The following is a 115,343-nucleotide window of genomic DNA, read 5'->3' as shown; positions in this document are numbered from 1 at the left end:
CAATAAAAAAGCCAGCTTAATTTATTCTGAAATAGACTTAAACCCATTGTTTAAAGGTTTTGCATCTAAAGCAGACCGTTCTACAATGAATGCAACCTTTACTTTAGAGAACGACAACCTTAAAGAAACCTTTGAAACCATGCTTAAAGAAGCTGGTATAAATGGACTTAATGGGCACAGAAGTGTGGGTGGCTATAGAGCTTCAATGTACAACGCTTTAACTTTAGACAGTGTAAAAGTATTGGTTGAAGTAATGAGTGAATTAGAAAGCAAAGCTTAAAAACAGAATAAAATTTATACAAATGAAAGTATTAGCAAACGACGGTATTTCAAACAGTGGTATTGAAGCACTGGAAAAAGGCGGTTTTGAAGTTATTACAACCACCGTTGCTCAAGAACAATTAATAAATTACATCAACGAAAAAGAAATTAGCGTATTATTGGTACGTAGTGCTACAACTGTACGCAAAGACCTTATAGATGCTTGTCCAAGTCTAAAAATAATTGGACGTGGAGGTGTTGGTATGGATAATATTGATGTGGAATACGCAAGAGAAAAAGGGCTTAAAGTTATTAATACACCTGCCGCATCGTCACACTCGGTGGCCGAATTGGTATTTGGACATTTTTACGGCTTAGCACGTTTCTTGCATAATTCGAACAGAGACATGCCGTTAGAAGGCGATAGCAACTTTAAAGGTTTAAAGAAAGCTTATGCAAAAGGAACTGAGTTAAAAGGAAAAACATTAGGCGTTTTAGGGTTTGGTCGTATTGGACAAGCTACTGCTAAAGTTGCTTTGGGAGCTGGTATGAAAGTAGTTGCTTTCGACCCGTTTCTTGAAAAAGCCAATTTAGAATTAAGCTTTTTTGATGGACAAAAAGTAAGCTTTGAAATTGAAACCGTTTCTAAAGAAGAAGTATTAAAGCAGGCGGACTTTATTACCTTACACGTACCAGCACAAAAAGAGTATGTTATTGATGAAGCCGAATTTAATATTATGAAAGACGGTGTTATTCTTGCTAATGCTGCACGAGGAGGTGTAATTAATGAAGTAGCTCTTGTAAAAGCAATCGAGAATGGAAAAGTAGCAAGAGCAGCTTTAGATGTTTTTGAAAATGAGCCAAAACCAGAAATACAGTTGTTAATGAACCCTTCTTTGTCATTGACACCACATACTGGTGCTGCAACCAACGAAGCACAGGATAGAATCGGTACTGAATTAGCAGAACAAATAATCAGTATTTTGGGATAAGCAAGTTAAATTGTGACCAAACACTTATAATTGAGTCCTAACTTAAAAGGTTAGGACTTTTTTTATATATTATCATCCATAAACGTATTTAACTAAAAAAAGAAAACGATGTCAGGAATATTAGATTTATTAAACAGTGATTTGGGAAAATCGATAATCAGTGGTGTTTCCAATCAAACCAATCAGCCACAAGATAAAACGCAAACTGTTTTAACAATGGCCTTACCCGTTCTTATGGCGGCCATGAAACGTAATGCTTCAACTCCACAAGGAGCAGAAGGGCTAATGAATGCTATAAACAACAAGCACGATGGTAGTATTTTAAACAATATTGAAGGCTTATTTAGTGGCGGTGTAGATGATACGGTTATAAACGATGGAGGAAAAATACTAAAGCATGTGCTAGGAAGCAAACAGCAAAATATCGAAAATGCCCTTGGAGCAAAAGCTGGCATCGATTCAGGATCGATTGCTCAAATATTAAAAATTGCAGCTCCCATTTTAATGGGGGTATTAGGTAGTCAGGCTAAAAAACAACAGGTAAGTACACCTACTGGTGTAGAAAGTTTATTGGGCGGACTATTGAAAGGAAATTCAGCTCAACAAGAACAAAGCTTTTTGGAATCTATTCTTGATGCAGATGGCGACGGAAGCGTTGTGGATGATGTTGCTAATATTGTATTGGGTTCTAATAAAGAAAAAGGTGGAATTGGAGGTCTGTTAGGTGGGCTTTTCGGAAAAAAATAAACTGCCCTTTCAAATATATTTTTCAACCCTGTCTAATTCCGGACAGGGTTTTTAATATGAACTCATTTAAGCTTTTTATTGAAGCCCTTGTTTACTGAGCATTAAACCATTACTTTTAAGCCTCATTCAATTTAACAATAAAAAAATGAATCATATCAATCTAAAACGAATTTTCTATTTCGTTGTTGTGCTGCTTTCTTTTAACTGCACATCGTCCAAAAAAGAGACACCTCCCAAAAAACCTAATATCCTTTTTATTTTGTCAGATGACCATACCTCACAGGCATGGGGTATCTATGGAGGACCGTTAAAAGAATATGCTCAAAATAAAAATATTTCAAGGCTTGCCAATGAAGGCGTCGTTTTAAATAATGCTTTTTGTACCAATTCCATTTGTGTTCCCAGTAGAGCAACCATCCTTACTGGGCAATACAGTCATAGAAATGGCGTATATACTTTAAGTGATGCGCTTAATCCAGACAGTCTAAACATTGCAAAAGTATTGCATAAAAATGGATACCAAACGGCTATTATTGGAAAGTGGCACTTAAAAAAAGAGCCTTCAGGATTTGATTATTACAATGTACTCCACGATCAAGGACGTTATTGGGATCCCATACTAAGGACCAAAGAAAATTTTCATAAACCAGCAGAAGAATGGGATATACACAAAGGCTTTTCTACCGATGTGGTAGCCGACCTTTCTGTAGAGTGGTTAAAGCAAAGGGATAGTACAAAACCATTTTTGTTGATGACCCATTTTAAGGCAACGCACGAACCCTTTGATTATCCTGAACGATTTAACAACCTTTATAAAGATCAAGATTTACCTGAACCTGAATCACTTTATGACTTTTCGCCAAATACTACGGGAAGAAGCTTTGTAGGTCAAAAACTTGAAAATCTAGCTTGGCGCTATGAACAAGCTTCTAACGATCCTGACAAATGGTGGTGCAAATATCCTGGATTACCATTTTATACAAATGAAATGGATAGTATAACGGCTCGTAAGGCTACTTACCAAAAATTTGTAAAAGACTTTTTGCGTTCGGGAGCCGCTATAGACGATAACATAGGTAAACTTCTAGACTACTTGGAAGTTTCTGGACAAGCCGAAAACACAGTGGTAATTTATACGGCGGACCAAGGTTACTTTTTAGGAGAACACGGCTTTTTTGATAAACGTTTAATATATGACGAATCATTACGTATGCCATTTGTTATTAGATACCCAAAAGAAATTCATGGAGGGCAACGTATTGATGATATCATTTTAAATATTGATTTCCCTGCCTTATTTGCAGATTATGCCGGAATTGAAAAGCCTGGTTCAATTCAAGGAAGAAGCTTCCGTGAAAACCTAAAAGGCAATACGCCTGAAGACTGGAGAACTTCGGCTTATTATAGGTATTGGCAAAACTACCCTATAAGACCAGGGCATTTTGGAATAAGAAGCGACAAGTATAAGTTAGCATTCTTTTATGGTCAGTCATTAGACATGACTGGTTCTTCAAAAGAATCTACAGAGCCTGCATGGGAATTCTATGACCTTACCAAAGATCCTAAAGAAAATCATAATGCATACAATGATCCCGAATATCAAGAAATCATAAAAGATATGAAGGAAACCTTAAAACAACAACGAGAAGCTTTAGGTGATACTGACAAGAATTATCCTTTGATGCAAGACATCTTTAAGAAGCACTGGAATTAATTATTTAACAATAAATTTAAAAACTAAAATTCCCGAAGTAAGTTCTTATACTTCGGGAATTTTATTTCAAATAATATTAAAATATATGACTAAATTATAAACTAGCTTTAATTGCAGCCTGTGCTGATACCAATCGGGCAATAGGCACTCTATAAGGTGAACAGCTAACGTAATTCATACCAGTACGGTAACAGAATTCAACAGAACTTGGTTCGCCTCCGTGCTCACCACATATACCTACCTTTAATTGTGGTTTTGTACTGCGCCCCCTTTCTGTTCCTATTTTTACCAGTTGCCCCACGCCTTCCTGATCTAAAACTTCAAAAGGATCTACTTGCAGAATGCCTTTGTCTATGTATATAGGTAAGAATTTACCAGCATCATCACGCGAATAACCAAAGGTCATTTGTGTAAGGTCATTGGTTCCAAAAGAAAAGAAATCGGCACGTTCTGCAATGCGGTCGGCCATTAAGGCTGCCCGGGGTATTTCAATCATAGTACCCACCAAATATTCTACAGAATCGTTTCGCTCTTTAAATATGATATTGGCAGTATTCCTGATTATTTGCTCTTGCATTTCAAACTCCTTAACAGTACCTATTAATGGAACCATGATTTCTGGCTTACAAATAATGCCACGTTCCTTTAAATTAAGGGCTGCTTCAATAATAGCACGCGTTTGCATTTCGGTAATTTCTGGATAGGTATTTCCTAAACGGCATCCTCGATGTCCCAACATTGGATTAAATTCCTCCAACTCAGCTACCTTGTTTTTAACAGCTTGTAAGGAAATATGCATTTGCTCTGCCAATTCTTTTTGTGTTGCCAATTGGTGAGGTACAAATTCGTGCAAAGGTGGATCCAATAACCGGATTGTAACCGATTTACCTTCCATAGCTTCAAAAATGCCTTCAAAATCCTCTCGTTGCATTGGTAATAACTCGTCCAAAGCCTGTTTTCTTTCTTTTAAAGTATCTGCAAGAATCATTTCGCGCATGGCTTTAATACGATCTACTTCAAAGAACATATGTTCTGTTCGCGTTAAACCTATGCCATCAGCTCCAAAATTACGTGCAATTTTGGCATCTTTAGGCGTGTCAGCATTAGTTCTAACTTTCATAATACCATATTTATCTGACAATTTCATGAGTTCTCCAAACTCTCCGCTCAATTCAGGTTCCATTGTAGCCACTTTACCTTCAATAATGTTACCTGTCGAGCCATTAAGAGAAATCCAATCACCTTCATGGTATTCATGGTCACCAACTGTAAGTGTTCTGGTTTTATAATTAATCTTTAGGGCGCCAGCTCCAGAAACGCAACATTTGCCCATACCACGGGCAACTACAGCAGCATGTGAGGTCATACCCCCTCGAGCTGTTAAAATTCCCTTGGCAATGTTCATGCCTTCTAAGTCTTCAGGTGATGTTTCTATACGAACTAAAATACTACTCTTATACTTAGAAGCCTCGTCAGCAAAGAACACAATTTTACCAGTGGCTGCTCCCGGTGAAGCAGGCAACCCCTGTGCAATAATATGGGCTCGTTTTAAGGCATTTGGATCGAAAACGGGATGTAACAATTCATCCAATTTATTAGGTTCAATTTGTAATAAGGCTTCTTGCTCGTTTATTAAACCTTCTTTTAGTAGATCCATTGCTATTTTCACCATAGCTGCTCCAGTACGTTTCCCGTTCCTGGTCTGTAATATCCATAGCTTTCCATCTTGAATAGTAAATTCCATATCTTGCATATCGCAATAATGGTTTTCAAGAATTTGTTGATAACCATTAAGCTCATCGAAAATATCAGGCATCAGTTCTTCTAAAGATGGGTAATTGGCTATACGTTCTACTTCATCTATTTTTGCCAGTTCTGCCCAACGCTCCGATCCTATTTTTGTGATTTGTTGTGGGGTTCTTACACCTGCAACCACATCTTCTCCTTGGGCATTGATTAAATATTCACCATTAAATTTATTTTCTCCCGTTCCGGCATCACGGGTAAAGCACACACCTGTTCCCGAATTATTTCCCATATTACCATAAACCATGGCCTGCACATTTACTGCTGTTCCCCAATCGGCAGGATAACCATGCATGTTTCTGTAATAAACAGCCCGGTCGCCATTCCAACTATTAAAAACAGCCATAATAGCTCCCCATAGTTGTTCCCACGGATTGGTAGGGAAATCATGACCGGTACGTTTTTTAACAGCATCCTTAAAATCATATACAAGGTCTTTTAGATCTTGAATTGTAAATTCTGTATCTAATTGAATTCCTCTTTTTTCTTTGAGGTGTTCCATGATTTCCTCAAAAGGATCGATATCATCTTTAGATTCTGGTTTCATTCCTAAAACCACGCCTCCGTACATTTGTATAAAGCGGCGGTAAGAATCCCATGCAAATTGTTCGTTATTGGTTTTTTTAGCCAATCCTAATACGACTTCATCATTTATTCCCAGATTAAGCACTGTATCCATCATTCCAGGCATAGAAACTCTTGCTCCAGAGCGTACAGATACTAATAAAGGATTCTCTTGGTCACCAAACTTAGCTCCCATTAAGGACTCTATATTTTCAATTGCCTTTTCTACATCTTCTTTTATCAGTTCTACAACGGCATCTTTCCCTAGTAAATTGTATTCTGTACATACCTCGGTAGTAATAGTAAATCCAGGAGGCACAGGAATTCCTATGGCACTCATTTCGGCTAAATTAGCACCTTTTCCGCCTAATAGGTTTCGCATCTCGCTACTCCCATCGGCTGCCTTGTTTCCAAATCTGTAAACCCGATTTTTCACATTATCAAGTATTTCCATAATATCTATATTTTATATTTCATCCTTAAAATTGTAGAGTAAAAGTAGCTTCAATATTGGAGTATTTTTATGACATAAATCATATACTTCATATTAAATGATTTAACACAACGGAAAGAGTTTGGAAGTAGCCTTTAGGCATATATAATTTACAAAAAAATCACGATAAATTTGTTAGCGACACGTGCTCATCTATGCAAATTTGAGCCTTTTATGACTTTTCTTATGCGTTCGGGAAATAGACCGTTTCATTAGTATGGAAATAATCAGGGCAACAATAAACAAGCCTGAGAAAACTCCTAAAGTAGCATCTAAAGAACCTGTACTACTTTTTATCATATCGTAAATACTTGGCCCAATAACTCCAGCCAATCCCCAGGCCGCAAGTACCATACCGTGTATGGCCCCTAATTGTTTTGTTCCAAACAAGTCCCCTAAAAAAGCTGGCAATGTAGCAAAGCCACCTCCATACATGGTAATGACCGTAAATAGGATAACTAAGAAGCTTATCTCCATGGTTATTTTTGGTAAAAAGTAAAACGCAACTATTTGAAATACAAAAAATACAATGTAGGTATTTGCTCTACCTAAGTAGTCTGAAAGGCCAGACCATAGAATTCTTCCCAACCCATTAAAAACGCCTATTAAGCCAACTATAGCAGCTGCTTCCATAGGTGTGTAATTCAATTTTTCCTGCATCATTGGACTTGCAGCCGATATTATTGCTATACCACAAGCAATATTGATAAACATCATGATCCAGATGTAGTAAAAGCGTGTTGTTTTTAAGGAAGCATTGGCATCAATATTGGCTAAGTCTGCTTTTATTTTCCCCTTGTCCAATGTAGTTCCTGCCAGCATATAATCTTTGGGAGGTCTTTTTATATATAACGAAGAAGATACTATTAGTAGCATATAAACGATACCTAAAATATAAAATGCATTGGAAACACCAACAGATTCAAACAAACCTTGCATAATGGGACCAAAAAGCAAAGCAGCAAAACCAAATCCCATAATAGCCATACCAGTAGCTAAACCCCGTTTATCGGGAAACCATTTTACCAAGGTACTAACAGGTGTTATATAGCCAAGCCCTAATCCAATACCGCCAATTACACCATAACAGATATAAAATAGTGGTAATGACTGTAATTGTACAGCCAAACCTGAGCCTAAAATGCCGATACCATAGAATAAACCAGCAGTTATACCACTTACTTTCGGGCCTACTTTTTCTACCCAACGCCCTAAAAACGCTGCCGATAAGCCCAATAATAAAATGGCTATTTTAAAGGACCACTTTATAACGCTGCCTTCAACACTAAAAATATCTTTAACAGGATTGGTCATTACGGAATATGCATAAACCGATCCTATGGATATATGTATACCTACAGCCGATGCTGCAATCAACCAACGATTTTTAAGTTGTTGTGTTTTCATATCAATAATTTTTACGTTTTCTATATGCTAGTTCACCTTAACTTCCTTAAAGTAATTCTTTAATATGTTTACTGCTGCGTCAATTTGTTCTTTGGTGTTTTCGTTTGCATCATTTAATTTATAATCCCATCCTAACGCAGCCCACTTATGAATCCCTAGTTTATGATAAGGTTGGAGTTCGATTTTTTCAATGGTTTTAAAATCCATAAAGTATTTTCCCATGGCATGTAGCAATTCTGGTGTATTAGTAATTTCGGGTATGAGAACGTATCTTAGCCACATAGCTTTTCCCGTGGCTTCTCTATATGCAGCAAACTTAAATGTGGTCTCTTTATTACGTACACCAGTTATGGCTTCAAAACCATCCTCTGTCATGTGTTTAATGTCAAGCATTACTAAATCTGTATAGTTACCTAGCAGTGTCTCAGTAAAATGATTTAGCACCCGACCATTGGTATCTATATTGGTATGAATACCTTCTTCTTTTAATCTTTTAAAGAACGGAATCAATGCTTTAGATTGTAGCAATGGTTCTCCTCCCGATACAGTAACACCTCCCTTCTTTCCAAAGTAAGGTTTCATACGTATGGCCATTTGTGCCAGTGCTTCAATATCATAATCTTTACCACCAGAAGTTGCAATTGTATCTGGGTTATGACAATACACACATTTCATTTTACAACCTTGAAGAAATATTACCAATCGAATGCCTGGACCATCATGGGTGCCAAACGATTCGATGGAATGTACATGCAATATGTTTTTTTGTGATGTGATAACAATACGTTTTAGTTATAGTACCCGAAAAGTAGTGCATAGCCTTACTTTTCAGGTACCTGTTTATTTACATAGATTCGTGGAAGGATCGCGTAATAACTTCCTGTTGTTGCTCACGGGTTAACCTAACAAAATTAACGGCATAACCAGATACCCTAATGGTTAATTGAGGGTATTCCTCTGGGTGTTCCATCGCGTCCAATAAGGTTTCCTTATCCAAAACATTCACATTAATATGTTGTGCATTCCTTGAAAAGTAACCATCTAAAATAGCTGTCAAGTTTTCTATTCTATCAGTTATGGATGCACCTAATGACTTTGGCACAATAGAGAATGTATTCGAAATACCATCTTGAGAATCCGCATAGTTAATTTTAGCAACAGAATTTAATGAAGCAATAGCTCCTTTGGAATCACGACCATGCATCGGGTTTGCTCCAGGGGCAAAAGCAACGCCCTTGGCCCTACCATCGGGAGTTGCCCCAGTTTTCTTTCCATAGGCTACATTGGAGGTGATTGTAAGTACCGACATGGTTGGTTCGGCATTTTTGTAAACAGCTAATTGTTTTAATTCGTTGTTAAAGTCGGCCACAACATTTTTTGCGAGTATGTCTACACGATCATCGTCATTGCCATAACAAGGAAAATCGCCTTCAATTTTAAAATCGACCGTTAAGCCTTCCTCATTTCTAATAGGCTTTACTTTTGCATATTTGATGGCCGATAAAGAATCTGCAACAATAGAGAGCCCGGCTATTCCATAAGCAATATTTATATTGGGGTTTGTGTCTATTAGTGCCATTTGGGCCTTTTCATAATAATATTTATCATGCATGTAGTGTATAATGTTCATGGAATCATTATAAACACGCGCCACTTCCTTCATAGCTATTTTAAAGTTAGACATAACCTTATTAAAATCCAGATATTCACAATCGCAAGCTTCGATGCCGTTTACCATTGGAGTACCTGTAATTTCGCATCGACCGCCATTAATTGCTAATAGTAATGTTTTGGCCAGATTTGTTCGTGCACCAAAAAACTGGATAGATTTTCCAAGTGCCTGATGAGAGACACAACAGGCTATCCCATAGTCGTCAGATCCCCTGCTGGTTCTCATTAAGTTATCATTTTCGAATTGAATTGAGGATGAATCAATAGCTACTTTTGAACAATAATCTTTAAAGTTTTGAGGCAAGTCATCAGACCAAAGCACTGTCATGTTAGGCTCGGGAGATGGCCCCAGATTATATAAAGTGTTTAAAAAACGAAACGATGTTTTTGTAACTTTTGTTCTTCCGTCATCAAACATACCTCCAATGGCTTCGGTTACCCAAGTTGGATCCCCTGCAAAAATCTCGTCGTATGCCCCCATGCGTAAATGGCGAACCATACGTAGTTTCATAACGAACTGATCGATATATTCTTGGGCATCATCTTCTGTAATAAGCCCTGCTTGTAGGTCTTCTTCAATAAAAATGTCTAAAAAAGTAGATACATTACCTAAAGACATGGCCGCGCCATCCTGCTCTTTTACAGCTGCCAAATAAGCCATGTAGGTCCATTGTACAGCTTCTTTAGCATTCTCTGCCGGACGACTTAGATCCAGATTATATTTGGCTCCCAAAGCAATCATTTCCTTAAGTGCTTTGATTTGCTCAGAAACCTCTTCTCTTAATCTAATAACAGAATCGGTCATTGGCCCTTTTATACTAGCTAAATCTTTTTTCTTAGCTTCTATTAGCCTATCTATACCGTACAAAGCTATACGTCGGTAATCACCAATAATCCTTCCACGAGCATAATTATCTGGTAAACCTGTTAAAAAACCTAAAGATCGGTATTTTTTAATTTCCTGAGTATAGGCATCAAACACGCCATCATTATGGGTTTTAACATACTTAGAGAATAACTCGGTTAATGCATCATTGGGTTTAACACCGTGTTCCGACAATGCCTTTTGAACGACTTTAAAACCTCCAAAAGGTTTCATAGTACGCTTTAGTAAGGTATCTGTTTGTAACCCTACAATAACTTCGTTCTCCCTATCAATATATCCTGCTTCAAAAGCAGAAATAGTTGAGATTGTATTCGTATCCAGTGAACGTACTCCATTGTTTAGTCGTTCTTCTTTTGTTGCTTCTTTACAGATGTCCCACAACTTCAAGGTTCTTTTACTAGGGCCAACTAAAAAATCATGTGTTCCATGATACGGGGTAATATTATTGATAACAAAATCTCTTACATTGATTGTATCAACCCAAGTTCCACTTTTAAATTGCTTTACTTCCATCTTTTATTTATTAATATTTATGAATCTTTGATTAGCTATATTGATAACCAAATGTAGTTATGACGGTAAGGAAGAAAGCTGATATTTGTCAGCAAAACAGGACAGAATTAAGATTTCAATAATCTGTATAAAAATCACTAAAACATTGCAATAAATGATGCAAAAATTCTTGAGTTATTACTTATTTGCAGACAATTGATAAAAATGATTTAAATAATTAGGTCGAGGTTTTACAAATTATAATCTGTAAAGTAAATTTTACCCATTTAATTATGCTAATACCATAGCATAACAGCTATAAAATATCTAATCGAAAAGAAAAGCCCAACACTCAGCTTGAAGGCAATAAAACACAAAAAAGTTATTAGTTTACTATATTTCTAATGTCATATTTGAAAATCCTATTTAATTTCATACTTTGCATCATCCGTTTTAAAAAATTGAAATGACAAGTATTACTCGAATCTTTGATATTCCATATTACCAGCAAGAAACCTATAATTTACAAAAATCGCTAACCACAAAGTATGATGGTAAATGGCATTCTATCTCTACTAAAGAGTACATAGATCAGGCTAATGCCATTAGCAGAGGACTATTGCGTTTAGGAGTACAACCAAATGACAAAATAGCTGTTATTTCTACGAATAACCGTACCGAATGGAATGTTCTTGATATTGGAATTCTTCAAATAGGTGCTCAAAACGTTCCTATATACCCTACCATTGCTTCCGAAGATTACGAGTATATTTTAAATCACTCAGAAGCTGTATATTGTTTTGTCTCAGATACCGAAGTCCTTGAAAAAGTAAATTCTATTAAGAACAACACCAAACTTAAAAATGTATACACGTTTGACGAAATTAAAGGAGAAAGCAATTGGAAAGAGGTTCTAAATTTAGGTGAGGATCCTGATAACCAAAAAGACGTTGAAGCAATAAAGCAAGGTGTAAAACCACATGATTTAGCAACCCTAATATATACATCGGGAACAACAGGACGCCCTAAAGGCGTAATGCTTTCCCATAATAATTTGGTGTCAAATGTTTTGGATAGTGAAAAACGTGTGCCGTTTGATTACGGAAAATCAAAAGCCCTAAGTTTTTTACCAGTGTGCCATGTTTTTGAGCGCATGGTATTATATCTCTACCAATATTGTGGTGTGGAAATTTGTTTTGCCGAATCCATTGAAAAAATGAGCGACAACTTAAAAGAAGTTAAGCCAATGGTTATGACTGCCGTTCCTAGGTTATTCGAAAAGGTTTACGATAAAATTGTAGCAAAAGGATCGGAATTAAGCGGTATAAAAAAAATGTTGTTCTTTTGGGCGATTGATTTAGGGCTTAAATACGAACCCTACGAGAAAAATGGTTGGTGGTATGAGTTCCAATTAAAAATAGCCAGAAAACTAATCTTTAAAAAATGGCAAGAAGGTTTGGGTGGAAATTTAGAGCTTATGGTTTCTGGAAGCGCCCCCCTGCAAACCAGATTAGCTCGTGTATTTGCTGCTGCCAATCTTCCAATTATGGAAGGTTATGGCTTAACGGAAACCTCCCCTGTGATTTCGGTTAACGACCAACGTAATTTTGGTTTTAAAATAGGAACTGTCGGAAAGATAATAGACAATGTAGATGTTAAAATTGCCGAGGATGGCGAAATTTTGGTAAAAGGACCTAATGTTATGCTTGGTTATTATAAAGATCCCGAAAAAACAGCCGAGGTTATGAGCGATGGTTATTTTCATACTGGAGATATTGGTGAATTATGCGAGGATGGTTTCTTGAAAATCACAGATCGTAAAAAAGAAATGTTTAAAACCTCCGGAGGCAAGTATGTTGCGCCGGCACTAATAGAAAACGAATTTAAACAATCACGTTTTATAGAACAAATAATGGTTATTGGAGAAGGTGAAAAAATGCCCGCAGCACTCATACAAATTAACTTTGAGTTTGTTGAAGAATGGGGAAGACGGCATAACATTACTTTCAAAACCAAAGACGAAATAATTACCAATCCAGAACTGTTGTCTCGCATACAAGAAGAAATAGATATCGCTAATAAAAGATTTGGCAAATGGGAGCAAATTAAAAAGTTTGCTATTACTCCAGATATTTGGAGTATTGAAGCAGGTCACTTAACCCCAACAATGAAAATGAAGCGAAAGGTGATAAAAAAGATTTATGCTGGACTTATTGAAAACATTTACCGAGATTAATTTAGCATTATTGAGGTAACTATCAGCAGTCTTATGTCATTTTAACATATGTAAACTCTATGTAGTTTGTTTTCTCCTTAAGTTTTGGAAAGCTGTATAAGTTTAGTGTTTCTTTACAAGACTTCTCACCTATCAATAATACATTTTGCTTATTACCATAGATTTATAATAGTTAGCGAAGTGATGGAATAAACTCAATTTTAAACCAATCGCTGATTTTGTTTAAACTCCAATAATTTTTTCAAAAATATATTATGCATGCATAATATATTTTTATATATTTGACTAGCCAACACAAAACTATGAAAGATAAGACTATTGATTACGTGCTAAGAACTACTTGGCTCGCCGTTCAAAAGATGTACAATGAAGAAGCTGCAAAGTTTGGTAGTACGATGGCAACAGGGTTTACATTATTGAGTATAGATCCAGAAAAAGGTACGCCATCAACAGCATTAGGTCCCAAAATGGGTATGGAAGCTACCAGCTTATCTAGAATATTAAAAACTATGGAAAAAAATGGTTTGATTGAACGACAGCCAAACCCAGAGGATGGCCGTAGCGTTTTAATCCACTTGACTGACTTTGGCAGGGAAAAACGAGAGTATTCCAAAGAAAAGGTGCTTATATTTAATGATACTGTAAAAAGTCATATTTCAGAAGAAAAACTAAATCATTTTTATGAAGTTGCCGAATTAATTAACGATTTGGTCTCCAATAAAAAGATATACAATGCTAACGATAGTAGTTTAAAATAAAATGGGTAAACGTAGAATTAAAAAAGTTGCAATTATAGGGTCTGGTATAATGGGAAGTGGAATTGCTTGCCACTTTGCAAACATGGGAGTACAAGTATTGTTACTCGATATTATACCAAAAGAATTAACCGATGCCGAAAAAGCAAAAGGCTTAACTCTTAATGATAAGACCGTAAGAAATAGAATTGTAAACAATTCGTTGGCCTCTGCTCTAAAATCAAACCCCTCTCCTATCTACCATAAAAAGTTTGCCAATAACATTACTACAGGAAACTTAGAAGACGACCTATCAAAAGTTGCAGATGTAGATTGGATTATGGAAGTCGTTGTAGAACGACTGGACATTAAAAAGCAAGTTTTTGAAAAACTTGAACAGTATAGAACACCCGGCACATTAATTACCAGCAATACATCGGGTATTCCAATTAAATTTATGAGTGAAGGCCGTAGTGAAGATTTTCAGAAACATTTCTGCGGAACACACTTCTTTAACCCTGCACGATACTTAAAACTATTTGAAATCATTCCAGGTCCCAAAACAGATACTTTGGTTTTGGAGTTTTTAAATAATTATGGAGAGCAATTTTTAGGAAAAACCTCTGTAGTAGCTAAAGACACCCCCGCATTTATTGGCAATAGAATTGGAATTTTCAGCATTATGAGCCTGTTTCATTTAGTTGAGGAACTTGATTTAACAATTGAAGAAGTCGATAAACTTACAGGGCCTGTTATTGGACGTCCAAAATCCGCAACGTTTAGAACGGTAGATGTAGTTGGTTTGGATACACTCGTTCATGTAGCCAAAGGAATAGCTGACAACTGTAAGAATGATGAACGCCTGTCCCTCTTTGAGTTACCCGATTTTATCAATACCATGATCGATAATAAATGGTTAGGAAGTAAAGCAGGACAAGGTTTCTATAAAAAGCATGTAGCTAATGGTAAAAAGGAAATTCTGTCTTTAGACCTTAACACCTTAGAATATCGCAGTGCACAAAAAGCAAAGTTTGCTACCTTGGAACTCACAAAGTCCGTTGATAAAGTTATCGATCGTTTTAAAATATTGGTTTCTGGAAAAGACAAAGCTGGTACTTTTTACAGAAAGAGCTTTGCGGCATTATTTGCCTACGTATCGTATCGCGTTCCTGAAATAACCAATGAATGGTATAAAATTGACGACGCCATGAAAGCTGGGTTTGGGTGGGAACACGGCCCCTTCCAAATATGGGATGCTATTGGTGTTGAAAAGGGTATTGAAATCATGAAGGACGAAGGCTTAGAACCTGCAAACTGGGTTCATGAAATGCTGGCATCAGGCAATACTTCCTTTTATTCCGTTAAAGATGGTACAACCTATGGTTATACAATAAAAAATAATGAACAAGTAAAAATTCCGGGGCAAGATGCCTTTATTATCTTAAATAATATCCGACAATCAAACGAAGTTTGGAAAAATTCAGAAGTCGTTATTGAAGATCTAGGTGATGGTATTCTAAATTGTGAGTTTCAATCTAAGATGAATACCATTGGAGGCGATGTACTTGCCGGAATAAATAAAGCAATCGATCTAGCAGAGAAAGATTTCGAGGGATTAATAATTGGTAACCAAGGCGCCAATTTCTCAGTTGGCGCTAACATTGGAATGATTTTCATGATGGCCGTAGAACAGGAGTACGACGAGCTAAATATGGCAATAAAGTACTTTCAGGACACCATGATGCGCATGCGCTACTCTGCCATTCCAACAATTGCCGCACCACACGGAATGACCTTAGGTGGAGGCTGCGAACTCTCAATGCATGCCGATAAGGTAATTGCAGCAGCCGAAACTTATATAGGTTTGGTAGAATTTGGGGTTGGTGTCATTCCCGGTGGTGGTGGTTCTAAAGAAATGGCATTACGTGCGCAGGATTTATTTAGAAAAGGCGATGTAGAACTAAATATTCTTCAAGAGTACTTCTTAACCATTGGTATGGCCAAAGTAGCGACCTCTGCCCATGAAGCTTACGACATGGGCGTGTTACAAACAGGTAAAGACATTGTAGTTGTTAATAAAGACCGTCAGATAGCCACAGCCAAAGCACACGCAAGATTGATGGCCGATGCTGGTTATACGCAACCTGTAAAGCGTAAAGACATAAAAGTGCTCGGAAAACAAGCATTAGGAATGTTCCTGGTAGGGACCGACTCCATGGAAGCAGCAAATTATATTAGCGAACACGACCATAAGATTGCCAATAAATTAGCCTATGTAATGGCTGGTGGTGACTTGTCCGAACCCACTCTGGTAAGCGAACAATACCTATTGGATTTAGAACGGGAAGCCTTCTTGAGTCTATGTACAGAACGTAAAACCTTGGAACGTATCCAACATATGTTAAAAACAGGAAAACCCCTTCGCAACTAAAGTTGCTAATAGTATTGAGATATTAGTATTAAGTAGTTAGAAATGCATAAAGTAGAAGATTTAAAAATATGGCAAAAATCAATAAATTTAGCAAAAGCAGTATATCTGCTTATTTCAGAATTACCCTCGGGTGAAAAATTTGGACTAACATCTCAAATAAAGAGAAGTGCTATCTCAATTCCTTCAAATATAGCTGAAGGATCTGGTAGAAACTCACGAAAAGAATTCAAACACTTTTTGAGTGTTGCAAATGGTTCAGCATACGAACTTCAAACGCAATTACTATTAGTCATTGAATTGAACCTAATAAATAAAGATAAAGTACAACCTATTATAGAATTGTGTATTGAAATACAAAAAATGAATTATGTCTTACAAAAAAAGTTAATTGTATGAATACTCATTTCTCAATACCCAATACTCAATACTCAAAATAAAATGAAACAAGCATATATAGTCAAAGCATATAGAACGGCCGTAGGTAAAGCCCCTAAAGGTGTCTTTCGCTTTAAAAGAACAGATGAATTGGCAGCCGAAACCATTCAGTATATGATGAAGGAACTACCTAATTTAGATAAAACACTTATCGACGATGTAATTGTTGGCAATGCTATGCCCGAGGGGTCTCAAGGGTTGAATATGGCACGTTTAATTTCTTTGATGGGATTGAATTCTGTCGATGTGCCTGGAGTAACCGTTAACCGGTTTTGTTCTTCTGGAATAGAAACCATTGGTATCGCAACAGCTAAAATTCAAGCAGGAATGGCAGATTGTATTATTGCAGGTGGTGCCGAAAGTATGAGTGCCGTTCCTATGACAGGTTTCAAGCCAGAATTAAATTATGATATTGTAAAAGCCGGTCACGAAGATTACTACTGGGGTATGGGAAACACGGCCGAGGCCGTTGCCAATCAATTTAATGTATCCCGTGTAGATCAGGATGAATTCGCATATAATTCACATATGAAAGCATTAAGAGCGCAGGCAGAAGACCGATTTAAAGACCAAATCGTACCCATTGAAGTAGAAGAAACCTATATCGACGATCAAGGTAAAAAAGCAACCAAAACATATACCGTAACAAAAGATGAAGGACCGCGTGCAGGAACCAGTTTGGAAGCACTGGCAAAACTACGCCCCGTATTTGCGGCCAATGGAAGCGTTACTGCCGGGAATTCTTCCCAAATGAGCGATGGTGCTGCCTTTGTTATGGTAATGAGCGAAACCATGGTTAAGGCCTTAAACTTAGAACCCATCGCCCGTTTGGTTAATTACGCAGCAGCAGGTGTCGAACCCCGCATTATGGGAATAGGACCTGTAAAAGCAGTTCCCAAAGCATTAAAGCAAGCAGGTTTAAAACAAGAGCACCTGGAACTAATAGAGTTAAATGAAGCCTTTGCTTCCCAATCCTTAGCAGTTATCAGGGAACTCCACCTAAATCCAGATATTGTTAATGTAAATGGCGGTGCAATTGCACTAGGGCATCCACTTGGATGTACAGGAGCAAAATTATCGGTGCAACTATTTGACGAAATGCGTAAGCGTAATATGCAAGGCAAGTATGGTGCTGTAACCATGTGTGTTGGTACTGGCCAAGGAGCCTGTGGCATTTTTGAATTTCTTAATTAAAAATATTGAGTAGTGAGATCCCAACGTTCCTAAATGAACTAGAACATCATCATTAGCTACTTAACCCTAAAATATAAACTTGAATATGGATACAACAGAAAATAACATCCTTCGCGGCGGTCAGTTTTTGGTAAAGGAAACTAACTGTAACGATGTTTTTACTCCCGAAAATTTTTCAGAAGAACAAAACATGATGAAAGATGCGGTTATTGAATTTAATGACCGTGAGATTATACCCAATAAAGCACGTTTTGAAGCAAAAGATTATGCACTTACAGAAGCTTGCATGGTTAAAGCTGGAGAAATGGGGTTTCTTGGCGTTGGCGTACCAGAAGCTTACGGTGGTTTAGGAATGGGATTTGTATCTACCGTACTTACCTGCGATTACATTTCCAGTGGTACGGGCTCTTTTAGTACGGCATTTGGTGCACATACAGGCATTGGAACCATGCCTATCACTTTGTATGGTACCGAAGCGCAAAAACAAAAGTATGTTCCAAAATTGGCTTCAGGCGAATGGTTTGGAGCCTATTGTTTAACCGAGCCGGGAGCAGGTAGCGATGCCAATTCAGGAAAAACAACCGCTACCCTATCCCAAGACGGCAAAACCTACAAAATTAACGGGCAAAAGATGTGGATATCCAATGCAGGATTCTGCAAATTATTTATCGTATTTGCCCGTATTGAAGATGATAAAAACATTACGGGTTTTATTGTTGAAAACGACCCTAGTAATGGAATTACCCTAGGCGAAGAAGAACATAAATTGGGCATTCGCGCCTCTTCAACACGTCAAGTATTCTTTAATGACACAGTAGTGCCCGTTGAAAATATGTTGTCCGAACGTGGCAATGGCTTTAAAATAGCCATGAATGCATTAAACATAGGACGAATAAAATTAGCAGCAGCCTGTTTGGATTCACAAAGGCGTATTACTACGTTAAGTGTTCAGTATGCAAACCAACGTAAGCAATTTAAAACCCCTATCATTGACTTTGGAGCTATTAAGATAAAGTTGGCAGAAATGGCAACCAATGCCTATGTAAGTGAATCTGCAACGTACAGAGCTGCCAAGAATATCGAAGATCGTATTGCCTTGCGAATAGCTGCCGGTAATAGCCATCAGGAAGCCGAATTAAAAGGGGTTGAAGAATACGCTATAGAATGCTCCATCCTAAAAGTAGCTGTTTCCGAAGACGTTCAGAATTGTTCCGATGAAGGTATCCAGATTTTTGGCGGTATGGGCTTCTCAGAAGACACTCCTATGGAAGCTGCCTGGAGAGATGCACGCATTACACGCATATACGAAGGCACCAATGAAATAAACCGTATGCTATGTGTTGGAATGCTGGTAAAAAAAGCAATGAAGGGGCATGTGGATTTATTGACTCCTGCCATGAAAGTGCAAGAAGAACTAATGGGAATACCATCCTTCGAAACACCAGACTATTCAGAGCTTTTTTCTGAAGAAAAAGTCATGATAGACAAACTTAAAAAGGTGTTTTTAATGGTGGCTGGGGCAGCCGTACAAAAATTTGGTCCAAATCTGGACGAACACCAGCAATTACTCATAGCCGCTTCAGATATATTAATAGAAATTTACATGGCCGAGTCGGCAATTCTAAGAACTGAAAAAAATGTAAAACGCTTTGGCGAAGCATCGCAAACCATTCAAATAGCTATGGCTAAACTCTATTTGTACCATGCCGTAAGTATTGTTGAGAAAAATGGTAAGGAAAGCATTATATCCTTTGCTGAAGGAGACGAACAACGGATGATGCTCATGGGGCTTAAACGGTTTACAAAGTATACTAATTACCCAGATATTGTCGATTTAAGGTTGGCCATAGCCGAAAAATTAAAAACTGAAAATAAATATTGTTTTTGATATGACTAATTCAAAATGATTTGTGACTAGCAAATGTGGAAACGCCTCTAAATTAGTATGAGGCGTTTTTTATTTTCACTAACTTAGTAAACTACCTCGGTGTAAGATCACGAGGTATTTACAGGAATTAATTTTTTACAGCTTATTCTAAAAATCTTAAGTACATGAAAACACTCTTATTTATTTTCACCCTTATCTGCTTACCTGCAAGCTTATTTGCTCAATCATCTCAAAAGCTAGAGCCTAAACTCGAAAATATTTCTTGGATAGCAGGTAACTGGAAAGGAACAGCATTTGGAGGAATTGTTGAAGAAAATTGGAGCGAACCTTCCGGTGATTCTATGATGGCCTGCTTTAAGTTAATAAACAACAATAAAGTATCCTTCTATGAAATTGAAATAATACGTGAGGTAAACAATACATTAGTGCTTCAATTAAAGCATTTTGGAAACGACCTTAAGGGTTGGGAATCCAAGGACGAAACGGTAGACTTTCCTTTAAAGGAAATCACACCTACCAAAGTCGTTTTTGAAGGCATGAGTTTTGAAAAACTAGGAAACAAAGAAATGAATGTTTACGTAGACATAAAGCAGAAAGATGGCACAATAGAAATCGTAAAATTTAATTACAAAAAAGATTAGGATGAAACATCTGTTTATAATTTTATTGTTACCCAACATTTTTGTCAACGCACAAAACCACAACCAACTTTACGATATCATTGAGTCTATTTCGGCAAACCGTATAGAAAGAGACATCCAGACACTTGTCAGTTTTGGTACAAGAAACACTTTTAGTGACACCATTTCAAACACTAGAGGAATTGGCGCAGCACGCCGTTGGATTAAATCTGAATTTGAAGCTATTTCAAAATCATGTGATAACTGTTTAGAAGTCTTTTACCAAAAAGATTTTGTAACAAAAAAAGGTAATAGCAGAGTGCCTCATGATGCTTGGATCGTTAATGTTGTGGCCATACAAAGAGGCACGAAATATCCCAATCGCTATGTTATTATGAGTGGCGACATAGACTCTAGGGCTAGTAATACTATGGATTTCACCATCGATGCACCTGGTGCTAACGATAATGCATCTGGTATGGCTGGCACGATTGAAGCCGCTCGGGTTTTAAGTCAATTTACTTTTGAAAGCAGTATCGTTTATGTAGGGTTATCGGGAGAAGAACAAGGACTCTTTGGAGGAGCGGGACTGGCAAAGTTTGCTAAGGAAAACCAATGGGAAATCGTAGGTGTCCTTAATAACGATATGATAGGGAATATTAAAGGTGTTGATGGTGTTATTGATAATAGAAGCTTTAGGATTTTTTCGGAAGCCACTCCTCCTACAGAAACAGAACGTGAAAGGCAAAGTAGACGTTATTACGGAGGAGAAGTTGATGGTATTTCCAGGCAACTAGCGCGTTATGTCCATAAAACCGTAAAAACATATATGCCAGAAATGAACCCGATGCTTATTTACCGCTTGGATCGTTTTGGGCGCGGAGGCCATCATAAACCATTTAACGATTTGGGCTATGCTGGCATTCGTATTATGGAAGCTCACGAAAATTACACACAACAACACCAAGACATTCGGGAAGAAAATGGTATAAAATACGGCGATGTCATTGAACACGTTAATTTTAACTATGCAAAAAAATTAACCGCCGTCAATGCAATTAACTTGGCTAGCTTGGCATCTGCTCCCCCTGCTCCCAAACAAGTAGCCATAGGCGGTATTGTGCAACCGTCCGTAAAATTAAAGTGGGATAAAGTAACAGGAGCCAAAGGCTATAAAATCTATTGGCGGGACACCACTTCTCCTATTTGGGAACATAGCAGGTATGTTGGTGATGTATCTGAATTTACTTTACATGGCATTATAATAGACAATTACTATTTTGGAGTTACTGCTGTTGGAGAAAATGGATTTGAGAGTATCGTATCGTTTCCTAATCAAATAATTAGAGATTAAAACCTTAAAGATAAATTTTAAACAGTCTCTAACATTTCATTAAGAACCTTTTCCTTAATTTAGGCAAAAAATTAAACGAATGAATTATAATCCCAAGTTTGCATTACCCTTTTTATTATTTTCTATTATTGTTCAAGCACAAGGCTTGATGTCCGAGAAAAATGACTTTACCAGACAGGACACCCTAAGGGGGACTATAACCCCAGAAAGAGCTTGGTGGGATTTAACATACTATCATTTAAATGTTAAAGTAGAACCCGATACTAAATTTATATCCGGAAGCAACACCATTCAATATAAAGTTATAGACAACCAAAAAGAGCTACAAATAGATTTACAACCACCTTTAAAAATCACAAAAGTTCTTTATGAAGGCGAAGTGTTGCAAGTAAGGAATGATGGCAATGCCCATTTTGTAAAATTGAATACTATCCAAGACATAGGGAGTGTTCAAACCATAGAAGTCTTTTACGAAGGTTATCCTAAAGAAGCCATTCGTGCTCCTTGGGACGGTGGTTTTTCGTGGAAAAAAGATAACAATGGAAACGATTTTGTCGCTACGTCATGCCAAGGCTTAGGAGCCAGTGTATGGTGGCCTTGCAAGGACCACATGTATGATGAAGTAGATAGTATGCTAATAAGTGTAAATGCTCCAAAAGATTTAATGGATGTTTCTAATGGAAGATTAAGAAGTGTAGAACAGTATGGAGATACCAAAACTTATAGTTGGTTTGTCTCTAATCCCATTAATAACTATGGTGTTAATGTAAACATTGGCGATTATGTGCATTTCTCCGAAAAATACGATGGAGAAAAAGGATTTTTGGATCTCGACTATTATGTATTAAAAGACAACCTAGAAAAAGCAAAAGAGCATTTTAAAGATGCCCCTAAAATGATGAAAGCTTTTGAACACTGGTTTGGGCCGTATCCATTTTATGAAGACGGCTTTAAATTGGTAGAAGTCCCCTATTTAGGTATGGAGCACCAAAGTAGTGTAACCTATGGGAACCAATACAAAAAGGGCTACCTCGGAAGGGATTTATCAGGTACTGGCTGGGGGCTTAAATTCGATTTTATAATCATTCATGAAGCAGGTCACGAATGGTTCGCAAACAACATAACCAATAAAGATATTGCCGATATGTGGATTCATGAAAGCTTTACTGCCTATTCCGAAAATTTATTTTTGGATTATTACTATGGAAAGCAAGCGTCGGCCGATTATGTTGTTGGCACACGTAAACTTATTCAAAATGACCGCCCATTAATAGGGAAATACAATGTAAACAACGAAGGATCTGGTGACATGTATTACAAAGGAGCCAATATGCTACATACACTCCGTCAACTTATTAACGATGACGAAAAATGGCGTTCAATTTTGCGTGGCATGAACAAAACCTTTTATCACCAAACGGTTAGCACAAAACAAATCGAAGATTTTCTGACAGAAAAAAGTGGTATTGATCTAACGGCCTTTTTTGAGCAATACTTAAGAACTGTAAAAATTCCAACTTTAGAGTATTCGGTAAATAACAAAATACTAAAATACCGTTGGACAAACACCGTAAGTAATTTTAACATGCCCGTTCAAGTTTCCCTTAACAGTAAAGAGCTTTGGTTGTCCCCTACTTCCAATTGGACAACAACAACCTTAGACTCTAAATTAGAAAGTTTAGAAGTAGACCGCGATTTTTACGTTAACGTTAATCCAATTTAATATTTTGGAAATTCCTGAGCTCTATTTTAAATCAGCTGAGCAATGGCGAACTTGGTTGCATGATAACCATAATGCTTATAAAGCAGTATATTTAATCTTCTACAAGGTAGACCATGAAATGGAATCCATGCGTTGGGAAGAAGCCGTTAAGGTTGCTTTGTGCTACGGATGGATCGATTCTACGGTAAAAAGTTTGGGTGATGGCAAGCGGCGCCAGTATTTTACGCCCAGAAAACCCAAAAGTGTTTGGAGCGCGCTAAATAAAAACTACATTAAAGAGCTTATAAACACCAATTTAATGCACGAAAGTGGTCTTAAAATTATTGAAACTGCTAAAAGAAATGGTAGTTGGAAAGCTCTTGACGACATTGAGAAAGGCGTAATTCCCAAAGATTTGCAAACAGCATTTAATAAAAATCCCCAGGCATTTTCAAATTATAATAACTTTGCCCCTTCCTATAAAAAAAGTTACCTCTATTGGTTGAGTCAGGCCAAACGGGATACTACCCGATTAAAGCGAATCCAAGAGATTATTAAACTTTGCGAGGCGGACATTAAATCGAGAGGATAACCACAAAATACTTCTTAACATACTTTTAAGACTCTCCTGTTAACTTTTGTATAATTTTATTCCGAAAACTAACTAAAATTTAATCGTGTGAAGAATATTATTACTTCTATAATGTTATTGTGCGTTACACTACTTTCGGCACAAGAATTTACAATGGATCTACTAAAAGACTACCACCCTCGGAGTATCGGCCCTGGGGGTATGTCGGGTCGTGTTACAGCTATCGATGTGGTACATTCTAATCCAGATATAATGTATGTTGGAACGGCATCGGGTGGTTTATGGAAATCGACTTCTGGAGGTATAAAATGGGATCCTATATTTGAAAAAGAGGTTACTGCATCTATCGGTGCCGTAGCCGTTCAGCAATCCAATCCCAGTGTTATATGGGTAGGAACTGGCGAAGGAAATCCACGCAACAGTTTAAATGGAGGGTATGGTGTTTACCGTTCACTAGATGGCGGTAAAAATTGGACAGCTATGGGATTGGAAAAAACGAGACATATTCATAGGATTGTTGTTAATCCTACTAATCCCGACATTGTATATGTTGCCGCGATTGGTTCTCCTTGGGGGGAACATGAAGAACGTGGTGTTTATAAAACTATTAACGGAGGTAAAACATGGGAGCAAATATTATTTGCTAATAACAAGACGGGGGCAGCCGACCTTATTATGGATCCAACAAATCCCAACAAACTAATAGCAGCGATGTGGGAACACAAACGCGATCCTTGGTTTTTTAAATCAGGAGGCGAAGGGTCTGGAGTTCATATAACCCATGATGGTGGTAATACATGGAAAAAATTAACGGAAGAAGATGGTTTGCCGAAAGGAGATTTAGGACGCATAGGTGTAGCAATAGCAGCCAACAAACCCAATATTGTCTATGCACTTATCGAAGCCAAAAAAAACGCATTGTATAAAAGTGAAGATGGTGGTTTTAAATGGAAAAAGGTCAACGATAAATCAGACATAGGAAACCGTCCATTCTATTATTCAGAAATATATGTAGATCCCCAAAACGAAAACAGGGTATATTCGGTATTCACCTATGTAAATGTTAGTGAAGACGGCGGTAAAAATTTTTCACAACTCATGCCTGCATATGGAACAAGCAATGGTATACACCCCGACCATCATGCATGGTGGATTCATCCAACGAATGGCAATTTTATGATCGATGGTAACGATGGGGGTTTGAATATTACAAAAGACGGAGGCAAAACATGGCGCTTTATAGGAAACCTGCCTGTAGCCCAATTCTATCATATAAATGTAGATAACGACATACCATATAATGTTTACGGAGGCATGCAGGACAATGGCTCTTGGAAAGGGCCTGCCTATGTATGGCGTGCTCAGGGAATACGTAACTCCTACTGGCAAGAAGTTTCATTTGGTGATGGTTTTGATGTCATGCCAGATAATGATGATACCCGTTTTGGATGGTCTATGAGTCAGCAAGGCTATGTAAATCGCTACGATTCCGAAACAGGTAATAACTACACCGTAAAGCCAACACACCCTAACCCAGACGTTAAACTGCGGTTCAACTGGAATTCGGCCATAAACATTGATCCTTTCGATAGTAGTACACTTTATTTTGGAAGTCAGTTTGTACATAAATCAACAGATAAAGGTTTAACATGGTCTCTTATTTCTGAAGACCTGACTACCAATGATCCCGAAAAGCAAAAACAAGACGAAAGTGGTGGTTTGACTCTAGATGCAACAGGAGCAGAAAATCACTGCACAATCTTGGTTATTGAACCCTCTCCCGTTGAAAGAGATATGATTTGGGTAGGCACTGATGATGGGCGTGTACATGTTACCCAAAACGGAGGTGCATCTTGGACAGACGTTTCCAAAAATATTAAAGGTTTACCCTCGGGTAGCTGGATTCCCCAAATAAAGGCTTCCAATAAAAACAAAGGAGAAGCTTTACTAATTGCTAATGATTATAGACGCTTTAACTACACGCCATATGTATACAGAACCAAAGACTATGGGAAAACATGGCAACGTATTGTAGACGAAAATGATGTTAAAAGTTATGCCCTATGCATTGTAGAAGATATTGAAGAACCCAATCTTTTATTTTTGGGAACAGATGACGGTTTATATATATCGCTCGACGCAGGAAATAAATGGACAAAATGGACAGAGGGCTTTCCAACAGTTTCGGTTAAAGATTTAGTGATTCACCCTAGAGAGCACGATTTAATTATAGGAACCTTTGGACGTGCAGCATGGGTTTTAGATGATATTCGCCCATTAAGAGCACTAGCCAAAACCCCACAGGTTCTTACAGGAAAGTTGACTCTATTCCAACCGCCAACAGCATATTTAGCTGCTTACCAGCAACCCACAGGAAGCCGCTTTGGTGCAGATGCTATGTTTAATGGCGAAAACAGAGGCCAAGGTGCTAGAATTTCGTATTTCATTACTGTAGACCAAAACAATAAACCTAATGCCAGTAATAATGAAAACGAGGAGGAGAATACTAATGACACAGAGCAAACAGACGGTATTAAATGGGATTCGCTTAGTATGAAAATCTATGATGGTGACCGCCTGATAAGAACATTAAAACAAAAAGCGCCCAAGAAGACTGGCTTTCATAAATGGATTTGGTATTTGAATGAAAAAGGAATCGACCGAGCATCACGAACTATCCGCAAGAATAGCAGTGAACCAGGAGGTGTTGCGGTAAAACCAGGTACTTATAAATTGGTTCTAAACTTTGGTGACCAAACAGCCGAAACATACATTACAGTAAAAAATGATCCCCGACTTAATAAATCAAAAACAACAATAGATGCAATTTACAATGCTTTAAAGAAGATTGAATCCATGCAGCAAACCATGAGTGATGCCGTAACACAATTAAACGAAAGTAAGCAGATTGCAAAAAAATACCAATCAGACCTAAATAACTTGGACAAAGAAGCCTTCAAAGAAGATATAAAAGCATCTAAAGACATTATTAAACAAATCGAAGCATTAACAGATATATTCTTAGGAAAAGAAGATAAAAGACAGGGTATTACAAGAAATTCAGAGCCACATGTAAATAAACGTCTAAATGATGCAAGTAATTATGTGAGATCGAGACCAAATGGATTAACTTCTACAGAAGAAGCTTTAATAGACCATGCTAAGAATGCCCTAAATGAAGCATTAAATAAAACCAATACGTTTTTCGAAACAGATTGGAAATCCTATCGAAGTAGCATGGAAGAACTAAAAACAAATCCGTTTAAAGAAGTGAAAACCTTTAGCCGTTTTTAAAAATATTAATAAAGAGGTTTGAAAAGTGAATTTGTCATTCAGAACGAAGCTTAGCGAAGTGAAGAATCTTTTGACTATTAATGAGATTGCTCCAGAGCCTGTGTTGAGCTTGTTGAAACATAGGATGACACTTTTCAGACCTCTTTATTATATAACTCTATGAGTTATTCTATGCGTTTTAAACCTTCTATGTTTTCAATCTTAATTTGCTTACCAACGGTACTTATCAGACCTTCCTTCTTAAACTGTGATAATACGCGAATGGCCGACTCTGTTGCCGTTCCAACGATGTTTGCGAAATCTTCACGGGATAGCAAAACACTTAATGTTCCATCAGGGTTGGTGCCAAACGTATCATGAATATAAATTAAAGATTCAGCCAACCGTTGACGTACCGATTTTTGAGCCATATTAACAATAACATCATCAGCCTCCTTTAAATCTTTTGCCATATCCTGTAAAACATCGAAAGAAAATTTTGGATTCTTTTGTAAATCATTAATAATCTCACTTCTTGGTATAAAGCAGACTTCCATATCATTTAAAGCCGTTGCTTGTAAGTTAGAACTTTCTCCGTTGATAAGTGATCGTTGACCCAATAACTGCCCCTTAACGACCATCTTTACAATTTGATCCTTACCATTCTCACTTAATTTAGAAAGTTTACAGATACCGTCCCTAACACAATAAACGCCATTTATGGATTCCCCTTCTTCAAAAATAACCTCCCCTTTTTTAATGATTCTGGATGTTTTACACTTAGAAATACGTGTCAATTCATCCGTAGTCAGAGACTTAAGAGAATTAAATTGCTTAATAATACATTGCTCACACTTGCTCATAATAAATTTTTGTAGGTGCCAGTAAAATTAACTAAAACATGACAAATATCATATTTAAATCTTCAATAACTTTTGATATTTGCAGTAGGTATAAATGAGCAAATATTATGGAACATAGTACATGTTTCCACTGTGGTTTAGATGCAACACTTTCTAATATCACATTCGACGATAAATCATTCTGCTGCAATGGTTGTAAAACTGTTTACGAAATTTTTTCTGTAAACGACTTAACCTGTTATTACGATTTACAACAAGCTCCAGGAGCTACCCCAAAAGATATTGAAGGGAAATATAACTTTTTGGGGAATCCTAAAATACTGGACAAATTACTGGAGTTTAATGACGAAAGCGTACAAATTGTATCCTTGTATATACCACACATTCATTGCAGTTCGTGCATTTGGATTTTAGAAAACCTAAACAAACTAAGCCCAGCAATAAGTTCATCTATTGTAAACTTTGGAAAAAAGACAGTTAGGGTTACTTATAATTGTGAATTGTTAACTACAAAAGAATTGGTCACCCTATTAAGTAGTATAGGTTATGAACCCTTTATAAGCTTAGAAGATTACAGCGTTGGCAAGAAACAAGTTAACCGTTCCCTTATTTATAAATTAGGAATCGCCGGCTTTGCATTTGGGAATGTTATGTTCCTATCCTTCCCCGAATATTTCGACCTGTTTGCCAATAAAACTGGTACAGGTGAATTTTGGCTAGAACAATATAAGTATCTGTTTAGGTGGCTTATGTTTGCCTTTTCACTTCCCGTTGTTCTTTATTCCAGTCAGGATTATTTTGTATCAGCCTATAAAGGTCTTCGGTCTAAAGTATTAAACATCGATGTGCCTATTGCTCTTGGTATTGTTGTGTTGTTTTTAAGAAGTACAATAGAAATTATTTTTGATATAGGCTCTGGTTTTTTCGATAGCCTTACTGGTCTTATCTTTTTTTTATTGTTGGGTAAATTTTTCCAACAAAAAACATATGCCTTCTTATCTTTCGAGCGCGATTACAAATCCTATTTCCCAATAGGAATCACCAAAATAACAAATACAGGAGAAGAAAGTGCCATCCAAGTATATGATATTAAAAAAGGGGACCGTTTACTTATTAGAAACGAAGAATTAATTCCTGTTGATTGTGTACTTATAAAGGGATCGGCTCGAATAGACTATAGTTTTGTTACAGGAGAATCCAAAAACGTTTCAAAGCAATCTGGTGACAAATTATTTGCAGGTGGTAAACAATTAGATGGTAGTATAGAAGTAGATACCTTAAAATCTGTTGAACAAAGTTACCTAACCCAACTATGGAGTAATGATGTCTTTAAAAAAGATAAAGAAGCAGCCTTTACAAACCTAACTAACCGCATTAGTAAACATTTTACCATTGCCATTCTTAGTATAGCATGCATCGCAACATCTTTTTGGTTGTTTACAGACAGTAGCAAGGCTTTAAACGTATTTACATCGGTGTTAATAATTGCTTGCCCCTGTGCCATTGCACTTGCCGCACCTTTTACCTTTGGAAACATACTGCGTATTTTGGGAAAAAAGAAATTCTATCTTAAGAATGCAAGTGTCATTGAACAACTTGCCAAGATCAATACAATAATTTTTGATAAAACAGGAACCATAACAGCCAATAAAGAAAGTACAATTAATTATGAAGGCTCAGAGCTTTCTGTAGAAGAAGCTTCGCTACTAAAAAGTACGCTTAGAGGATCCAACCACCCGCTCAGCAGATCATTATACAACCTTTTAGACGAGCACAACATAGTAGCCCTAGACACTTACGAAGAATCCATAGGAAAAGGTATTGAAGCACAATACAAGAACCAGCATATTAAAGTAGGATCCGCACCCTTTGTTGGTTGCGTTACCGAAACACCTACCCTAAATACGACGGTTCATATAAGCGCCAATAATAAATACAAAGGCAAGTTTACTTTTTACAACGCCTACCGTAAAGGACTTTCGCAACTGTTTAACATTCTAAAAAAAGAATACGACCTCGCTATTATTTCAGGAGACAATGAAGGCGAAAAGGACAATCTCACTAAACTCCTCCCTACTAAAACCAAATTACTATTTAACCAAAAACCAGAAGATAAGCTGGAATATATTAAATACCATCAGGGAGAAGGTGCCAATGTTATGATGGTTGGCGATGGGTTAAACGATGCCGGAGCTTTAGCCCAAAGTAATGTAGGTATAGCGATATCAGAAAATGTTAACGTGTTTTCCCCTGCTTGCGATGCCATTTTAGATGCAGCAAAATTTAATCAATTATACAACTATATAAACGTATCCAAATCGGCCATAAAAATTATTAAATGGAGCTTTGTATTATCATTTATATACAATGTAATTGGTTTGTGTTTTGCCGTAACTGGACAATTAGCACCAGTCGTAGCCGCAATACTCATGCCCTTAAGTTCCATCAGTATTGTTGTGTTTACTACAATAACCACAAATCTTGTAGGACGGAAATTGAACTAATTCAAAACATAAAAAAGAACAAGTTATGACACATAATTTAAACGAATCCTGCAAACATGATTTTTGTCATGTTTTAAAAATCGACATAACCGTAATTTTGAACCATAACTTCAGGTAGGTATGAGTGTTATTTATGTTTTACTGGCAATAAGCATTGTCGTTGCTATTACTTTTTTTATAGCTTTTATTATTGCTGTAAAGAGGGGGCAGTATGACGATAGCTATACCCCTTCTGTACGTATGCTGTTCGAAGACGAACTCATTAAAGATAAATCCAATAAATCAATTCTAACCAAAAAATAATAATAGTTTAATTATGGAAATGCAACAGTTTCATTACGATAACAAAATCGTTAAAAATTTCATCTATGCCACGATGCTATGGGGTGTTGTGGGGATGTTGATAGGGCTACTATTAGCCTTTATGTTTTTATTCCCAAACCTTACCGATGGTGTTTCTTGGCTAAGCTTTGGTAGGCTAAGGCCATTACATACCAACGCTGTTATTTTTGCCTTTGTGGGAAATGCCATTTTTGCAGGTGTCTACTACTCTACCCAACGCTTACTTAAAGCAAGAATGTTTAGTGATTTGCTTAGTAAGATAAACTTTTGGGGATGGCAACTTATTATAGTAGGAGCAGCTATAACCTTACCTCTTGGCTACACAAGTTCTAAGGAGTATGCAGAACTAGAATGGCCTTTCGATATAGCCATTGCTCTGGTATGGGTCGTTTTTGGTTGGAACTTAATTGGTACTATTTTAAAAAGAAGACAACGCCATTTGTATGTTGCCATTTGGTTTTATATCGCAACCTTTGTTACCGTAGCCGTACTACACATATTCAACAGTTTAGAGTTGCCCGTAAGCGCTTTAAAAAGCTATTCGGTTTACGCTGGTGTTCAAGATGCATTGGTACAATGGTGGTACGGGCACAATGCAGTAGCATTCTTCCTAACAACACCATTTTTAGGATTGATGTATTATTTTGTTCCTAAAGCAGCTAACAGACCGGTATATTCATATCGCTTATCTATCGTGCACTTCTGGTCTTTAATTTTTATATATATCTGGGCAGGACCGCACCATTTGTTATATACCGCACTCCCAGAGTGGGCACAAAACCTAGGTGTTGCATTCTCTGTAATGCTATTAATGCCTTCATGGGGAGGTATGATTAATGGTTTGTTAACATTAAGGGGAGCATGGGATAAAGTACGTACAGATCCTGTTCTTAAATTTATGGTAGTAGCCATTACCGGATATGGTATGGCAACTTTTGAAGGACCTACCCTATCTTTAAAAAATGTAAATGCCATAGCCCACTTTACCGATTGGATTATTGCACACGTTCATGTTGGTGCATTGGCATGGAATGGTTTCCTAACCTTTGGTATGATCTATTGGTTGATTCCACGCTTATTTAAAACCAAATTATTCTCTACCGCTTTAGCAAACCTACACTTCTGGATTGGCACACTAGGTATTATAATGTATGCCCTACCAATGTATGTAGCTGGTTTTACACAAGCTAGTATGTGGAAACAATTCAATCCTGACGGAACTTTAACATATGGTAACTTTTTAGAAACCGTAACCGAGATCATCCCAATGTATTGGATGCGTGCCATTGGCGGCACCTTATTTATTACAGGTATGCTTATTATGGTGTATAATGTAATTGTTACGATCAAACAAGGAAGAAAAGTTGAAAATGAATTGGCTGAAGCCCCTGCATTAGAGCGCGTTACCAACAAACGAACTGCAGGTGAAGGTTGGCATACCTGGTTAGAGCGCAGACCTATTCAATTAACCATTGGAGCAACAATTGCTATCCTTATTGGTGGTATTGTTCAAATTGTTCCTACCATCATGGTGGAATCCAATATTCCAACAATAGCAAGCATAAAACCTTATACACCATTAGAACTGGAAGGTCGTGATATTTACATTCGTGAAGGTTGTGTTGGATGTCATTCACAAATGATACGTCCATTTAGAAGTGAAGTAGAACGTTATGGCGAATACTCCAAAGCAGGTGAGTTTGTTTACGATCATCCATTTTTATGGGGAAGTAAACGTACCGGTCCAGATTTACACCGACTCGGAGGAAAGTATTCTGATAACTGGCACTTTAACCATATGTACGACCCACAAAGTACCTCTTCTGGATCTATCATGCCACGCTATCCCTGGCTAATAACCGGTAGCAGTAGTAAATTGGACAAATCGCAAACAGAAGCAAAAATGGAAGCTATGGTTACTTTAGGTGTGCCTTACACCCAAGAAGATATTGCCAATGCACAAGCAAGCATGCTGGAACAAGGAGCGCAAATTGAAGAAAACTTGCATAGTGATCCCGATTTTGCGAATACCTATGCAGCAGATAAGAAATATGCTGCCGAAAACGGAGAAGATTTTGTAGAAATGAAAAATAGGGAGATTGTAGCCTTGATAGCATATTTACAACGTTTGGGTACCGATATTAAAGTTGAAACAGCACAGCAATAACCATTAAAACTTGTAATCATGTTAAAATTTGTAAAAAACCATTTAGAAAGTATTACAGGAGTTGAAATCTATCCAATCATTTCCTTGCTTATTTTCTTTACATTTTTTGTGGTGCTCTTTTGGTGGGTATTTACCGCAAAGAAAGACTATATAAAAACTGTTAGTAACTTACCATTAGACAACCAAAACGATACTATATTATGAGACATTTAATTCCTTCATGGGTAAGAGTACCTGTTATATTCTTCTTTATATTCGGATTTACGGAATATTTTATAGACTCTGGAGATAAACCAGCCTTTATTGAGTATCCTATCGTTCTGGGATTTCTTTTGTTGGTATTATTGATAATAATAGCGATAGAAGCTATTATAAGTGCCTTAGAAAATGTAATGCTTCAAAAATTGGACGATGAAGCCAAAGCGCGCTTTCTTGAAGACAAAAGCAAGACCTACCAATTTACGTGGTTAAAAAACACCTATATCAAACTCTTGGGGCAAAAGCCAATCGAAGAAGAAGGTGAAATTATATTAGATCACAATTATGACGGTATCAAAGAGTTAGATAATAACTTACCCCCTTGGTGGCTTTACGCTTTCTATATCTCGATCATTTTTTCAGTTGTGTACTTATTAAGATACCATGTATTTAACGGGCCAACACAAATTGACGAACTGGAAACCGAACTGGCCGAAGCCAGAACAGCTATTGAAGCCTATAAAAAGACAGCAAAAGATTTGGTAGATGTTAATACAGTAACATTACTAACCGATGCTTCAGATCTTAGTGCTGGTAAAACAGTTTTTGAAACAAACTGTGTGGCTTGTCACATGGCAGATGGTGGTGGTGGTATTGGCCCTAACCTAACCGATAAACACTGGATTTTGGGAGGTGATATAAAACACGTATTCAAAACGATTTCAGAAGGAGGCCGTTCAGGAAAAGGTATGATTGCATGGAAACAACAATTAAAACCTATAGAAATGGCTCAGGTAGCAAGCTATGTATTGAGTTTTCAAGGCACTACGCCGGCTAACCCCAAAGCACCAGAAGGTGATATTTGGGAAGAAGAAGAAACTCAAGAATAAATAATTTCTAAAGCTTTAAAGCATTAATCTTTTGGAAACACCCGAAAACGAAATATTTAGAGACTCAATTGGCACAGTTACCAAAGAAGGTAAACGCGCTTGGGTGTTTCCAAAAAAACCCAGTGGTACATTCTATAACTATAGAAAATGGGTAAGTTATGGGTTATTGGCTTTCTTTATTTTTTCACCTTTTGTAAAAATCAATGGAAACCAATTCCTGATGTTCAATGTATTGGAGCGTCGTTTTAATATTTTTGGCTTTCCGTTTTGGCCACAAGACTTTCACCTATTTGTCATATCCATGCTTATAGGCGTTGTGTTTATCACGCTCTTTACAGTAGCTTTTGGTAGAATTTTTTGTGGTTGGATTTGTCCGCAAACCATTTTTATGGAAATGGTGTTCAGACGCATTGAATATTGGATAGAAGGTGACAGAGGCAAACAAATGCGATTAGCAAAACAACCTTGGAATACAGAAAAAATAAAGAAAAAAGGGCTTAAGTTTTTTATTTTCGCTCTTATCTCTTTTTTAATTGCCAACGTGTTTTTAGCTTACTTAATAGGTAGCGACAAGCTATTTGAATACATAGCAGATGGCCCCTTAAGCCATATAAGCAATCTTGTCTCCTTACTCATTTTTACAGCAGTATTCTATTTTGTGTTTGCCTGGTTTAGAGAACAAGTTTGTATTATAGCCTGTCCATATGGGCGTTTACAAGGTGTGCTTTTAGACAACAAATCTATTGTAGTCGCTTACGATCATAAACGTGGGGAAGGAGACAATGGAAGAAAAAAATTCCGTAAAAATGAAGATCGAAAAGCATTGGGACATGGCGATTGTATTGACTGTTTTCAATGTGTTAACGTATGCCCCACTGGTATCGATATAAGAAACGGCACCCAATTAGAATGCGTTAACTGTACAGCCTGTATAGACGAATGCGACCATATTATGGAAAGCATTAACCTGCCCAAAGGGTTAATTCGTTATGCAAGTGAAGACAATATTGAAAAGAAAGCTCCTTTTAAGTTGACAGCACGACTTAAAGGTTATATTGCTGTATTGTCCATTTTAACAGGCTTGTTAATAGGTATGCTATTTTTACGAAACGATGTAGAAGCAACTGTTTTAAGACTTCCAGGACAGTTGTACGAACACAAGGACAATAATATTATAAGCAATGTGTTTACCTATAAACTGGTAAATAAAACAACAAAAGATATTAGCAATGTTAGCCTAAAACTATTGTCACATAAAGGCACTTTAAAATTAGTTGCGACTAAAGATAATTTTTTAGTGCCCAAGCAAGGCATAGCCAAAGGCACCCTCTTTATTGAAATCAATAACGCTGCCCTTTCAGGTGATAGAAACAAAATAAAGATTGGTGTTTACGAAGGAGATAAACTTATTGAAACAACAAGTGCCAACTTTTTAGGCCCTAGAAGCTATAAATAGAGTTAGAAGTTAGAAGAAAATTAAAAACTTATGAAATTTAATTGGGGAACAGGAATAGTATTAGCGTTTATAGGCTTTATAAGCTTTATCATGTATTTTATAATTACCATGAATGTTAATGACAAATACGATCATGATTTAGTAACCGATGATTATTATAAAGCCGAATTAGAATACCAAAACGACATTAACAAACTAACAAACTCAAAAAGTTTAAGCCAAAACATTCGTTACAAAAGAACGGACGACGGCTTGCTTATTCTGTTCCCTAATAATATTGAAGCCAAAGACATTACTGGAAAAGTGTTCCTATATAGACCATCTAACAAACAATTAGATTTTGAAACGAACATTTCAATTTCTAAACCACATTTGCTCATACCTGACAAGCGTTTGGTAGATGGTCGTTGGAACATTAAAATTGATTGGCAATATAAAGGAAATTCTTATCTATATAAAGAATCTATAAATTATTAACATGTTAGTTTCGGCATTGGTATTGGGATTATTGGGAAGCTTTCACTGCATAGGCATGTGTGGTCCCATAGCCTTTATGTTACCCGTAGATCGAAACAATGCCTATAAAAAAGCAACACAAATAACTGTTTACCATATTGGCCGATTACTCACCTATAGTATTATAGGTGGGCTTTTCGGTTTAGTTGGAAAAAGCTTGTATCTATTTGGTTTTCAGCAACAATTATCAATTTTCATAGGAGCTTTAATGATTTTTATTGTTATAATTCCAGAAAAATCATTTAACAAATACAATTTATCCAAACCCATATATAAACTCATTTCCAAAGTAAAATCGGCACTAGGTAAAGCCTTAAAAAAGAAAACTGCCGATACATTTTTAACCATTGGCTTTCTCAATGGGTTCTTACCTTGTGGGTTGGTGTATATGGCCTTATTTGGTGCCATTGCAGAAGGCAATATACTGCAAGGGAGCATTTATATGGCCACTTTTGGACTCGGTACGATACCCTTGATGACTACAGTACTTTATTTTAGCCATTTGCTAAAAGGGCCTACAAGACAGAAAATCCAAAAAGCTGTACCAGCTTTTGTAATCTTAATAGGTATGCTTTTCATTCTTCGTGGTCTTGGTTTAGGAATACCATACCTCTCTCCCGCTCCCGTTTTAGATATGGTTAATAATTCCATGGAATGCCATTAACCATTTTTTATTGCAATCAAAGCGTAGTAATATTTGTGGTATAAAAAAAAGAGCAATTTTATAGTTAAATTGCCCTTTCATTGCTATTAATCAAATTTAGTAACTGGCTACCCAGCTTATATTTTAAATGTCATTACAGGTAAGTTCGCATGATTTGTTATGTCCTCACCTATGCTACCTTCAAAAAAGTGTGATAGCCCCTTTCTGCCATGAGTAGGTATTGCTATCAAATCAGCATTAATTTTATTGGCAAAATTTAAAATGCCCTCTTCTGCTGTATAATCGGACACATAATTTACATTGTTATACCTGCTCAAATTGCCATCAGCTTTTTTGAGAAAATTGACAACGTCAGCTTCTATTTCGTCAGTACTCTTAAAGCGCTCGTTAGGCAGGTTAACATATACCAAATGCATCTTAGACCGCATTTTATCAAACATGTTTACAGCATTGATATAAGGCCTTATGGATTCTTCAGAAAAATCACAAGCAAATACCACTTCATTAAAGCTTACTTTCAAAACATCGTTTTTAACAACCAAAACAGGGATGTCGGCATGACGCACTACGCGTTCTGTGTTTGACCCAATAAAAAACTCTTTAACTCCGCTAACGCCATGCGAACCCATAACAATAAGGTCGGCATCGTTCTTTTTGGCCACATCATTAACCTCACTAAACACTTTAAAATGCTTGATAATAGGAGTTAACTTAATATCCTTTAAATAATCCTTGTCTAGAAATGCTTCAAACTTTTGTTCAGCCAATTTAAAAAAATAGGCCGCTTTCTGATTTTGAAGTCCTTCTGAAGCAGTTAACATAATATCGGACATCTCTAACATATGTAAAGCCAAAACTTCCGCATCATATTGCTTTGCCAGTTGCGCAGCAGTCTTTAAAGCATACTCAGAATGTTCAGAGAAATCTATAGGTACAATAATTTTTTTCATGAGTTTAATTTTAATTATTAAAAAATAACTTGTTAAAAAATTCAAGAATACACGATCGTTTCGCTTCCTTGCATTTTGTTTTCAAATTATTTTAATACTATTCGCACAGTAAATATATCAATTAATATCAAAACTATTGATTATATAGACCTATCATTACCGTTGTTACGTTAAACCGTCATGGAAAACAACTGGACATCAGGTTGTTTACGTTGTAATAATAAATCGAAAGCCATACATATGTTTCTAACAAAGGGCTGGCCTTTTTCAGTTACTTCTATAGTTTGCGATGTAATATGAAGCAATCCGTCTGCTTCCATTTCTTTTAGTCGTATTAAAACTTCCGGGAGTTCGCTAAAGTATAGCCGATCATCGGTCCAGGAGGTCTTAAAGCGGCACATCAAATTAAGGATATGCTTACGTATAACCAAATCTTCATCATTTAAAATATGCCCTCGATATACGGGCAACATGTTTTCCCTTAATAAATGATAATAAGATTCCAGACCTTTAACGTTTTGGGAGAATCCATACCAACTATCACTAATCGAAGAAACCCCTAGGCCTATCATCGCTTGTGTTTTTGATGCTGTATATCCCATGAAGTTTCTATGTAAACCACCATTTTGCATAGATTTATATAATGAATCCGTAGCCAGAGCAAAGTGATCCATTCCAATTTCATGGTAGCCCACTTGAGTAAGTAATGCTTTCCCTAATTCGTATTGTTCACGTTTTAATGCAGCCGAAGGTAAATCCGAATCTTTAAATCCTCGCTGTCCGTTACCTTTTATCCATGGTACATGCGCATAACTATAAAATGCCAGACGATCAGGCAATAATGCCTTCGTTTTGAGAATGGTTTCCTGTACATGATCCAGTGTTTGAAATGGTAATCCAAAAATAATATCATGACCTATTGACGTATAACCCATCTCCCTTGCAAGCTCCGTAGCCCGTTTAACATTTTCGAAAGGCTGAATTCTATGTATTGCTTTTTGAACCGTTTCATTATAATCTTGAACACCATAGCTCACACGCCTAAAGCCAACATCGTAAAGTGCCTGTAAATGTTCTCTTGTCGTATTATTGGGATGGCCTTCAAAACTGAATTCATAAGCTTCAGCCAGTACCGACTTATTTAAAATACCCTGTATTAAGCGCTTTAAATTGTCTGGACTAAAAAAAGTAGGAGTTCCTCCACCAAGATGAAGTTCCTTTATAATCGGTTTTTCATCAAACAATGCCAAGTACAAGCTCCACTCCTTTAAAACGGCATCAATATAAGGTGATTCTACACTGTGCTGTTTTGTTATACGCTTATTACAACCGCAAAAAGTGCATAAGCTTTCACAAAATGGCAAATGGATATACAAACTAATCCCCTCTTTAGCATTACTTTCCTTAAATGAAGTGATTAATGACGATTTCCAATGTTTTAAAGAATAAGTGTCGTTATTCCAATACGGCACCGTTGGATAACTCGTATAACGAGGCCCCGCTACATTATATTTATTTATTAACGTTTTTAACATACCTAACAATTTGGTGCCAAAAGTAGAGCATAGCTATATAAAAAAACATGATATTTATCAGTCAGAAAATAGTGATTCACATATTAGTTAAGTAAATTTGGAACATTATTTTTAAAAATGAACTTAAATAAACAATAAAACAAAACAATGAAGAAAACAACATTCCTTTTGTCAGCCTTATTATTAATCACTACAATAAGTTGTAAAAAGAAAACAAACAAAACCGAAACGGAAACAACAGTTGAGACTGTAGCGACCGAAAAATTTGTTGTTAAGCCAGAAGCCACAACAGTAAAATGGACTGCCTATAAAACCACAGAAAAAAAACCTGTTGGTGGTGAGTTTACCGTTTTAAAATTTGAAAATAAAGAAGGGGCTTCTGCTCAAGAAGCTTTAAATAATTTAAATTTTTCTATCCCTGCAAGTAGTTTGTTTACTAAGGACGAGAGTCGTGATGCCAAATTAAAAGCCTCATTTTTTGGAGCAATGCTCAATACAGATATCTTAAAAGGTACTATTAAATACGCTAACAACTCTTGTGTAGCAAGTATTACAATGAATGGGGTAACCCATGATTTACCTTTGGATGTTAAGATCACAGAAGAAAGACGTGTAACCATGACCGGTACAATGAACCTGGCTAATTGGGATGCACTTGGTGCCTTAGAAACCCTAAACAAAGCTTGTTTCGATCTTCATAAAGGCCCAGATGGTGTAAGCAAGACATGGGATGATGTAGCCATAGAGGTGAGTACTTTCCTCCGTAAAGGCTAGAAATCAAACAATAAATACAATAAGGCTGTCAAAAAATCACTTTTTAGACAGCTTTTTTATGCTTTATACAATATTTTAATCGAAGAGAATTCCTCGAGGCTGAGCCTCTGGGATAGTTCGTTTCAAGAAATTCTTTATTCACCAAAACCCCATTATCAACCATGTAATAATGGGGTTTTGACAGCCAATACGATGTATCGTACATCTTGTAATTACAACCACTGACTGAAAAAATCCATCATTTCTTCTTTAAGATCGTAATGCAGTTTAATGTACTGTCTCATATCGTCCTTTAAAGGCTTTTGCTTATGCAATAAACTGCCGTCAATGGACTCGTTGTAATCCACCGCTATCAAGGTATTCATTTTATTTTTACAGCGGTGCATAAGCTTTGAGATTTCATTGCGTTCTATCTCAATTCTGTTTTGAAAATGTTCGATTTGTTGCATCGCACGCTTATCGTATTCCCTAGAGGCTATTTCCTCTAGTTTTTCTTCGAAGCTGTCCATTTCGTTAAAGTGAAAACGGAGCTCGCGTTTCCAAGTTTCTAAATTGAATTTTAAGTCGCTTAAATAGGATACTTTAGTTTGAGTTTCCATAATGTTTTGTTTATTCTAGATTTCTACTTCTTCTAAGGCTACTTGCTTAATAAGATCATTCTGCACGTTGGCAGGTACCGATTCGTAAGAGGCAAACACCGAACTAAAGGTAGCCCTGCCCTGTGTTAAAGAACGCAATGCGGTGGAATAACCGTACAGCTCGGCTGCAGGACAGGTACACTTTAATACCTGATAATTCCCTTCGCTCTCTATCCCTTGGATAATGGCCCGTCGTGTTTGCAAATCCGTCATTACATTGCCTACCATATCCTCTGGCACCTTAACCGTTAACTTGTTGGTAGGTTCCAACAGCTTGGGATTCGAATTTAAAAAGGCCTCTTTAAAAGCATGGGCTCCAGCGATTTTAAAAGAAATGTCGTTAGAATCTACTGGATGCATTTTACCATCGTATACCATTACCCGTACATCGCGTATAAACGATTTGGTAAGCGGTCCGGACTCCATGACTTCCAATACACCTTTCATTACCGATGGTAAATAACGTTGGTCTATGGCACCACCTACAATACAGTTATAGAATACCAGTGTACCGCCCCAGGGTAACTCTACAATTTCCTTACCCCTTATGTTAAAGCCTTCTGGTTCCTCAAGTCCTTCATACCAAGGTTCAATCTTAAGGTGTACTTGGGCAAATTGTCCAGCACCTCCCGATTGTTTTTTGTGCCTGTAATTGGCGGTAGACGAACGTTGTACAGTCTCCCTATAAGCAATCCTCGGCTTTTTAAATTCTGCTTCAATATGGTATAAATGTTCCAACATCCACTGGATGGTAGCTAAGTGCAACTCCCCCTGGCAACTTAACAGCAACTGTTTGGTTTCCTTAGAGAAGGTTACTAGTACTGTAGGATCCTGACTGCTTATTTTCTTTAGGGATTCGCTCAATTTTTCGTCGTCGTTCTTACTTAGAGCAGAAACCACTTTGGTGATTCTCGGTTCTGGATACTTAATAGGTTTTAGCGTTACCTGGTGGCTTTTATCACAAAGCGTATCACCCGTTTCGGTATATTTCAGCTTTAAGGTGGCACCAATGTCTCCTGCAGCTAGTTTATTAACAGGACTCCGATTTTTACCGTCCATAATAAATAACTGGTTCATAGTCTCTGTTTCCCCATTATTGGAGTTGATAAATTTATCGTTCACATTAACAGCTCCAGACATGACTTTAAAAAAGGTAACCTGTCCTAAATTAGGCTGATGGAAGGTTTTAAAAACAAATAAGGTCGTAGGTAACGCCATGTCGGTTGTTATGGTTTTACCTTCAATGCTTTGTTCTGGCTTAAGATCGGCTGTGGCGGGTGCTACGTTATCGATAAAGCCCATAAGCCTACCTGTACCCATATCGTTGAGTGCCGAAACACAAAATACAGGGAACAGATCATGATTGGTCATACCCGCTTTAATACCCTGACGCATTTCATCCTCGTTCAACGTCCCTTTGTCAAAGAAAATTTCTAACAGTTCTTCGTCGTTTTCGGCTGCTTTCTCCACAAGTTCGTTATGAAGCGCATCGGCTTTTTCTTTTTCAGAATCCGGAATAGGTAGCTTCTCAGGTTTGCCTCCCTGTGGCGGAAACTTGTAAAGTTTCATTTTAAGAACATCTATTAAACAAAAAGCCCCATCGATAACAATGGGGTACTGTACTTTGACAACGTTATTGCCTACAAGTGTTTTGATGCTTGCAAAGCTTTGCTCGAAGTCGGCATTGACATGGTCCATTTGATTAATAACAAACAACATGGGTTTGTGGTATTTGTCTATATAGTTCCATATAATCTCTGTACCAATCTCACAGCCATGTTTGGCATTGATAACGTTAACAACAGTATCTGCCACCCTAATGGATGAAATAATCTCACCAATAAAATCATCCAATCCCGGAGTATCGATAATATTAATCTTGTAATTACGCCATTCGGTATGCAATGGCGTTGCAAAAACCGATGTACCACGCTCGTGCTCTATCTCATGGTAATCGGAAACGGTATTGCGTTCTTCTACGGTTCCTCGCCTGTTTATGAGCCCCGCTTCAAAGAGCATGGTCTCGGCCAGTGTTGTTTTTCCGCTGCCATGAGCACCAACAAAAACAACGTTTTTGATGTGTCTTTCGTCGTAAATTTTCATCTATATGAATTTTGTAGCTTATTGGAAACAAGTAAGTTAAAAAAAATATATGTATTTAGGAATTATTTATATGCATTTATTTTGTGTTTAGAGATGACTTCATATTTCATGTTTCAGCTGAAACAGGTACTAAGGTACCTACAAAAAGCAGAGGATAAAATGACATATGTCATCTTATGAGCTAAATAACAACCTACGGCAAGTCCATACCTTTAATGCTAACTAAAATCTATTTAAGTTTCAACTAACATGCAAAACCAATTAAATGAATTACCTGAGATGTCTCTCCTACATGTTAAATAATCTTAAAATCTCCAATAAGACCGCTTCTATCCCGTATATTTGCACTTTGCAAAAACTAGGTGCCTACTTATGAAAGGAAAGTTAAAATCTAAAACCGAAAAATCACGTATCCAGTTGTTACATCAGTATTACAACTATACAGGATTTTACAGCTTTGTATGGCAGGCAGTTAGAAAGGCTTTACCCTTTATTGCCTTGTTGGTAGTTGCGATATATTGTTTAAATCATTTTTTTGATATTAACGCAGCTTTGATACGCCTTACAGAAACCTTACCTGCCTATGGTGTTCTGATCTTCTTTTTTGTTTCCGAAACATTGTTAGGTTTGATTCCTCCCGAGATATTTATTGCCTGGTCAGGCAAGATGCATAGCCCATGGCTATTTTTAACTATTTTGGCTTTTGCATCCTATATAGGCGGATTACTTTCATATTGGATTGGTGTTGCCATAACCAAAATCCCAACTGTTCATGAATATTTAGAAGTTAAAATGGCTAAGCAGCTTAAAAACTCCAGAAAATGGGGAGGCTTCCTTATTGTGGTTGGAGCTCTACTACCTTTGCCTTTTTCCATGTCCTGTATTGCAGCTGGCATTATTACATTTCCTTTTAAAAATGTGGTACTGTTTGGCTCCCTGCGCTTGTTGCGTTTTCTAGCTTATGGACTTATTATTTTTCATATATTTTAAAAAAGTCTTAAAAACTATATGTTTTAGCTTGCTGTGCTGTATTTTTGCAGCTTAAAAATAATGCTTTATGGTATCATTTGTTAGTATATTTAGAGTTGTAGCCTTTCTCGAAGGACTTTCCTATATCTTATTACTGTTTATAGCCACACCAATTAAATACCTGCTTGACGAACCACAATACGTTAAGTTATTGGGAATGCCACATGGATTGCTATTTATGGGATATATCGTTTTGGCGATTTTGTTAAAAAAGGATTTTGAGTGGAACACAAGTCAATTTGGAAGCGTTCTATTAGCCGCTGTCATTCCGTTTGGCACATTTTATATTGATAGAAAATACCTCAAACCTGTTGAATAATGGAATCTGCCAAGCACTTTCTTTATGATTACCTAGTATCTGTTGGAACAAGTGAAACGGTCGCAAAATATTTAAATATGCTGCTGTTACTTGTAGGCTTACTAATCCTTATTTTTATAATAGATTTTATTATAAGAAAACTGCTTATTGGTTTGTTTTCCCAATTTGCAGCAAAGTCTAAAACCAACTTTGACGATCTGCTTGTAGCCAACAAAGCACCGAGAAATATCGCCCATATCATTCCACTTTTAATTGCTTTGGAATTCGTCCCAATTGTCTTAATCGATTTTCAGTATTATGAAAACATTGCAGAAAAAGGACTTAAAGTATTTGGCATAATATTAACCCTATGGATTGTTAGAAGCCTTTTGCATACTGTTAAAGATTATCTAAAAACCCTCAACCAATTTAAAGACAAACCAGTAGCAAGCTATATTCAGGTATTTATGATTTTTGCCTGGGTAATAGGCATTTTTTCTGCTTTTGCTATTATTACCAATATAGAATTCATTGAATTCATGGCCAGCTTAGGAGCAGCTTCAGCGATCATTTTGCTAGTTTTTAAAGATACTATCCTAGGATTTGTTGCCAGCATTCAGGTGTCTATAAATGACATGGTACGCATTGGTGACTGGATTACTTTTGAAAAATACGGTGCCGATGGTGATGTTGTTGAAATTACCCTGGCAACCGTTAAAGTTCAGAATTTCGACAAGACCATAACCACCATTCCCACCTATGCCCTGATATCGGATTCTTTTAAGAATTGGCGTGGTATGACAAGCTCCGAAGGGCGTCGCATTAAACGTGCCCTTTACATTAATCAACAAGGCGTTAAATACTTAACCGAAGCCGATGTAGAAAAGTTAAAGGGGATACAGTTAATAACCAAATATCTAGAGTCTAGACAAGCAGACATACATGCTTACAACCAATCGCATAGTGCAGACAAAAGCATGCTGTTAAACGGTCGTAATCTTACCAACATAGGTGTCTTTAGAAAGTACATAGACAGCTACTTAAAGCAGCATTCGGCCATTAATAAGGATATGATGATTATGGCACGCCAGTTGGCTCCTACCACCCAAGGCATTCCTATGGAAATTTATGCCTTTAGTAGTGATAAGCGTTGGGAAAACTACGAATACATTATGTCGGATATCTTCGATCATTTAATGGCAGCACTGCCCTATTTTGATTTGGAGATTTTTGAATTACCGAGTACTTCGTCGTTTAAAACCCCTTAACTAAACCAATACCAATAAAGAATTTATTGATACTAACTATCAATTCTTTTCAATTGAAACGAATCTATGATAGGGAAAAATGTCTTCGTTATTGTTTATTATTTAGTAATCTGCCTTTTGGTCAAGTTTCGGGACATTTAAATCTCGATTATCGAGTAAATTGAGTAACCTTAACACTTAGTTTTAAGGCTTTGTAAATAATAATTCAAAATAGGTTCACCCGTATCTAAGTGCACTTAAAGCCATATCAACTTAATATATGCTCAATATATAAGAGACTCCAGAGCGTGTTATTAGGATTATATTTCTAGCTATTACTTACATTTGATTCTTAGAAACATTAAATATCAACTTTCTTCAATGACAAAAACTAATCGTAGTTCAGCACTAGTGCTGTGGCAAGGATTTATCCAAAATAATCCTGAATATAAAAATGAACCTTTGCCAGTCGCTTGTTACTTTTGTGACAACCAACAGGATGCTGATACCTGTGCGCAATTGACTGTTGAAGGTATTAAACAAGCTACATCAACTTCTTTGTGGTGGTTTGAAACACATAAGGAACCACTTCCTCAAATTGGAGACCTTTATATAATAACAAATTGGAATGGCCAGGCCAAAGCAATTATTCAAACAACCAAAGTTGAACAAGTGCCTTTTAAAGACATCGCTCTAGAATATGCCTATATTGAAGGAGAAGGTGATAAATCATTAGATTATTGGAAAAAAGTACACTGGGATTACTATAGCAGGGTGATGAAAGCTAAAGGCACAAAACCAACAGAAGACATGATTATTGTTTGCGAGTATTTTAAAACGGTTTGGAAATAGCGCATAAATCTCAGATGTGAATTCCAAATAACGTTTAATTGTCAAAAAAAGTGAGCCCTACTGGACTCACTCTTTTATAAATTTATGTAAATATGGTTTAGATATTGGCGGCTAACCAGTCCCCAACTTCCTTAGTTCCATAAGCTTTTCCGCCATCGGCAAGATCTTCTGTTACAATACCTTCTGCTAAGGCTTTGTTAACAGCATCTCTAATGGCTTTACCTTCTTCTGGTAAATTGAAGGCTGTCTCGAACATCATGGCAGCAGACAAAATAGTAGCCATTGGGTTTGCAATATTCAAACCAGTAGCTTGAGGATACGATCCGTGAATTGGCTCAAATAAAGCAATATCTGCTCCCATAGATGCAGATGGCATTAATCCCATAGAGCCAGATATTACAGAGGCTTCATCCGTTAAAATATCTCCAAATAAGTTTTCTGTAATCAATACATCGTAGCTGTTGGGCCACTGTACCAAACGCATGGCTACGGCATCAACAAATTCGTAACTTACCTCTACTTCTGGATAATCCTTTTCCATTGCCTGTACAGTTTCTCTCCACAAACGTGAAGTTTCCAATACATTGGCTTTATCTACACAGCATAATTTTTTAGAACGCGACATGGCTAATTCAAATCCTTTTTTAGCCAAACGCTGTACTTCTTCCCTAGTATATACACAGTTATCATATGCAGTCTCACCTTCATCCCTTCTTCCTTTTTCACCAAAGTAAATACCACCGGTTAATTCTCGTAAAAAGACCAAATCGGTACCTTCAATACGCTCTTGCTTTAATGGAGATTTGTCAATGAGCGATGGGAAGGTAAAAGTTGGGCGTACATTAGCAAATAAGCCTAATTTTTTACGCATTTTAAGTAAGCCTTGCTCAGGACGTACTGGAGCAGACGGATCGTTATCAAATTTTGGATGTCCGATAGCACCAAACAATACAGCATCTGCATTTGCACATACCTCGTGTGTTTCATCTGGATATGGTTCGCCAACAGCATCGATAGCTGCTGCCCCTGTTAAGGCAGGTTTCCAAGTGATTTCATGTCCAAATTTTTTGGCTACGGCATCACTAACTTTTACGGCTTGTTCTATTACTTCTGGGCCTATACCGTCTCCGGCTAAAAGGGCTATGTTAAATTTCATTTGCTCGTTTTATATAATTTTGTGTTCTCTTAATTAATAAATATGTTTAGCATTTTTTCGGTTGCTTTGATTGCCGAAACAGTTTGATCGGAATCCAAGCCACGGGTTTTAAATTCTTTGTCCTGGTCTTTCCATGTTATTATTGTTTCACATAAAGCATCAGAATGACTTCCTGGTGGGATTCGAACCGCATAGTCGATAAGTTCTGGAAGCACTAAGTTTTTCTTCTTGAAAATACGACGTATAGCATTCATAAAAGCATCAAACTGCCCGTCTCCGGGAGCGTTTTCCTCAAAAGTTTTACCATCAATAATCATTGCTACTGTGGTTGAAGGTCGCAAACCTTTAGAATGGGTTAGTACATATGATTCTACTTTTACTTTGTCTTCTTGTGTATAACGATCTAATACATCTGAAATAATATAGGGTAGATCTTCCTTGGTTACTACCTGCTTTTTGTCTCCTAACTCAATAATACGCTGCGTTACTTTACGTAGATCGTCATCATTTAACTGCAAACCTAATTCTTGTAAATTCTTTTGGATGTTGGCTTTTCCAGACGATTTCCCCAAAGCATACTTTCGTGTTCTTCCAAAACGTTCGGGTAACAAATCACTGAAATAGAGATTCTTTTTATTATCGCCATCGGCATGAATACCAGCCGTCTGTGTAAAAACATTGGCTCCAATAACAGGCTTATTGGCCGGAATCATTACACCAGAGAAATTCTCAACCAATTTACTTACAGTATACAACACTTTTTCATTTACACCTATTTCAATATCAGGCATAAAATCATTAATAACAGCAATGGTACTGGCCATAGGAGCGTTACCGGCCCTTTCCCCCATACCATTAACAGTTAGGTGCAATCCGTTAGCTCCAGCCTTTACGGCTTCCATTACATTAGCAACGCCTAGATCATAATCGTTGTGCGCATGAAAATCAAAGTGTGCTTTAGGATACTTATCTCTTATCTCTTTTATAAAATCATAAGATTCCTTTGGTGTTAAAATACCCAAAGTATCTGGTAACATAATACGCTTAACAGGCTGCGTTGCCAAGAATTCTAAAAACTCAAAGACATAATCTCTGGAGTTACGCATACCATTACTCCAATCTTCGAGATAAATATTAGTTGCAATACCACGTTCGTTAGCAAGTTCAATGTTTTCTGATATCTCATTAAAGTGCTGATTTGGCGTCTTTTTAAGCTGGTAAGTTAAATGGTTTAATGACCCCTTGGTCAATAGATTTTGAACCTTGGCTCCTGCCTCTATCATCCAATCTAATGAAATGCCATTATCAACAAAAGTTAGTACCTCAATAGCGTCGATATAATCGTTTTCATTAGCCCATTGGGTAATATCCTTTACAGCTTGAAACTCTCCTTCTGAAACTCTGGCTGATGCAATTTCTATACGATCTACCTTTAATTCTTCTAATAAGAGTTTGGCAATTGTTAACTTTTCAGAAGCAGAAAACGACACACCCGATGTTTGTTCGCCATCGCGTAATGTCGTATCCATTATTTCTAATCTGTGTGTAGCCATTGTTATAGCAACAAACCGTTAGCAAACGTTTCTATTTCACCTTTCATGTTCTGTAAATAGTCTATATCATCGAAACCATTTAGCATGTTTTCCTTTTTATAACTATTTATATCGAATGATTCTTGTGCACCAGTAGCGGCAATAGTTATGGTTTGATTCGGTAGATCTACAACTATTTCTGTATTGGGATCGTCGTAGATAGCGTTAAATATTTGTTCTGAAAACTCAGAACTTACCTGTACAGGTAATACACCAATATTTAAACAGTTATTTCTAAAAATATCTGCAAAAAAACTCGACACTACACAACGGAATCCGTAATCATATACAGCCCAAGCAGCATGCTCTCTAGAAGATCCAGAACCAAAGTTCTTTCCTGCCACCAGTATTTTACCGCTATAAGTAGGGTTATTTAATACAAAGTTTTCTTTAGGTGTATCGTCTGCATTATAACGCCAGTCGCGAAATAAATTATCACCAAAACCTTCACGCTTAGTGGCTTTTAAGAAACGTGCTGGTATAATTTGATCGGTATCTACATTCTCTAAAGGTAAAGGAACCGCTGTACTTGCTAATACATTAAATTTATCGTAAGCCATTTTTTTGAAAGTTTAAAGTTTAAAGTTTAAAGTTTAGAGCTTTTGAATGCCCTCTTTAACTTTTAACTATTCATTTTTAATTTTTAATTACAAAAGTGTTCTTGGATCTGTTACAACTCCGGTAACAGCTGCAGCAGCGGCTACTAACGGACTTGCTAATAAGGTTCTGGATCCTGGCCCTTGACGTCCTTCAAAGTTTCTGTTAGAAGTACTTACAGCATACTTTCCTGCTGGCACTTTATCGTCATTCATTGCCAGACAGGCAGAACACCCTGGTTGTCTTAGAGAGAAGCCAGCCTCGGTAAGAATATCCAAAATACCCTCATCTTTAATCTTATCTTCTACTTCATGCGACCCTGGAACCAGCCAAGCTGTTACATGATCTGCTTTTTTCTTTCCTTTCACTATGGATGCAAAAGCACGAAAATCTTCAATACGGCCATTAGTACAGCTTCCTAAAAACACATAGTCAACCTTTTTACCGATCATCGAATCATTTTCATTGTATCCCATATAATCCAAAGATTTTTTATAGGTAGCTACGCCTCCCTCTACGGCTTCAGCATTAGGGATATGTTTAGATATACCTATCCCCATTCCAGGATTAGTTCCGTAGGTTATCATGGGTTCAATATCACTAGCACTGAATGTTAATTCTTTATCAAACGTAGCACCTGCATCTGTTTTCAGAGTTTTCCAGTGAGCTACTGCCCCGTCCCAAGCTTCTCCTTTAGGAGATAATGGCTTGTCTTTTAAATATGCAAAAGTTGTTTCGTCTGGTGCGATCATACCACCACGTGCTCCCATCTCAATCGACAAGTTACATACGGTCATACGCCCTTCCATGGTCATGTTTTCAAACACATCGCCAGCATACTCTACAAAATAGCCTGTTGCTCCCGATGTTGTTAACTGAGATATGATATATAAGGCAACATCTTTTGGGGTTACACCTTTACCTAATTGCCCATTAATATTAATACGCATCTTTTTGGGCTTAGGCTGCATAATACATTGTGTAGACAACACCATTTCCACTTCTGAAGTTCCAATACCAAACGCTATGGCTCCAAACGCTCCGTGTGTAGAAGTGTGCGAGTCTCCACAAACAATCGTCGCACCTGGGAATGTAATACCATTCTCTGGTCCTACAACATGTACAATACCATTTTTTTTATGCCCTAACCCCCAATGACTTATACCGTGCTCTTTAGAGTTATCTTCTAAGGCTTTTAATTGATTTGCAGATAAGGGATCTTCAACAGGTAAATGCTGGTTTATAGTAGGTGTATTGTGATCGGCTGTCGCAAAGGTACGCTCTGGATACAACACTTTTAACCCTCTGTTTTTTAAGCCTAAAAAGGCTACAGGGCTCGTTACTTCATGAATGAAATGACGGTCTATAAAAAACACATCCGGTCCACCTTCAATCTTTCTTACAACATGGGAATCCCATACTTTGTCAAACAATGTTTTGCTCATAAATATCTTTAATTTTGTATTAAAACTTATACACAACTACTGAAATTAAGCTGCATAAGCTATAAGAGCAACAAATTTATAAAAAACTGTATTTTATTGTTGCTATTTAAATGTTTAAGATGCTTTGGTATTAAATTTTTATAAAATTACCAATAGATGGTATATAAATTGAATTAAATGCAACAGAACATTAAAATCACTTAAAATTTTCAAAGTGACTGTTTATGCCTTTATTCCAATCTGTCAGCCACATATTCTATGCGAGTTTTCCCATGTGGTTTAGGCTTTCCGTCGCTGTCTAAGTTAACCATTACAATATTTGAAATGGTTATTATAGTTTCTCTGGTCATTTTATTTCTAACCTCACAGCTTAATGTAAGCGATGCCGTTCCAAATTTTACAACATCTATACCAATTTCTATGATGTCACCTTCTCTTGCTGAAGCTCTAAAATCTATTTCGCTCATGTATTTGGTAACGACCTTCTGATTTTCCAATTGAATGATGGTATACAATGCTGCTTCTTCGTCAATCCATTCTAAAAGACGACCGCCAAATAATGTTCCGTTTGGATTTAAATCTTCTGGTTTAACCCATTTCCTTGTGTGAAATCTCATGTAGTGTATTTTTAATTTTATTTAAAGTAATGTCTGTTGCGCCTGCTCATTAGGAATCTTTAAGGTGTACCCTAATTGTTCATTAATCTTTTTAATGAAATAGGTGGATAATAATGGAGATTCTTTTTCTATATTTTGGTGTATAAAAAAATCGACTTCTTTGATCCCTTCCTCCTTCCATGTTTTTAAGCGTGTTACCCAATCGTCTAAACGGATGTAATCACTTGGGTGATTGGCCCCAACATAACGAACAAAAGCTGTTGCATTTGTTAGACGCATGTGCAATAAATCACGTCTTCCGGCTGTGTCTACTATAACATTAGAAATATTGTTTTGTTCCAACAGTTGGTATAAATCTTTGGCTACCAATGAATCGTTATACCAATCGGTATGCCTAAACTCAATAGCTAACGGTAATTCTTTAGGCCAGGCCTCTACAAATTGAACGACCCTATTAAAATCTTTAGGTGAAAAATTATTATGTAATTGCAAGAATATAGTTCCTAGTTTTTCCTTTAAATTGATCGCACTATATAAATAATGCTCCACCACTTCCTTGATACCGTTCAAACGCTTCCAATGACTAATTTCCTGATTGAGTTTAGGGAAAAACTTAAATCCTTCTGGGGTTTTCTTGTACCAAGTTGTAAATTGTTCGGGCGGAAATATTCTGTAAAAGGTAGCGTTTAGTTCTATGGCATTGAATTGTGAGGCATAGTACACCAATTCATCTTTGGTTCCCCTTGGATAGAATCCTTTGAGATCTGCCCGATTCCATTTGGCACAACCTATGTATACATCAGGTATGTTGTCGTCTTTATGCTTGTTTAAAACAGTTTTCGTTTTTGGATGATCTTGGGGTAAGGTAAAATCAATAATTTCGGGGTTATCTACACTTCCAAACTTCATGTCGTTACAGGCTCTTTTTTTTGAGGATTTAAAGATAGGAAAATTGTTATTGTTAATAAGGTCGTTGATAATTAAAAGAGGGATTCCCTACAATGCGTACCAATAATCTCTAATTTTAGTAAAACTCTTAATCATGAATACAAGACATCTTAACCTAAAAAGTATTCGTCCGGAAGTCCCTGAAGCCACAATTAACGACAATATGAGTTCTGACGAACGGTTCCAAAATCAAGTTTTAAGACCTGTTATCAAGCTTCAAAATGACCTTTTGATAGAAGTGTTTAAAAATTATGCCAATAAGCACAAATCTGTTTTCTATGGACTAAAACTGGATAAACGCATTGATTACATTGAAAATGCCATTCAACGTGATATGAAATTCAGAAATTCCTTAAAAGGGATCGTTATCGGACAATTTACAGTTGAAGAGTATTTGGTTTACATTCAAAATTCTTCTGCCCTTAACAAGCGTATGATGCAACTTGTTAAAGAACGTTTAATCGACAACATACAGCTTTTGGAAAAGCCAGAGCTTTTGGCTGTAGTTTAAACCTGTTTTAAATTTACAATTAAATAAGGGACACACCGTTTAAGTCGGTTGTAAGGACATCGCTCATATAATCAAAGTAAGGACGTATGGCCTTGAAAGCCTCATCGACTTTAGTAATGAAGTTGGCATCTAGAACTTCTTTATCTGTAAATTTCTTAACAAAGATATATTGCTTCTTTTTTATCAAGTCTATAGCTTTGTGATCTTTACTGAAACCCTTAGGAGCTGTTTTAACTTCATCACCTACAAAATCACCCCAAATGCTTTTAAATTGTGGCTCGTTAATAATGTCTCGGATTTCCTGATCGTCCATTTCAAATTCCTTTCTTATATGAAACAGGTCTTCTTTGGCTGGCTCCCAAAACCCAGTTGCTATAAAGCTTTCATTGTTAGGTTGAATGTGTAAATAATATCCGCCACGTAATTGGGGCTTAGTACGGTGAAAAGCACCTCCAAAATGCGTTTTATACGGAAGTTTGTTTTTTGAAAAGCGTACGTCGCGATAGATCCTAAACATCTTAAGTTTATCAATATCATCATGTTTTCTAAGCAGCTCCATAACCACATTATAAACTTGTTTTACCTGTGCTTCTATGGTTTTAAATTCCTTTTTGTGATCATTAAACCAGTCACGGTTATTATTCTTTTCAAGGTTTTTAAAAAAGTCTAAAGCTGTTTTTGGAACTTGTGTACTCATGATAAAAGGTTTTAGAGTTATGTTATTTACAGGTTACATTTAGTTATTCTTCCGGAAGTAATCATTAAAGAACATTATTTGATATTTAATAGCATTAGTCCAATATTTCCAGTTATGCTTACCGGGACGTTCAATAAAATCGTGTGCAATGTTTCTTTCAAGTAGTTTTTTATGCAGCTTCTTGTTGACATCAAAGAAGAAATCATCGTAACCACAGTCTATAATGAGACTTAAATCGCCATCCAATAAATGTACAAGGTTAATTACCGTATTATTCTCCCATCCCTCCTTATTCTCTGGATATTTACCCAGTCGCTTACTGATATCCCAATTGTTGGGAAAAGGACGAATATCAACACCACCACTCATACTTCCTGCAGCCCCCCATATGTTCTGATGCCTAAACGCCAGATATAAGGCACCATGCCCTCCCATACTCAAACCGGTTATAGCACGACCGCTCTTTTCTTTAATGGTATTGTACTTTGTGTCTATGGCATTTATCAACTCTTTGTAAACATAAGTTTCATATTTCATTGAGCTGTCAACAGGACTATCAAAATACCAACTGGTATAACCACCATCTGGACACACTATAATCATGTTATAGGTATCAGCAATGTCTTTTATGTGCGGCACAGTAGTTAACCATTTTGAAAAATCATCACCGGCACCATGCAATAAATACAATACAGGAAATTCACCTTCCTTTAAAGTGTAACTATCGGGTAATATTACAACGTTCTTTATGGCCTTATTCATTGATAGGCTCGTAACCGTTAGGGTATCAACCTGAGACGCCATCAGGCTAAAGCAATTGTATAGAACAACTAAAAAGAGCAGTTTAATTTTCATTAATTTAATTTCATCAATTATCTAAATATATGCGGATTATTACAAAAGAAACAACAGCATTGGCTAATTTCATTCGAATATAGACAATTATTATAATAATGAAGTAATAATAAAATAGCTTTAATAAGAAAGCATTATTACACCTGAATCCTTTTCGGGAAGGAATATAGTAATCTAAAAAATAGTGTCTATTTTATAATAGAACTAAAATACGCTAAGATACTTTACTCAAAATCGATGGCTTTTAAAATCAATCCAGAGGCTGGTGCTATATATTCCATTCTCGCATAGCTATTAGGTTTTAAACTGTTTTTAATATCTTCTATACTTAGCTTGTTTTTCCCCAAATCTATAAGCGTCCCCATCATTAGTCGGATTTGGTTACGCATAAACCCTTTGCCTCTTACACGCAGTAAATAACTATGCTTAGGAAAGTAATTAGCTTGATAAATTGTATTTTCTACCAGTTCGCATGTTAAAATTTCACGATCATAAATACCATTATCTGTTGGCCGAAAGCAATAGGATTTAAAGTTATGCGACCCCTCAAATAATTTAGCTCCCTGTTTCATTAACTCTATATCCAAATCATCCAAAATAGTAGTCATTATGGGTGCACAAAACGGATGACACTTTGCTCCATAAGTGAACAAATAGTTATACTCTTTGATTTTTGAATGCTTTATAATATTAAATTTAGCATCGACTTCTCGGATACCAGTAGCACGGATATCTTGAGGTAAATTATGATTAAATAGAGCTAAAAACGCGTCCAAATCTTCGATAGGCTCAAATACAAACAACTCGAAAGCAGCATTTTCAGCTGAAACCATAGCGTCTGTCCTCCCTGCCCCTAGGCTTTTAAAGCGTTTACCATCAAGAATAAAGTTTAATGTTCTATCGATCATTAAATGCAGCGTTTTTACATCGGGCTGCTTTTGCCAACCATGAAAACGATATCCTAAATATTGAATGGTAATGACATAAAAATATTTCTTCATTATGTTTTTTAAAGAGGCGGAAAATTAAGGTAATTATTAATTGTGACAAAAATTTTATAATTTGTAATGTTTTTCACTAACTAAAAACTAACAAATTATGACTTTAAACAATGAGAATAAGCCTGCTATTTGGTTTTGGGTAGTAAGCATTATTGCACTTTTTTGGAACGCTATGGGCGTCGATCAATATTTAGGTCAGGCTTATGAAACGGAGCGATGGCAGGCTGCCATGACTTCAGAACAATTAGAGTTAGCTTCCAGTACGCCTGCTTGGATTACTGCTGCTTTTGCGATTGCCGTTTTCTCGGCAACAATTGCCAGCATTGGACTTTTACTTAGAAAAGGATGGGCCTACCCGCTGTTCGTACTCTCTTTTATAACAGTTGTAATACAAATGGGGTACTTTTTTTCCAAAGGTATAACAGACAACATAGGAATGACCATTTCCATCATTGTTTTTGCTTTATTCTTAGTTTGGTTTTCTAAGCACTCTAAAACTAAAAAATGGATACATTAACTTGAAATAAACCAACCAAACTTTGATGAGGCATTGTTGTTTAACCAAAACAATGCCTCTGTTTTTATTTTTGCCTGCCTTTTAATTCGTCTTCAATATCTTTTAATCTAAATCCTTTTGCTTGCAGGAGCATTAAATAGTGAAACAGTAAGTCTGCGGACTCATATAGAAATAGTTCGTCATTGTTATCCATTGCTTCTATAACCGTTTCAACAGCTTCCTCTCCTACTTTTTGAGCTACCTTATTAATCCCCTTAGCAAACAAGCTTGCTACGTACGATTTATTAGTGTCTTTATTAGCAACACGTTCTTCAATAACGTTTTCCAATTTGGATAAGAATCCATAGGATGCCATGTTTTTTTCTCCCCAACAGGTATCGGTTCCTTTATGGCATGTAGGTCCGACAGGTTCTACTTGTAACAATAGCGTATCATTATCGCAATCATTTTTTATATCAACCAGGTTTAAAAAGTTACCACTCTCTTCTCCTTTGGTCCATAAACGCTGTTTGCTCCTACTATAAAAAGTGACTTGTTTGGTTTCAATGGTTTTGTTGTAAGCTTCTTCATTCATATAACCTAACATTAAAACATTTTTAGTTATTGCATCCTGAATGATTGCGGGAACCAAACCTTCTTTATTGTATTTAATATCCATAATTCAATCTTTATATAATGCTTAAAGGCGCACCTCTATATTATTATCGTTTAATTCTTTTTTCAAATCTGGAATAGGAATTTCTCCAAAATGGAACACACTAGCTGCCAATGCGGCATCGGCTTTACCTATTTTAAATGTATCTATAAAGTGTTGTACATTTCCAGCGCCTCCTGAAGCTATTACGGGAATATTTAGTTCTTCAGACAATCTTGCTAATGCTATATTGGCAAATCCATTTTTGGTACCATCATGATCCATTGAGGTAAATAATATTTCACCGGCACCACGTTGTTCCACTTCTTTGGCCCATTCGAACAAATCGATATCTGTTGGAATACTACCGCCTGCTAAGTGTACTTTCCATTCTCCATTAATTTGTTTGGCATCAATGGCTACAACAACACATTGGCTCCCAAATTTATCGGCTAATTCGTTGACCAGATCTGGTCGCTTTACTGCAGAGGAATTAACAGATACTTTATCGGCACCACATTTTAGGAGTGCATCAACATCTTCTACCGAAGAAATGCCGCCACCAACGGTAAAGGGAATATTAACTTGTTCGGCAACATGTAGTACCATGTCAAGGGTAGTTGCCCTTTCTTCTATCGTAGCAGAAATATCCAAGAACACCAACTCGTCTGCACCTATAGCAGCGTATTGCTTTGCTAGCTCGACAGGATCACCAGCATCTCTTAAGTCTACAAAATTAACACCTTTAACGGTTCGCCCATTCTTTATATCTAAACAGGGTATAATACGTTTTGTTAACATACTTTAAAGTTGGAAGTTGGAAGTTGGAAGCGTTAATACTTGAACTTCAAACTTAATTACACAAATTTTTCTAGTTGTTTTAAACTGATTCTGTCCTCATAAATAGCTTTGCCTATTATTACACCTTCACATCCAGCTTCTTTAAGCAAAGGCAATTCATCTATGGAGGATATGCCTCCCGACGCTATTAACTTAATTGATTGTCCCTTGCTACTATTAGAACAAGCGGCAATAATATCTTTATACAATTCAATAGCAGGCCCTTCTAACATGCCGTCCTTGGAAATATCGGTACAGATAACGTATTGAATGCTTTTTCTTTGGTATGATTTAATAAACGGGATAAGGTCTTCTTCACTTTGCTCTGTCCAACCTCCTATAGAAATTTTACCGTGGTCACTATCTGCTCCCAAAATGATTTTCGCTGATCCATATTTTTCAATCCAACCTTCAAACACATTCGGGTTCTTAACAGCAATACTACCGCCCGTTACTTGGCGCGCACCAGAATTAAAAGCAATATGCAAATCTTCGTTGGCTTTCAATCCACCACCAAAGTCAATTTTTAAAGCTGTTTTTGAGGCTATTTGCTCCAATACTTTGTAATTCACGATATGCTGTGCTTTGGCTCCGTCAAGATCCACCAAATGCAAGTATTCTATACCAGCATCTTCAAATGCCTTAGCAACTTCTAATGGATTTTCGTTATAAACTTTTTTGGTGTCGTAATCCCCTTTTGTTAAGCGAACACATTTACCGTCTATGATATCTATGGCTGGTATTATTCTCATTCAAAAATTAAATTTTATAAGTTAAATATTAGAAGTACAAAGTTAGGTGACATATCGACTACTTTTTATTATTTCGTTTAGCTGTTTTTATTGAAGCTACTGTAATAGCTAATAATTCTTTACCTTCATTCATAAGTTTATCTGTTTCTTTTGAATTTTCCGGAAGGATTTCATTAAAAATTTCCAACCAATACACACTTTCGTCAGCTTCTTCTTCAACAATTTTTAACTTATTTATAAAATCAGCTGTTGATTTAGCTCTTTGAGACGCTCTGTAATTAGCACCAACTGAACTTGAGCTCCGAATTAATTGATTCACAAATGCATTGTACTCTCGAGATTTAGGAACTCTAAAACAAAAACTCCAACAATCTAAAGCAAATTGCTTTGTTCTATTCATTAATTCGTTTTTCATATTTATATTGTTAAAAGTTTAAAGTTTGGGCTAGTTTTTTTTAAGTAGCATATATAATCAAACTTCAAACTTCATATATCGTATTTTGTACTTCATAAATGGTACTTAAATCTATAATTCTAAAAAATTTTGTAATATTCTTTCTCCTGCTACGCTACTCTTTTCTGGGTGAAATTGCACACCATAAAAGTTTTTGTGTTGTAAAGCAGAAGCATAATTAATATCGTAATCGGTTGTTGCAATCGTTTCTGGACAATGGTCTGCATAATAACTATGCACTAAATACATGTATTCCTTTTCCTTGATTCCCTTAAACAGTCTGGATTTTAAATCTTTTATCACATTCCATCCCATCTGGGGCACTTTTACACGATTATCAAAGCGTTTAACAACTGTTTTAAAAACACCTAATCCCTTTGTATTTCCTTCTTCAGTAAATTCACATAGCAGTTGCATTCCTAAACAAATTCCAAGTACAGGTTGTTTTAGCTTAGGGATTAAGGTATCCAAGCCTGTCTCTTTTAACATTTCCATAGCGCTACTAGCTTCTCCTACTCCTGGAAATATAACCTTATCTGCCTCAGCAATTTCTTCTGGATCTTTAGACAAAACCGCATTGACTCCAAGTCTTTTAAAAGCAAACTGAATACTTTTTATGTTTCCAGCTCCGTAATCTATAATTACTAATTTCAATTTTCTAATATTATTGGTAGTGTACCCTTTAAATTTTTATTTTTTCTTTTATAAAACACCTTTCGTTGATGGTAAAATCATTTTTTCCACATCGCGTTTTACAGCCATTTTAATGGCTTTGGCAAAGGCTTTAAAAATAGCTTCTATTTTGTGGTGCTCATTAGTACCTTCGGCTTTAATATTTAAATTACATTTGGCTCCATCGGTAAAGGACTTAAAGAAATGGTAAAACATTTCGGTAGGCATTTTTCCTATCATTTCTCGTTTAAAGTCGGCTTCCCACACTAACCAGTTTCTTCCTCCAAAATCAATGGCAGCCTGTGCAAAACAGTCGTCCATTGGCAAGCTAAAACCATAACGTTCGATTCCTAATTTGTTACCTAAAACGGTATTAAATAATTCACCTAAGGCAATAGCGGTATCTTCAATCGTATGGTGTTCGTCTACTTCCAGATCTCCGTTTACTTTTATATCTAAATCTAATTGGCCATGACGCGCTATTTGGTCAAGCATATGGTCGAAAAAAGCCAATCCAGTATGGATATTACTGTTTCCTGTCCCATCCAAATTAAGCTTAATGGCTATTTTAGTTTCATTTGTGTTTCTAACAATTTCGCCGGTACGATCCTTAGCTTTTAAAAAAGCATATATCTTTTCCCAATCGTTGCTTTCTAAGGCTATGTACGGTTCCAATTCGTCATGTTTTACAGTCGTTTCGTCCGTGCCCAAGTTCGTGTTATCGTTAATAAATATACCTTTTGCTCCAAGATTTTTGGCTAATTCAACGTCCGTAAGTCTATCACCTATAACAAAAGAATTTTCTAAATCGTAATCTTCAGAAAAATATTGGGTTAGTAACCCCGTATTGGGCTTTCTGGTAGGGGCATTTTCCCTAGCAAACGTTTTATCTATAAATTGTTCTTTAAATACGATGCCTTCATCCTTAAAGCATTTGATAATAAAATTGTGCACAGGCCAAAAGGTATCTTCAGGGAATACTTCTGTTCCCAATCCATCCTGATTGGTTATCATAACGATTTCATAATCCAGCTCTTTGGCTATCTTGCTTAAATATTGAAATACCTTAGGATAAAACTGAAGCTTTTCAAAAGAATCAATTTGTTCGTCTTCCGTTTCTTTTATTATCGTTCCGTCCCGGTCTATAAATAATACTTTTTTCATATAACGTAGTGATTTATCCTGAACTTGTTTCAGAATCTGTTTAATCTATACTTAATATTTTTGGTTTAAAATCATTATTCAGTTTTATTTAAAAGCTCCTGAAACAAGTTCAGGATTCCGAAATTAACAAAAGTGTTTTTATTAATATTTCATTCTCCTCAGGTGTTCCTACAGTGAGCCTTAAGCAATTATCGCACCCTAGCTGCTTGGTCCTGTTTCGTACCACAATACCTTTTTCTATGAGCTGATCGTATCGTTTATTCGCATCATCTACTTTTATCAAAATAAAGTTAGCGTCAGAAGGGTAAATCTTTAAAACATAATCCATCGTTTTAACTTCTGATATTAGCTTTTTGCGTTCCTCTAAAATGGTTTTAATTTGATTTGCCGTAACTTCCATACTACTTAACTGTTCTATAGCTCTTTGTTGTGTTAGTTCGTTAACATTATACGGTGGTTTAATAGCATTTAGCACATTGATTATTTGCGTTGAAGCATAACAAATACCTAAACGAATTCCCGCCATTCCATAAGCCTTAGATAGTGTTTGGGTAACAATTAAATTAGGAAAATCTTCTAAACGTGTAGACCAACTTATCTGATTTGAAAAATCGATGTAGGCTTCATCTATAACTACAATGCCATTAAAATTGCTTACTAATTCTGCTATGGACTTTTGGGCAAAGCTATTTCCCGTCGGGTTGTTTGGAGAACATAAAAACAGTAATTTGCTGTTTTCGTCCACTTGACTTAAAATACCCTCAACGTCTGGTTGAAAATCATCCGTTAATTGTATCTTTTTGATTTCGACTGCATTCAAATTAGCCAGCACTTCGTACATCCCATAGGTTGGAGGCAAAATGAGGATATTATCTTGATTAGGCTCACAAAACACTCTAAAAATAAGATCCAATACTTCGTCGCTTCCGTTCCCCAAAAGTATATTCTCTACAGGAATTCCTTTAATTTCTGAAAGCATTGACTTTACTGTTCTTTGTTTGGGATCTGGATAACGGTTTACACCATTATAAAACGGATTTTCATTGGCGTCCAAAAATACCATGGGATCACTAACTCCTTGAAATTCATCACGCGCCGAAGAATAAGGTTTTAAGGCCTTAATGGTTGGCCTTATTAAACTGTCTATATTTATTTTTGTTGTTTTCATTTTACTTTGGGATCAAATTATTGCAAATCCTTTAATCGAATGGATACTGCATTTTTATGTGCTTGTAAGCCTTCAGCTTCTGCCATAAGTTCGATGGTCTCACCTATATTTAAAAGGCCTTCCCTCGATATTTTCTGAAAAGTCATGCTCTTAGAAAAGCTATCTAAATTCACGCCCGAATAAGCTTTTGAAAAACCATTGGTTGGTAATGTGTGATTTGTTCCAGAGGCATAATCGCCAGCACTCTCAGGTGTAAAGTCTCCAATAAACACCGATCCTGCATTTCTTATGCCATCAACATAAAATGCTTCGTTCTCTACACATACAATAAAATGTTCTGGCCCGTACTCGTTTATTAACTCTAAAGCGGTTGCATCATCTTTTACGAGAATACCTTTCGAGTTTGCCATTGCTTTTTCTGCTATAGCCTGTCTGGGTAGCGCCTGTATTTGTTCTTCAATTGCTTCGGAAACCTCATTTATTAACGATTTAGAAGTAGATACTAAGATAACCTGACTATCGATTCCGTGCTCTGCCTGACTCAATAAATCTGAAGCAATGTAAGCAGGGTTAGCTGTGTTATCGGCAACCACCAACAACTCACTTGGTCCAGCGGGCATATCTATTGCTACGCCATGTTTCGTAGCTAGTTGTTTGGCAACAGTTACATATTGGTTTCCGGGGCCAAATATTTTATATACTTGAGGTATGGTTGCTGTTCCAAAAGTTAGTCCGGCAATGGCTTGAATCCCCCCTACCTTGATAATCTTGGTTACTCCACAAAGTTGCGCTGCAAAAAGTATTTCTGGAGCCAAAGAACCATTCTTGCTTGGTGGGGAACACAAAACGATCTCTTTGCATCCTGCAATTTGCGCAGGCACAGCCAACATTAAAACTGTAGAAAATAAAGGTGCCGTACCTCCTGGAATGTACAAGCCTACTTTTTCTATAGCACGCTTTTCTTGCCAACAAGCTACACCATTAGTAGTCTGCACTTCTACTCTAGTGGTTTTTTGGGCTTTATGGAACGCTTCAATATTGCTTTTAGCTAATTTAATAGCTTCTTGTAGCTTTGCTGGCACTTTGGCTATGGCCTCCTGCAACTCATCGTTAGAAACTATATTGGATACCAGATCAACGCCATCAAAACGCGCTGTATAGTTTTTTATGGCCACATCACCCTCAGTAAGAACTTCTTCAAAAATCTGATTTACAGTAGCTTCAATGTCCTTTACCGTTTGTGTGGGTCTTTTTAGGACTTCTGACCAGTTTTCTTTATTTGGATTATCAATTATTTGCATACTAAACTTTTTTAAGTGAGATTCTCTCCCAAATGCACGGGATCTGAAAGACACTATAATACCATCTTCTCAATAGGACATACCAAAATTCCTTGGGCGCCGTTATTTTTTAGTTCGTCAATAACGTCCCAAAATTCGTTCTTACTTATTACAGAATGTACTGAGCTCCACCCCTCCTCTGCCAAAGGCAACACAGTTGGACTTTTCATTCCTGGTAACACATTTATAATGTCCTGTAATTTATCGTTTGGAGCATTAAGCAATATATATTTTGATTGTCTGCCTTTTAAGACCGACTGAATCCTAAACTGGATTTTACTAAGAATAGCTTCTTTTTCTTTTGAAAGCACTGGTGAAACCGCTAGTACCGCCTCCGATTTTAAGATCGTTTCAACTTCTTTTAAATTGTTTTTAAACAGCGTGCTTCCGCTAGATACAATATCACAAATAGCATCTGCCAGTCCAATATTTGGAGCGATTTCAACAGAACCATTAATAATATGCAAATTCGATTTCACACCATTTTTATCTAAATAATCTTGAACGGTATTAGGATATGATGTAGCTATACGCTTTCCCTCCAGATCTTTTATAGTGTTATAATTATGGGACTTTGGGACGGCAATACACACGCGACAAGCAGAAAATCCTAGTTTTTCAGCAACTCTTATATCCTTCCCCTTTTCTATTAATACATTTTCTCCGATAATGGCAACATCTACAACACCATCTTTTAAATATTGCGGAATATCGCCATTCCTTAAATAGAATACTTCTACTGGAAAATTCCTGGCTGATGCCTTTAATTGATCCTTCCCATTATCGATAGAAATCCCTATATCCTTTAGGATTTTCATTGAGTCTTCGTTTAATCGACCCGATTTTTGTACAGCAATTCTTAGTTTACTCATTTTTATTATTCGTTATGAGTTTGAAACAATCTACTTAAGTTTTTAAATAAAAAACCCGCTTGATTGTCTCAAACGGGTTTAAAAATATCTTGACTTTATTCAACACACCTTCACTTCGCTTGAGAGCAAATTTGAAAATGATGATGATGAAATTGAATAAAATTCATGTTTACCTATTGTTTCTACAAATATCAGTAATTAAAACAAATATCTCCAAATATAATAGGGACATTTTTTAACTATTTTAACATTATTAATTTTTAAGCCTATTTTTTTAATACTTCTCAAACCAATAATCCATTCAATTAAAAATATCCAAACGAGCACACCTCGATTTGGATATTTTATAAACTAACTAATAAAATTAAACAGACTGCCTATAATTTTAGGCTATTTTTTCTGCACGGCGGTTATCCTCAATTCTTCTCCGTAACCGTTAATGGCTTTGCCTTTTATTTTCGTACCATCCTTTTGTAATTGCACTTTAACAAAGCTATCTTCTACATTTATATTAAAGTACAACACACCATTCTTGACTTTAATAGATTCGGCTGTATTTTCACCTCCATCTTCATAGATTACCTTAACGACAGGTCTGTCCTTTTTTTGTTCAACAACTATTTTTCCAGAATTGTATCCATAAGGTGCTTCGTTGCACTCATACTCCCAGGTACCTTTAAAGTTTTTTATAGACTCTTGGGCGTTTGTCTTAAAACAAAATGCTAAAACTACTACTACTAATACGACTAGATTTTTCTTCATAATTAAAACTAAATTAAATTATACATTGATTTTTTATTTTCAACAAAATTATGTAGATCAAATCGTTACGTAAAAAAATAGGGACAAAGAAGCCCATTATGGGATGAATAGAATGTCTTAAGAAATATAATCTTTAAACTGTGGGATGTAATTGGTAGATATAGGGATGGGTTTCTCATTGTTTTTTATATGAATGAAAAACTTACCTGAAACTTTTTCGATTAATTTGATGCTTTTTACATTAACAATAAAAGAACGATGGCACCTTTTTATGACAGAGTTATCCAGTGTGTTTTCTAAGTTTTTAAGCGTATTACGAATAAGTTTTTTCTTTGCTTTTCCTTCATCAAGATATTGAACTACCACATAGTTATCTGCCGACTCAAAATACAATAGATTATTTATTGGCACAGATAACTTAACTAGGTTGTTTCCATCGGGTATTCCTATTAAATCTGTAGGTAGTGATGCACTCGCATTGGCATTGTTATTATTCTTTAACAGAAATACATAAATTATAAGTAGTGCTACAGAATAAGGAATTAAAACAACCAATGCTGCATAACGGATGCATTCTAAAAAAAATAACCAAAAAGATATTCCATCATATAGGTAGAAAGCAGACAAGACCAAAGCGATCAACACCATCTCCAATATTACCCAACCAATAAATTCAACAAACTTAAAGCTTGAAATTTTAAATAGTTTACGTAACGCAAACTGCGAAAAGGCCAAAACTAAAATACCTATGGCGGCAAACTTTGATAGCCTCAAAAATTGCGCAATACCCTCATCATCTTCCCATAAATTGATATTAAAGGGAACAAAAAGGTTTAAAAAAACCACACTAAAAACAAAGCAAAAACTAATAAGAAAAAGTTTTTGCCAGTTTTTGTCTAATAAAGGAAAAGGCTGCCAGATCATAGTTTTTATATTCAACACGATATGCCTTTTACCTTTTATATTTATTGATTTCCTAGAATTATTGGCATGCCGGTATCCCCAGATCCAATAACAACAACCTTACTATTTGGTGATTCTGATAATTTTATAGTTGCTTCAATACCTTTATCCTGAAGGATTTTATCTGTTAAGGATGCACTTAAAATTTTATTGGCATCGGCTTTCCCTTGCGCTTCAATGCGTTGTCTTTGGGCTTCTTTTTCGGCCGTAACTAACCTAAACTCATATTCTAAGGATTCCTGCTCTTGTTTTAACTTCCGCTCAATAGCATCCTTAATTGTAGGAGGTAAGGTTACATCTCTAATTAAAATACTGTTTAACTGGATGTATTGGCTCTCAACGATTTTTTTAGTCTCCAAAAATATCTCTTCCTGAATAGCATCTCGCTTGCTCGAATACAATTGCTCTGGCGTATAGCGCCCTACAACACTTCTAGCCGCACTTCTAACGGCTGGTTGTAAAACCCTTTTTAAATAGTTCTCCCCTTTTTCGTTATGCAACTTTCCAAGATTCTTTACGTCTGGCTCGTATAAAACAGAGGCATCCAATTGAATGTCCAAACCATTTGATGATAACACAGACATTTTTTCCGGAATTTCTTGCTGACGTGTTTCGTAATCAATCACACGGTTCCATGGTGCTATAATATGAAAACCCGGCCCTAGGGGTTCTTTATCTGAATCCACACCATTTTTTAATGTTTCATATAAAACACCTGCATGACCAGCATCGATGGTAACAGCAGATTTAGCAAGTACTATTATTAATATGATGCCTACAAAAACGAAAGGCAAAGCAATTTTTGGTAATTTTTCCATTAGTTATTATATATTAAATTAATCCATTGTATTTTCTCAGAAACCACTCGACTGTTAGACTTAAAGCTATTAAAGCAAGTAAATATTTCCAGTCAACCAAAGGTATGACATTTTTGTTGACCTTTTGAATTGCCACAAAGCGATCGTCATTTAAAATTTCGTTAACGAGGTTTTTTGTATCGGAAACAAAAAAGCTCTTGCCATTGCTATTAGTAGCCAATTGCTCTAATTTTGTTACATTGGCATTTAAGAATTGTTGTTCGACATTGTATTCCAAAATCTGAAAATTTCCAGATTTCGAAATATTTTCATTAACCGCACTAATGGTAAAGCTATATTCTGATGGTGGCAAATTACTTAAATCTGCTACATAATAATTGTTCTTCAATATGAGCGGGAACTGTTTTTCTTGACCTGAAAGTTTATCTGTTACAATTATATTGAGTGTTTCTCTCGAATCGAACACATAGTTATTATCGAAGACTTGTGCTTTAATTTCTATTTTACTACTTCCAGTATAAAATGATTCGTATTCAAGACTCAAGCGATCCCTTCTTTTGTTTGAAGCTAAGTATTGTACTAGTTTACCAATAAAATCATCGAATAGGTTAAATGTATTAGAATTTAAAAAACTCTGGGCTCTCCATTGCCAAATGCTTTCACCAAATAGAACCGCTTCCCTTTTCGAATTCATTTCGAAAGTAGCTAGTAATGGCGCGTTAACAGGCACATTATTTACACGTTTATTTAAAATAGTTTGATAAGGAACGGAAAAAGTAACAGCTCCATAATTAGATTTTAAAGGAGGAAACGACTCAAAATCTATATCGTCAATAATAAAGGGTGCATAATTCAGGTTTAATTCTGCTTGATAATCTTCTTCTTGGTTGGTAATTTCAAAAGTGTAGTTATTTCCAATAGTGTTTAAAAACCTTAAATCCGTTTTCGTTCCAACAATAACAAGTCGGTTTTTGTTTTGCTCATTTAAGACATTGTAAACTTGTTTAAATTTATTATTTGGTTGGTTGAGTATAATCAACTGAAAATCTTCCAACCTATCAATTGCTTCTTTAGGATTTAAAAAAGTTACTATGCGCTGTTCGTTACTTTCTATACTTCTTTTTAATACACCTAAATCGGGATGGGGAAAATCACTAACTATGGCTATTTTTGTTTTTTGATCAATAACTTCAACAGCAAAATTCTTAGAATTGTTAATCGTATTTTTTTCATTATCTATGGGCTGGATCGTTGCCTTGTAGCTACCAACACCTACTTTATTGGCTGGTAGCGTAAAATTTATAATTCTTGAATTGTTATTTTTTGAAAAACTCACGGGTTCTGAATAAACAGTTGTATTACCATTGGTAACAACAAACCGTGAATTGATAGATTTATTTCCATTGAATACCAAAATGGCTTCAACTGGAAATTTGTTTTTCAAGTATGCATATTTATTAACGTTTAACTGTTGAATTTTTAAATCGGTGTACGTAACGGTATCTCCTAATATTATTGGATAAATAGGTTGTTTGTAATGTGATGAAGTAAACAAATAATCGTTACCATAAGTTTGATTTCCATCGGTTATAAGGATTGTAGGGGCTGTTGCTTGCTTGTATATTTGAGAGAACTGTTTAAATACTCTATCTATATTGGTTTGCTTTCCAGAAAAAGAAATGGTATCCAACTTGTTTACCGACTCTCCAAAGGAATAGGCCTCTATATTGAACTTGCCCTGTAGTTTTTGATCACTTAAGAGCTGATTTGCTAAGTCTTGAACCTCTTTATCTTTATTTAAATACTTAACAGAACTAGAGTTATCTACAGCAATAACCAATGTTGGTTTTTCTATAGTTTGACTTGAATGTTTAAACTTAGGATTTATAAGTAGTAACAGTACAGAAAATATGGTTACAAACCTTAAGAAAGAAAAAAGCATGTCCAGTTTAGACATGCTCTTTCTTTTTGACTTATACTGAAAAAGCGCTAAAAAAAGCGCAATAATTCCAGCTAATATAATGTATACAAGCGTTTCTGTTTGCATCTAAAAATATCGATTTCTAAATTTCAAAACCATAATTCATGCATCTTGAAATTAAGTAAGCATTCCTCCATCGACATTTAGTGTTTGTCCAGTAACATAGGCACTCATGTCGCTCGCTAAGAATACACAAACATTGGCAATATCTTCAGGAGTACCACCACGTTTTAATGGAATCCCAGCGCGCCATCCTTTTACAACTTCTTCATCTAACTTAGCTGTCATTTCCGTTTCTATAAAACCAGGTGCAACAACATTAGATCTAATGTTTCTTGATCCAAGTTCTAAGGCAACGGATTTTGAAAATCCAATAATACCCGCTTTTGAAGCTGCGTAATTAGTTTGTCCTGCATTACCTTTTACTCCTACAACAGAGCTCATGTTAATAATAGATCCCTTGCGTTGTTTTAGCATAGTACGTTGTACTGCCTTGGTCATGTTAAAAACCGATTTTAAATTAACCTCAATAACGGTATCAAAATCTTCTTCACTTATGCGCATTAATAAATTATCTTTAGTAATACCTGCGTTATTGACTAATATATCAATACTACCAAATTCGGCAACCACATCATTTGCTAGGTTTTGGGCTTCTTCAAAACTTGCTGCATTGCTTTGGTATCCTTTAGCCTTCACACCTAAGGCTGTTAACTCACTCTCTAATGCTTTAGCTGCATCTACCGATGCGCTGTAAGTAAAAGCTACATTAGCTCCTTGTTGCGCAAAAACTTGTGCTATACCTTTACCTATCCCCCTACTCGCACCTGTAATTATGGCTGTTTTTCCTTCTAATAATTTCATTCGTTTAAATTTTAGTAATTTTTTTACTACATGTTAATTATAAAATTAAGAACGCGTGCAAACTCTCCTTACCTTCGTTCTCACATTAAAAATTTTAAACATTATTTTTTGTGAGGCATTTTTGAAATTTACTCTATAATCGATATTTAAATGCTCTCTGCCTATTAAACAATTTCATTTGCTTCTTGAATTTATCTAAATTTAATTAACAAGTGGTATCATTTATGGCGTTCAAATATAGTAATTACAAATTGTAAGATATAAAAAAACCTTACAAAATCTTGTAAGGTTCTAGTAAGTTATTGTCCTTTTATAAGAACTTATTTAAACTTTTTCAATATGGAAACGAAGTGGTTAATTGTTTGGTATGAATTTAATGTCCACCATGCCTACATAAGAGACTTTTGAATATTGAACAGGCATGATCTGGTCTGGATTTGTACCAGATCTAACACCGTAGTCGGTAATCAAAACATCACCACTTTCAACAGGAAACATTGCATTCCCTGAATCATTAAAAGTGTAATAGTCATTTGTGTTCACAGATACAAAATAAGCCACCCCCGAAGCTATATTAATAGGGTCGATTGTTTCAAACGACAATAAGCCTGAACTAGAAACAATATTTTTTGTCACTAAAATTTCTTCTGTTTCGGCATTACATAATGTCACTCTATAGGAGTCATTGTGTGGTACCCGAATACCTAAGGCAGTAATCTTACCATTTTTAAATGTCTTAAATTTATAGCCTACTTCAAAATGTGACACCCACTGCTGCATGGTACTTTTTAATTCCATGTGTCCAGTTTCTATTAAAGTTTTCATAGGGTACTGTGGCGCTTGTTCTATTAAATCTGAATCATCGTCTTTAGAACAGCTTATAAAAAGAGCACTTATAATTATTAGTTTTAAAATTGCTTTCTGTACTTTCATGATTTCTGGATTTTATTGTTTCATACCAGTATATCAATCCATGCTACATTTTGTTACCCTTAATAATACCATTTCTAACTAAATTTTAAGCACAAAAAAAATCCGCCGACCTTAAGTCAGCGGATTCTATATATTTAAATTGAAAAGCTTTTTAATTAAGCGTTTTGTAACGCTAAAACTTCAGCAACCTTACTTCCAATCTCGGCTGGCGAATCTACTACGTGGATGCCACAAGCTCTCATTATTTTCTTTTTTGCTTGTGCTGTGTCATCACTTCCACCAACAATAGCTCCTGCATGTCCCATAGTACGTCCTGCAGGCGCAGTTTCTCCTGCAATAAAACCAATAACGGGTTTTTTGCTACCACTTTCTTTATACCAGTTTGCAGCATCGGCTTCTAATTGTCCTCCAATCTCACCAATCATTACAACAGCTTCAGTTTCAGGATCGTTAATTAATAGCTCTACAGCTTCTTTTGTTGTAGTTCCAATTATTGGATCTCCTCCAATACCAATTGCAGTAGTAATTCCTAACCCCTGCTTAACAACTTGATCGGCTGCTTCGTAAGTAAGGGTTCCTGATTTAGAAACAATACCTACATTTCCTTTTTTAAATACAAAACCGGGCATAATACCTACTTTTGCTTCTTCGGGCGTAATTACGCCAGGACAGTTAGGACCTATTAAGCGACAATCTTTATGTTTAATATAATTTGATGCGGTAATCATATCCGCTACTGGAATTCCTTCTGTAATGGTAATAATAACTTTAATACCTGCATCGGCTGCTTCCATTATGGCATCGGCAGCAAAGGCTGGTGGTACAAAAATAATGGTTGTATCTGCTCCTACTTCGTTAACAGCGTCTTGAACAGTGTTAAATACGGGCTTATCTAAATGTGTTTGCCCTCCTTTACCAGGCGTAACACCTCCAACAATATTGGTTCCGTATTCTATCATTTGGCCTGCATGGAATGTACCTTCACTTCCTGTAAACCCTTGAACTATTATTTTTGAATCTTTGTTTACTAAAACACTCATCGTATATTTTTTATTTTAAATAAAGCTGTACAAAAGTACTTTTTTGAAGTTACTTTTAATAGCATTTTTTGTGTTTATTTTATTGATTTTAAAAGTTGCAATGTTTCTGGCAGTTGTCTTATAGAAGCCAATTCTTTATATTTTTTTCTGATATCCTCGGCAGGAGTCCCAAAATAGCTCTTACCGCCTTCTAAAGACTTACTAACGCCTGCTTGTGCCAGAAGTACCGCTTTTTTGCCTATTGTAACACCACTACTAATACCTACTTGTCCCCAAATGGTTACCTCGTCTTCTATAACAACACAACCAGCAATACCTACTTGCGAAGCTATTAAACATTTTTCTCCAATAACAGTATCATGTCCTATTTGTATTTGGTTATCCAATTTAGAGCCTTTGCCAATAGTAGTATTAGCAGTTACCCCTCTATCAATAGTACAGGCTGCTCCAATGTCTACATAATCTTTAATAACAATACTGCCACTAGACTTTAAGCGATCAAATCCTTCTGGTCTGTTTTTATAATAAAACGCATTTGCTCCCAACACAGCTCCAGCATGAATGGTTACATGATTTCCTATTATGGTATCATCATAAATACTGACATTGGAGTGGATAATACAATTATCACCAATAACCACGTTATTACCTATAAAACAATTAGGTTGGATAACAGTATTTTTACCAATTCTGGCGGACTCAGATATCAAGTTATTAGCTGGTTGGAATGGCTTGAAATGCTCGGCAAGCTTATTAAAATCGCGAAAAGGATCGTCACTTATAAGCAAAGCTTTTCCTTCTGGACATGCTACATCTTTATTTATTAAGACAATGCTGGCTTTCGAGGTTAAAGCTTTATCATAATATTTAGGGTGGTCGACAAATACAATATCACCGGGTTCTACGACATGAATTTCGTTCATACCCAAAACAGGAAAATCTTCACGGCCAACAAAGCTACAACCAATAAGTTGTGCTACTTCTTTTAAGGTATAAGGTTTCGGGAACTTCATAGATAAAGGTTAAACGGTTTTATACGGATATTTTTTTGGAGTATACCTGATATTCCCCATACGGAATACCAACTATCTATAACCCTATTACTCTTTAACGCGCTCTTTGTAAGTCCCTTTTTCTGTTTCTACCTTTATTTTATCACCTTCATTGATAAACAATGGCACGTTAATGGTTGCTCCTGTTTCTACCGTTGCAGGCTTGGTTGCATTGGTTGCTGTATTCCCTTTAACACCAGGTTCGGTTGCTGTAATTTCTAATATTACACTTGCAGGCATTTCTACAGAAAGCGGCATGTTGTCTTCGGTATTAATCATAACGGTAACAACTTCACCTTCTTTCATTAATCCAGGGTTATCTAGTGCTGCCTCAGTTAATTGAATTTGCGTATAATCTTCTGTATTCATAAAATGATAGTATTCCCCATCATTATATAAAAATTGAAACTTGTGCGTTTCAACACGTACATCCTCTAATTTATGACCAGCCGAAAAGGTATTATCAATTACTTTTCCCGTCGTTACACTTTTTAATTTTGTTCTAACAAAAGCTGGTCCTTTACCAGGCTTTACATGCAAAAACTCTATTACTTTATAAATATCGTTGTTATACTTGATGCATAACCCGTTTCTAATATCACTTGTAGTTGCCATATAATTAATTTGATTTAAAATATCCTTTCATAATACCACGATGTGAATTTCTAATAAACTGAAGAATCTCATCGCGTTCTGGAGTTGCTTCCATCTCGGCTTCAATAATATCTCCGGCCTGGGTATTGTTATAATTTTTTTGATATAGAATTCTAAAAATATTCTGTATTTCCCTAATTTTTTCACTTGTAAAACCACGTCTTCTCAACCCTACTGAGTTAATACCAACATATGACAATGGCTCTCTTGCTGCTTTAACAAATGGCGGCACATCTTTTCTAACCAAGGAACCACCAGTAACAAAAGCGTGGTTACCAATAGAACAAAACTGATGTACTGCTGTCATTCCTGCCAAGACCACATAATCTCCTATGGTAATGTGCCCTGCAAGTGTACTGTTATTTGAAAAGATGCAATTGTTCCCAACAATACAATCGTGTGCGATATGGCAATATGCCATAATTAAACAATTATTACCTATAACCGTTTTCATTCTATCGGCCGTACCTCTGTTTATTGTAACACATTCTCGGATCGTTACATTGTCCCCTATTTCAACAATTGTGTCTTCGTCATTGTATTTAAGGTCTTGTGGCACTGCTGAGATTACAGCTCCCGGAAAAATGTTACAGTTTTTTCCAATTCGGGCACCTTCCATAATAGTTACGTTACTACCTATCCAAGTACCTTCACCAATTACAACATTATTATGTATGGTAGTAAATGGTTCGATAACAACATTTTTTGCAATTTTAGCTCCTGGATGAACGTAAGCGAGTGGTTGATTCATTTAATATAATATTATTGTATTAACAATAAAGATGCACAAGCAGTTTACAAGAATAGACTGCTTTTTGCATAATTATTTTACTTTAGAAATTTGAGCCATAAGTTCGGCTTCTGCGCACAGCTTTCCGTTTGAATAAGCATATCCCTGCATATGGCAAATACCTCTGCGTATTGGTGTTATTAACGAACATTTAAAGATTAGCGTATCTCCTGGTCCTACTTTTTGTTTAAACTTAACATTATCCATTTTCATAAAAAATGTCAAGTAATTTTCGGGATCTGGAACTGTATTTAAAACCAAAATACCTCCGGTCTGAGCCATTGCCTCACATATCAAAACACCTGGCATAACTGGTGCTCCTGGGAAATGACCTGCAAAAAACTGCTCATTCATCGTTACGTTCTTCATTCCCACAACATGCGAGTCTGATAATTCAAAAATCTTATCGATAAGTAAAAATGGCTGACGGTGTGGTAACATGGCCATGATTTGATTAACATCCATAAGTGGAGGCTGATTCAAATCTATGTTTGGCACATTATTACGTCTTTCGTTCTTAATTATTTTCGAAAGCTTTTTAGCAAACTGGGTATTCACAAAATGCCCAGGCTTGTTTGCAATAACCTTACCTCGTATACGTGTGCCTATAAGTGCTAAATCACCTAGCACATCCAACAGTTTGTGCCTCGCAGCTTCATTAGGGTAATGCAATGTTAAGTTATCCAAAATACCATTAGGTTTAACAGCTATTGCGTCCTTTTTAAAGGCTACTTTTAATTTTTCCATGGTTTCTGTAGACAATGGTTTGTCTACATAAACAATAGCATTATTTAAATCACCTCCCTTAATCAACCCGTTTTCGAGAAGCATTTCAATTTCATGCAGAAAGCTAAAGGTACGTGAGTTGGAAATATCTTTTTTGAAATCGGAAATTTGATTTAATGTTGCATTTTGGGTGCCTAATACCTTTGTACCAAAATCGACCATGGTCGTTACTTGGTATTCCTTTGCAGGCATCACCAATATTTCACTACCAGATTCTTCATCGGTATAAGAAACAACATCGGTTACAACATATTCTTCGCGCACTGCTTCAAGCTCTACGATTTCAGCCTCTTCCAACGCTTCTACGAAAAACTTTGATGAACCATCCATAATGGGTGGCTCCGATTCGTTTAATTCTATAATAACATTATCAATATCCAAACCAACTAAGGCAGCTAGCACATGCTCTGAAGTTTGTATGGTCACACCGTTCTTTTCCAGGCAAGTACCTCTTTGGGTATTGGTTACATAATTTGCATCAGCTTCGATTAATGGTGTTCCTTCTAAATCTACACGTTTAAAGGCCAAACCTGCATTGGCTGGAGCTGGCTTAAAAGTTAAAGTTACATCTTTACCAGTGTGTAAACCAACACCTGTTAAAGAAACTGCTTCTTTTATGGTCTTTTGTTTTATTTCTGTATTAACTATTCCCATTAACTTTTTTTTCTAAATCATTAATATCTTTTACAATTCTAGGTAAATTCTTAAAGTGTACATACGACTTATTGTAGTCGCCATACGATAGAGCTGGCGACCCTTGAAGCACTTCGTCATCTTTCACATTACGTCCTATCCCCGATTGTGCTTGTATTTTTACATTGTTACCTATAGTTAAATGCCCCACGATTCCTACCTGACCTCCTATCTGGCAATCCATGCCTATTTTAGTAGACCCCGCTATACCTGTTTGCGCTGCAATAACCGTGTTTTTTCCTATTTCCACATTATGGGCAATCTGAATCTGGTTATCCAATTTAGCTCCCTCACGTATAATTGTGGATCCCATAGTGGCTCTATCGATAGTTGTAGCGGCGCCTATGTCAACATGGTCTTCTATAATAACATTTCCTGTTTGCGGCACTTTTTTATAGCCCCCATCACCATTTGGTGCATATCCAAATCCATCGGCTCCGATAATAGCTCCTGAATTTATGACACAATTATTACCTATTAGGGTTTCGGAATATATTTTTGCCCCAGAAAACACAATGGTATTATCTCCTATTACTACATTATCGCCAATATAGGCACTCGGAAATATTTTTACGTTATCTCCCAAAACCACATTTTCACCTACATACGAAAATGCCCCTAAATACAAGTTATCACCATGCTTTGAGGATTCCGAAAGAAACGAAGGCTGTTCTATACCTACTTTATTAAGCTTAACGGAATTGTAATATTCCAAAATTTTGGTAAAGGCCAAGTAAGCATCATTTACCTTAATTAGGGTCGTTTCCAAATCATTCTCGGGTTCGAATGTTTTGTTAACAATAGTAATGGAAGCTTTTGTAGTATAAATAAAAGGGGTGTATTTGGGGTTTGCCAAAAACGTTAAAGACCCCTTAAACCCTTCCTCTATTTTAGATAACTTTGATACTTCGGCATTTGGGTTCCCTACTACATCACCTTCCAAAATCCCCGCTATTTGCTGTGCTGTAAATTTCACACTAAATGTTTGTTGTTGTTAGTTTATTTTCGGCAAAAATAGGAAAAATACACTAAAGTTCGCCCTTAGGGTAGCATATATAATATTTAGTAACTGGTTTTGACAGGGCTTTTAAATTAAGTTGATCGGATGCCTTTACAATATCTTCTATTTTTCCAGACTTATGCAATATGTTTATATTTTGGTGCTTTTCATGGTATGCCTGATTAAAAATACTGCCTGTAAAAACAAAATAGGATGCTTCCTCATTGGATATACCATGCGCCTCTCTTATTGCTTCTACATGCTTTTCCAAGCGTTTGGTCTTTATTTTTTTATTTTTCATTTTTATTTTAAGTAAGTTTCTGTTTACTATCATCTTACTTAAATTACTTAATACAAAATCATCGTTATACTGCCATTCTTTCATGGCCGAAATAATATCGTAATCGTCTAAACTAGAAAAAACATCCAATGTAGCATTAGTGAAATTGTGAATGGAAATTTCATTTTCTAAAAAATACTGAAGTGCGCCACTCCCCTGCAATTTACACCCCTGTCCATGTAACTCCTTTGCCCGCTTTAAAACTCGTATTAACAGCTGCTCTGCGACCAAACCGGTTTTGTGCAAATAAACTTGCCAATACATTAAACGTCTGGCTATAATGAATTTTTCGACACTGTATATCCCTTTCTCCTCAACTACCAGTTCATCGTTAACCACATTAAGCATTGTTATAAGACGCTCACTGTTTATATTGCCCTCTGCCACGCCAGTGTAAAAGCTATCACGTTTTAAATAATCTGCTCGATCCATATCCAACTGACCAGAAATAAGCTCACACATAAACTTTCTATGGTATTCCCGCTTAAAAATTTGAATGGCTAATGTTAAACTTCCGTTAAACTCTTCGTTTAATTGCTCCATAAATAAGAGCGAAATTTGTTCGTGGGATACATTGTTAACGATACTGTGCTCCATAGCATGCGAAAATGGACCATGACCAATATCATGCAATAAAATGGCGATATAGAGAGCGTCCTCTTCTTCTTCAGATATCGTAACCCCCTTAAAACGAAGCACATTAACAGCTTGCTGCATTAAATGCACACAACCAATAGCGTGATGAAAACGTGTGTGATGTGCTCCTGGATACACCAAATAAGACATTCCCATTTGGGTAATACGTCGCAAGCGTTGAAAATATTTATGCTGAATTAAATCAAAAACCAACGAATTAGGAATCGTAATAAATCCGTAAATTGGATCGTTTAATATTTTAAGTTTGTTCAAACTTTAAAATTTAAGGTTTAGTAAGACAAATATATAATGTTATTGCTATGCTTAAAAATTTGAGAAGCAATTTATAACGCCTGATGAATAAAACAACAAACACCTTATGCCTGTAAGGCATTTAAATCTCGATTATCGAGTAACAATTTTATAAAACTTATATGAATACCATACAAATACTTTGGGTTGATGACGAAATAGATCTATTAAAGCCCCATATTTTATTTCTTGAGCAAAAACATTACGATGTAACGACCTGTACAAGTGGCACGGAAGCTATAGAAATGTTGGACGAAAAAAACTTTGACATTGTATTTTTGGATGAAAACATGCCCGGACTTACGGGACTTGAAACCTTAAACGAAATCAAGGAAAAACAAGACACACTTCCCGTGGTCATGATAACCAAAAGTGAGGAAGAGTATATTATGGAAGAGGCCATTGGAAATAAAATAGCCGACTACCTTATTAAGCCTGTTAATCCCAACCAAATATTGCTGAGTTTAAAAAAGAACCTGGACCTTTCGCGTCTTGTATCCGAAAAGACGACTTCTAACTACCAACAAGAGTTTAGGAAAATTGCTATGGAATTAGCTATGGTTAACAGTTACGAAGAATGGACTAGCCTATACCTTAAACTTATTTACTGGGAAATTCAATTGGAAGCAATTGAAGACGCCGGGATGTTTGAAATATTGGAATCCCAAAAAACGGAAGCCAATACCCAATTTGGAAAGTTTATTGAAAAAAACTATTCAAAATGGTTCGAACCACAAACAGAAGCTCCAATAATGTCGCACACCCTGTTTAAGGAAAGGATAGCCCCCGAGTTAAGCAAGGAGCAACCTACCTTATTGGTAGTAATCGACAATTTACGTTACGACCAATGGAAAGCTTTTGAGCCTATAATTAGCAATTACTATAAAAAAGAAAAAGAAGAAGCGTTTTTTAGCATCCTGCCAACAGCCACACAATATGCCCGCAACGCAATGTTTTCGGGTTTGATGCCTAGTGATATGGAAAAACTCTTTCCAGAATATTGGAAAAACGATACCGACGAAGGCGGCAAAAACCTTTACGAAGACAAGTTTCTTGCAAGCCAAATGAAACGCTTGGGACTTAACGACCTAAACTACGAGTACCACAAAATCACCAACCTAAAAACAGGAAAAAAGCTGGTAGACAATTTTAAATCCCTGAAAAAAAACGATTTAACCGTTGTAGTTTATAACTTTGTTGACATGCTTTCGCATGCCAAAACCGAAATGGAAGTCGTTAAAGAATTGGCTTCAAACGACAAAGCCTATAGATCTTTAACGCTAAGCTGGTTTAAAAACTCCCCCCTCCTGGAAATGATCCAACTAGCACAACAAATGGGATTTAAACTCATTTTAACTACCGATCATGGTACTATTAATGTAAAAAACCCCTCAAAAGTTATCGGCGATAGAGATACCAGTTTAAACCTACGATACAAAACAGGCAAAAGTTTAACCTACGACAATAAAGACGTATTAGTTGCGAAAGACCCAAAAAGTATACACTTACCTGCCATTAATATGAGCAGTTCTTATATTTTTGCAAAGGGCGATCTGTTTTTTGCCTACCCCAATAATTATAATCATTACGTGAGCTATTACAGAAACACCTATCAACACGGTGGTGTTTCTTTAGAAGAAATGATTATCCCAATTGTGATATTCAACCCTAAATAACTCCATGTAATGACTAAAAACACCGACGAAATGCATGATTTATTGGTTTTTATCAGATTTTATTAGTATTATTGTATAAAAAATTGAAATATTTGGAAATTAATTACAGCTTAGATGATGTTAACGATGTCGCAAAAACACTCTTAAAGCGTGTTACATCAAAGACATTATTATTATATGGAGAAATGGGGGTTGGTAAAACCACACTTATAAAAGCCTTAGCTAAGGCTTTGGGCAGTAACGACGAAGTAAGCAGCCCTACCTTTTCTATAGTTAATGAGTATGAAACAGATAACACGTTGATATACCATTTTGATTTGTATAGAATAAAGGACTTAGAAGAGGCTTATAATTTTGGAATAGAAGATTATTTGTTTTCAAATGATTGGTCGATTATAGAATGGCCGGAAAAAATTGAAATGATTGTTCTGGAAGCATATGACAAAATTGAATTGGAATTGAACCCGGATCAGTCACGAACCTTGAAATTGAATTTAAAGAAACGTTTAACCGAAACACATGTTGAGCACATATAAATAACACAAAAATCCTCGAAAATTGAAGTTTTACGGTAATACCGTAGCGTAAAATAAAAAAATCATTGTTTTTAACATAATTTTAACATTTAACCGCAAACTTCAAAATACGCTTTAGTTACATTTGGGTAATTAATTAATTAAATCCCTTATTAAAATGAAAACCAAAAAGTATTTAATCGCAATCGCGATATTCGGAGGAGTGTTGTTTACAGCTCAGGCAGTTAACGCTTATAACTTAGATGGAGCAACAACAGTCAAAATCGACAAAACGAAAGTTAAAATACCAGGCCAAGAACGTTAATAAGAAAGAGCTGGTAATAGGAAGTGTAATTGCGACTTTAATAGCAGTTACCCCTTATGTATCTACAGTATGGGAAAGTGTTCCGGCTACTAAAAGTTGGGACACTTTTTTTGGTGTTTATACAAGCAACTACTACGAAGACATTCAAGTTCTTACTTGGACTTTACTTGGTAAAATTATCCCTCTTTTATTATTATTAGTCTGGATGTTTACTTGTAGACATTGGTGGTATCATATAATACTAGTTCCAATAGCAATGTATTTATATCAGATAATAGAAATATTTAATGACGACCTAAGATTCACCGAGGTAAATCAAATATTTTACTTACTACCTGTAATGGCTGTTATGATACCTTCTATTTATTTAATAAGAGCTAGAATATTCAATAAAATTAATGAAGCCAACAAAACCTTAGAAGAACTCGAAGAAGAATTTAAATTGTCTCCGAAAAACTTTTGGGAGACAATTAAACAATATTTTTAATCATTTTTTACTAGTCTTTCTCGCTCAACTGTGCTGATAACTTTTTCATTATTTTTTAAACTGGTGTTCCCGAAATTATAATTAAAACCTAGAACAAATAACCTATTCTCTCTTCTAGAATTTAATTTTATATCCTGATTCAAGTATCTTGTGGTTGTAGAAAAGTTTTGTCCGTTAAAAAGATCTTGATAACCTAAGTTTATGGAGGCTTTATTTGTCCAAAATGTTTTTTTAAGATTTATACTTAAACCAGATCTGGAACTTATAACCGTCGGCCCATCCGCTATTGGAGAGATGTGCAGATAAGTAATATCCAATAATAGACTTTTATCTTTTAGCAGCTCAAAATAATTATTTACCTGTGAGTAGAAAGACCATTTACTATTTCGCTCTAATTGGTTACTACTTTCTAATGCAAAAAACTGGTTGTCATAATAAAAAGCAGAGAGTAACGTATACAAATTCCATCGAGGTACAATCGGAGCATAAGTAGTAAAGTCTAAACCATATGAGATACTCTTATCAATATTAGTATTGATATACTTCAATATTTTGTCGGCATTATCTTGGAATACTATTTGGATGGTAGGGTTGTTTTCATATCGATAATACAATTCAAATGTATATTTTTTATTTATAGTATATCCCAAGGTAAATGAATCGTCTATCTGTGGTTTTAAATTAGGATCTCCACTTATATAGGCATTATCGTTTAAAAAGAATTTAAAAGGGTTTAGCTGAGCATACCTAGGGCGATAAATACGGCGATTATAATTAAAATACAATGCATCCTTATCATTTAGTTTGTGCAACAGATGCAATGATGGAAAAAATTTAGTGTAATTGGTCTTATTTATCTGTGCTGTAGATAACGAATTGCCACTAATACTTGTATGCTCAACTCGTAGGCCAGACTTTAAGCTCCATGAATTCCAATCCTTTGAAAAGCTGACATAGGAAGCGTAATTTGTTTCATCATACAAAAAATTGTCTGAGTTCTCTAAATCCTCTTCCTTAACATCATTTACAAAAACATACTGCGTTAAAATATTATCGGAGCTTATCTTAGAGACTTTTGCACCAGCCTCAAATAAAGTATTGTTAGCATGGCTTGGTAGCTCGTAATCCAATTGCCCTGTTGATAAATGTATATGTTGGCTCGTAAAGGTTTGAAACTTATTTCTCCTAAACGGTGTTTCATTATCAGGAAAAAAATATCCCGTACTTACATCTTGGAATCCTGAATTATCATAATGCGTATTATGTATACTGGCCGATAGTTTTTCTCCTTGTCTTTTAAACTTATGAATATAATCTAAGGTGAAGGCCAAGTTAAAGGTTTCTTTTACAGAATTGTTAAACGTGTTGAATATAGAATCCAAGTTTTTATTTGCATCAAACACTTTAGTTGTAGAATTAACACCCTTTTTTGTATTTTCCCTTGGTTCAATCAATACATTTGCTGCAAAGCTTAAGGCATCTCGCTTGCTTAATTCATAATCGATATTGGCATTGATGTTCTGGTTGGCAGACTTGCTTCGTTCCTCGGAATCGGATTCCCATTTGGAGGTTATGGCATTATTATCCATAAAATTAATGTGCTCACTAACCTCCCTAAAATCTTTTCGTGGATTAATATTATAATTTATATAAGTGTTAATTTTTTTACTCTTAAAAAAATGGCTTGTACCAAAGCTGTATTTGGGATACTCATGTCCTTGCTTGTAATTTCCAAAAACACTACCATTATAGCCAGCTATAATATTCTTGCTCGTAACAATATTAAGCACAGCACCGCCTTCTGCTTCGTACTTGGCTGGCGGATTGGTAATAACCTCCACAGATTTTACATTGGTAGCCGAAGTGCCCTCTAAAAGCTGCTGTACTTCTTCTATAGACAAATGCACCTTCCTGTCGTTTATATAAACGGTTGGCAAGGTGTTTTTTACGGTTATTTTATCGTCATGCACCAAAACGCCCGGTGTGTGTTTTAAAACGTCCAAAACATTGGAATTGGACAAAGTAGAATTCTCAACACTAAACACCAAACGATCAACCATGCGTTTTACGGTTGGGCGTTTTGCAACCACCACCACACCATCGAGTGTCTGGTTAGCCTCCTTTAAAACAACAGTACCAATACTTGTGTTTTCTTTTAGGTCGATAGCGGTTTCATAAGATTCAAAACCTAAAAAACTAATCTTTAAAACATAAGCATTGGGCTTGACCCTTTCCAGCTTAAAATCACCATTTTCATCAGTGGTAGCGCCTCCAACAGCCAATGAATCCTTTGCATTTAACAACACAACGTTGGCATAGGCCACCACCTTATTATCTTGATCCAGAACACGGCCAGATATCACAAAATCTTGTGCAACACTCGAAAGGGAACATAAAAACAAGAGGAAAGTTGTTAGTTTAGAGGCCATACATTTTTATATCTCTACAAACTTAAAATAATTAATTTATTTATCTAAACTGTTTCTTGTAAAACCTATCACCTTTAAAGTTTTTACAACCAATCTAATTTCTTAAATATAAAAGCGTAGCGGTCTTAGGTCAATCTTTTGCATGACTGTGATTTTTACAAATAAATTATGAGCCTAAAAACTTTAATGATTATTTTAGAAATTGCTTAGCAATAAGAAAATTATTTGTAATTTAATTTTTTAAACCAATTAAAAACATGTCCAAAGCCATTTCTCCCTTTACCAAGCAGCAATTAATTCCGCAAGAAGAAACCCTTGAAGTATTTAAGCATAAAGGTGAACTTTTTATTGGCATTCCAAAGGAAACGGCCTTTCAGGAAAAACGCGTATGCCTAACACCAGATGCCGTATCTGCACTTGTTAGTAACGGGCACAGGGTTTTAGTGGAATCTGGCGCAGGGCTTGGAGCGAGCTTTAGTGACAAGGATTATAGCGAAGCTGGCGCAGAAATAACCAAGGACACGGCCAAGGTATTTGCCTGTCCTATGATACTTAAAGTGGAACCTCCCAGTTTAGAACAAATAAAACTTATCAATCCGCAAGCCATACTCATATCGGCACTTCAATTAAAAACACAAACGAAAAAGTATTTCGAAGTTTTAGCGGCTAAGCGCATTACTGCCCTGGCCTTTGAGTTCATCCGTGATGCCGATGGCACCTACCCTGCCGTACGCTCCTTAAGCGAAATAGCAGGAACGGCATCTGTTTTAATCGCAGCAGAGTTACTATCGGGAAACAATGAAGGTAATGGGTTAATGTTTGGGAACATAAGCGGTGTGCCACCAGCCGAAGTCGTTATCATTGGTGCAGGGACAGTTGGCGAATTTGCCGCCAGAAGTTCATTGGGTCTGGGAGCGAACGTAAAAATATTTGACAATTCGATTACCAAACTGAGACGCATTCAAACAAACTTGGGTCGCCCACTTTTTACATCTACCATACAACCAAAAAACCTAACAAAGGCACTTAAACGTTGTGATGTGGTTATTGGTGCGGTGCGGGGCAAAAACAGGTCACCTATTATCGTTTCTGAAGAGATGGTCCAAAACATGAAGAAAAGGGCCATTGTAATTGACGTGAGTATAGATATGGGTGGTTGCTTTGAAACCAGTGAGGTAACAACCCATAAAAATCCAACGTTTATTAAACATGATGTTATCCATTATTGCGTCCCCAATATTCTTGCAAGGTATTCCCGTACAGCTTCCATATCAATAAGTAATATTTTTACGCCTTACTTATTGAAAATAGCGGAAGAAGGTGGTATAGAAAATTCTCTGAGATTTGATAGAGGTTTAAAAAATGGGTTGTATTTTTACCACGGTATTTTAACCAGTAAATCGGTTGGTGAATGGTTCGATTTAAATTACAGCGACATTAATTTGCTCGTATTTTAACAATCCTCTATGCTATTATGCGTTCATTAGCCGCTTCAATTAAAAGTTTTTACATTTTTATATGACTTTATTACAACGCATTGGATATTATCTGGGAGGGTTTTCCATAGGATTGATCGTTTTGGCCTTCTTCTTAAATGGTAAAAAAGTTTCTTGTAGTTATGGTCCCCAGGCAAGGGTGATAAAAAATATCAATTCCAAAAAGATATTGTTTAGTGACGATATTCAAAGAGCCATTACAGACAAGACTGTTGATTCTACAGGTATTCGCTACATATTAAAACAAGGCGACATCGATTTTTCAAAAAGTGAAACGCACAAAAAACCCTGTGCAACTTATATTGTACAGGGGCTTTATAATGAAAATGATATTGTTTTAACGGTTGAGAATTGCGACAGTATAGCTACCGTAATAAACTTTGCTAAAAAATAAGTTATTTGCTTACTATAAACTTGAGGCTTTTCAAGAAAAAACTATCGTTTTTTTCTTCGTTTTCTCTCTTTAGACAACAACATGAGTTCCCGCCCCGTTTGTCCGGCCACAGAAGTGTTTTCTTCCGCTCTTCTTATAAGGTAGGGCATAACATCTTTTACAGGACCAAACGGAATGTACTTAGCGACATTGTAGCCTCTTTTTGCCAAATTAAAACTTATATGGTCACTCATTCCGTAAAGCTGACCAAACCAAATACGGTCGTCATTGGCTTTAAGTCCTTTTTCCTGCATAATATCCATTAACAAGTACGAGCTTTCTTCGTTATGGGTCCCAGCAAATAGAGACATATCCTCTATATTATCGAGCATATACATTACTGCTTTATTGAAATTAACATCGGTAGCCTCTTTATTAACACAAATCGGGGACACATAACCTTTTTCCTCGGCACGTTCGTTCTCTTTTTCCATATAGGCACCACGAACCAATTTATACCCCAAATAGTAACCTTCTTTTTTGGCTTCTGCATGTTGTTGTTTTAAAAACGCAAACCTATCGTGCCTGTACATCTGTAAGGTATTGAAAACAACCGGTTTTTCGGTATTGTATTTTTTCATCATGGCCGTCACCAGATCGTCGGCTGCATCTTGCATCCAGCTCTCCTCTGCATCAATTAAAACAGCTATATTATTTTCTTTGGCCTTTTTACACACTAAATCAAAACGATCTACTACTTTGCCCCATTCGGCCTGCTCTTTATCTGTAAGCGTTTCTCCTCTACCTAGTTTTTCATATAAATAAAACCTGCCAAATCCTGTTGGTTTAAACACAGCAATTGGCATAGCATCGATAGATTTTGAAAAATCAATAATTTTAAGTGTTATATCCAAAGCAGCGTCAAACTCATTCTCAACTTCCTTCCCTTCTACTGAATAATCTAAAACAGAGCTAACACCTTTATCGTACATTTTTTCAATCACGGGCAAACAATCTTCTTCGCTAACCCCTCCACAAAAATGATCGAAAACCGTAGAACGTATCAATCCATCAACAGGTAACTTGGCCTTAATAGCCAAATTAGTAGCTTTGGTTCCAATACGCACCAAAGGCTCTATAGAAATCATTTTAAATAAATAATATGCACGTTCTAACTCAGAATCACTTTTTAAGGAGAACGCAATTTCTGTATTATCAAATATTCGATCTGTACGCATTATAAATGAAAAATTTTCGCAAATATAATTATCCTAAGTTACCATTTATATAAAATTCTCCTTAATTTCACAGCCTTAAAAAAAAAGCAATTATTTTATGGATTCTATTACAGCAAACAACGGGATAATTCACTTTAACGACGCTTGTTTCCCCTCTATAAACCAACACCTTAAAGAGAACAACTTTTCTAAAATCTTTATTTTGGTTGACGAGAACACACATGAAAATTGCTTGCCTTATTTTTTATCCAAATTAGAAACAGACACAGCCATAGAGATCATTGAAATCGAAGCTGGCGAAGAACATAAAACTATAGATACGTGCGTAGGGGTTTGGAATACACTTTCTGAGCTTGATGCAGACAGGAAGAGCTTGCTTATAAATATTGGTGGCGGTGTTATTACCGACCTTGGCGGTTTTGTAGCATCAACATTTAAAAGAGGAATAGCCTATATTAATGTGCCTACGTCATTACTAGCAATGGTAGACGCATCTGTTGGAGGCAAAACTGGCGTTGACCTTGGTCATTTAAAAAACCAAATTGGTGTTATTAGCACACCAGACATAGTACTTATTGATACTCAATTTTTAAGTACTTTACCACAAAACCAAATGCGCTCTGGTCTTGCCGAAATGTTAAAGCATGGACTAATTAACAATGTATCGTATTGGAATAAGTTCAAGGATTTATCGAAATTGACTTTAGATGATTTAGACGAGCTTATTTATGAATCGGTACTCATAAAAAAACATGTTGTTGATATCGACCCTTTTGAAAGTGGACTAAGAAAGACCTTGAATTATGGTCACACCCTGGGTCACGCTATAGAATCTTATTTTTTAAGCAATCCGGACAAGACAACCTTATTACACGGAGAAGCCATTGTTATTGGGATGGTGTTAGCCAGCTATATTTCAACAGAACTAACAGGTTTCCCAAAGGAAACCACATTAGAGATTAAAAACATCCTAAAAGGACATTACGGACACGTTGAAATAACAGAGAATGACTACCCTCAAATAATGGATTTGCTCAAGTACGATAAAAAGAACTATCACGGCAACATAAACTTTGTCCTTCTGGAAGCCATCGGGAAACCTAAGATTGATTGCCTAGTAGAAGACAAAATTATTTTAGAAGCCTTCAAATTTTATGCGAGTTAACTTTTAAATTCAAAATAATTTGTAAATTTATAGAAGTTGCTATTTCTCTCAGAATAGAATTAGTTTAATGTCAACCAAAAATTTTTTTAACTATGAAGAGAATTATTGTTGATTACAAAAAGCTAACCCCTGAAGTACTGAAACTTCTAACAGAAAAATTTCCAGACGGCTATGGGGATGACGATATTATAAAGTTTGACGACCATCACAACCAAACCATTGAAGCGGTAGAAATAAGAACTAACGAAGCTATTTATTTAGTAAAAGTGAGCAGTAAACTTCATTATACGATGACTAATTTTGACAAAGACAACGTTGAAGTTAATGATTTGGGAAATGTTGTGGTTGATACTGGCGAGCCCATAATTTCTTCAGAAATTTTAAAAGACGAAGAGGAATAGTATAATTTTTACTCAATAATCGATTTTTAAATGCCCTAAGCCTAGCCTCGCGTGAATGTTCTGAGGTAGTTATGCTAAAAGAAAAGTCCTCACCAATACATTTTTGCATATGCATTGGTGAGGACTTTTGCTATTAGAATCTTTCTTCTTAAGAATTACATTTCATTAAAAATAGAGTGCATCAATCGTTTTTTATCATTTATGCTCTCTTCTAGAGAAATCATGGTCTCTGTCCTGTAAACCCCTTCAATATCATCTAGCATAAAAATAACCTCCTTAGCATGCTCAGTACTTTTAGCCCTAATTTTACAAAAGATATTGAATTTCCCTGTTGTAATATGTGCAACCGTAACAAAAGGTATTTCGTTAACGCGCTCTAAAACAAACTTTGTTTGTGATGTATTATTCAAAAATACGCCTACATAGGCAATGAACGAATACCCCAGTTTTTTATAGTCTAAAGTTAGGGACGAACCTCTAATAATACCGGATTCCTCCATCTTTTTCACCCTAACATGAACCGTTCCGGCCGAGATCAATAGTTTTTTTGCAATATCCGTAAAAGGAATTCTTGTGTTGTCGATTAACATATCAAGAATTTGGTGGTCGATTTCGTCTAATTTTATTTTCCCCATAATTAACTATTCTTAAATAAAAATCAAAAATAGTATATTTTTATTAAAAATTACGGACAAATGATGCCCTTTATCCCAATAATAATGAGATTTTTTCATTTTTCATAATTACGAAAACGTTTTCGTCTCCCGTTTTTAACGACTGACCATCTGCTCCCAATACCTGCAATCGATTTGCATTTAACTCTTTATGCCCAAAAAAACCATCCAAATTACCAATAGATTCAATTTTTGGTATAAATTCTACTTTGCTATCCACCAATTTTTCCTGATACAATACACCTACATCAGCAATAGTTTCTTCTGTTTCAGTTCCTAAGTTCACATTTCTTATAATAATATCTAAAAAACATTTTTCATTTTCAGGAATATCCAAGTAGGACTTATAATTACTACCATCAACATTATGTTTCGCTATATAATCAAGAGAACTCAACAAAGAAATATAAATGTATTCCCGCGTATGCTCTCTTTCATAATCATTATGAAAATGACCAGCTTCGAACAAAATGGTCGGCACATTTTTACTCTGAAAGGTATCACCAACGCAATTTAAATTAAAAGCGTCGTCGTAAACCCCTATTTGATTAGGTATAAGCTGTTGCAAGGCTCCGTTCATAACCCCAATAACTTCCATAGCAACTTTTCTATTAGCTGTAATTGTACAATCTTTATCCTGTGCGGGCGCTAAAAACGAAACAGTAGCAGGCTTGTTTGTCTTTCCCGCACTAAAAATAGTCCGTTGCCCATGTAGATTATAGCAAAAATGAGGCTTGAAGGCCTCAAAAGCCTGCTTTAAAACCAAACTCTCGGGCTGGGACAACAACTGAGCATCTCTATTTAAATCGACCTCATTGGCATTAATACGTGTATAAACCTTGGCTCCATCTGGATTTAAGATAGGGATAATATATAATGTGCATGCTTCTAGAATATAATTTAAACTGGAAACATTGACGAATGTATTCAATAAATCAAATATTGCCTTTGTTGTTGTTGATTCGTTACCATGCATTTGAGACCACATTAATATCCTTTTATTGCCAGTGCCAATTTTCAATCCCCAAATACTATCGTTTAAAACAGATGTTCCAATTACTTCCACATCCACATGTTTTTTTAAATCATCTAGCAAATGTACTATATGACTATTAGTAACATATCTATGTGTTAATGTGTGTTCTTTTTGCCCCTGGAATAGAGACTTAATTTCTTCTACTTTCATCAAAATTATTTTACCGCACAAATGTAAACAATTACACTTTTACAATTGTATACATAAAGATTTTATTGATTTGTTTACAATTGTTTACAACTTCTATTATAAAAACAAAGACCAATGCAAAGGAAAACAAACAGCAAGAAGAGTAAAATCATAATAAATTTATTATCAGCTTATTAGAGTCATTAATATAAATTATAAATTTAAATAATTTTAATCTTTTTAGCACACAATTCAGTAACCAACATATTATTTACTACATTTGTAAACAGCAAATCTCTAACTATGTTTTTACAATGGTAAACAATGAAGCATTCGCTAAAAGACTTCAATATATCATGGAATATTACGGTGAATCGGCTTCCTCCTTTGCGGAAAAGGTAGGCGTTCAACGCTCAAGTATTTCACATATATTATCCGGCAGAAACAAACCCAGTCTTGAGTTTGTTTTAAAGGTTCTTTCTGCTTTTCCTGAAGTAGAAATTTATTGGCTACTAAACGGCAAGGGCTCCTTCCCTTCCACTAATAAACCGAATGCTTTTGAAGCAAACGAGTCTCCAGTCAACCCCAAGGAGAAAGATCCAAATGTTCATACACAAAAAAGCAAATCCATTGAGCGCATTGTTGTCTTTTATTCTGATGGCAGCTTTAAAAGCTATGAAGGCTAAACATATCAACAGGTAGTGTTTTGGACGGTTTTTTCAACTACAAATCCATAATTCTTTAGTAGTTTTGCTAAAACTTTTTTTATGAGGCTCTTGATCCTTCCCTTTTTTTTAAGCCTTTGTGCATGCTACCAGACAAGCCGCAATTGTGTTGATTACAAAACTGGCACGTTTTATAGCGAAGTTACCATAGATGGTGTTTTGTATAAATCTAAATTTAAAAGAACAGAAGTACTCCAAATAGAAACTTACAACAACAAAATAGATTCCGCCCAGTTAAGATGGATAAATGACTGCGAGGTTGTATTTAAAACCATTAATCCCAAGAATATGGCAGAACAGAAAGACATCCATTTAAAAATACTAACAACAACGGATTCCTCTTATACATACGAGTATTCGTATGTTGGAGAGGTCATCAAACAGAAAGGAACAGCCTACAGAGCTGATTAATTAGCTAATAAAAAGGGTATAAAAACGATTCAACAAGCTCAAACTTAAGCTCTTTTTCTTTAGTGATTTCATAAGTCAAGAATAGCTCTCCCCAATACTGTCCATCAGAGAAATCGGCAATAATCCACTTATGATTTAATAGCTTAACGGTATTTATGAGCATTTTTCGACCTTCACTTGCAGCATATGGGACAATTGGGTGCTCACCTTTCACTTCGTTTAACTTATAAAGTTCATCCTTTATAAACGGCATCAACTCACTTACGTTATACCCGTCTGCCTCAAAATAACTTATGGCGTCTTCATTTCTATCTAAATTAAAATGAGACAGCGTTAAAATATCATCTTGCATTACAGCAATAGAGTCCTTGTACTTTTCAAGCTTTGCTTTATTACTTTCAAGCCTACCATTTAAATCCTCAAAAACACGCTTGGCATTTACATACTGGAACAGCACCAGCAATATGGAAAAAACGAATAGGTATATAAAAATCTTCTGTTTCATCACAATCAATAATTTAATGATTTACTCTATAATGTTAACTGAAGGCCATCATAAGCCAAATACACATCTTTAGGCAATGTCTCCTCCACTTCGTCATGGAAACCCAACAAATGACTTATATGGGTAATATAAGCTTTTTCAGGCCGTACTCTTTCAATAAACCGCAAGGCTTCTTCTAGATTAAAATGCGCAATGTGCGGTTCAATCCGGAGTGCGTTAACAACCAATACTTTTATGTTTTTAATTTTTTCAACCTCTTTGTCCGACACGGTTTTCATATCGGTTAAATATGCAAAATCCCCAAACCTAAACCCAAACACCTGCAACTTATTGTGCATGCCATTAATAGGCACAACCTCTAAACCACTTAACTCAAAGGGCGCGTTCTTGATTATGTTTGTTTTCACAGAGGGTGCTCCCGGGTATTTATCTTCTGTCGTGAAAATGTATTCAAAACGCTTTTTTAATTCACCTAACACTCTCTCATGTCCATATATCGGAACATCGCCTTGCCTAAAATAAAAAGGCCTTATATCGTCTAAGCCAATAACATGATCGGTATGCTCGTGTGTAAGTAAAATTCCGTCCAACCTTTCTACATTAGCTCGCAACATTTGTTGCCTAAAATCCGGGCCACAGTCTACAACATACGATACATTGCCCCATTCAATAAGAACAGAAACACGTAATCGCTTGTCTTTAGGGTTGTCGCTAAGACACACGGGGTGCTTACTGCCTATTATTGGAATGCCTTGAGATGTGCCTGTACCGAGAAAAGTTACTTTCAAAAACGTTAATTTTAGACAAAAATAAGCTTATTTTTTATTTTACCTATCTTATTTAATACCTTTGTAAGCATAAGATATAACCTATAAAATGATATGGAAATTACCATAAAAGGCGATAAAGAATTTGATGATGTTCCTTCATTGAAATCAAAGGCCTTACGTATAAATTTAAACGAAAACATCTACGGAACTTTTGCCGAAATTGGTGCAGGACAGGAAACAGCCAGGCATTTTTTTAGGGCTGGAGGTGCTTCTGGAACCATAGCAAAGGCAATGTCTGCATACGACAAGGATTTTAGTGACGCTATTTATGGAGCTGAAGATGATGGACGTTATGTTACCGAAGCTCGTTTAAGAAAAATGCTTACCCATGAAATGGAACTCATGGAACAGCGCATTACAAGAGACAAGCACCCAAACAAAATATTTTTTACCTATGCCAATACCGTTGCCACGATAGATTTCGCTAAGCAGTACAAAGGTCATGGTTGGGTAGGTATTAAATATCAGGTTGAAGAAAACAAAGGGTATAACGAAATCATTTTACACGTACGCTTTAAAGAAACCGATGCTAGGCTACAACAAGAAACACTAGGTGTTTTAGGGACTAATTTAATATATGGAGCCTTCTATAAGTACAACGAGCCAAAAAAATTATTGCGTTATTTGTACGATCACCTAGACAAAGACCAACTGGAAATAGACACCATAAACTTCTCTGGCCCTGTATTTAAAAATGTGGACAATCGCTTAATGAGTTTGCAGTTGGTTAAAAATGGCATGACCGACGCCGTAATGTTTGGACCAGACGGCACCAATGTGCTTCCTGCCAAAGTTTTCTATAAAAAGAATGTTTTGGCACTGCGCGGCAGCTTTAGGCCTGTTACAAAAGTTAATATGGAGATGTATGAGAAGTCATACGATATGTTTATCAAAGAAAACAGGGTCAACCCTAAGAATACTATTGTTGTTTTTGAAATAACACTGTCTAATTTAAGAGCTGAAGGCGAGATTGATGAACAGGATTTTATCGACAGAGCCGATTTACTATGTTCATTAGGACAATCGGTTATGATTTCCAACTTCCAGGAATATTATAAAGTTGTAGAATATTTCTCTAAATACACCAAAGCAAGAATGGGACTTGCGATGGGAGTTAGTAATCTGGTAGATATTTTTGATGAAAAATATTACAGACACTTAAGTGGAGGTATTCTTGAAGCCTTTGGTAAGTTATTCTTCAAGGATTTAAAGGTTTACCTTTACCCTATGCTAAATCCTGACACTGGAGAGCTAATAAACAGTGAGAACTTAAAGGTATACCCTAGAATGAAAGAATTGTACAAATTCTTTAAGTACAACGGTAAAGTATCCGATATTAAAGAGTATGATTCAAGCATTATGAATATTTTCTCTAGGCAAATTTTACAAATGATAAATGAAGGAGATCATGGTTGGGAAGATATGGTTCCCGAAGGAACAGCAGACCTTATAAAAGATTACCGCTTGTTTGGTTACACGCGTAAGCCTTTAACTTTAAAAACACGCAAAAAGATAAAATAATCAAAAGAACCGACTATTCTAAAAGTTCCGCAGAGAAAATAGGTTGTCTAAAATACTAGTTAAATAGGTGTTTTAGACAACTTTTTTACTTTAGTAAACGGATTCTTTGCTAAAATACTTGGTTAACAAATAATAAACAACCACCCTATACTTACTTCGATTCGTCTTTCCGTACTTTTCCATGACAGAAGCTATAGCTTGATCCAGTTCCTCATTATCGTCTAGACCTAACTTTTTAATTAAAAAATTGGTTTTTACTCTATCCAATTCTGATTCGTCAGAACTAGAAACAGTCGAAGCATCTGCATTATAAATCGACGGACCACATCCTACAGTTATCTTGGCTAACAGCTCCATGTCCGCATCAATATTAAATTTGTCTTTTAGCTCAATTACATACTTAGCTATAAGTTCATCTCGTTTGTTCATGATAAAATCGGTTTTTAAATAAGTTTTAAATATAACATTTTAGCTCTTTGTTCTACGGAGAAGCATAGGTTATTCTACTTTAAATAATCAAAATACTGCAAAAGCAGCTCGTCATTCAATTCCCTGGGCGTAAACACCTCTAACAGTTTTGGTCGCTCTCCATCTTCATAAAATTCCTTTAACACCTTCTTTAACCCCATTTCGGTCGATGCCATAGTGTATTTGTAACCATGCATTTTACATAGGTGTTCAGCCGTTAGGTCGTGACGGGTTTCGAAGTAGGTTTCAAAATTCGCTGTATTCTTATGCCCGGGAAGGATTCTGAAAATCCCTCCTCCTTGGTTATTTATAACAACAATCCTAAAATCTTTTTGAGTGTAATTATTCCACAATGCATTGCTATCATAGAAAAAACTTAAATCCCCTGTTATAAAAGTGGTGCGCCTTTCACTCACTACAGAACCCCCTATTGCAGTTGCTGTACTCCCATCTATACCACTGGTTCCTCGGTTACAAAACACCTGAACCGTCTTATTGCAATTAAAAAGTTGCATATAACGAATTGCCGAACTATTACTAACGTGTAACACACTATTATCAGGAATGTTTCTCAATACCACATCGAAGACCTTTAAATCGCAAAACGGAACTTCTTTTAGATAGGCCTTGTGCTTCTCTATTCGGTATTCTTTTACAGCAAGCCAAATGTCTTTATAAGTACTTTTTACATAATGTGTCTGCTTTTCGAAAAACGACTCAAAAAACTGATTTGGAGAAGTTTTTATATGCTTATTTAAACAAAAAAATGTATCGTTGGCCGATTTCTCATCTACATGCCAGTGTTGTTTGGGCTGATATTTTCGTAACAGTGCTTTTATTTTTTTAGAAACAATTAAGCCTCCAAAAGTCAAAAGCACATCAGGTTGCAATTGTTTTTGTTTATCGGGAGACAACGGGGCAATTATCTGATCAATACTTGGGAAAAAATTATCGTGTTGTATATTAGATGTTGTTTCGGTAAATACCATAACACTATCGTCTTCGGCTAGTTCATCAAGCCATTTTTGCTCAATTTCGTCAGGGTAATTCACCCCCACTAGTATCATCTTTTTAGAAGCTGCATTCCAATACTCTAAACACTCTTGTAACTCGTAGGCATCAATTGTTTTTGACTTAAACTGTACCTCTTCAACTTTTGGGGAAACACATGGAGTTTCAACTACCTCATAAAGAGGTTCGTCGAAAGGCACATTTATATGCACAGGCCCTTTCTTTATTATAGCATGATTTACAGCGCTATTGATTTCACCTTCGTTATAGACCTGTATTCCTTTTTGTAAGCCCAGGAAACGCTCCAACTTATCCTCAAGGTTTTTTAGTATCGGCAACTCTTCGTCTACAGGAATGTTATTTTCATCCTTTATATCTAATTTTAAATTGGCCTCATACAAAATATGATTGGCAAATACATTCTTTTGATTGATTGTTTGTCCATCTCCTACACCTATTAAATGCTTGGGCCTATCTGCTGAAAGCACCACTAGGGGAATATTGCTGTAAAATGCCTCTGCAACAGCTGGATAATAATTTAACAAAGCACTACCCGATGTACAAATAACAGCCACAGGCTCCTTTAATTGCTGTGCAATCCCCAAGGCAAAGAAGGCCGCGCAACGTTCGTCGACAATACTATAGCATTTAAAAAACACATCGTTAGAAAACCCTATGGTTAACGGAGCATTTCTACTGCCAGGAGAAATAATTACATGTTTTATGTTTTTAGCTTTAAACAGCTGTACAACTGTTTGAGCCAAGGGAATTTTTGGGTATATCATGAAGTTTTAATCTAAGGCAAAAATATAAAATAAGCCCTTAATAATTTAGCTACAGGATACTTTTAATCACCAAAGATTTTAACACTGTCTCTTCCCATTCTTTTTCAGGAATGGAACTTTCCGTAATTCCTCCTCCAACATATACTAAAGCTTCATTAGCCTTAATTTGCATGCATCTTAAGTTTACATACAGTTGGGTGTGTTTTCTGTTTACTGTATAAGCTCTATTTTCAATGTTTCTTTTACCTGTTCGGGGAGCTATCTGGGTTTCCATATTAAGCTCTCCTAAAAAGCCAGAATAAAACTCACGATTATAGTTTTCGCTTTTTAAAATGTACTGCTTAGAGGTTTCTTTTGGCAATCCGCAAACTGCCGGTGTAGGATGCAATCTATAAAGTAAGTCTTTTAAACCATTTACACCCCTACTCAGAGTTCCTGAAACCTGGGTTCTTAAATGCAATAAATTGCCAGCTTTGACTGTTTGGGTCCCTGAAACTTTTACGCTATCTGAAAAACCATCCAAGCTGCTGATTATATAGTCAGTAACATAGCTTTGTTCATTTTTTTCTTTAACACCCCATGTTACGCTTTCATCTCCCTTATACCCTTGAGTTCCAGCTAATGACATGACTGAAAATTTTTTTCCATCAATTTTAATTAGCGTTTCAGGTGTTGCACCTAACCAAAGTCCAATTTTAGGATGATACCAACAATAAACAAATGCCTCCTTATACAAATCCAACAACTTCTTTAATAGTGCTATGGGGCTGTTTTCTTGAAGTATTACTTTCTCTTTTCGAGATAATACCACCTTTTTAAACTGTTTATTTTTGATTTCGTTTATACTGCTTTGTACCAGCTCAATATGTTCCTGCTTATCTGTTTCGTTACTACCGCTACCCGAACTTAATACAGTTCTATTTAAGCATATTCCACCTCCCACTAGCTCTTCGGAGTCAACAAAAATAGTTTCTGAATGGGTTATTGGTATCAGAATGGTCTTTTCCCTACTCTTATCAAAAGGCGCAAACACAAAGCCTTGCTCGTTAAAATCCTGAACAGCAAATACATCATCAGATTTTTGGAGCAGCGAAACAATTTTTATTTCATTGGGCTTTCTGTATACTACAAACGGAAGTTTACTTTCGTATTGTTCATTAATACGTTTGAAAAAATCATCCAAAGTCATCTAAACTATTGGTTTTTAGGTAATGAAATGGTTGACAATTTGGCTACTGAAATCAAATTACCTTCATCATCCGTTACTTTAATATCCAACAATTGGGTTGTTCGTCCTTTATGCAAAAATGTCGCCTTTGCATATACGTAACCATCTTTAACGCCTTTTAGGTGGTTAGCAGTTATTTCTATACCTCGTATAAAAAATTTTTTGGTGTCCAAAAAAATATGCGAGGCAAAACTACCGACACTTTCTGCTAAAGCTGCTGTAGCACCACCATGAAGCAATCCGTCAGGCTGATAGACCCTAGAATTCACAGGCATTCTTGCTGTTAAAAAATCTGGCCCAAAATCCACTATTTCAATCTGCAAAGTCTCCATTAAAGTACCTTTACTAACTGAATTGGCTTGAGCTAAAACCTCTTCTTTAGATAATTGCATAGATGTAGTAATTAATATTGGCATAAAAGTACAAAATGAAGACAAACTACCCAGCTTTTTTATACGATTACACGCAGCCATTGGTTAAAAACACAATGCAAATTTATAGGGTTTAAAATCAATACACTCTTCCGTACCTGCACAAGGTACTTAAATTTTAAGTTCAACACACAAATGCAACTTATTTAATTTCAGCTATTTAAACATCTTTGGTGTTATTTAATATTTTTTTATTATTTTGGCAAGCCTTAACCAAACCACATCCCTATATGAAAGCACACTTAATAGCATTCATGACTTTGTTTTTTTGTTCAACTGCATTTGCCCAACTTCAAGACGAAGAAATAAGACAAACTGTTTTACTTAGAAATGTTAAAGAACAGCGTTTTGTTTTTGGCAAGTGGAGTGCATCTGGTGACACAGAGACCCATCTAACCTATTTGGGAAATATTACTACTAAAACAAATGAAGTTTTTAAAGTCATGACATCTAGTTGGCACTGGGGACCTACTAAAAAAGTGACCAATTTGATCTTAGTATTTAACAATAACAACAAACTTTTAGGGAATTATTATTTAAATACCGAATGTGAGCTTCCCGACATAATAGAAAACAACAAGCTTATTTTTAAACCATCTGAGTGTACCGATTGCACTTATGCTATCTCCAAAGTAGATTTCTACGAAGGTATTCCCGATAATTTTTATTTAGGATGTAAACGAGGACGCGGTAACGTCTACTCCTTTTATTTAAGTTATTAGAAAACTGCCTCGAAGCATATAAATTTCGATTACCAAGTAAAACAACTATCTTTTAAGAAGCAACGACAATACTACCTGTTGAGCCTTCATTATTGGGTGTTAACTCGTATATAAAATCCGGAGTTAAGAGTTTATCTTCTTTCCTGTGTGAAACGTACAAAATTGCAGTGTCCGTTTCATTGGCTATTTTGTTTATCAATTCCGATAAAATAGCAACATCACAATCATCCAGTCCATTGGTAGGCTCATCCAAAATAAGTAAGGGCGGATGCTTAACCATTGCCCTAGCTATTAACACCAAACGTTGATAACCCCTTGATAGGGACAAAAAGCTTTGTTTCCTTATTTTGTACATCCCAAAGACGCGCAACCAATGTTGCACAATCTTGATCTGTTCGTTGCTAGGAACTCTATACAGACCTATTGTATCGAAAAAGCCAGACGCAATCATATTCCCGACAGAATCCAAACGGGTTATTCCTCTCAACATCTCAGATGAAAAGTACCCGATTTTCTTTTTTATTTCCCAAACACTTTCCCCTGTCCCCTTTTTTACTCCAAACAAGGTTATATCCTGATTAAAGGCTTTGGGATTGTCTCCAGAAATCAATGTTAGCAATGTGCTCTTACCAGAACCATTGGGACCTACTAACTGCCAAAAATCACCGGGTTTAATTTCCCAGCAAATATCCTTTACTATCGGTCTGTCATTATAGGCTATGGTAACATTATTGAATTTAACCAATGGTGCTATTGTCTCCCAATCGTTTCGATAGGCCTTAGGTAAAGTCTCTACAAATTTTTTAAACTGGGATAGTGTTTTTGGAGTTTCTGTACTATTTAACAGTACAGGCTTTCCGTCCCGTAACTGGTAGACATCATCTATAAAAGGTAAAATATCTGTTTTTCTATTGGTAATCTGTATTATTGGTATTTTACAACTTAACTGCGTTAGGGTTTCTTCAATTTCTATCTGTGCGGCTGTATCTAAACTACCAAAAACATTATCTACAACAAGATATTCGGGGTTTTGGGAAATGAGATGGTTTAATAATGCTTTTTTTCGTTCGCCTTGAGAAGATTTTTCTAAACTATTTTTAGTGGAAGCTACCACATCATAACGCCCATGCCGTATTTCTTCTTGAATAAATTTCTCAACGGTTATTTCAGAAAAAAGAGCACCTTTTAAATTGGAATAGTTACCAATAAGGTGCTCTTGCATTATGTGTTTAATAAGCGAACGCTTATTATCTTTATTTGAAATATAGAATGCGGAATTTTTATGCAAAAGATTAAGTTTTCAAATATAAACTTCCTTTTGTAAATAAAATATGTACCTGTTAAAGGTTTTTGGTATGAAATGAAACCAAGCCCTCTATAGGTCTGCGCTCAAAGTTACCCACTCTAAAGCCCATCTCCTCTGCTACTTCTTTTATTTCGTTTTGAGAAAAGTAAGCTATAGATCCTGCAAAGTGCACTGGAGCATCTTTTAATTCTTCTTTAAATTGCATGATCATATTCCTGGCAAACAATCGAATACCTTCTTTTATCAAGTTAACGGTATATTCGGAATCTTTATGTAAAAACATAAACTCTGCAAAATTTGCCAAATAGGCATTTGGATTGGGTTGTTTATATAAATTGTACTTTATATAGTCCGCTTCCATATTAAATTTACTGCCAAATGCTATTTTCACATTTTCTGGCATATGGTTAAAGTAATAATCTCTTATTAATTGACGTCCATAGTAATTTCCAGAAGCATCATCCATAATAGAATAACCAAGGGAATCCACTCGTTGGTGCACCTTTTCACCATCGTAATAACTACAATTAGACCCAGTACCTAAAATACACACCACTGCCGCTTCGTTAGGGTCGTTAATGGTAGAGTAAACTGCTGCCATCGTATCTTCATTAACTTCAACAAGAGCATTTTCAAAAATTTCTTCTAGCACAGCTTTTAACATCGCTGTAGGCTTTTCTGTTCCGCATCCAGCACCGTAGAAAAACACGTGTGTTACCTCAGCTCTGTTAGCCTTCAAGTCCTTATTTTTCTTAATTATTTTTTTCAGTTTCTTTTCTGGTAAAATAGCTGGGTTTAACCCTTTAGTGCGTATTTTTTCCATCAATTGTTTACCATTTTTATCAACTGCTATCCAATCGGATTTTGTAGAACCACTATCAACAATTAAAATCATAAGTCTTATAGATTAAAAAAACTCCACAGAATACTGCTTTTTAACACAACCTTCTGTGGAGTCGTTACAAATTAATAATTAAATAATATTATAAAGAACCGATATGCTGAGCTAAATCAACTAATTTAGTTGAATAACCAAACTCGTTATCATACCAAGATACTAACTTCACAAAGTTATCGTTTAACGCCATACTGGCATTAGCATCAAATGTACTTGTTTTTGGTTCAGAAACAAAATCCTGAGATACAACACCTTCTTCAGTGTAACCCAAAACGCCATTAAGCTCATTTTCTGAAGCTTCTTTTATAGCTGCTTTAATTTCATCAAAGCTAGCACTCTTTTCTAAGCGACAAGTTAAGTCTACCACCGATACGTCTACAGTAGGTATTCTAAATGCCATACCTGTTAGTTTCCCGTTTAATTCTGGAATAACCTTACCCACAGCTTTTGCTGCTCCAGTAGATGCTGGCACAATATTGTTTAAGGATGCACGTCCTAATCTATAGTCTTTTCTAGATGGTCCATCTACTGTAAATTGCGTTGCAGTTGCAGCATGAACAGTTGTCATTAAACCTTCAGCAATTCCAAACTTATCATTAATTACTTTAGCCAATGGAGCTAAACAGTTTGTTGTACAAGAAGCATTAGATACGATAGTGTGGTCTGGAGTTATTTCTTTGTGGTTAACTCCCATTACAAACATTGGAGCATCAGCAGATGGCGCAGATATTGCTACTTTTTTAGCACCCGCAGTAATGTGTTTTTGAGCACCTTCTAAATTTGTGAAGATACCAGTACAGTCTAATACAACTTCAGCACCAACAGCATCCCACTTTAAATCTTCTGGGTTGCGCTCTGCAGTAATTCTGATTTCATTACCGTTAACTACCAAATTACCATTTTTAGTTTCGATAGTTCCATCAAACTGCCCGTGTACAGAATCATACTTTAACAAATAAGCTAAATGTTCTACATCTAACAAATCATTGATTCCAACTACTTCAATATCTGGTCTAGAAGCTGCTACTCTAAAAGCAATTCTACCTATTCTTCCAAATCCGTTAATTCCTAATTTTAATTTTGACATAATCTAGTTTATAAAATGTTAAGTGCTCATAATATCTGAGACACGCAATAATTCTAAGTTTATTTTTGATTTTCCTTTAATCGCTTTTTCCAAAGGTGTTAATTCCATCTTATTATTCAACAATCCAACCATAAAGTTAGATTTTCCTTCTAATAACGACTCAACTGCTTTTACCCCCATTCTACTGGCTAAAACACGATCGAAACAAGATGGCGAACCGCCACGTTGCATGTGTCCTAAAACAGATACTCTTACATCGTATCCGGACATATTTTCATCGACATAATCTTTTAACTCAAATATGTTTTTACCAATTTTATCTCCTTCAGCAACAATAACAATACTTGAGGATTTTCCCGATTTCCTGCTTTTGTTTAAAGAATCTACAAGTCTATCCAGACCAAGATCTTCCTCTGGAATTAAAATTTCTTCTGCCCCACCTGCAATACCTGTATTTAAAGCAATGTGTCCTACATCACGTCCCATTACTTCTATAAAGAAAAGCCTATTATGGGAACTTGCAGTATCCCTAATTTTATCGATTGCTTCAACAACTGTATTCAAGGCTGTGTCGAAACCTAATGTATGTGATGTGCCAAAAATATCGTTATCGATAGTTCCTGGTATTCCCATAACGGGAAAATCATATTCCTGGTTAAACACGAGGGCTCCGGTAAACGTACCATCTCCCCCAATAACAACTAATCCATCAACATTGGCCTCGTTTAATTTATTGAAAGCTTTTAGGCGGCCTTCTTTAGTTCTAAATTCATCCGACCGGGCAGATTTTAATATAGTACCTCCTTTATTAATAATGTCTTTAACACTACGAGCATTCATAGGTTTAAAGTCACCTTCCATTAATCCTTCATATCCTCGGTAAACGGCTATGCATTCTATTTTATGATATGCACAGGTTCTAACTACGGAACGAATAGCTGCATTCATTCCCGGAGAATCGCCTCCTGATGTTAAAACAGCTAGTTTCTTTATCTTGTTTGGCATTAAATATTCTAATTTTGCAAGTAAAATTAATAAACAAAAACCATAAAACTATAGCATTTTGAGTATTTTAACAAGACTTGTTAAACTATAACGTTTTAGTTAATAAAAAAAACGATTTTAAAGAAAAAAGCCTGAGAATTAGGCTGAAATATTGCGAATTCTAATTTTTAGAGGCTTCTTTTGTTGTTATAAAATCTGGCAGTGCACTGTCTTCTTTTTCTTCAGATTCGTCCAAATCTTTATCTTCTAGTTTTTTTGATTTTTTTAAAAAGCCTCGTATCAACTCTTTGAAAGTATCAAAATCTACATTGTAAGACAAGCCTACTCCTTGGGTATATCCTATTGCTTCACCAAAGTTTCGTATGCTATTTTCTCTATTAAATACTTTGGCGGTTAAAGTACCTTCTTCATTTAGAAGAAAATCGATTTCTACATCGCCAGCTACAACTGTTTCATTGGCTCCCGCTCCGCCTACAGGCACACCAACTTTACCATTTATTAGTACCCTGTCACTTATTTGGGTTTGCAGGGTAACCCCAAATCGGCCGTCAGTTCTATAATCTGGCCTGTTTTCCCCAGCTTCATAATTTAAGCCTATATTGAGCTTACTGTCTTCGTTGGTAAATATGCCATTAATAATACCGTTAAGACGCTCTGCAATGGTACCTGAAAAGTTAAGCTCACTTAAACCTCTTGAAAACGACCCGGTAGACAAAAGGTATAATGCCTGATTATGCCTGTCGTCCCTGGACTCTAATCGATATTGCAACTCTGATTTTATCGTGGAATTAACGTTAGGGAATCCAAAGCTGAATTCTGGTTGCGGCTGCTCTAAATAGCCTGTTAAATTAATTACTAGCTCTACTGGAATACTTCTGTTTATCGGGTTATCCAGCAATGGCGAGGGATTGGCGCGTGTTTTGTATATAGCCTCCATATTCAACCAAGCTCTTAAAGGCTCTCCTTCCCAGTTAATGGTACCGCCAGGTTTTACATTAAATGTTCTTGCAATTAAACCGCCATAAGCAAAATTATATACTCCTTCAAACACCGAAAAATCCCCCCACATATCAAATTTCCCATTTGTATTAATCTCTACTAATAAGCCTCCACGTCCTCTCCCTTTTAAAGCGTGCCCACTATTTTTGTTAATGATTATTTCCAGCTCAGCATCTTCAGTAACATCCAAATCAAAATCGAGCTCAAGCCCTTTAATTTCTTTAAACACAAAATCGCGTCCCTCCTTTCTTGCTTGTTTTTCTTCTTTGGTTAAAAACCTAATAAAAGAATTATCTCCAAAGGATTCGGTGTCACTCAACGGAATTTTGAATACAGTCCCCGGCTTTGTTTCTCCAACAACGCTTATAACCAATTGTTCTGTAGCCCCACTAATACTTGCGTTACCTCCTATAAAGCCAGTACCATAATACAGAACGTCCTCGGCATATTTTGTATTTAAAACCAATAAGCGTGGTGTACTTATGTTTAAATCCAATCGCCATTTCGAAAAATTAACATGATCTATTGTTCCCTCAAGTGTTCCTTTTGATTCAAATTTAGTGTCGCTTAGTTGCACTTTGTTAAAGATGAAACTTTGGTTTTTTAAGGCTATAGTTGGGCTGTTAGCAAAACTATAATCGACATTAAGATAGGGGATACCCATTCCTGCCTTTTCTAATTTCAACCTGCCATTAATGTCGGGACGCTTAAGGTTACCAATCACATTTACCGATCCTGTTGCCAATCCCCGGACATTGGTTAAAACATCTTGTAATAAAGGATTTAGAGGCTTTAAACTAAATTTATCGAACTCAAGATCAACATCTATTGTTGGTTGCTTAGTCAAGGTACTAATATGCCCCTTAGCTTTAAATGATTCTGAAACGTCATTCTTAATGCCTGCATCAATAGTATAAGTAGTCAATGTACTGTTTGCTGTTATATTGGCATCAAAATCACCCAAAGAAAAGTTATTCACTTTTAAATTATCAATTACCAGTGTCGAACTAGGTAAATAACTTCCTTTTTTTTGTAAAATATTCAATCCTCCATTAACATTACCGGCCAGAGACAAGCTATCTATATCTGGGGTTATTTTAGCTAGATCTACATCTTTAAAATTTAACTTTAAATCCTTTTCCGTCGAATCCTTAACAAAACCTTCAATTCTTATTTCCTCTGTGTTATGGCGTATTCTAAACTTATCTATATTAAATTTAGACAGGGCCTTATTAAATGAAACTTTATTTAAACGATCGTTTTCTTTATTGATATACCAGGTATTATCCTTAATGGTTACGTCTGATTTTTTAAAGCCAATTACAGATTCATTGTCTTTATTTATGGTATGGTAAAAACTTAAGTTATAGCTATCATTATTTCGTTTTCCTCCATTAAACTCCGAACGCATAAACAAAGTATCGTTTACTGTAACGTTAATTAAATTGAACTTGGAAACATTATAATATTTGGTTTTTATACTGTCTACCTCTACGTAGGTATTAAAAAGCGGATTGCTATTATCGACCTGAAGTTCTATATTATTGACAAAATAGTCCAATAATTTAATTTTGGGAGACCTAAATGTAAGTCTAAACTGTTTTTCATCGCTTTCTACGCGTCCACGTATATAGGTATTTTTTCCAAGCTCTATTTCTGGGAAAAAAACTTCTACAATTTTATTGTAAATCTTAAAGTTAAAATCGACACTTTGGTCTGTTGCCACCTCATGTGGCACATAATTGGTATAAATATGCCCTAAAGAATTTTCGAAAATCTTTTTCAAGTCCCTGAACCTAAACTTTCCCTTTAAGCTTCCTTCTATAATATCTGGGGAAGTCAACTCAATAAACCGCGTAGCTCCTTCAAAGCGAGAAGATATGTCGAAAGTATCAAAGTAATAGGTGTCGTTTTGATTTTTATAGGATGTTTTTTTAAAGGAAATTTTCCCATAAGCGTCATCGTAACCACTGCTATTCATATTCATTTTCACATGGCTTGTAAAAACAGAAATGCTATCTTTAGTAATAAAGTTTAGTGCGTTTAGATTGGCGTAATCGACATTTGCTTCAAAATCATACTTATTTACAACTTCCGAAAAATCCACAAGTCCGTTAAAATTTAATCTTAAATTCTTGTCGTAGGTAATTAAGTTGCCATCAAAAATCTTATTTCTAACATTCCCAGCTACTTTTATTTTCTTGTAGCTATAATTGTTATATTCAATTTCAAAAATCTCTCCCTTTACCTGGGTATCAATTGTTTCTGATACAAAACCATTTCCTTTTACATCAAAATTCAATGAGCCTTTACCAATATTTGGGTCGTTTAAAAAGCTCCCGAAGTCAAATTCTTCAAAAATCATTTTCCCCTCGTATACAGCATTGTCGATATCGTTTACCTTTGTTATTTGTAAATTGGAGTCGATACCTCCTAACTCTGTTTGCATTTTAAAATCGGCAATTACAGCCGAAGTCGTTACCTGCGATTTCCCTACAATGGAAAATTTGCCTAAACTGTCGAATGATGATGGTATGGTAGCTCCCAAAACATTAGGGAGTAGTGCTTTTAAATCTTTATATGTTGAAGACAAATCCCTAAAAGAGCCATTCATGTAAAAATCATTAGCCTTCTTACTAAATAGGTTTTTAAAGTTAATATCTCCGTACACCCTAGTATTCTTGCTGGTAGTTAACTTTAAATTGGTAGCCACCAAATCGTTTAACTTTCCAGATAAATCCACGCTAAAGCGCGCGTGTTGATTGGTTCCGAACTCATTATAAAACACATTGAGTTCGTCCAATAAAATATCGGAATCCTTAAAGACAGCCTCTACTAATACTTTGTCTGTAAAATATTGTAAATCCTCGCGCTTGTACAAAAATTTCAAATTACCTTTTAAAACGGAGTGTTCTGTATCAATTTCCAAATTTGCAAACGTCATATCTGTCAATGTATAGGCAAAATCGGTCATTAAATTATTCATAACCAACCCCCTGCTATCGTTGAAATTTAGAGTATTGATACGTGCACTTACATCACTTCCATTAATCAAAAAGTTTGTAGCGTTAATGTTTAATGCTGTAAAATCAAGGACTTTGGAAACAACTTTGTTCTCATTTATCAATTTAAACGTGCCGTCGTAAATTGACACATCACTGGAGGACATCAAAAATTTACTTTTCCCTTTACGCGGGTTGTCGCTTTCAAATTTTGCAACAAACACATCTAAATTAGTTCCTTTTGCATCCTTATAGGTCTTAATATTAAATATCAGACCATATAAATCAATATCCCCAAAAACCAATTTGCCGTTGTAGAGGTTCCTAAAGCTTAAAATAGAAGTGTTTAGTTCTTTTATGCTAATAAGTGTATCTTTTTTATAATCCTCAACATAAATGTTCTTAAGTTCAATATCCCCATTAAACTGCAAACCTACTTTGTCTATATTTATGTTTGTTCCAAAATCTTGGTTAAGTCGTTTGGTAGCATAATTGCCCAAACTGGTTTGAACTGCCGGAATAGACAGTAATAATACCAATATGGTAAAAAGCAGTAGCAATACGGCTACTATTTTAACTAATATTTTAAACCTATGCCTGATGGGTTATAATGTTTAGTTTGTTAAAATAAATTAATGTTTTCATGTTATAAGTCTATAAAACTTCTCTTTAAGACAAATCACATAAAAAATAAATGACTAGTTTTGCATCAATGTACATTCTCTGTTTAGAGGTGTTTGTCTGGATTCAAAATTAACAATTATTGTGCCCAATTTTTACAATGTCTTCACAAAATATTTATATTCTAGGAATTGAATCGTCGTGTGACGATACTGCCGCTTCTGTAATCCATAACGGTAAAATTTTAAGTAATGTTATAGCCAATCAAAAAATACACGAAGCATATGGTGGTGTTGTGCCCGAATTAGCATCAAGAGCACACCAACAAAACATAGTGCCCGTAGTGGATCAGGCCTTAAAACAGGCTGGGATCACAAAAGAAGACCTCCATGCCATTGCATTTACTCGAGGCCCCGGATTAATGGGGTCGCTATTGGTAGGAACCTCTTTTGCCAAATCATTAGCCTATGGTTTAAACATTCCCTTAATTGACGTTAATCATATGCAGGCTCATATTTTAGCGCATTTCATAGACGAAGACGGTTTTGAAAAACCTCCGTTTCCGTTTTTAGGGATGACTATTTCTGGTGGACATACGCAGATAGTTAAGGTCGATAATTATTTTGACATGGACGTTATTGGGGAAACCATTGATGATGCGATTGGTGAAGCTTATGATAAAAGTGGTAAGATATTAGGATTAGGCTATCCGGCAGGCCCTGAAATAGACAAACGTGCACAGTTAGGAAACCCTAAAGCTTTTAAGTTTACAAAACCTAAGGTAGATGGTTTAAATTTTAGTTTTTCGGGATTAAAAACAGCCATTCTCTATTTTATTCAAAAAGAAATAAAAAGCAACCCTAACTTTATTTCGGAACACCTCAATGATATTTGCGCATCCATACAGTATACTATTATCGGGATTGTTATTGATAAGTTAAAACTTGCTGCAAAACAAACAGGCATAAAGCACATTGCTATTGGTGGTGGTGTTTCGGCAAATTCTGGCATACGAAATGCCCTAAAAGAAGGTGAAAACAAATTTGGTTGGACAACATATGTCCCTAAATTTGAATTTACAACAGATAACGCAGCAATGATTGCCATTGTTGGTTATTTAAAGTATCTGGAAGGTAATTTTGCCAAACAGGATGTCACTGCATCAGCTAGATTAAAAATTTAAAATAAATGTATGCAGCTTTTTTATAATCCGGATATTACCCAAAATACCACTCAATTTTCTTTTTCTAAAGAAGAGAGCAAGCATATTATAAAAGTTTTACGCAAATCTACGGGAGACACCTTGCATATAACAAATGGGAAGGGTTGGCTTTTTACAGCTAAGATTAGCATCCCCGACATTAAAAATTGTTTGGCGATTATCACTGAAAGGATTGAGCAACCCAAGCGGAATTTCAAGCTTCATTTGGCAGTAGCTCCAACCAAGATGAACGATCGTTACGAATGGTTTTTAGAAAAAGCCACCGAGATTGGCATAGATAGTATCACACCTTTGCTTTGTGATCATAGTGAGCGCAAAATAATTAAAGTTGAACGTTTAGAAAAGATACTGCAATCGGCAATGAAACAATCACTGAATTGTTACTTACCAACACTTAACAATATGGTCTCCTTTAAAGATTTTATGAAACAAGATTTTAGTGGCGACCTATTTATAGCGCATTGTGAAGAAACAAATAGAAAATCATTAAAGCAAAAGCTCAGCCCACAAAAAGACGTAACGATTTTAATTGGTCCCGAAGGTGATTTTAGTGTTAAAGAGATTGAGATGGCTCTTTTAAATAAATTTATTCCTGTAACTTTGGGAAAAACCAGACTACGAACTGAAACAGCAGCCATTGTAGCCTGCCATAGTGTTGCATTTGTAAATGAAATCTAAACAAATTACGATTAACCTTAATATATGAAATTAGCCATAACCTCACTCCTTTTATTTTTAACCACAAACATATTCTCACAGGATTTGGCTGTTTTAAAGTATAAAGGTGGTGGTGATTGGTATGGCAACCCTACCTCGCTTCCCAATTTAATAGCATTTTGCAATACCAATATCAACACAAAAATAAATCCCAAGCCACAAACTGTTGAAGCCGGAAGCACCGATATTTTTCAATTCCCATTTATACATATGACAGGGCACGGCAATGTGTTTTTTAGTGAAGCAGATGCTGAGAATCTTCGTAATTATCTAATTTCAGGTGGTTTTTTACATATTGATGATAATTATGGCATGCAGCCTTATATAACTGAAGAATTAAAAAAAATATTTCCTGAAACCGAATTAATAGAACTTCCTGCCAGCCATACTATTTTTAACATCGTCTACAAATTTCCTGATGGTTTACCAAAAATACATGAACATGACGGTATGCGTCCCCAAGCTTTCGCTATTTTTCATGAAAATCGATTGGTACTTTTGTTTACATTCGAAAGTGATTTAGGAGATGGTTGGGAAGATGAATCCGTACATAACGACCCAGATAATGTTAGGGAAAAAGCTCTGAAAATGGGCGCTAATATTATTAAATATGCTTTTGAAAACTAAGCACTAAACTCCTAGGAATTTCTTTAACTTAATTAAATTCAATTGCAACTAAACCATTATAATACCAACTTTACAAAGCGTATATTTCCTGTAGTTCTTGTTTGCGACCAAGTTTCGAACGCCCCTAATTTGGGAAGCCTCTTTAGGATTTCGGATGCCTTTGGGGTTGAAAAGCTGATGCTTTGCGGGGAAGACATTTCTTTGGGAAGAAAACTAACAAAAACTTCAAGGTCAACCGAAAAATTTGTCAACTATACAATTTGCAAATCCACTTTAGAGACTGTAATTGAATTAAAAAACAATGATTACCAAATTATAAGCCTGGAAATAACAACAAACAGTACCCCTATCCATAATTTCAGTCTATCAAACAAAAAGCCAATTGCTTTAATTGTAGGTGATGAAAACTTTGGTATTTCAGATAGCATCTTAAAAATTTCTGATGTGATTATCCACATAGACATGTTTGGCAACAATAGCAGTATGAACGTTGTACAGGCTACAAACATTGCTTTATATGAAATAACCAAGCAACTTATGTAAATGGTTTTTATATATTTACTAAATGAATTCAAAAATTATTTCCAACGGCATTCTAAGAGCTTTAGCTATAGTTACAGGAATAGCTTTATTGGCTCTATTCCTCTATAAGATACAATCGGTAATTGCTTATATTGCCATAGCAGCCGTTATATCGCTTATTGGAAGACCTATAGTTCTTTTTCTCCAGCATCGACTTAAGTTTAAGAACACCATTGCTGTTATTGTTTCCATGATCTTACTTATTGGGATATTGGCTGGTTTAATAGGACTGTTTATCCCACTAGTAATAAAGCAAGGACACAATTTATCGCTTTTAAATATTGAGCAGCTACAAAGTAATATAGAAGATTTATACGTGGAGATCGTTACGTATTTTGACCTCCATCAAATTGACATTGAGGAATCTATAAGAGAAACCAATGTTTTAACGAAAATCGACTACTCACTGATTCCCAACTTCTTAAACTCAATTATTAGTGGTTTGGGCAATTTTAGTATTGCTCTATTTTCTGTATTATTTATTTCGTTTTTCTTCTTAAAAGACAGTCGGTTACTTGAAAATGGCATCCTCACGTTTATCCCAGACAACAAAGAATCTCGTTGGAAAGCTTCTTCTACCCAAATAAAAGACCTGCTATCCAGATATTTTGTTGGACTTATTTTTCAAATTCTCATTCTTTTTATCATCTACACCATAGGTTTGCTGATTATAGGGGTTGAAAACGCTATTGTTATAGCTTTTTTATGTGCCTTACTTAATTTAATTCCCTATGTAGGCCCCTTAATAGGGCTTTTCTTAATGGTTACTTTAACAATGACAAGTCATTTGGGCGAAGGTTTTAGCGACGTTATTTTACCAAGCACACTATGGGTTTTGGTCGTTTTCGGCATTGGCCAATTAGTAGACAACTTTTTTAGCCAACCCGTTATTTTTTCTAAAAGTGTAAAATCGCATCCTTTAGAAATATTTTTGGTTATTCTTATTGCAGGTATCCTATTTGGTATTGTAGGTTTGATTATTGCTGTACCAGCTTATACCACCATAAAAGTTATTCTAAAAGCCTTTTTGTCGGAAAATAAAATTGTTAAAAAGCTTACCAAAGGCTTATAGTATTACTTTGAATAGAAATATATTAAATAATGACATTCAGGAATTTATAAATAATAACCTGAAAAATGACATCACTTCAATTCTATTAAAGGGCACTAGTTTTCCTAATGTGGACACCAAAGAGATAATTGAGCAAATTGAAGCAAAGAAACGTTGTGGAAAAAAATTACCTGTCTGGTTTAACACTAAAAATATTTACTATCCTAACAAATTAAACATTGAACAAACCTCGTCTGAATTAACCGCACAATACAAAGCTGGTTTAATCTCAGGAGGTTCTATTGTTGATTTAACTGGTGGATTTGGTGTTGATTGCTATTTTTTCTCTGAAAGATTTAAAATTGTAGAGCATTGCGAAATAAACCACTCCCTTTCTACTATTGTTAGCTACAACTATAAACAGTTAGGAATTGAAAATATAAAAACACACTGCATTGATGGCTTTAAATTTTTAAAAAACACCTCAAAGACCTACGACTGGGTTTACATTGATCCGTCACGAAGACACGATGTTAAAGGCAAAGTATTCTTTTTAAACGACTGCTTGCCAAACGTTCCAAAAAATTTGGACATATTGTTCCAACGATCAAAAAAGATATTAATAAAAACCTCGCCCCTGCTCGATTTATCTGCTGGTATCAGCGAATTAAAACATGTAAAAACCATTCATGTAGTTGCAGTTAACAACGAAGTAAAAGAGCTCCTTTGGGTTTTAGAACAAGGTATTATTGATGATATTTCTGTTGAAACAATCAACCTCAAAAAAGAAAACAACACCGTTTTTAAATTTTCACTAAACAAAGAAAAAACGTTAAGCTCCAATTACAGCAAGCCTCTTAACTATTTATACGAGCCAAATAGTGCCATTTTGAAAGCAGGAGGCTTCCATTCCATTGCTAGCCAACTAAACGTTTTTAAGCTTCACAAACATTCGCATTTATATACCAGTGATGACAATATAAGCTTCCCAGGAAGAGGGTTTAAAATTGAAGAGGTATTAAACTACAATAAAAAAGAGGTGAAAAAACTAGACCTACAAAAAGCCAATATCACTACCAGAAATTTCCCTGAAACTGTCGAACAACTCCGCAAAAAGCTTAAAATTAAAGATGGAGGAAACTGTTTTCTTTTTTTTACAACCGATATGGATAATAACAAAATTATCCTAGTAACCAGTAAATTATAAAAATACCTTTATGACCTTGGCTTATTAATACCTCTATCGTACATAACAATGCTTCCAGCCACAGAAACGTTTAAACTTAATATTGACTTAAACTTAACCAAAAAATGAGATTTATCTATTGCTTGTCTAGACAAGCCATGATCTTCTGCTCCCAATAAATATACACAACGCCTAGGATGATGAAACGTTTCCAAGGGCACAGCTTTATCGGTTAGTTCAACCCCTACCAGTCTAGCGCCCTTAGGTAAATTGTTAAAGAAATCATCAAAAGTCTCATAATGGAAATAGGGCATCGCTTTAACGGCATTATGCGTATCACAGGCCTGTTTTGCATAGCGATTTCCAATAGTAAAAATAAAGCTGGCTCCTAAGTTTTGAGCTGACCGCCATAACATACCTAAATTTTCGGGTGTTTTGCCGTTTTGAATTCCTATACCAAAAAATTCGTTTGTAAAATTATCCATGTTTGGCAAAAGTATAAAAACATATGAATAAATAAAGGTATCAAATTGCTACCATGAATAATTTGGTATTTTTTTATTAATTTATGCGCTATATTTCCATTAAAAATATACTGCAATTGAAGACTTAATTGACCTTTTGCATAGCATAAACAAGAGTTCAACCTGAATTCTTTGTAGATATCACAAACAAGATTTGAATGATCCGAGGCTTACCTCAAAATATAATTTCTTTTATGTGCAGATACTTAGGCCATAGTAATTTACTCTTATTAAAATCTTAATAATACTTTATCCTAATCTCCCCTTCCGGATCATTATTTTTTACAATTAATTGAATTCTATACAGCTTATCCTGCTTCCATTCACTTTTCAATTTATCATCTGTAAGCACTATTTCCTCTGTTCGTAATTGTAACTGTTCAGGATCATATTTTATATAAAGCACCTTCTCTTCATTCCTGGATAGTTCTACAACCCCCCTCTGTACATTCTTGATTTCCAGAGGGGTTATATTGTTTAACACAATACCTTTTAAATTCTGTTCCAACTTATAAACGTCCGAAATTAGGATGCCGGCTTTACTTGTTTTAAAACTTCTCACCCATGATTTTATCTTTGCCTCTTCAGGATAAGCTGCTTCAATATTCATTTTTAATGCATTCTTAGACTTGATAACATCATGAGTTCTATATTGCAAACCATCCTTTTGCATTGTTCCATTTATAGTAGGTAAATTGTGATAAGCACTTTGCATCGTCCAAATATCATAACGTTGGGAACTAAAGGATTTTTTAGTGTATTGCTCTACTCCAACATCAATAATAGCAGGTTCTCCATTTACAAAAATCGTATAGTTTCCTACATCATTATGATTATGACTTTGTGCATTGTGTCCCCCCAATACGGATAAAAAAAGACGTTTTCCTTTAATCATTTGCGAGGTACACAGTAGCTCCAAATCAGGGAACCAAACCTCGTCTTTAGAAACAGATTCCTGCATATATGATTTTAAAAAATCAAAATCGAATATCCCAGTTAAACTGGAATACATATCTCCAAATTTGTTCGATGTGATTTCACCAATTGGATCATAATATTCCATAACTTTTTTAGCTGTGTCCATGAGTTGCTGGTTATTCTGGACTTTACCATGATGAAACACCTTAACGGCTCTGTCTGCCATTATATATGGTCCGTCTCCAATATTAACAAAGTAGTTCTTTGCTATGTGCGACTTATGAAAGAAGTCTGAGATGTTCTTAATATTAGCATAAAAAATCTCCCCACATTTCTTTAGTGATACTTAGGTATATTAAGTATAACAGGTGTAACTTGATTCGTATAAGTAGAAAACGTATCCCCTTCAAATTGGAATCATGTATGGCGGTAATCAATTATAATTTTTCATGCGTCATAAACATAGTAAAATACAATCGATTGTCTTAAGGGTTGATTCAATTAATATTGATACTTTATCAACACGTTTCAACTCACTTTGTTCATAGGTACCATAAAACATAACGCCCTTGAAACATCTTTATGCCAAGGGCGATACCTATCAATTTTCCTTAAAATAACTTTTTTAGTCAACTAGAAAGACTAAAATCACAATGATCTAGTTTAAAACCATCTCAATAACCTGTCCTTCTGTAGTGTTAATCAATATAATTCCTTTTTCCATTTTGTAAGTAGCTCCATTAACTGTAAAAGCCTCTTCTTTAAATGGGTTCTCTAGTTTTAAATCACCACCTTTTTCAGATATAATTATTTACAGGATTCGAACCTGTGACGGTCTGCTTAGAAGGCAGATGCTCTATCCAGCTGAGCTGTGATGTTTGTTTGCCTTTGTTATTCCAATGAAGCATTGTGTTGTGCAAGTTATGTGCAAAACTTTAACCTGATTATATTATAAATTCAATATTTTATATAGAAGTCATCTTGACTTTTTAAGTTTATAAAATTTCTTTAGTCCAATTACAATGAAAGCTAGGAAGTTAAAT

The 115,343-nt window shown here is 35.8% G+C and carries 104 protein-coding genes and 1 tRNA gene (1 of these 105 running past the window's edge); 47 read left to right on the top strand and 58 right to left on the bottom strand.

From position 1 onward, the window contains the following. The 4 genes from serC to ABD792_RS16460 form a co-directional block, all read left to right on the top strand. A protein-coding gene (gene serC / locus ABD792_RS16475) for a 3-phosphoserine/phosphohydroxythreonine transaminase (RefSeq protein WP_345007466.1) crosses the window boundary here: on the top strand, nucleotides 1–280 show its 3' end. The gene continues 785 nt to the left of window position 1, outside the view; only the last 280 of its 1,065 coding nucleotides appear in the window; its start codon lies beyond the left edge, outside the window; it ends in the stop codon at nucleotides 278–280. A 22-nt stretch (nucleotides 281–302) separates the two neighbouring features. After that, on the top strand, nucleotides 303–1,253 hold the full coding sequence (locus ABD792_RS16470) for a D-2-hydroxyacid dehydrogenase (RefSeq protein WP_345007465.1): 951 nt from the start codon (nucleotides 303–305) through the stop codon (nucleotides 1,251–1,253). Nucleotides 1,254–1,361: 108 nt separating this feature from the next. Further along, a complete protein-coding gene (locus tag ABD792_RS16465) occupies nucleotides 1,362–2,000 on the top strand; it encodes a DUF937 domain-containing protein (protein WP_345007464.1) in 639 nt (212 codons plus the stop codon). A 145-nt stretch (nucleotides 2,001–2,145) separates the two neighbouring features. After that, a complete protein-coding gene (locus ABD792_RS16460; RefSeq protein ID WP_345007463.1) occupies nucleotides 2,146–3,714 on the top strand; it encodes a sulfatase family protein in 1,569 nt (522 codons plus the stop codon). Between the two features lie 94 nt (nucleotides 3,715–3,808). Here ABD792_RS16460 and ppdK read toward each other — a convergent pair whose 3' ends face one another. The 4 genes from ppdK to pflB all read right to left on the bottom strand — a co-directional run bounded on the left by ppdK (nucleotide 3,809) and on the right by pflB (nucleotide 11,054). Beyond that, complete coding sequence (gene ppdK / locus ABD792_RS16455) at nucleotides 3,809–6,538, bottom strand: pyruvate, phosphate dikinase (RefSeq protein ID WP_345007462.1); 2,730 nt, start codon at nucleotides 6,536–6,538, stop codon at nucleotides 3,809–3,811. Between the two features lie 192 nt (nucleotides 6,539–6,730). Then, entirely contained in the window at nucleotides 6,731–7,984 is a 1,254-nt protein-coding gene (locus tag ABD792_RS16450) for an L-lactate MFS transporter (protein ID WP_345007461.1), read from the bottom strand. A gap of 27 nt (nucleotides 7,985–8,011) precedes the next feature. Beyond that, a complete protein-coding gene (gene pflA / locus ABD792_RS16445; protein ID WP_345007460.1) occupies nucleotides 8,012–8,740 on the bottom strand; it encodes a pyruvate formate-lyase-activating protein in 729 nt (242 codons plus the stop codon). Between the two features lie 88 nt (nucleotides 8,741–8,828). After that, on the bottom strand, nucleotides 8,829–11,054 hold the full coding sequence (gene pflB, locus ABD792_RS16440) for a formate C-acetyltransferase (protein WP_345007459.1): 2,226 nt from the start codon (nucleotides 11,052–11,054) through the stop codon (nucleotides 8,829–8,831). A 445-nt stretch (nucleotides 11,055–11,499) separates the two neighbouring features. On the opposite strand from pflB, the gene ABD792_RS16435 reads away from it, so the two are divergent. The 11 genes from ABD792_RS16435 (at nucleotide 11,500) to ABD792_RS16385 (ending at nucleotide 27,513) form a co-directional block, all read left to right on the top strand. Further along, a complete protein-coding gene (locus tag ABD792_RS16435; protein ID WP_345007458.1) occupies nucleotides 11,500–13,269 on the top strand; it encodes an AMP-dependent synthetase/ligase in 1,770 nt (589 codons plus the stop codon). Between the two features lie 302 nt (nucleotides 13,270–13,571). Then, nucleotides 13,572–14,027 (top strand): MarR family winged helix-turn-helix transcriptional regulator, encoded by a 456-nt coding sequence (locus ABD792_RS16430; RefSeq protein WP_345007457.1) that lies wholly within the window; start codon nucleotides 13,572–13,574, stop codon nucleotides 14,025–14,027. 1 nt (nucleotide 14,028) lies between these two features. Beyond that, nucleotides 14,029–16,434, top strand: a complete 2,406-nt coding sequence (locus ABD792_RS16425; protein WP_345007456.1) for a 3-hydroxyacyl-CoA dehydrogenase/enoyl-CoA hydratase family protein — start codon at nucleotides 14,029–14,031, stop codon at nucleotides 16,432–16,434. 42 nt (nucleotides 16,435–16,476) lie between these two features. Beyond that, entirely contained in the window at nucleotides 16,477–16,830 is a 354-nt protein-coding gene (locus tag ABD792_RS16420; RefSeq protein ID WP_345007455.1) for a four helix bundle protein, read from the top strand. A 42-nt stretch (nucleotides 16,831–16,872) separates the two neighbouring features. Then, nucleotides 16,873–18,063 carry an acetyl-CoA C-acyltransferase gene (locus ABD792_RS16415; RefSeq protein ID WP_345007454.1) on the top strand — a complete coding sequence of 397 codons (1,191 nt, stop codon included), beginning with the start codon at nucleotides 16,873–16,875 and terminating at the stop codon, nucleotides 18,061–18,063. Nucleotides 18,064–18,148: 85 nt separating this feature from the next. After that, the gene (locus tag ABD792_RS16410; RefSeq protein WP_345007453.1) at nucleotides 18,149–19,951 is read left to right on the top strand and encodes an acyl-CoA dehydrogenase family protein; all 1,803 of its coding nucleotides are present in this window, start codon (nucleotides 18,149–18,151) and stop codon (nucleotides 19,949–19,951) included. 164 nt (nucleotides 19,952–20,115) lie between these two features. After that, the gene (locus ABD792_RS16405; RefSeq protein WP_345007452.1) at nucleotides 20,116–20,592 is read left to right on the top strand and encodes a DUF6265 family protein; all 477 of its coding nucleotides are present in this window, start codon (nucleotides 20,116–20,118) and stop codon (nucleotides 20,590–20,592) included. Between the two features lies 1 nt (nucleotide 20,593). After that, nucleotides 20,594–21,925: a M28 family peptidase gene (locus tag ABD792_RS16400; RefSeq protein WP_345007451.1), complete on the top strand. Its 1,332-nt coding sequence runs from the start codon at nucleotides 20,594–20,596 to the stop codon at nucleotides 21,923–21,925. 79 nt (nucleotides 21,926–22,004) lie between these two features. Next, entirely contained in the window at nucleotides 22,005–23,648 is a 1,644-nt protein-coding gene (locus ABD792_RS16395) for a M1 family metallopeptidase (protein ID WP_345007450.1), read from the top strand. 4 nt (nucleotides 23,649–23,652) lie between these two features. After that, on the top strand, nucleotides 23,653–24,219 hold the full coding sequence (locus ABD792_RS16390) for a YdeI/OmpD-associated family protein (RefSeq protein WP_345007449.1): 567 nt from the start codon (nucleotides 23,653–23,655) through the stop codon (nucleotides 24,217–24,219). Between the two features lie 87 nt (nucleotides 24,220–24,306). After that, the gene (locus ABD792_RS16385; RefSeq protein WP_345007448.1) at nucleotides 24,307–27,513 is read left to right on the top strand and encodes a VPS10 domain-containing protein; all 3,207 of its coding nucleotides are present in this window, start codon (nucleotides 24,307–24,309) and stop codon (nucleotides 27,511–27,513) included. A gap of 164 nt (nucleotides 27,514–27,677) precedes the next feature. On the opposite strand, the gene ABD792_RS16380 is transcribed toward ABD792_RS16385, so the two are convergent. Continuing rightward, entirely contained in the window at nucleotides 27,678–28,355 is a 678-nt protein-coding gene (locus tag ABD792_RS16380; RefSeq protein WP_345007447.1) for a Crp/Fnr family transcriptional regulator, read from the bottom strand. Between the two features lie 107 nt (nucleotides 28,356–28,462). Between ABD792_RS16380 and ABD792_RS16375 the strand changes: the two genes are divergently transcribed. From ABD792_RS16375 to ABD792_RS16340, 8 genes are all read left to right on the top strand, one after another. Next, nucleotides 28,463–30,859, top strand: a complete 2,397-nt coding sequence (locus ABD792_RS16375) for a heavy metal translocating P-type ATPase (RefSeq protein ID WP_345007446.1) — start codon at nucleotides 28,463–28,465, stop codon at nucleotides 30,857–30,859. A gap of 120 nt (nucleotides 30,860–30,979) precedes the next feature. Then, nucleotides 30,980–31,162, top strand: a complete 183-nt coding sequence (gene ccoS, locus ABD792_RS16370; RefSeq protein WP_345007445.1) for a cbb3-type cytochrome oxidase assembly protein CcoS — start codon at nucleotides 30,980–30,982, stop codon at nucleotides 31,160–31,162. Between the two features lie 13 nt (nucleotides 31,163–31,175). Continuing rightward, nucleotides 31,176–33,368: a cytochrome-c oxidase, cbb3-type subunit I gene (ccoN, locus tag ABD792_RS16365; RefSeq protein ID WP_345007444.1), complete on the top strand. Its 2,193-nt coding sequence runs from the start codon at nucleotides 31,176–31,178 to the stop codon at nucleotides 33,366–33,368. Nucleotides 33,369–33,386: 18 nt separating this feature from the next. Continuing rightward, entirely contained in the window at nucleotides 33,387–33,572 is a 186-nt protein-coding gene (locus ABD792_RS16360) for a CcoQ/FixQ family Cbb3-type cytochrome c oxidase assembly chaperone (RefSeq protein WP_345007443.1), read from the top strand. Then, a complete protein-coding gene (locus ABD792_RS16355; protein ID WP_345007442.1) occupies nucleotides 33,569–34,456 on the top strand; it encodes a cbb3-type cytochrome c oxidase N-terminal domain-containing protein in 888 nt (295 codons plus the stop codon). Before ABD792_RS16360 ends, ABD792_RS16355 begins: the two co-directional genes overlap by 4 nt. Nucleotides 34,457–34,487: 31 nt before the next feature. Then, the gene (gene ccoG / locus ABD792_RS16350; RefSeq protein WP_345007441.1) at nucleotides 34,488–35,912 is read left to right on the top strand and encodes a cytochrome c oxidase accessory protein CcoG; all 1,425 of its coding nucleotides are present in this window, start codon (nucleotides 34,488–34,490) and stop codon (nucleotides 35,910–35,912) included. A gap of 30 nt (nucleotides 35,913–35,942) precedes the next feature. Next, a complete protein-coding gene (locus ABD792_RS16345; RefSeq protein WP_345007440.1) occupies nucleotides 35,943–36,389 on the top strand; it encodes a FixH family protein in 447 nt (148 codons plus the stop codon). A gap of 1 nt (nucleotide 36,390) precedes the next feature. Next, nucleotides 36,391–37,092, top strand: coding sequence for a sulfite exporter TauE/SafE family protein (locus tag ABD792_RS16340; protein ID WP_345007439.1), 702 nt, complete (start codon nucleotides 36,391–36,393; stop codon nucleotides 37,090–37,092). A 116-nt stretch (nucleotides 37,093–37,208) separates the two neighbouring features. Here ABD792_RS16340 and ABD792_RS16335 read toward each other — a convergent pair whose 3' ends face one another. Both ABD792_RS16335 and hemN read right to left on the bottom strand, forming a co-directional pair. Then, nucleotides 37,209–38,042: a universal stress protein gene (locus ABD792_RS16335; RefSeq protein ID WP_345007438.1), complete on the bottom strand. Its 834-nt coding sequence runs from the start codon at nucleotides 38,040–38,042 to the stop codon at nucleotides 37,209–37,211. 170 nt (nucleotides 38,043–38,212) lie between these two features. Beyond that, entirely contained in the window at nucleotides 38,213–39,577 is a 1,365-nt protein-coding gene (gene hemN, locus ABD792_RS16330) for an oxygen-independent coproporphyrinogen III oxidase (RefSeq protein WP_345007437.1), read from the bottom strand. A gap of 147 nt (nucleotides 39,578–39,724) precedes the next feature. On the opposite strand from hemN, the gene ABD792_RS16325 reads away from it, so the two are divergent. Beyond that, the gene (locus ABD792_RS16325) at nucleotides 39,725–40,351 is read left to right on the top strand and encodes a YceI family protein (protein ID WP_345007436.1); all 627 of its coding nucleotides are present in this window, start codon (nucleotides 39,725–39,727) and stop codon (nucleotides 40,349–40,351) included. A gap of 212 nt (nucleotides 40,352–40,563) precedes the next feature. Here ABD792_RS16325 and ABD792_RS16320 read toward each other — a convergent pair whose 3' ends face one another. Together ABD792_RS16320 and ABD792_RS16315 are read right to left on the bottom strand one after the other, a co-directional pair. Continuing rightward, the gene (locus ABD792_RS16320; RefSeq protein ID WP_345007435.1) at nucleotides 40,564–40,950 is read right to left on the bottom strand and encodes a hypothetical protein; all 387 of its coding nucleotides are present in this window, start codon (nucleotides 40,948–40,950) and stop codon (nucleotides 40,564–40,566) included. Nucleotides 40,951–40,965: 15 nt separating this feature from the next. Beyond that, the gene (locus ABD792_RS16315) at nucleotides 40,966–43,092 is read right to left on the bottom strand and encodes an elongation factor G (RefSeq protein WP_345007434.1); all 2,127 of its coding nucleotides are present in this window, start codon (nucleotides 43,090–43,092) and stop codon (nucleotides 40,966–40,968) included. Nucleotides 43,093–43,464: 372 nt separating this feature from the next. Here ABD792_RS16315 and ABD792_RS16310 point away from each other — a divergent pair, with 372 nt between their 5' ends. From ABD792_RS16310 to ABD792_RS16295, 4 genes are all read left to right on the top strand, one after another. Next, on the top strand, nucleotides 43,465–44,082 hold the full coding sequence (locus ABD792_RS16310; RefSeq protein WP_345007433.1) for a YqaA family protein: 618 nt from the start codon (nucleotides 43,465–43,467) through the stop codon (nucleotides 44,080–44,082). Between the two features lie 67 nt (nucleotides 44,083–44,149). Beyond that, on the top strand, nucleotides 44,150–44,440 hold the full coding sequence (locus ABD792_RS16305; protein WP_345007432.1) for a DUF3817 domain-containing protein: 291 nt from the start codon (nucleotides 44,150–44,152) through the stop codon (nucleotides 44,438–44,440). Beyond that, nucleotides 44,440–45,687 (top strand): mechanosensitive ion channel family protein, encoded by a 1,248-nt coding sequence (locus tag ABD792_RS16300; protein WP_345007431.1) that lies wholly within the window; start codon nucleotides 44,440–44,442, stop codon nucleotides 45,685–45,687. The genes ABD792_RS16305 and ABD792_RS16300 overlap by 1 nt, the downstream gene beginning before the upstream one ends. Before the next feature lie 360 nt (nucleotides 45,688–46,047). After that, on the top strand, nucleotides 46,048–46,518 hold the full coding sequence (locus tag ABD792_RS16295; protein ID WP_345007430.1) for an ASCH domain-containing protein: 471 nt from the start codon (nucleotides 46,048–46,050) through the stop codon (nucleotides 46,516–46,518). Between the two features lie 97 nt (nucleotides 46,519–46,615). On the opposite strand, the gene leuB is transcribed toward ABD792_RS16295, so the two are convergent. The 6 genes from leuB to ABD792_RS16265 form a co-directional block, all read right to left on the bottom strand. Then, nucleotides 46,616–47,674, bottom strand: coding sequence for a 3-isopropylmalate dehydrogenase (gene leuB / locus ABD792_RS16290; RefSeq protein WP_345007429.1), 1,059 nt, complete (start codon nucleotides 47,672–47,674; stop codon nucleotides 46,616–46,618). 29 nt (nucleotides 47,675–47,703) lie between these two features. Beyond that, nucleotides 47,704–49,227, bottom strand: a complete 1,524-nt coding sequence (locus tag ABD792_RS16285; RefSeq protein WP_345007428.1) for an alpha-isopropylmalate synthase regulatory domain-containing protein — start codon at nucleotides 49,225–49,227, stop codon at nucleotides 47,704–47,706. Between the two features lie 2 nt (nucleotides 49,228–49,229). Beyond that, entirely contained in the window at nucleotides 49,230–49,826 is a 597-nt protein-coding gene (gene leuD, locus ABD792_RS16280) for a 3-isopropylmalate dehydratase small subunit (RefSeq protein ID WP_345007427.1), read from the bottom strand. An 87-nt stretch (nucleotides 49,827–49,913) separates the two neighbouring features. Beyond that, entirely contained in the window at nucleotides 49,914–51,308 is a 1,395-nt protein-coding gene (gene leuC / locus ABD792_RS16275; protein ID WP_345007426.1) for a 3-isopropylmalate dehydratase large subunit, read from the bottom strand. A gap of 230 nt (nucleotides 51,309–51,538) precedes the next feature. Then, nucleotides 51,539–51,925 (bottom strand): acyl-CoA thioesterase, encoded by a 387-nt coding sequence (locus ABD792_RS16270; protein ID WP_345007425.1) that lies wholly within the window; start codon nucleotides 51,923–51,925, stop codon nucleotides 51,539–51,541. Nucleotides 51,926–51,946: 21 nt separating this feature from the next. Further along, nucleotides 51,947–52,834 carry a DUF72 domain-containing protein gene (locus tag ABD792_RS16265; protein ID WP_345007424.1) on the bottom strand — a complete coding sequence of 296 codons (888 nt, stop codon included), beginning with the start codon at nucleotides 52,832–52,834 and terminating at the stop codon, nucleotides 51,947–51,949. Nucleotides 52,835–52,967: 133 nt separating this feature from the next. Here ABD792_RS16265 and ABD792_RS16260 point away from each other — a divergent pair, with 133 nt between their 5' ends. Next, nucleotides 52,968–53,384, top strand: coding sequence for a glyoxalase (locus ABD792_RS16260; RefSeq protein ID WP_345007423.1), 417 nt, complete (start codon nucleotides 52,968–52,970; stop codon nucleotides 53,382–53,384). Between the two features lie 19 nt (nucleotides 53,385–53,403). Here ABD792_RS16260 and ABD792_RS16255 read toward each other — a convergent pair whose 3' ends face one another. The 3 genes from ABD792_RS16255 to ABD792_RS16245 form a co-directional block, all read right to left on the bottom strand. Further along, nucleotides 53,404–54,081: a DUF2461 domain-containing protein gene (locus ABD792_RS16255; RefSeq protein WP_345007422.1), complete on the bottom strand. Its 678-nt coding sequence runs from the start codon at nucleotides 54,079–54,081 to the stop codon at nucleotides 53,404–53,406. Nucleotides 54,082–54,120: 39 nt separating this feature from the next. Further along, a complete protein-coding gene (locus ABD792_RS16250; RefSeq protein ID WP_345007421.1) occupies nucleotides 54,121–54,936 on the bottom strand; it encodes an alpha/beta hydrolase in 816 nt (271 codons plus the stop codon). A gap of 224 nt (nucleotides 54,937–55,160) precedes the next feature. Then, complete coding sequence (locus ABD792_RS16245) at nucleotides 55,161–55,937, bottom strand: tRNA pseudouridine synthase A (RefSeq protein WP_345007420.1); 777 nt, start codon at nucleotides 55,935–55,937, stop codon at nucleotides 55,161–55,163. A gap of 97 nt (nucleotides 55,938–56,034) precedes the next feature. Between ABD792_RS16245 and ABD792_RS16240 the strand changes: the two genes are divergently transcribed. Further along, nucleotides 56,035–56,454 (top strand): hypothetical protein, encoded by a 420-nt coding sequence (locus ABD792_RS16240; RefSeq protein WP_345007419.1) that lies wholly within the window; start codon nucleotides 56,035–56,037, stop codon nucleotides 56,452–56,454. A gap of 64 nt (nucleotides 56,455–56,518) precedes the next feature. Here ABD792_RS16240 and hisIE read toward each other — a convergent pair whose 3' ends face one another. From hisIE to ABD792_RS16130, 22 genes are all read right to left on the bottom strand, one after another. After that, complete coding sequence (hisIE, locus tag ABD792_RS16235) at nucleotides 56,519–57,112, bottom strand: bifunctional phosphoribosyl-AMP cyclohydrolase/phosphoribosyl-ATP diphosphatase HisIE (protein WP_345007418.1); 594 nt, start codon at nucleotides 57,110–57,112, stop codon at nucleotides 56,519–56,521. A 21-nt stretch (nucleotides 57,113–57,133) separates the two neighbouring features. Next, nucleotides 57,134–57,889 carry an imidazole glycerol phosphate synthase subunit HisF gene (gene hisF, locus ABD792_RS16230; protein WP_345007417.1) on the bottom strand — a complete coding sequence of 252 codons (756 nt, stop codon included), beginning with the start codon at nucleotides 57,887–57,889 and terminating at the stop codon, nucleotides 57,134–57,136. A 56-nt stretch (nucleotides 57,890–57,945) separates the two neighbouring features. Further along, nucleotides 57,946–58,680: a 1-(5-phosphoribosyl)-5-[(5-phosphoribosylamino)methylideneamino]imidazole-4-carboxamide isomerase gene (hisA, locus tag ABD792_RS16225; protein ID WP_345007416.1), complete on the bottom strand. Its 735-nt coding sequence runs from the start codon at nucleotides 58,678–58,680 to the stop codon at nucleotides 57,946–57,948. A gap of 58 nt (nucleotides 58,681–58,738) precedes the next feature. Beyond that, nucleotides 58,739–59,095, bottom strand: a complete 357-nt coding sequence (locus ABD792_RS16220) for a four helix bundle protein (RefSeq protein WP_345007415.1) — start codon at nucleotides 59,093–59,095, stop codon at nucleotides 58,739–58,741. Nucleotides 59,096–59,206: 111 nt separating this feature from the next. Further along, nucleotides 59,207–59,788 carry an imidazole glycerol phosphate synthase subunit HisH gene (gene hisH, locus ABD792_RS16215; protein ID WP_345007414.1) on the bottom strand — a complete coding sequence of 194 codons (582 nt, stop codon included), beginning with the start codon at nucleotides 59,786–59,788 and terminating at the stop codon, nucleotides 59,207–59,209. A gap of 48 nt (nucleotides 59,789–59,836) precedes the next feature. Continuing rightward, on the bottom strand, nucleotides 59,837–60,970 hold the full coding sequence (gene hisB, locus ABD792_RS16210) for a bifunctional histidinol-phosphatase/imidazoleglycerol-phosphate dehydratase HisB (protein WP_345007413.1): 1,134 nt from the start codon (nucleotides 60,968–60,970) through the stop codon (nucleotides 59,837–59,839). 109 nt (nucleotides 60,971–61,079) lie between these two features. Next, nucleotides 61,080–62,138: a histidinol-phosphate transaminase gene (gene hisC / locus ABD792_RS16205; protein WP_345007412.1), complete on the bottom strand. Its 1,059-nt coding sequence runs from the start codon at nucleotides 62,136–62,138 to the stop codon at nucleotides 61,080–61,082. A 17-nt stretch (nucleotides 62,139–62,155) separates the two neighbouring features. Then, nucleotides 62,156–63,439 (bottom strand): histidinol dehydrogenase, encoded by a 1,284-nt coding sequence (gene hisD / locus ABD792_RS16200; RefSeq protein ID WP_345007411.1) that lies wholly within the window; start codon nucleotides 63,437–63,439, stop codon nucleotides 62,156–62,158. 53 nt (nucleotides 63,440–63,492) lie between these two features. Beyond that, nucleotides 63,493–64,350, bottom strand: coding sequence for an ATP phosphoribosyltransferase (gene hisG / locus ABD792_RS16195; RefSeq protein WP_345007410.1), 858 nt, complete (start codon nucleotides 64,348–64,350; stop codon nucleotides 63,493–63,495). 390 nt (nucleotides 64,351–64,740) lie between these two features. Further along, nucleotides 64,741–65,112, bottom strand: a complete 372-nt coding sequence (locus ABD792_RS16190) for a hypothetical protein (RefSeq protein ID WP_345007409.1) — start codon at nucleotides 65,110–65,112, stop codon at nucleotides 64,741–64,743. 117 nt (nucleotides 65,113–65,229) lie between these two features. Further along, entirely contained in the window at nucleotides 65,230–66,036 is an 807-nt protein-coding gene (locus ABD792_RS16185; RefSeq protein ID WP_345007408.1) for a LytR/AlgR family response regulator transcription factor, read from the bottom strand. Nucleotides 66,037–66,077: 41 nt separating this feature from the next. Further along, nucleotides 66,078–66,893 (bottom strand): prohibitin family protein, encoded by an 816-nt coding sequence (locus ABD792_RS16180; RefSeq protein WP_345007407.1) that lies wholly within the window; start codon nucleotides 66,891–66,893, stop codon nucleotides 66,078–66,080. 13 nt (nucleotides 66,894–66,906) lie between these two features. Continuing rightward, a complete protein-coding gene (locus tag ABD792_RS16175) occupies nucleotides 66,907–68,850 on the bottom strand; it encodes a VWA domain-containing protein (RefSeq protein ID WP_345007406.1) in 1,944 nt (647 codons plus the stop codon). A gap of 141 nt (nucleotides 68,851–68,991) precedes the next feature. Beyond that, a complete protein-coding gene (fabG, locus tag ABD792_RS16170; protein ID WP_345007405.1) occupies nucleotides 68,992–69,738 on the bottom strand; it encodes a 3-oxoacyl-[acyl-carrier-protein] reductase in 747 nt (248 codons plus the stop codon). Nucleotides 69,739–70,092: 354 nt separating this feature from the next. Continuing rightward, nucleotides 70,093–70,671: a hypothetical protein gene (locus ABD792_RS16165; RefSeq protein ID WP_345007404.1), complete on the bottom strand. Its 579-nt coding sequence runs from the start codon at nucleotides 70,669–70,671 to the stop codon at nucleotides 70,093–70,095. A 155-nt stretch (nucleotides 70,672–70,826) separates the two neighbouring features. Beyond that, nucleotides 70,827–71,711: a succinate--CoA ligase subunit alpha gene (gene sucD, locus ABD792_RS16160; protein WP_345007403.1), complete on the bottom strand. Its 885-nt coding sequence runs from the start codon at nucleotides 71,709–71,711 to the stop codon at nucleotides 70,827–70,829. Nucleotides 71,712–71,785: 74 nt separating this feature from the next. Then, on the bottom strand, nucleotides 71,786–72,724 hold the full coding sequence (locus ABD792_RS16155) for a UDP-3-O-(3-hydroxymyristoyl)glucosamine N-acyltransferase (RefSeq protein WP_345007402.1): 939 nt from the start codon (nucleotides 72,722–72,724) through the stop codon (nucleotides 71,786–71,788). Nucleotides 72,725–72,811: 87 nt separating this feature from the next. Then, nucleotides 72,812–73,378 (bottom strand): elongation factor P, encoded by a 567-nt coding sequence (gene efp, locus ABD792_RS16150; protein WP_345007401.1) that lies wholly within the window; start codon nucleotides 73,376–73,378, stop codon nucleotides 72,812–72,814. Between the two features lie 4 nt (nucleotides 73,379–73,382). Continuing rightward, nucleotides 73,383–74,168 carry an acyl-ACP--UDP-N-acetylglucosamine O-acyltransferase gene (gene lpxA, locus ABD792_RS16145; protein WP_345007400.1) on the bottom strand — a complete coding sequence of 262 codons (786 nt, stop codon included), beginning with the start codon at nucleotides 74,166–74,168 and terminating at the stop codon, nucleotides 73,383–73,385. A 72-nt stretch (nucleotides 74,169–74,240) separates the two neighbouring features. Then, the gene (locus ABD792_RS16140) at nucleotides 74,241–75,647 is read right to left on the bottom strand and encodes a bifunctional UDP-3-O-[3-hydroxymyristoyl] N-acetylglucosamine deacetylase/3-hydroxyacyl-ACP dehydratase (protein ID WP_345007399.1); all 1,407 of its coding nucleotides are present in this window, start codon (nucleotides 75,645–75,647) and stop codon (nucleotides 74,241–74,243) included. Next, nucleotides 75,634–76,662, bottom strand: a complete 1,029-nt coding sequence (gene lpxD, locus ABD792_RS16135; RefSeq protein ID WP_345007398.1) for a UDP-3-O-(3-hydroxymyristoyl)glucosamine N-acyltransferase — start codon at nucleotides 76,660–76,662, stop codon at nucleotides 75,634–75,636. Before lpxD ends, ABD792_RS16140 begins: the two co-directional genes overlap by 14 nt. 52 nt (nucleotides 76,663–76,714) lie before the next feature. Then, on the bottom strand, nucleotides 76,715–77,935 hold the full coding sequence (locus ABD792_RS16130; protein WP_345007397.1) for an HD domain-containing protein: 1,221 nt from the start codon (nucleotides 77,933–77,935) through the stop codon (nucleotides 76,715–76,717). Nucleotides 77,936–78,096: 161 nt separating this feature from the next. On the opposite strand from ABD792_RS16130, the gene porX reads away from it, so the two are divergent. From porX to ABD792_RS16115, 3 genes are all read left to right on the top strand, one after another. Further along, on the top strand, nucleotides 78,097–79,650 hold the full coding sequence (gene porX, locus ABD792_RS16125; protein ID WP_345007396.1) for a T9SS response regulator signal transducer PorX: 1,554 nt from the start codon (nucleotides 78,097–78,099) through the stop codon (nucleotides 79,648–79,650). 83 nt (nucleotides 79,651–79,733) lie between these two features. Next, complete coding sequence (tsaE, locus tag ABD792_RS16120) at nucleotides 79,734–80,186, top strand: tRNA (adenosine(37)-N6)-threonylcarbamoyltransferase complex ATPase subunit type 1 TsaE (RefSeq protein ID WP_345007395.1); 453 nt, start codon at nucleotides 79,734–79,736, stop codon at nucleotides 80,184–80,186. Between the two features lie 242 nt (nucleotides 80,187–80,428). Continuing rightward, nucleotides 80,429–80,977, top strand: coding sequence for a hypothetical protein (locus ABD792_RS16115; protein ID WP_345007394.1), 549 nt, complete (start codon nucleotides 80,429–80,431; stop codon nucleotides 80,975–80,977). Here the strand turns inward: ABD792_RS16115 and ABD792_RS16110 are convergent. Then, entirely contained in the window at nucleotides 80,974–83,406 is a 2,433-nt protein-coding gene (locus tag ABD792_RS16110) for a TonB-dependent receptor domain-containing protein (protein ID WP_345007393.1), read from the bottom strand. The two genes, ABD792_RS16115 and ABD792_RS16110, sit on opposite strands and share 4 nt — an antisense overlap. Nucleotides 83,407–83,663: 257 nt before the next feature. On the opposite strand from ABD792_RS16110, the gene ABD792_RS16105 reads away from it, so the two are divergent. Both ABD792_RS16105 and ABD792_RS16100 read left to right on the top strand, forming a co-directional pair. Next, nucleotides 83,664–84,863, top strand: a complete 1,200-nt coding sequence (locus ABD792_RS16105) for an alanine dehydrogenase (RefSeq protein ID WP_345007392.1) — start codon at nucleotides 83,664–83,666, stop codon at nucleotides 84,861–84,863. Between the two features lie 61 nt (nucleotides 84,864–84,924). Then, nucleotides 84,925–85,296: a hypothetical protein gene (locus ABD792_RS16100; protein ID WP_345007391.1), complete on the top strand. Its 372-nt coding sequence runs from the start codon at nucleotides 84,925–84,927 to the stop codon at nucleotides 85,294–85,296. A gap of 41 nt (nucleotides 85,297–85,337) precedes the next feature. On the opposite strand, the gene ABD792_RS16095 is transcribed toward ABD792_RS16100, so the two are convergent. Next, nucleotides 85,338–86,513, bottom strand: a complete 1,176-nt coding sequence (locus ABD792_RS16095) for a proline dehydrogenase family protein (protein WP_345007390.1) — start codon at nucleotides 86,511–86,513, stop codon at nucleotides 85,338–85,340. Nucleotides 86,514–86,610: 97 nt separating this feature from the next. Here ABD792_RS16095 and aroB point away from each other — a divergent pair, with 97 nt between their 5' ends. Both aroB and ABD792_RS16085 read left to right on the top strand, forming a co-directional pair. Continuing rightward, a complete protein-coding gene (aroB, locus tag ABD792_RS16090; protein ID WP_345007389.1) occupies nucleotides 86,611–87,678 on the top strand; it encodes a 3-dehydroquinate synthase in 1,068 nt (355 codons plus the stop codon). A gap of 92 nt (nucleotides 87,679–87,770) precedes the next feature. Then, a complete protein-coding gene (locus ABD792_RS16085) occupies nucleotides 87,771–88,079 on the top strand; it encodes a hypothetical protein (RefSeq protein WP_345007388.1) in 309 nt (102 codons plus the stop codon). 155 nt (nucleotides 88,080–88,234) lie between these two features. On the opposite strand, the gene ABD792_RS16080 is transcribed toward ABD792_RS16085, so the two are convergent. Both ABD792_RS16080 and ABD792_RS16075 read right to left on the bottom strand, forming a co-directional pair. Further along, nucleotides 88,235–88,714, bottom strand: coding sequence for an Lrp/AsnC family transcriptional regulator (locus tag ABD792_RS16080; protein ID WP_199115414.1), 480 nt, complete (start codon nucleotides 88,712–88,714; stop codon nucleotides 88,235–88,237). 70 nt (nucleotides 88,715–88,784) lie between these two features. Then, a complete protein-coding gene (locus ABD792_RS16075) occupies nucleotides 88,785–89,939 on the bottom strand; it encodes a M14 family zinc carboxypeptidase (RefSeq protein WP_345007387.1) in 1,155 nt (384 codons plus the stop codon). A gap of 293 nt (nucleotides 89,940–90,232) precedes the next feature. On the opposite strand from ABD792_RS16075, the gene ABD792_RS16070 reads away from it, so the two are divergent. Both ABD792_RS16070 and ABD792_RS16065 read left to right on the top strand, forming a co-directional pair. After that, a complete protein-coding gene (locus ABD792_RS16070) occupies nucleotides 90,233–90,604 on the top strand; it encodes a helix-turn-helix domain-containing protein (protein ID WP_345007386.1) in 372 nt (123 codons plus the stop codon). An 81-nt stretch (nucleotides 90,605–90,685) separates the two neighbouring features. Continuing rightward, on the top strand, nucleotides 90,686–91,054 hold the full coding sequence (locus tag ABD792_RS16065; RefSeq protein ID WP_345007385.1) for a DNA topoisomerase IV: 369 nt from the start codon (nucleotides 90,686–90,688) through the stop codon (nucleotides 91,052–91,054). Nucleotides 91,055–91,058: 4 nt separating this feature from the next. Here ABD792_RS16065 and ABD792_RS16060 read toward each other — a convergent pair whose 3' ends face one another. Next, nucleotides 91,059–91,559, bottom strand: coding sequence for a hydrolase (locus ABD792_RS16060; RefSeq protein ID WP_345007384.1), 501 nt, complete (start codon nucleotides 91,557–91,559; stop codon nucleotides 91,059–91,061). 26 nt (nucleotides 91,560–91,585) lie between these two features. Beyond that, nucleotides 91,586–92,347, bottom strand: coding sequence for an MBL fold metallo-hydrolase (locus ABD792_RS16055; RefSeq protein ID WP_345007383.1), 762 nt, complete (start codon nucleotides 92,345–92,347; stop codon nucleotides 91,586–91,588). A gap of 93 nt (nucleotides 92,348–92,440) precedes the next feature. On the opposite strand from ABD792_RS16055, the gene ABD792_RS16050 reads away from it, so the two are divergent. Further along, a complete protein-coding gene (locus ABD792_RS16050; RefSeq protein ID WP_345007382.1) occupies nucleotides 92,441–93,910 on the top strand; it encodes a TonB-dependent receptor in 1,470 nt (489 codons plus the stop codon). A gap of 90 nt (nucleotides 93,911–94,000) precedes the next feature. Here ABD792_RS16050 and ABD792_RS16045 read toward each other — a convergent pair whose 3' ends face one another. The 4 genes from ABD792_RS16045 to ABD792_RS16030 all read right to left on the bottom strand — a co-directional run bounded on the left by ABD792_RS16045 (nucleotide 94,001) and on the right by ABD792_RS16030 (nucleotide 97,794). Then, nucleotides 94,001–94,339 carry a DUF2853 family protein gene (locus tag ABD792_RS16045; protein WP_345007381.1) on the bottom strand — a complete coding sequence of 113 codons (339 nt, stop codon included), beginning with the start codon at nucleotides 94,337–94,339 and terminating at the stop codon, nucleotides 94,001–94,003. 74 nt (nucleotides 94,340–94,413) lie between these two features. Further along, nucleotides 94,414–96,174 carry a 2-succinyl-5-enolpyruvyl-6-hydroxy-3-cyclohexene-1-carboxylate synthase gene (menD, locus tag ABD792_RS16040; protein WP_345007380.1) on the bottom strand — a complete coding sequence of 587 codons (1,761 nt, stop codon included), beginning with the start codon at nucleotides 96,172–96,174 and terminating at the stop codon, nucleotides 94,414–94,416. A gap of 49 nt (nucleotides 96,175–96,223) precedes the next feature. Next, on the bottom strand, nucleotides 96,224–97,363 hold the full coding sequence (locus tag ABD792_RS16035; RefSeq protein WP_345007379.1) for a chorismate-binding protein: 1,140 nt from the start codon (nucleotides 97,361–97,363) through the stop codon (nucleotides 96,224–96,226). Between the two features lie 5 nt (nucleotides 97,364–97,368). Next, complete coding sequence (locus ABD792_RS16030) at nucleotides 97,369–97,794, bottom strand: PaaI family thioesterase (protein ID WP_345007378.1); 426 nt, start codon at nucleotides 97,792–97,794, stop codon at nucleotides 97,369–97,371. Between the two features lie 269 nt (nucleotides 97,795–98,063). Here ABD792_RS16030 and ABD792_RS16025 point away from each other — a divergent pair, with 269 nt between their 5' ends. Further along, nucleotides 98,064–98,555, top strand: coding sequence for a hypothetical protein (locus ABD792_RS16025; RefSeq protein ID WP_345007377.1), 492 nt, complete (start codon nucleotides 98,064–98,066; stop codon nucleotides 98,553–98,555). A gap of 52 nt (nucleotides 98,556–98,607) precedes the next feature. On the opposite strand, the gene ABD792_RS16020 is transcribed toward ABD792_RS16025, so the two are convergent. The 5 genes from ABD792_RS16020 to ABD792_RS16000 all read right to left on the bottom strand — a co-directional run bounded on the left by ABD792_RS16020 (nucleotide 98,608) and on the right by ABD792_RS16000 (nucleotide 107,412). After that, nucleotides 98,608–99,843 carry an ATP-binding cassette domain-containing protein gene (locus ABD792_RS16020; protein WP_345007376.1) on the bottom strand — a complete coding sequence of 412 codons (1,236 nt, stop codon included), beginning with the start codon at nucleotides 99,841–99,843 and terminating at the stop codon, nucleotides 98,608–98,610. Nucleotides 99,844–99,895: 52 nt separating this feature from the next. Beyond that, entirely contained in the window at nucleotides 99,896–100,756 is an 861-nt protein-coding gene (locus ABD792_RS16015) for a BadF/BadG/BcrA/BcrD ATPase family protein (RefSeq protein WP_345007375.1), read from the bottom strand. A gap of 88 nt (nucleotides 100,757–100,844) precedes the next feature. Continuing rightward, on the bottom strand, nucleotides 100,845–101,846 hold the full coding sequence (gene gap / locus ABD792_RS16010; protein ID WP_345007374.1) for a type I glyceraldehyde-3-phosphate dehydrogenase: 1,002 nt from the start codon (nucleotides 101,844–101,846) through the stop codon (nucleotides 100,845–100,847). A gap of 18 nt (nucleotides 101,847–101,864) precedes the next feature. After that, nucleotides 101,865–102,851, bottom strand: coding sequence for a 6-phosphofructokinase (gene pfkA, locus ABD792_RS16005; RefSeq protein ID WP_345007373.1), 987 nt, complete (start codon nucleotides 102,849–102,851; stop codon nucleotides 101,865–101,867). A 160-nt stretch (nucleotides 102,852–103,011) separates the two neighbouring features. After that, nucleotides 103,012–107,412 carry a translocation/assembly module TamB domain-containing protein gene (locus ABD792_RS16000; RefSeq protein ID WP_345007372.1) on the bottom strand — a complete coding sequence of 1,467 codons (4,401 nt, stop codon included), beginning with the start codon at nucleotides 107,410–107,412 and terminating at the stop codon, nucleotides 103,012–103,014. A 221-nt stretch (nucleotides 107,413–107,633) separates the two neighbouring features. On the opposite strand from ABD792_RS16000, the gene tsaD reads away from it, so the two are divergent. From tsaD to ABD792_RS15970, 6 genes are read left to right on the top strand one after another with little or no spacing between them, the layout of a single operon-like run. Next, nucleotides 107,634–108,656 carry a tRNA (adenosine(37)-N6)-threonylcarbamoyltransferase complex transferase subunit TsaD gene (gene tsaD, locus ABD792_RS15995; RefSeq protein WP_345007371.1) on the top strand — a complete coding sequence of 341 codons (1,023 nt, stop codon included), beginning with the start codon at nucleotides 107,634–107,636 and terminating at the stop codon, nucleotides 108,654–108,656. Between the two features lie 9 nt (nucleotides 108,657–108,665). Beyond that, nucleotides 108,666–109,373 carry a 16S rRNA (uracil(1498)-N(3))-methyltransferase gene (locus ABD792_RS15990; RefSeq protein WP_345007370.1) on the top strand — a complete coding sequence of 236 codons (708 nt, stop codon included), beginning with the start codon at nucleotides 108,666–108,668 and terminating at the stop codon, nucleotides 109,371–109,373. Between the two features lie 24 nt (nucleotides 109,374–109,397). Beyond that, nucleotides 109,398–110,039 (top strand): DUF4159 domain-containing protein, encoded by a 642-nt coding sequence (locus ABD792_RS15985; RefSeq protein WP_345007369.1) that lies wholly within the window; start codon nucleotides 109,398–109,400, stop codon nucleotides 110,037–110,039. Between the two features lie 42 nt (nucleotides 110,040–110,081). Then, nucleotides 110,082–110,582 (top strand): TrmH family RNA methyltransferase, encoded by a 501-nt coding sequence (locus ABD792_RS15980; protein WP_345007368.1) that lies wholly within the window; start codon nucleotides 110,082–110,084, stop codon nucleotides 110,580–110,582. Nucleotides 110,583–110,604: 22 nt separating this feature from the next. Further along, nucleotides 110,605–111,693 carry an AI-2E family transporter gene (locus ABD792_RS15975; RefSeq protein ID WP_345007367.1) on the top strand — a complete coding sequence of 363 codons (1,089 nt, stop codon included), beginning with the start codon at nucleotides 110,605–110,607 and terminating at the stop codon, nucleotides 111,691–111,693. Nucleotides 111,694–111,700: 7 nt separating this feature from the next. After that, nucleotides 111,701–112,879, top strand: a complete 1,179-nt coding sequence (locus ABD792_RS15970) for a THUMP-like domain-containing protein (protein ID WP_345007366.1) — start codon at nucleotides 111,701–111,703, stop codon at nucleotides 112,877–112,879. Between the two features lie 8 nt (nucleotides 112,880–112,887). On the opposite strand, the gene ABD792_RS15965 is transcribed toward ABD792_RS15970, so the two are convergent. The 3 genes from ABD792_RS15965 to ABD792_RS15955 all read right to left on the bottom strand — a co-directional run bounded on the left by ABD792_RS15965 (nucleotide 112,888) and on the right by ABD792_RS15955 (nucleotide 115,171). Continuing rightward, the gene (locus ABD792_RS15965) at nucleotides 112,888–113,343 is read right to left on the bottom strand and encodes an RNA methyltransferase (protein WP_345007365.1); all 456 of its coding nucleotides are present in this window, start codon (nucleotides 113,341–113,343) and stop codon (nucleotides 112,888–112,890) included. A 277-nt stretch (nucleotides 113,344–113,620) separates the two neighbouring features. After that, entirely contained in the window at nucleotides 113,621–114,526 is a 906-nt protein-coding gene (locus tag ABD792_RS15960) for a heparinase II/III domain-containing protein (protein ID WP_345007364.1), read from the bottom strand. 586 nt (nucleotides 114,527–115,112) lie between these two features. Continuing rightward, nucleotides 115,113–115,171: transfer RNA gene (locus ABD792_RS15955), tRNA-Arg, on the bottom strand. Nucleotides 115,172–115,343 lie beyond the last annotated feature (172 nt).

Source organism: Snuella lapsa, assembly GCF_039539345.1.
Taxonomy (GTDB): domain Bacteria; phylum Bacteroidota; class Bacteroidia; order Flavobacteriales; family Flavobacteriaceae; genus Snuella; species Snuella lapsa.
Note: the sequence above shows the minus strand (reverse complement) of the source record. Positions and strands in the feature narration are given on the sequence as shown.

Excerpts from the sequence above, each read along its gene's own strand:
- ABD792_RS16470 (WP_345007465.1), top strand. The coding sequence starts at position 303 with ATGAAAGTATTAGCAAACGACGGTATTTCAAACAGTGGTATTGAAGCA.
- ABD792_RS16465 (WP_345007464.1), top strand. The coding sequence starts at position 1,362 with ATGTCAGGAATATTAGATTTATTAAACAGTGATTTGGGAAAATCGATA.
- ABD792_RS16460 (WP_345007463.1), top strand. The coding sequence starts at position 2,146 with ATGAATCATATCAATCTAAAACGAATTTTCTATTTCGTTGTTGTGCTG.
- ppdK (WP_345007462.1), bottom strand. The coding sequence starts at position 6,538 with ATGGAAATACTTGATAATGTGAAAAATCGGGTTTACAGATTTGGAAAC.
- ABD792_RS16450 (WP_345007461.1), bottom strand. The coding sequence starts at position 7,984 with ATGAAAACACAACAACTTAAAAATCGTTGGTTGATTGCAGCATCGGCT.
- pflB (WP_345007459.1), bottom strand. The coding sequence starts at position 11,054 with ATGGAAGTAAAGCAATTTAAAAGTGGAACTTGGGTTGATACAATCAAT.
- ABD792_RS16435 (WP_345007458.1), top strand. The coding sequence starts at position 11,500 with ATGACAAGTATTACTCGAATCTTTGATATTCCATATTACCAGCAAGAA.
- ABD792_RS16430 (WP_345007457.1), top strand. The coding sequence starts at position 13,572 with ATGAAAGATAAGACTATTGATTACGTGCTAAGAACTACTTGGCTCGCC.
- ABD792_RS16425 (WP_345007456.1), top strand. The coding sequence starts at position 14,029 with ATGGGTAAACGTAGAATTAAAAAAGTTGCAATTATAGGGTCTGGTATA.
- ABD792_RS16420 (WP_345007455.1), top strand. The coding sequence starts at position 16,477 with ATGCATAAAGTAGAAGATTTAAAAATATGGCAAAAATCAATAAATTTA.
- ABD792_RS16415 (WP_345007454.1), top strand. The coding sequence starts at position 16,873 with ATGAAACAAGCATATATAGTCAAAGCATATAGAACGGCCGTAGGTAAA.
- ABD792_RS16410 (WP_345007453.1), top strand. The coding sequence starts at position 18,149 with ATGGATACAACAGAAAATAACATCCTTCGCGGCGGTCAGTTTTTGGTA.
- ABD792_RS16405 (WP_345007452.1), top strand. The coding sequence starts at position 20,116 with ATGAAAACACTCTTATTTATTTTCACCCTTATCTGCTTACCTGCAAGC.
- ABD792_RS16400 (WP_345007451.1), top strand. The coding sequence starts at position 20,594 with ATGAAACATCTGTTTATAATTTTATTGTTACCCAACATTTTTGTCAAC.
- ABD792_RS16395 (WP_345007450.1), top strand. The coding sequence starts at position 22,005 with ATGAATTATAATCCCAAGTTTGCATTACCCTTTTTATTATTTTCTATT.
- ABD792_RS16380 (WP_345007447.1), bottom strand. The coding sequence starts at position 28,355 with ATGAGCAAGTGTGAGCAATGTATTATTAAGCAATTTAATTCTCTTAAG.
- ABD792_RS16375 (WP_345007446.1), top strand. The coding sequence starts at position 28,463 with ATGGAACATAGTACATGTTTCCACTGTGGTTTAGATGCAACACTTTCT.
- ccoS (WP_345007445.1), top strand. The coding sequence starts at position 30,980 with ATGAGTGTTATTTATGTTTTACTGGCAATAAGCATTGTCGTTGCTATT.
- ccoN (WP_345007444.1), top strand. The coding sequence starts at position 31,176 with ATGGAAATGCAACAGTTTCATTACGATAACAAAATCGTTAAAAATTTC.
- ABD792_RS16360 (WP_345007443.1), top strand. The coding sequence starts at position 33,387 with ATGTTAAAATTTGTAAAAAACCATTTAGAAAGTATTACAGGAGTTGAA.
- ABD792_RS16355 (WP_345007442.1), top strand. The coding sequence starts at position 33,569 with ATGAGACATTTAATTCCTTCATGGGTAAGAGTACCTGTTATATTCTTC.
- ABD792_RS16345 (WP_345007440.1), top strand. The coding sequence starts at position 35,943 with ATGAAATTTAATTGGGGAACAGGAATAGTATTAGCGTTTATAGGCTTT.
- ABD792_RS16340 (WP_345007439.1), top strand. The coding sequence starts at position 36,391 with ATGTTAGTTTCGGCATTGGTATTGGGATTATTGGGAAGCTTTCACTGC.
- ABD792_RS16335 (WP_345007438.1), bottom strand. The coding sequence starts at position 38,042 with ATGAAAAAAATTATTGTACCTATAGATTTCTCTGAACATTCTGAGTAT.
- hemN (WP_345007437.1), bottom strand. The coding sequence starts at position 39,577 with ATGTTAAAAACGTTAATAAATAAATATAATGTAGCGGGGCCTCGTTAT.
- ABD792_RS16325 (WP_345007436.1), top strand. The coding sequence starts at position 39,725 with ATGAAGAAAACAACATTCCTTTTGTCAGCCTTATTATTAATCACTACA.
- ABD792_RS16320 (WP_345007435.1), bottom strand. The coding sequence starts at position 40,950 with ATGGAAACTCAAACTAAAGTATCCTATTTAAGCGACTTAAAATTCAAT.
- ABD792_RS16315 (WP_345007434.1), bottom strand. The coding sequence starts at position 43,092 with ATGAAAATTTACGACGAAAGACACATCAAAAACGTTGTTTTTGTTGGT.
- ABD792_RS16310 (WP_345007433.1), top strand. The coding sequence starts at position 43,465 with ATGAAAGGAAAGTTAAAATCTAAAACCGAAAAATCACGTATCCAGTTG.
- ABD792_RS16305 (WP_345007432.1), top strand. The coding sequence starts at position 44,150 with ATGGTATCATTTGTTAGTATATTTAGAGTTGTAGCCTTTCTCGAAGGA.
- ABD792_RS16300 (WP_345007431.1), top strand. The coding sequence starts at position 44,440 with ATGGAATCTGCCAAGCACTTTCTTTATGATTACCTAGTATCTGTTGGA.
- ABD792_RS16295 (WP_345007430.1), top strand. The coding sequence starts at position 46,048 with ATGACAAAAACTAATCGTAGTTCAGCACTAGTGCTGTGGCAAGGATTT.
- leuB (WP_345007429.1), bottom strand. The coding sequence starts at position 47,674 with ATGAAATTTAACATAGCCCTTTTAGCCGGAGACGGTATAGGCCCAGAA.
- ABD792_RS16285 (WP_345007428.1), bottom strand. The coding sequence starts at position 49,227 with ATGGCTACACACAGATTAGAAATAATGGATACGACATTACGCGATGGC.
- leuD (WP_345007427.1), bottom strand. The coding sequence starts at position 49,826 with ATGGCTTACGATAAATTTAATGTATTAGCAAGTACAGCGGTTCCTTTA.
- leuC (WP_345007426.1), bottom strand. The coding sequence starts at position 51,308 with ATGAGCAAAACATTGTTTGACAAAGTATGGGATTCCCATGTTGTAAGA.
- ABD792_RS16270 (WP_345007425.1), bottom strand. The coding sequence starts at position 51,925 with ATGAGATTTCACACAAGGAAATGGGTTAAACCAGAAGATTTAAATCCA.
- ABD792_RS16265 (WP_345007424.1), bottom strand. The coding sequence starts at position 52,834 with ATGAAGTTTGGAAGTGTAGATAACCCCGAAATTATTGATTTTACCTTA.
- ABD792_RS16260 (WP_345007423.1), top strand. The coding sequence starts at position 52,968 with ATGAATACAAGACATCTTAACCTAAAAAGTATTCGTCCGGAAGTCCCT.
- ABD792_RS16255 (WP_345007422.1), bottom strand. The coding sequence starts at position 54,081 with ATGAGTACACAAGTTCCAAAAACAGCTTTAGACTTTTTTAAAAACCTT.
- ABD792_RS16250 (WP_345007421.1), bottom strand. The coding sequence starts at position 54,936 with ATGAAAATTAAACTGCTCTTTTTAGTTGTTCTATACAATTGCTTTAGC.
- ABD792_RS16245 (WP_345007420.1), bottom strand. The coding sequence starts at position 55,937 with ATGAAGAAATATTTTTATGTCATTACCATTCAATATTTAGGATATCGT.
- ABD792_RS16240 (WP_345007419.1), top strand. The coding sequence starts at position 56,035 with ATGACTTTAAACAATGAGAATAAGCCTGCTATTTGGTTTTGGGTAGTA.
- hisIE (WP_345007418.1), bottom strand. The coding sequence starts at position 57,112 with ATGGATATTAAATACAATAAAGAAGGTTTGGTTCCCGCAATCATTCAG.
- hisF (WP_345007417.1), bottom strand. The coding sequence starts at position 57,889 with ATGTTAACAAAACGTATTATACCCTGTTTAGATATAAAGAATGGGCGA.
- hisA (WP_345007416.1), bottom strand. The coding sequence starts at position 58,680 with ATGAGAATAATACCAGCCATAGATATCATAGACGGTAAATGTGTTCGC.
- ABD792_RS16220 (WP_345007415.1), bottom strand. The coding sequence starts at position 59,095 with ATGAAAAACGAATTAATGAATAGAACAAAGCAATTTGCTTTAGATTGT.
- hisB (WP_345007413.1), bottom strand. The coding sequence starts at position 60,970 with ATGAAAAAAGTATTATTTATAGACCGGGACGGAACGATAATAAAAGAA.
- hisC (WP_345007412.1), bottom strand. The coding sequence starts at position 62,138 with ATGAAAACAACAAAAATAAATATAGACAGTTTAATAAGGCCAACCATT.
- hisD (WP_345007411.1), bottom strand. The coding sequence starts at position 63,439 with ATGCAAATAATTGATAATCCAAATAAAGAAAACTGGTCAGAAGTCCTA.
- hisG (WP_345007410.1), bottom strand. The coding sequence starts at position 64,350 with ATGAGTAAACTAAGAATTGCTGTACAAAAATCGGGTCGATTAAACGAA.
- ABD792_RS16190 (WP_345007409.1), bottom strand. The coding sequence starts at position 65,112 with ATGAAGAAAAATCTAGTCGTATTAGTAGTAGTAGTTTTAGCATTTTGT.
- ABD792_RS16185 (WP_345007408.1), bottom strand. The coding sequence starts at position 66,036 with ATGATCTGGCAGCCTTTTCCTTTATTAGACAAAAACTGGCAAAAACTT.
- ABD792_RS16180 (WP_345007407.1), bottom strand. The coding sequence starts at position 66,893 with ATGGAAAAATTACCAAAAATTGCTTTGCCTTTCGTTTTTGTAGGCATC.
- ABD792_RS16175 (WP_345007406.1), bottom strand. The coding sequence starts at position 68,850 with ATGTCTAAACTGGACATGCTTTTTTCTTTCTTAAGGTTTGTAACCATA.
- fabG (WP_345007405.1), bottom strand. The coding sequence starts at position 69,738 with ATGAAATTATTAGAAGGAAAAACAGCCATAATTACAGGTGCGAGTAGG.
- ABD792_RS16165 (WP_345007404.1), bottom strand. The coding sequence starts at position 70,671 with ATGAAAGTACAGAAAGCAATTTTAAAACTAATAATTATAAGTGCTCTT.
- sucD (WP_345007403.1), bottom strand. The coding sequence starts at position 71,711 with ATGAGTGTTTTAGTAAACAAAGATTCAAAAATAATAGTTCAAGGGTTT.
- ABD792_RS16155 (WP_345007402.1), bottom strand. The coding sequence starts at position 72,724 with ATGAAGTTCCCGAAACCTTATACCTTAAAAGAAGTAGCACAACTTATT.
- efp (WP_345007401.1), bottom strand. The coding sequence starts at position 73,378 with ATGGCAACTACAAGTGATATTAGAAACGGGTTATGCATCAAGTATAAC.
- lpxA (WP_345007400.1), bottom strand. The coding sequence starts at position 74,168 with ATGAATCAACCACTCGCTTACGTTCATCCAGGAGCTAAAATTGCAAAA.
- ABD792_RS16140 (WP_345007399.1), bottom strand. The coding sequence starts at position 75,647 with ATGGGAATAGTTAATACAGAAATAAAACAAAAGACCATAAAAGAAGCA.
- porX (WP_345007396.1), top strand. The coding sequence starts at position 78,097 with ATGAATACCATACAAATACTTTGGGTTGATGACGAAATAGATCTATTA.
- ABD792_RS16115 (WP_345007394.1), top strand. The coding sequence starts at position 80,429 with ATGGAGCAACAACAGTCAAAATCGACAAAACGAAAGTTAAAATACCAG.
- ABD792_RS16110 (WP_345007393.1), bottom strand. The coding sequence starts at position 83,406 with ATGGCCTCTAAACTAACAACTTTCCTCTTGTTTTTATGTTCCCTTTCG.
- ABD792_RS16105 (WP_345007392.1), top strand. The coding sequence starts at position 83,664 with ATGTCCAAAGCCATTTCTCCCTTTACCAAGCAGCAATTAATTCCGCAA.
- ABD792_RS16100 (WP_345007391.1), top strand. The coding sequence starts at position 84,925 with ATGACTTTATTACAACGCATTGGATATTATCTGGGAGGGTTTTCCATA.
- ABD792_RS16095 (WP_345007390.1), bottom strand. The coding sequence starts at position 86,513 with ATGCGTACAGATCGAATATTTGATAATACAGAAATTGCGTTCTCCTTA.
- aroB (WP_345007389.1), top strand. The coding sequence starts at position 86,611 with ATGGATTCTATTACAGCAAACAACGGGATAATTCACTTTAACGACGCT.
- ABD792_RS16085 (WP_345007388.1), top strand. The coding sequence starts at position 87,771 with ATGAAGAGAATTATTGTTGATTACAAAAAGCTAACCCCTGAAGTACTG.
- ABD792_RS16080 (WP_199115414.1), bottom strand. The coding sequence starts at position 88,714 with ATGGGGAAAATAAAATTAGACGAAATCGACCACCAAATTCTTGATATG.
- ABD792_RS16075 (WP_345007387.1), bottom strand. The coding sequence starts at position 89,939 with ATGAAAGTAGAAGAAATTAAGTCTCTATTCCAGGGGCAAAAAGAACAC.
- ABD792_RS16070 (WP_345007386.1), top strand. The coding sequence starts at position 90,233 with ATGGTAAACAATGAAGCATTCGCTAAAAGACTTCAATATATCATGGAA.
- ABD792_RS16065 (WP_345007385.1), top strand. The coding sequence starts at position 90,686 with ATGAGGCTCTTGATCCTTCCCTTTTTTTTAAGCCTTTGTGCATGCTAC.
- ABD792_RS16060 (WP_345007384.1), bottom strand. The coding sequence starts at position 91,559 with ATGAAACAGAAGATTTTTATATACCTATTCGTTTTTTCCATATTGCTG.
- ABD792_RS16050 (WP_345007382.1), top strand. The coding sequence starts at position 92,441 with ATGGAAATTACCATAAAAGGCGATAAAGAATTTGATGATGTTCCTTCA.
- ABD792_RS16045 (WP_345007381.1), bottom strand. The coding sequence starts at position 94,339 with ATGAACAAACGAGATGAACTTATAGCTAAGTATGTAATTGAGCTAAAA.
- menD (WP_345007380.1), bottom strand. The coding sequence starts at position 96,174 with ATGATATACCCAAAAATTCCCTTGGCTCAAACAGTTGTACAGCTGTTT.
- ABD792_RS16035 (WP_345007379.1), bottom strand. The coding sequence starts at position 97,363 with ATGACTTTGGATGATTTTTTCAAACGTATTAATGAACAATACGAAAGT.
- ABD792_RS16030 (WP_345007378.1), bottom strand. The coding sequence starts at position 97,794 with ATGCAATTATCTAAAGAAGAGGTTTTAGCTCAAGCCAATTCAGTTAGT.
- ABD792_RS16025 (WP_345007377.1), top strand. The coding sequence starts at position 98,064 with ATGAAAGCACACTTAATAGCATTCATGACTTTGTTTTTTTGTTCAACT.
- ABD792_RS16015 (WP_345007375.1), bottom strand. The coding sequence starts at position 100,756 with ATGATTTTAATTGTTGATAGTGGTTCTACAAAATCCGATTGGATAGCA.
- gap (WP_345007374.1), bottom strand. The coding sequence starts at position 101,846 with ATGTCAAAATTAAAATTAGGAATTAACGGATTTGGAAGAATAGGTAGA.
- pfkA (WP_345007373.1), bottom strand. The coding sequence starts at position 102,851 with ATGCCAAACAAGATAAAGAAACTAGCTGTTTTAACATCAGGAGGCGAT.
- tsaD (WP_345007371.1), top strand. The coding sequence starts at position 107,634 with ATGTCTTCACAAAATATTTATATTCTAGGAATTGAATCGTCGTGTGAC.
- ABD792_RS15990 (WP_345007370.1), top strand. The coding sequence starts at position 108,666 with ATGCAGCTTTTTTATAATCCGGATATTACCCAAAATACCACTCAATTT.
- ABD792_RS15985 (WP_345007369.1), top strand. The coding sequence starts at position 109,398 with ATGAAATTAGCCATAACCTCACTCCTTTTATTTTTAACCACAAACATA.
- ABD792_RS15975 (WP_345007367.1), top strand. The coding sequence starts at position 110,605 with ATGAATTCAAAAATTATTTCCAACGGCATTCTAAGAGCTTTAGCTATA.
- ABD792_RS15965 (WP_345007365.1), bottom strand. The coding sequence starts at position 113,343 with ATGGATAATTTTACAAACGAATTTTTTGGTATAGGAATTCAAAACGGC.
- ABD792_RS15960 (WP_345007364.1), bottom strand. The coding sequence starts at position 114,526 with ATGGCAGACAGAGCCGTTAAGGTGTTTCATCATGGTAAAGTCCAGAAT.